The organism is Palleronia pontilimi (assembly GCF_016412875.1).
In the GTDB taxonomy this organism is placed as follows: domain Bacteria; phylum Pseudomonadota; class Alphaproteobacteria; order Rhodobacterales; family Rhodobacteraceae; genus Palleronia; species Palleronia pontilimi.
In genome coordinates, this window is record NZ_JAEKPD010000002.1 from 112,072 (window position 1) to 222,706 (window position 110,635).

108 protein-coding genes and 2 tRNA genes (2 of these 110 running past the window's edge) are annotated in these 110,635 nt (G+C 65.7%); 51 read left to right on the forward strand and 59 right to left on the reverse strand.

What is annotated here, in order from left to right; all coding sequences use genetic code 11:
• Both ygfZ and ILP92_RS03435 read right to left on the reverse strand, forming a co-directional pair.
• Positions 1 to 100, reverse strand: partial view of a CAF17-like 4Fe-4S cluster assembly/insertion protein YgfZ gene (ygfZ, locus tag ILP92_RS03430; RefSeq protein WP_198914972.1) — the 5' portion only. The gene continues 638 nt to the left of window position 1, outside the view; only the first 100 of its 738 coding nucleotides appear in the window; the start codon lies at positions 98 to 100; the stop codon falls past the left edge of the window.
• The gene (locus ILP92_RS03435) at positions 93 to 1,868 is read right to left on the reverse strand and encodes an ABC transporter ATP-binding protein (RefSeq protein WP_198914973.1); all 1,776 of its coding nucleotides are present in this window, start codon (positions 1,866 to 1,868) and stop codon (positions 93 to 95) included. The genes ygfZ and ILP92_RS03435 overlap by 8 nt, the downstream gene beginning before the upstream one ends.
• A gap of 105 nt (positions 1,869 to 1,973) precedes the next feature.
• On the opposite strand from ILP92_RS03435, the gene ILP92_RS03440 reads away from it, so the two are divergent.
• Positions 1,974 to 3,152: a pyridoxal-phosphate-dependent aminotransferase family protein gene (locus tag ILP92_RS03440; RefSeq protein WP_198914974.1), complete on the forward strand. Its 1,179-nt coding sequence runs from the start codon at positions 1,974 to 1,976 to the stop codon at positions 3,150 to 3,152.
• A gap of 56 nt (positions 3,153 to 3,208) precedes the next feature.
• Here the strand turns inward: ILP92_RS03440 and ILP92_RS03445 are convergent, their stop codons facing one another.
• The 3 genes from ILP92_RS03445 to ILP92_RS03455 are packed head-to-tail and all read right to left on the reverse strand — an operon-like array spanning position 3,209 to position 7,671.
• Entirely contained in the window at positions 3,209 to 3,376 is a 168-nt protein-coding gene (locus ILP92_RS03445; RefSeq protein ID WP_198914975.1) for a hypothetical protein, read from the reverse strand.
• Between the two features lie 36 nt (positions 3,377 to 3,412).
• Positions 3,413 to 4,525: a pyridoxal phosphate-dependent aminotransferase gene (locus tag ILP92_RS03450; protein ID WP_198914976.1), complete on the reverse strand. Its 1,113-nt coding sequence runs from the start codon at positions 4,523 to 4,525 to the stop codon at positions 3,413 to 3,415.
• The gene (locus ILP92_RS03455) at positions 4,522 to 7,671 is read right to left on the reverse strand and encodes a valine--tRNA ligase (protein WP_198914977.1); all 3,150 of its coding nucleotides are present in this window, start codon (positions 7,669 to 7,671) and stop codon (positions 4,522 to 4,524) included. Before ILP92_RS03455 ends, ILP92_RS03450 begins: the two co-directional genes overlap by 4 nt.
• A 145-nt stretch (positions 7,672 to 7,816) precedes the next feature.
• Between ILP92_RS03455 and ILP92_RS03460 the strand changes: the two genes are divergently transcribed.
• Together ILP92_RS03460 and ILP92_RS03465 are read left to right on the forward strand one after the other, a co-directional pair.
• Positions 7,817 to 10,120, forward strand: a complete 2,304-nt coding sequence (locus tag ILP92_RS03460; protein ID WP_198914978.1) for a xanthine dehydrogenase family protein molybdopterin-binding subunit — start codon at positions 7,817 to 7,819, stop codon at positions 10,118 to 10,120.
• Complete coding sequence (locus ILP92_RS03465) at positions 10,101 to 11,210, forward strand: T6SS phospholipase effector Tle1-like catalytic domain-containing protein (protein ID WP_235971066.1); 1,110 nt, start codon at positions 10,101 to 10,103, stop codon at positions 11,208 to 11,210. Before ILP92_RS03460 ends, ILP92_RS03465 begins: the two co-directional genes overlap by 20 nt.
• A 59-nt stretch (positions 11,211 to 11,269) precedes the next feature.
• Here the strand turns inward: ILP92_RS03465 and ILP92_RS03470 are convergent, their stop codons facing one another.
• Both ILP92_RS03470 and metF read right to left on the reverse strand, forming a co-directional pair.
• Positions 11,270 to 11,755, reverse strand: coding sequence for a PaaI family thioesterase (locus tag ILP92_RS03470; protein WP_198914979.1), 486 nt, complete (start codon positions 11,753 to 11,755; stop codon positions 11,270 to 11,272).
• An 83-nt stretch (positions 11,756 to 11,838) separates the two neighbouring features.
• Positions 11,839 to 12,702: a methylenetetrahydrofolate reductase [NAD(P)H] gene (gene metF, locus ILP92_RS03475; protein ID WP_198914980.1), complete on the reverse strand. Its 864-nt coding sequence runs from the start codon at positions 12,700 to 12,702 to the stop codon at positions 11,839 to 11,841.
• 93 nt (positions 12,703 to 12,795) lie between these two features.
• Here metF and ILP92_RS03480 point away from each other — a divergent pair, with 93 nt between their 5' ends.
• Complete coding sequence (locus tag ILP92_RS03480; RefSeq protein ID WP_198914981.1) at positions 12,796 to 13,725, forward strand: LysR family transcriptional regulator; 930 nt, start codon at positions 12,796 to 12,798, stop codon at positions 13,723 to 13,725.
• 74 nt (positions 13,726 to 13,799) lie between these two features.
• Positions 13,800 to 14,588: an inositol monophosphatase family protein gene (locus tag ILP92_RS03485; RefSeq protein WP_198914982.1), complete on the forward strand. Its 789-nt coding sequence runs from the start codon at positions 13,800 to 13,802 to the stop codon at positions 14,586 to 14,588.
• Between the two features lie 33 nt (positions 14,589 to 14,621).
• Here ILP92_RS03485 and ILP92_RS03490 read toward each other — a convergent pair whose 3' ends face one another.
• The 3 genes from ILP92_RS03490 to ILP92_RS03500 form a co-directional block, all read right to left on the reverse strand.
• Entirely contained in the window at positions 14,622 to 15,356 is a 735-nt protein-coding gene (locus ILP92_RS03490) for a rhomboid family intramembrane serine protease (protein WP_198914983.1), read from the reverse strand.
• Positions 15,357 to 15,366: 10 nt separating this feature from the next.
• The gene (locus ILP92_RS03495; RefSeq protein ID WP_198914984.1) at positions 15,367 to 16,653 is read right to left on the reverse strand and encodes a homoserine dehydrogenase; all 1,287 of its coding nucleotides are present in this window, start codon (positions 16,651 to 16,653) and stop codon (positions 15,367 to 15,369) included.
• Between the two features lie 69 nt (positions 16,654 to 16,722).
• On the reverse strand, positions 16,723 to 17,037 hold the full coding sequence (locus ILP92_RS03500) for a hypothetical protein (RefSeq protein ID WP_198914985.1): 315 nt from the start codon (positions 17,035 to 17,037) through the stop codon (positions 16,723 to 16,725).
• A gap of 126 nt (positions 17,038 to 17,163) precedes the next feature.
• On the opposite strand from ILP92_RS03500, the gene ILP92_RS03505 reads away from it, so the two are divergent.
• Positions 17,164 to 17,661 carry a hypothetical protein gene (locus ILP92_RS03505; RefSeq protein ID WP_198914986.1) on the forward strand — a complete coding sequence of 166 codons (498 nt, stop codon included), beginning with the start codon at positions 17,164 to 17,166 and terminating at the stop codon, positions 17,659 to 17,661.
• Between the two features lie 3 nt (positions 17,662 to 17,664).
• Here the strand turns inward: ILP92_RS03505 and ILP92_RS03510 are convergent, their stop codons facing one another.
• The 6 genes from ILP92_RS03510 to ILP92_RS03535 all read right to left on the reverse strand — a co-directional run bounded on the left by ILP92_RS03510 (position 17,665) and on the right by ILP92_RS03535 (position 23,494).
• Positions 17,665 to 18,222: a TadE/TadG family type IV pilus assembly protein gene (locus ILP92_RS03510; protein WP_198914987.1), complete on the reverse strand. Its 558-nt coding sequence runs from the start codon at positions 18,220 to 18,222 to the stop codon at positions 17,665 to 17,667.
• A gap of 4 nt (positions 18,223 to 18,226) precedes the next feature.
• Complete coding sequence (locus ILP92_RS03515) at positions 18,227 to 18,754, reverse strand: TadE/TadG family type IV pilus assembly protein (protein WP_198914988.1); 528 nt, start codon at positions 18,752 to 18,754, stop codon at positions 18,227 to 18,229.
• The gene (locus ILP92_RS03520) at positions 18,751 to 20,412 is read right to left on the reverse strand and encodes a pilus assembly protein TadG-related protein (protein ID WP_198914989.1); all 1,662 of its coding nucleotides are present in this window, start codon (positions 20,410 to 20,412) and stop codon (positions 18,751 to 18,753) included. The genes ILP92_RS03515 and ILP92_RS03520 overlap by 4 nt, the downstream gene beginning before the upstream one ends.
• Positions 20,413 to 20,720: 308 nt before the next feature.
• Entirely contained in the window at positions 20,721 to 21,290 is a 570-nt protein-coding gene (locus ILP92_RS03525) for a TadE/TadG family type IV pilus assembly protein (RefSeq protein WP_198914990.1), read from the reverse strand.
• 9 nt (positions 21,291 to 21,299) lie between these two features.
• Positions 21,300 to 21,845 (reverse strand): TadE/TadG family type IV pilus assembly protein, encoded by a 546-nt coding sequence (locus ILP92_RS03530; protein WP_198914991.1) that lies wholly within the window; start codon positions 21,843 to 21,845, stop codon positions 21,300 to 21,302.
• Positions 21,842 to 23,494 (reverse strand): TadE/TadG family type IV pilus assembly protein, encoded by a 1,653-nt coding sequence (locus ILP92_RS03535; protein ID WP_198914992.1) that lies wholly within the window; start codon positions 23,492 to 23,494, stop codon positions 21,842 to 21,844. Before ILP92_RS03535 ends, ILP92_RS03530 begins: the two co-directional genes overlap by 4 nt.
• Positions 23,495 to 23,949: 455 nt before the next feature.
• Here ILP92_RS03535 and ILP92_RS03540 point away from each other — a divergent pair, with 455 nt between their 5' ends.
• The 3 genes from ILP92_RS03540 (at position 23,950) to rpoD (ending at position 28,724) form a co-directional block, all read left to right on the forward strand.
• Positions 23,950 to 24,372 (forward strand): hypothetical protein, encoded by a 423-nt coding sequence (locus tag ILP92_RS03540; protein ID WP_198914993.1) that lies wholly within the window; start codon positions 23,950 to 23,952, stop codon positions 24,370 to 24,372.
• Positions 24,373 to 24,640: 268 nt separating this feature from the next.
• Positions 24,641 to 26,584, forward strand: coding sequence for a DNA primase (dnaG, locus tag ILP92_RS03545; RefSeq protein ID WP_198914994.1), 1,944 nt, complete (start codon positions 24,641 to 24,643; stop codon positions 26,582 to 26,584).
• A gap of 148 nt (positions 26,585 to 26,732) precedes the next feature.
• Complete coding sequence (gene rpoD, locus ILP92_RS03550) at positions 26,733 to 28,724, forward strand: RNA polymerase sigma factor RpoD (protein WP_198914995.1); 1,992 nt, start codon at positions 26,733 to 26,735, stop codon at positions 28,722 to 28,724.
• A gap of 1 nt (position 28,725) precedes the next feature.
• Here the strand turns inward: rpoD and ILP92_RS03555 are convergent, their stop codons facing one another.
• The 3 genes from ILP92_RS03555 to ILP92_RS03565 form a co-directional block, all read right to left on the reverse strand.
• Entirely contained in the window at positions 28,726 to 29,307 is a 582-nt protein-coding gene (locus tag ILP92_RS03555; RefSeq protein WP_198914996.1) for a DedA family protein, read from the reverse strand.
• Positions 29,308 to 29,359: 52 nt separating this feature from the next.
• On the reverse strand, positions 29,360 to 29,563 hold the full coding sequence (locus tag ILP92_RS03560; RefSeq protein ID WP_198914997.1) for a dodecin family protein: 204 nt from the start codon (positions 29,561 to 29,563) through the stop codon (positions 29,360 to 29,362).
• 83 nt (positions 29,564 to 29,646) lie between these two features.
• Positions 29,647 to 29,844, reverse strand: coding sequence for a hypothetical protein (locus ILP92_RS03565; RefSeq protein ID WP_198914998.1), 198 nt, complete (start codon positions 29,842 to 29,844; stop codon positions 29,647 to 29,649).
• An 81-nt stretch (positions 29,845 to 29,925) separates the two neighbouring features.
• On the opposite strand from ILP92_RS03565, the gene ILP92_RS03570 reads away from it, so the two are divergent.
• Entirely contained in the window at positions 29,926 to 30,339 is a 414-nt protein-coding gene (locus ILP92_RS03570; protein WP_198914999.1) for a secondary thiamine-phosphate synthase enzyme YjbQ, read from the forward strand.
• A gap of 92 nt (positions 30,340 to 30,431) precedes the next feature.
• Here ILP92_RS03570 and ILP92_RS03575 read toward each other — a convergent pair whose 3' ends face one another.
• The 7 genes from ILP92_RS03575 to ILP92_RS03605 all read right to left on the reverse strand — a co-directional run bounded on the left by ILP92_RS03575 (position 30,432) and on the right by ILP92_RS03605 (position 37,195).
• Positions 30,432 to 31,289 carry a fumarylacetoacetate hydrolase family protein gene (locus ILP92_RS03575; protein ID WP_198915000.1) on the reverse strand — a complete coding sequence of 286 codons (858 nt, stop codon included), beginning with the start codon at positions 31,287 to 31,289 and terminating at the stop codon, positions 30,432 to 30,434.
• 197 nt (positions 31,290 to 31,486) lie between these two features.
• Positions 31,487 to 32,998 (reverse strand): sugar ABC transporter ATP-binding protein, encoded by a 1,512-nt coding sequence (locus ILP92_RS03580; RefSeq protein ID WP_198915001.1) that lies wholly within the window; start codon positions 32,996 to 32,998, stop codon positions 31,487 to 31,489.
• The gene (locus tag ILP92_RS03585) at positions 32,995 to 33,996 is read right to left on the reverse strand and encodes an ABC transporter permease (protein WP_198915002.1); all 1,002 of its coding nucleotides are present in this window, start codon (positions 33,994 to 33,996) and stop codon (positions 32,995 to 32,997) included. The genes ILP92_RS03580 and ILP92_RS03585 overlap by 4 nt, the downstream gene beginning before the upstream one ends.
• Before the next feature lie 13 nt (positions 33,997 to 34,009).
• Positions 34,010 to 34,984, reverse strand: a complete 975-nt coding sequence (locus ILP92_RS03590; RefSeq protein ID WP_198915003.1) for an ABC transporter permease — start codon at positions 34,982 to 34,984, stop codon at positions 34,010 to 34,012.
• A 56-nt stretch (positions 34,985 to 35,040) separates the two neighbouring features.
• Positions 35,041 to 35,832: an SDR family NAD(P)-dependent oxidoreductase gene (locus tag ILP92_RS03595; protein ID WP_198915004.1), complete on the reverse strand. Its 792-nt coding sequence runs from the start codon at positions 35,830 to 35,832 to the stop codon at positions 35,041 to 35,043.
• An 88-nt stretch (positions 35,833 to 35,920) separates the two neighbouring features.
• A complete protein-coding gene (locus ILP92_RS03600) occupies positions 35,921 to 36,886 on the reverse strand; it encodes a sugar ABC transporter substrate-binding protein (RefSeq protein WP_198915005.1) in 966 nt (321 codons plus the stop codon).
• Between the two features lie 72 nt (positions 36,887 to 36,958).
• Positions 36,959 to 37,195, reverse strand: a complete 237-nt coding sequence (locus ILP92_RS03605) for a hypothetical protein (protein WP_198915006.1) — start codon at positions 37,193 to 37,195, stop codon at positions 36,959 to 36,961.
• 19 nt (positions 37,196 to 37,214) lie between these two features.
• Here ILP92_RS03605 and ILP92_RS03610 point away from each other — a divergent pair, with 19 nt between their 5' ends.
• From ILP92_RS03610 to ILP92_RS03635, 6 genes are all read left to right on the forward strand, one after another.
• Positions 37,215 to 38,942, forward strand: a complete 1,728-nt coding sequence (locus tag ILP92_RS03610) for an ABC transporter substrate-binding protein (RefSeq protein WP_368667834.1) — start codon at positions 37,215 to 37,217, stop codon at positions 38,940 to 38,942.
• Positions 38,943 to 38,959: 17 nt separating this feature from the next.
• Entirely contained in the window at positions 38,960 to 39,769 is an 810-nt protein-coding gene (locus tag ILP92_RS03615) for an SDR family NAD(P)-dependent oxidoreductase (protein ID WP_198915008.1), read from the forward strand.
• 66 nt (positions 39,770 to 39,835) lie between these two features.
• The gene (locus tag ILP92_RS03620; RefSeq protein WP_198915009.1) at positions 39,836 to 41,134 is read left to right on the forward strand and encodes a M24 family metallopeptidase; all 1,299 of its coding nucleotides are present in this window, start codon (positions 39,836 to 39,838) and stop codon (positions 41,132 to 41,134) included.
• Positions 41,135 to 41,137: 3 nt separating this feature from the next.
• Complete coding sequence (locus tag ILP92_RS03625) at positions 41,138 to 41,902, forward strand: SDR family oxidoreductase (protein WP_198915010.1); 765 nt, start codon at positions 41,138 to 41,140, stop codon at positions 41,900 to 41,902.
• Between the two features lie 13 nt (positions 41,903 to 41,915).
• Complete coding sequence (locus ILP92_RS03630; RefSeq protein ID WP_198915011.1) at positions 41,916 to 42,659, forward strand: SDR family oxidoreductase; 744 nt, start codon at positions 41,916 to 41,918, stop codon at positions 42,657 to 42,659.
• Entirely contained in the window at positions 42,647 to 43,807 is a 1,161-nt protein-coding gene (locus ILP92_RS03635) for an alpha-hydroxy acid oxidase (RefSeq protein ID WP_198915012.1), read from the forward strand. Before ILP92_RS03630 ends, ILP92_RS03635 begins: the two co-directional genes overlap by 13 nt.
• Positions 43,808 to 43,992: 185 nt before the next feature.
• Here the strand turns inward: ILP92_RS03635 and ILP92_RS03640 are convergent.
• Positions 43,993 to 44,066: transfer RNA gene (locus ILP92_RS03640), tRNA-Cys, on the reverse strand.
• Between the two features lie 194 nt (positions 44,067 to 44,260).
• Between ILP92_RS03640 and ILP92_RS03645 the strand changes: the two genes are divergently transcribed.
• From ILP92_RS03645 to ILP92_RS03665, 5 genes are all read left to right on the forward strand, one after another.
• Complete coding sequence (locus tag ILP92_RS03645) at positions 44,261 to 45,514, forward strand: MFS transporter (RefSeq protein WP_198915013.1); 1,254 nt, start codon at positions 44,261 to 44,263, stop codon at positions 45,512 to 45,514.
• Positions 45,515 to 45,595: 81 nt separating this feature from the next.
• The gene (locus ILP92_RS03650) at positions 45,596 to 46,171 is read left to right on the forward strand and encodes a DUF924 family protein (RefSeq protein WP_198915014.1); all 576 of its coding nucleotides are present in this window, start codon (positions 45,596 to 45,598) and stop codon (positions 46,169 to 46,171) included.
• 49 nt (positions 46,172 to 46,220) lie between these two features.
• Positions 46,221 to 47,369, forward strand: coding sequence for an MFS transporter (locus tag ILP92_RS03655; protein WP_198915015.1), 1,149 nt, complete (start codon positions 46,221 to 46,223; stop codon positions 47,367 to 47,369).
• An 80-nt stretch (positions 47,370 to 47,449) separates the two neighbouring features.
• Positions 47,450 to 50,308, forward strand: coding sequence for an excinuclease ABC subunit UvrA (uvrA, locus tag ILP92_RS03660; RefSeq protein WP_198915016.1), 2,859 nt, complete (start codon positions 47,450 to 47,452; stop codon positions 50,306 to 50,308).
• A gap of 60 nt (positions 50,309 to 50,368) precedes the next feature.
• Positions 50,369 to 50,752 carry a hypothetical protein gene (locus tag ILP92_RS03665; protein WP_198915017.1) on the forward strand — a complete coding sequence of 128 codons (384 nt, stop codon included), beginning with the start codon at positions 50,369 to 50,371 and terminating at the stop codon, positions 50,750 to 50,752.
• 37 nt (positions 50,753 to 50,789) lie between these two features.
• Here the strand turns inward: ILP92_RS03665 and ILP92_RS03670 are convergent, their stop codons facing one another.
• From ILP92_RS03670 to ILP92_RS03685, 4 genes are all read right to left on the reverse strand, one after another.
• On the reverse strand, positions 50,790 to 51,176 hold the full coding sequence (locus ILP92_RS03670; protein WP_198915018.1) for a hypothetical protein: 387 nt from the start codon (positions 51,174 to 51,176) through the stop codon (positions 50,790 to 50,792).
• Positions 51,177 to 51,273: 97 nt separating this feature from the next.
• Positions 51,274 to 51,615, reverse strand: coding sequence for a hypothetical protein (locus ILP92_RS03675; protein ID WP_198915019.1), 342 nt, complete (start codon positions 51,613 to 51,615; stop codon positions 51,274 to 51,276).
• A 35-nt stretch (positions 51,616 to 51,650) separates the two neighbouring features.
• Positions 51,651 to 52,430 carry an exodeoxyribonuclease III gene (gene xth, locus ILP92_RS03680; protein ID WP_198915020.1) on the reverse strand — a complete coding sequence of 260 codons (780 nt, stop codon included), beginning with the start codon at positions 52,428 to 52,430 and terminating at the stop codon, positions 51,651 to 51,653.
• 43 nt (positions 52,431 to 52,473) lie between these two features.
• Entirely contained in the window at positions 52,474 to 52,797 is a 324-nt protein-coding gene (locus tag ILP92_RS03685) for a HesB/IscA family protein (RefSeq protein WP_198915021.1), read from the reverse strand.
• A 75-nt stretch (positions 52,798 to 52,872) separates the two neighbouring features.
• Here ILP92_RS03685 and ILP92_RS03690 point away from each other — a divergent pair, with 75 nt between their 5' ends.
• On the forward strand, positions 52,873 to 54,024 hold the full coding sequence (locus ILP92_RS03690; protein ID WP_198915022.1) for a deoxyguanosinetriphosphate triphosphohydrolase: 1,152 nt from the start codon (positions 52,873 to 52,875) through the stop codon (positions 54,022 to 54,024).
• 30 nt (positions 54,025 to 54,054) lie between these two features.
• Here ILP92_RS03690 and ILP92_RS03695 read toward each other — a convergent pair whose 3' ends face one another.
• Positions 54,055 to 55,623: an alpha-amylase family glycosyl hydrolase gene (locus tag ILP92_RS03695; RefSeq protein ID WP_198915023.1), complete on the reverse strand. Its 1,569-nt coding sequence runs from the start codon at positions 55,621 to 55,623 to the stop codon at positions 54,055 to 54,057.
• 134 nt (positions 55,624 to 55,757) lie between these two features.
• Here ILP92_RS03695 and ILP92_RS03700 point away from each other — a divergent pair, with 134 nt between their 5' ends.
• From ILP92_RS03700 to ILP92_RS03730, 7 genes are all read left to right on the forward strand, one after another.
• Positions 55,758 to 57,611: a cation:proton antiporter gene (locus tag ILP92_RS03700; RefSeq protein ID WP_198915024.1), complete on the forward strand. Its 1,854-nt coding sequence runs from the start codon at positions 55,758 to 55,760 to the stop codon at positions 57,609 to 57,611.
• Positions 57,612 to 57,676: 65 nt separating this feature from the next.
• On the forward strand, positions 57,677 to 59,395 hold the full coding sequence (gene argS, locus ILP92_RS03705) for an arginine--tRNA ligase (protein WP_198915025.1): 1,719 nt from the start codon (positions 57,677 to 57,679) through the stop codon (positions 59,393 to 59,395).
• Between the two features lie 210 nt (positions 59,396 to 59,605).
• Positions 59,606 to 60,577, forward strand: a complete 972-nt coding sequence (locus ILP92_RS03710; protein WP_198915026.1) for an SPOR domain-containing protein — start codon at positions 59,606 to 59,608, stop codon at positions 60,575 to 60,577.
• Complete coding sequence (locus tag ILP92_RS03715; RefSeq protein ID WP_198915027.1) at positions 60,574 to 61,569, forward strand: glycoside hydrolase family 3 N-terminal domain-containing protein; 996 nt, start codon at positions 60,574 to 60,576, stop codon at positions 61,567 to 61,569. Before ILP92_RS03710 ends, ILP92_RS03715 begins: the two co-directional genes overlap by 4 nt.
• Positions 61,562 to 62,344 (forward strand): segregation and condensation protein A, encoded by a 783-nt coding sequence (locus ILP92_RS03720; RefSeq protein WP_198915028.1) that lies wholly within the window; start codon positions 61,562 to 61,564, stop codon positions 62,342 to 62,344. Before ILP92_RS03715 ends, ILP92_RS03720 begins: the two co-directional genes overlap by 8 nt.
• Positions 62,337 to 62,999, forward strand: a complete 663-nt coding sequence (gene scpB / locus ILP92_RS03725; protein WP_198915029.1) for an SMC-Scp complex subunit ScpB — start codon at positions 62,337 to 62,339, stop codon at positions 62,997 to 62,999. The genes ILP92_RS03720 and scpB overlap by 8 nt, the downstream gene beginning before the upstream one ends.
• Positions 62,996 to 63,199 carry a hypothetical protein gene (locus tag ILP92_RS03730; protein WP_198915030.1) on the forward strand — a complete coding sequence of 68 codons (204 nt, stop codon included), beginning with the start codon at positions 62,996 to 62,998 and terminating at the stop codon, positions 63,197 to 63,199. Before scpB ends, ILP92_RS03730 begins: the two co-directional genes overlap by 4 nt.
• A gap of 64 nt (positions 63,200 to 63,263) precedes the next feature.
• Here ILP92_RS03730 and ILP92_RS03735 read toward each other — a convergent pair whose 3' ends face one another.
• From ILP92_RS03735 to rpmF, 7 genes are all read right to left on the reverse strand, one after another.
• Positions 63,264 to 64,334 carry a 2'-deoxycytidine 5'-triphosphate deaminase gene (locus ILP92_RS03735; protein WP_198915031.1) on the reverse strand — a complete coding sequence of 357 codons (1,071 nt, stop codon included), beginning with the start codon at positions 64,332 to 64,334 and terminating at the stop codon, positions 63,264 to 63,266.
• A 46-nt stretch (positions 64,335 to 64,380) separates the two neighbouring features.
• Positions 64,381 to 64,457: transfer RNA gene (locus ILP92_RS03740), tRNA-Pro, on the reverse strand.
• Between the two features lie 66 nt (positions 64,458 to 64,523).
• Positions 64,524 to 65,282, reverse strand: a complete 759-nt coding sequence (locus ILP92_RS18390) for a MerR family transcriptional regulator (RefSeq protein WP_235971070.1) — start codon at positions 65,280 to 65,282, stop codon at positions 64,524 to 64,526.
• 4 nt (positions 65,283 to 65,286) lie between these two features.
• The gene (gene ihfA / locus ILP92_RS03750; RefSeq protein ID WP_198915032.1) at positions 65,287 to 65,589 is read right to left on the reverse strand and encodes an integration host factor subunit alpha; all 303 of its coding nucleotides are present in this window, start codon (positions 65,587 to 65,589) and stop codon (positions 65,287 to 65,289) included.
• A gap of 106 nt (positions 65,590 to 65,695) precedes the next feature.
• Positions 65,696 to 66,667, reverse strand: coding sequence for a beta-ketoacyl-ACP synthase III (locus ILP92_RS03755; protein WP_198915033.1), 972 nt, complete (start codon positions 66,665 to 66,667; stop codon positions 65,696 to 65,698).
• Entirely contained in the window at positions 66,664 to 67,755 is a 1,092-nt protein-coding gene (gene plsX, locus ILP92_RS03760; protein WP_268968481.1) for a phosphate acyltransferase PlsX, read from the reverse strand. The genes ILP92_RS03755 and plsX overlap by 4 nt, the downstream gene beginning before the upstream one ends.
• An 11-nt stretch (positions 67,756 to 67,766) precedes the next feature.
• Complete coding sequence (gene rpmF, locus ILP92_RS03765) at positions 67,767 to 67,973, reverse strand: 50S ribosomal protein L32 (RefSeq protein ID WP_198915035.1); 207 nt, start codon at positions 67,971 to 67,973, stop codon at positions 67,767 to 67,769.
• Positions 67,974 to 68,194: 221 nt separating this feature from the next.
• Here rpmF and ILP92_RS03770 point away from each other — a divergent pair, with 221 nt between their 5' ends.
• From ILP92_RS03770 to pgi, 5 genes are all read left to right on the forward strand, one after another.
• Entirely contained in the window at positions 68,195 to 68,845 is a 651-nt protein-coding gene (locus tag ILP92_RS03770; protein ID WP_198915036.1) for a fumarylacetoacetate hydrolase family protein, read from the forward strand.
• 146 nt (positions 68,846 to 68,991) lie between these two features.
• Complete coding sequence (locus ILP92_RS03775; RefSeq protein WP_198915273.1) at positions 68,992 to 69,576, forward strand: HNH endonuclease; 585 nt, start codon at positions 68,992 to 68,994, stop codon at positions 69,574 to 69,576.
• A 122-nt stretch (positions 69,577 to 69,698) separates the two neighbouring features.
• Positions 69,699 to 71,159, forward strand: coding sequence for a glucose-6-phosphate dehydrogenase (gene zwf, locus ILP92_RS03780; RefSeq protein WP_198915037.1), 1,461 nt, complete (start codon positions 69,699 to 69,701; stop codon positions 71,157 to 71,159).
• Between the two features lie 121 nt (positions 71,160 to 71,280).
• A complete protein-coding gene (gene pgl / locus ILP92_RS03785) occupies positions 71,281 to 71,946 on the forward strand; it encodes a 6-phosphogluconolactonase (protein WP_198915038.1) in 666 nt (221 codons plus the stop codon).
• 14 nt (positions 71,947 to 71,960) lie between these two features.
• Entirely contained in the window at positions 71,961 to 73,559 is a 1,599-nt protein-coding gene (pgi, locus tag ILP92_RS03790; protein WP_198915274.1) for a glucose-6-phosphate isomerase, read from the forward strand.
• 75 nt (positions 73,560 to 73,634) lie between these two features.
• Here pgi and ILP92_RS03795 read toward each other — a convergent pair whose 3' ends face one another.
• Positions 73,635 to 74,276, reverse strand: a complete 642-nt coding sequence (locus ILP92_RS03795) for a DUF3047 domain-containing protein (RefSeq protein WP_198915039.1) — start codon at positions 74,274 to 74,276, stop codon at positions 73,635 to 73,637.
• Between the two features lie 168 nt (positions 74,277 to 74,444).
• Positions 74,445 to 76,460: a transketolase gene (gene tkt, locus ILP92_RS03800; RefSeq protein ID WP_198915040.1), complete on the reverse strand. Its 2,016-nt coding sequence runs from the start codon at positions 76,458 to 76,460 to the stop codon at positions 74,445 to 74,447.
• A gap of 196 nt (positions 76,461 to 76,656) precedes the next feature.
• Here tkt and ILP92_RS03805 point away from each other — a divergent pair, with 196 nt between their 5' ends.
• Both ILP92_RS03805 and ILP92_RS03810 read left to right on the forward strand, forming a co-directional pair.
• The gene (locus ILP92_RS03805) at positions 76,657 to 77,184 is read left to right on the forward strand and encodes a hypothetical protein (RefSeq protein ID WP_198915041.1); all 528 of its coding nucleotides are present in this window, start codon (positions 76,657 to 76,659) and stop codon (positions 77,182 to 77,184) included.
• Positions 77,177 to 77,584, forward strand: a complete 408-nt coding sequence (locus ILP92_RS03810) for a cell division protein ZapA (RefSeq protein ID WP_198915042.1) — start codon at positions 77,177 to 77,179, stop codon at positions 77,582 to 77,584. The genes ILP92_RS03805 and ILP92_RS03810 overlap by 8 nt, the downstream gene beginning before the upstream one ends.
• Positions 77,585 to 77,746: 162 nt before the next feature.
• Here ILP92_RS03810 and grxD read toward each other — a convergent pair whose 3' ends face one another.
• The 5 genes from grxD to ILP92_RS03835 form a co-directional block, all read right to left on the reverse strand.
• Positions 77,747 to 78,106, reverse strand: coding sequence for a Grx4 family monothiol glutaredoxin (grxD, locus tag ILP92_RS03815; protein WP_198915043.1), 360 nt, complete (start codon positions 78,104 to 78,106; stop codon positions 77,747 to 77,749).
• A 1-nt stretch (position 78,107) separates the two neighbouring features.
• A complete protein-coding gene (locus tag ILP92_RS03820) occupies positions 78,108 to 78,368 on the reverse strand; it encodes a hypothetical protein (RefSeq protein ID WP_198915044.1) in 261 nt (86 codons plus the stop codon).
• A complete protein-coding gene (locus ILP92_RS03825; RefSeq protein WP_198915045.1) occupies positions 78,365 to 78,598 on the reverse strand; it encodes a BolA family protein in 234 nt (77 codons plus the stop codon). Before ILP92_RS03825 ends, ILP92_RS03820 begins: the two co-directional genes overlap by 4 nt.
• A gap of 62 nt (positions 78,599 to 78,660) precedes the next feature.
• A complete protein-coding gene (gene purL / locus ILP92_RS03830) occupies positions 78,661 to 80,823 on the reverse strand; it encodes a phosphoribosylformylglycinamidine synthase subunit PurL (RefSeq protein ID WP_198915046.1) in 2,163 nt (720 codons plus the stop codon).
• Positions 80,824 to 81,098: 275 nt separating this feature from the next.
• A complete protein-coding gene (locus ILP92_RS03835; RefSeq protein WP_198915275.1) occupies positions 81,099 to 82,001 on the reverse strand; it encodes a LysR family transcriptional regulator in 903 nt (300 codons plus the stop codon).
• A gap of 142 nt (positions 82,002 to 82,143) precedes the next feature.
• Here ILP92_RS03835 and ILP92_RS03840 point away from each other — a divergent pair, with 142 nt between their 5' ends.
• From ILP92_RS03840 to ILP92_RS03895, 12 genes are all read left to right on the forward strand, one after another.
• Complete coding sequence (locus tag ILP92_RS03840; protein WP_198915047.1) at positions 82,144 to 85,560, forward strand: indolepyruvate ferredoxin oxidoreductase family protein; 3,417 nt, start codon at positions 82,144 to 82,146, stop codon at positions 85,558 to 85,560.
• 50 nt (positions 85,561 to 85,610) lie between these two features.
• A complete protein-coding gene (locus ILP92_RS03845) occupies positions 85,611 to 86,528 on the forward strand; it encodes a lysophospholipid acyltransferase family protein (RefSeq protein WP_198915048.1) in 918 nt (305 codons plus the stop codon).
• Positions 86,506 to 87,315, forward strand: coding sequence for a glutamate racemase (locus tag ILP92_RS03850; protein WP_198915049.1), 810 nt, complete (start codon positions 86,506 to 86,508; stop codon positions 87,313 to 87,315). Before ILP92_RS03845 ends, ILP92_RS03850 begins: the two co-directional genes overlap by 23 nt.
• A 60-nt stretch (positions 87,316 to 87,375) precedes the next feature.
• The gene (gene argC / locus ILP92_RS03855; RefSeq protein WP_198915050.1) at positions 87,376 to 88,404 is read left to right on the forward strand and encodes an N-acetyl-gamma-glutamyl-phosphate reductase; all 1,029 of its coding nucleotides are present in this window, start codon (positions 87,376 to 87,378) and stop codon (positions 88,402 to 88,404) included.
• Between the two features lie 7 nt (positions 88,405 to 88,411).
• Positions 88,412 to 88,870, forward strand: coding sequence for a cytochrome c maturation protein CcmE (gene ccmE, locus ILP92_RS03860; RefSeq protein ID WP_198915051.1), 459 nt, complete (start codon positions 88,412 to 88,414; stop codon positions 88,868 to 88,870).
• 44 nt (positions 88,871 to 88,914) lie between these two features.
• Entirely contained in the window at positions 88,915 to 89,526 is a 612-nt protein-coding gene (locus ILP92_RS03865) for a holin-associated N-acetylmuramidase (protein ID WP_198915052.1), read from the forward strand.
• Positions 89,517 to 90,020, forward strand: a complete 504-nt coding sequence (locus tag ILP92_RS03870; RefSeq protein ID WP_198915053.1) for a holin family protein — start codon at positions 89,517 to 89,519, stop codon at positions 90,018 to 90,020. The genes ILP92_RS03865 and ILP92_RS03870 overlap by 10 nt, the downstream gene beginning before the upstream one ends.
• Positions 90,010 to 90,204, forward strand: coding sequence for a hypothetical protein (locus ILP92_RS03875; protein ID WP_198915054.1), 195 nt, complete (start codon positions 90,010 to 90,012; stop codon positions 90,202 to 90,204). Before ILP92_RS03870 ends, ILP92_RS03875 begins: the two co-directional genes overlap by 11 nt.
• 112 nt (positions 90,205 to 90,316) lie before the next feature.
• On the forward strand, positions 90,317 to 90,739 hold the full coding sequence (locus ILP92_RS03880; RefSeq protein WP_198915055.1) for a hypothetical protein: 423 nt from the start codon (positions 90,317 to 90,319) through the stop codon (positions 90,737 to 90,739).
• A 57-nt stretch (positions 90,740 to 90,796) separates the two neighbouring features.
• Positions 90,797 to 92,773 carry a heme lyase CcmF/NrfE family subunit gene (locus ILP92_RS03885; protein ID WP_198915056.1) on the forward strand — a complete coding sequence of 659 codons (1,977 nt, stop codon included), beginning with the start codon at positions 90,797 to 90,799 and terminating at the stop codon, positions 92,771 to 92,773.
• The gene (locus tag ILP92_RS03890) at positions 92,770 to 93,219 is read left to right on the forward strand and encodes a cytochrome c-type biogenesis protein (RefSeq protein ID WP_198915057.1); all 450 of its coding nucleotides are present in this window, start codon (positions 92,770 to 92,772) and stop codon (positions 93,217 to 93,219) included. Before ILP92_RS03885 ends, ILP92_RS03890 begins: the two co-directional genes overlap by 4 nt.
• A gap of 72 nt (positions 93,220 to 93,291) precedes the next feature.
• A complete protein-coding gene (locus tag ILP92_RS03895) occupies positions 93,292 to 94,068 on the forward strand; it encodes an enoyl-CoA hydratase-related protein (RefSeq protein WP_198915058.1) in 777 nt (258 codons plus the stop codon).
• Here ILP92_RS03895 and ILP92_RS03900 read toward each other — a convergent pair.
• Positions 94,065 to 94,841: a transglutaminase-like domain-containing protein gene (locus ILP92_RS03900; protein WP_198915059.1), complete on the reverse strand. Its 777-nt coding sequence runs from the start codon at positions 94,839 to 94,841 to the stop codon at positions 94,065 to 94,067. The two genes, ILP92_RS03895 and ILP92_RS03900, sit on opposite strands and share 4 nt — an antisense overlap.
• Before the next feature lie 137 nt (positions 94,842 to 94,978).
• Here ILP92_RS03900 and ILP92_RS03905 point away from each other — a divergent pair, with 137 nt between their 5' ends.
• A complete protein-coding gene (locus ILP92_RS03905; protein WP_368667835.1) occupies positions 94,979 to 96,079 on the forward strand; it encodes an alkene reductase in 1,101 nt (366 codons plus the stop codon).
• 71 nt (positions 96,080 to 96,150) lie between these two features.
• On the opposite strand, the gene ILP92_RS03910 is transcribed toward ILP92_RS03905, so the two are convergent.
• The 5 genes from ILP92_RS03910 to ILP92_RS03930 form a co-directional block, all read right to left on the reverse strand.
• Positions 96,151 to 96,858 carry a hypothetical protein gene (locus tag ILP92_RS03910; RefSeq protein WP_198915060.1) on the reverse strand — a complete coding sequence of 236 codons (708 nt, stop codon included), beginning with the start codon at positions 96,856 to 96,858 and terminating at the stop codon, positions 96,151 to 96,153.
• 292 nt (positions 96,859 to 97,150) lie between these two features.
• Positions 97,151 to 97,948, reverse strand: a complete 798-nt coding sequence (locus tag ILP92_RS03915) for a hypothetical protein (RefSeq protein ID WP_198915061.1) — start codon at positions 97,946 to 97,948, stop codon at positions 97,151 to 97,153.
• A 473-nt stretch (positions 97,949 to 98,421) separates the two neighbouring features.
• Positions 98,422 to 99,216, reverse strand: coding sequence for a hypothetical protein (locus ILP92_RS03920; protein ID WP_198915062.1), 795 nt, complete (start codon positions 99,214 to 99,216; stop codon positions 98,422 to 98,424).
• 180 nt (positions 99,217 to 99,396) lie between these two features.
• A complete protein-coding gene (locus tag ILP92_RS03925; protein ID WP_198915063.1) occupies positions 99,397 to 100,425 on the reverse strand; it encodes an SPM autocatalytic domain-containing protein in 1,029 nt (342 codons plus the stop codon).
• A complete protein-coding gene (locus ILP92_RS03930; RefSeq protein WP_198915064.1) occupies positions 100,389 to 101,171 on the reverse strand; it encodes a hypothetical protein in 783 nt (260 codons plus the stop codon). The genes ILP92_RS03925 and ILP92_RS03930 overlap by 37 nt, the downstream gene beginning before the upstream one ends.
• Here ILP92_RS03930 and ILP92_RS03935 point away from each other — a divergent pair.
• The gene (locus ILP92_RS03935) at positions 101,170 to 101,328 is read left to right on the forward strand and encodes a hypothetical protein (RefSeq protein ID WP_198915065.1); all 159 of its coding nucleotides are present in this window, start codon (positions 101,170 to 101,172) and stop codon (positions 101,326 to 101,328) included. The genes ILP92_RS03930 and ILP92_RS03935 overlap by 2 nt on opposite strands.
• Positions 101,329 to 101,431: 103 nt before the next feature.
• Here the strand turns inward: ILP92_RS03935 and gltA are convergent, their stop codons facing one another.
• Positions 101,432 to 102,727, reverse strand: a complete 1,296-nt coding sequence (gltA, locus tag ILP92_RS03940; protein WP_198915066.1) for a citrate synthase — start codon at positions 102,725 to 102,727, stop codon at positions 101,432 to 101,434.
• Between the two features lie 62 nt (positions 102,728 to 102,789).
• Positions 102,790 to 104,226: a glutamate--tRNA ligase gene (gene gltX, locus ILP92_RS03945; RefSeq protein ID WP_198915067.1), complete on the reverse strand. Its 1,437-nt coding sequence runs from the start codon at positions 104,224 to 104,226 to the stop codon at positions 102,790 to 102,792.
• A 62-nt stretch (positions 104,227 to 104,288) separates the two neighbouring features.
• Between gltX and ILP92_RS03950 the strand changes: the two genes are divergently transcribed.
• On the forward strand, positions 104,289 to 106,382 hold the full coding sequence (locus ILP92_RS03950; protein WP_368667836.1) for a ComEC/Rec2 family competence protein: 2,094 nt from the start codon (positions 104,289 to 104,291) through the stop codon (positions 106,380 to 106,382).
• Here ILP92_RS03950 and lexA read toward each other — a convergent pair.
• The 5 genes from lexA to tyrS all read right to left on the reverse strand — a co-directional run.
• Positions 106,376 to 107,080 (reverse strand): transcriptional repressor LexA, encoded by a 705-nt coding sequence (gene lexA, locus ILP92_RS03955; RefSeq protein ID WP_198915068.1) that lies wholly within the window; start codon positions 107,078 to 107,080, stop codon positions 106,376 to 106,378. The two genes, ILP92_RS03950 and lexA, sit on opposite strands and share 7 nt — an antisense overlap.
• 75 nt (positions 107,081 to 107,155) lie before the next feature.
• Positions 107,156 to 108,328 carry a molybdopterin molybdotransferase MoeA gene (locus ILP92_RS03960; RefSeq protein ID WP_198915069.1) on the reverse strand — a complete coding sequence of 391 codons (1,173 nt, stop codon included), beginning with the start codon at positions 108,326 to 108,328 and terminating at the stop codon, positions 107,156 to 107,158.
• Complete coding sequence (gene moaC, locus ILP92_RS03965) at positions 108,325 to 108,804, reverse strand: cyclic pyranopterin monophosphate synthase MoaC (RefSeq protein WP_198915278.1); 480 nt, start codon at positions 108,802 to 108,804, stop codon at positions 108,325 to 108,327. The genes ILP92_RS03960 and moaC overlap by 4 nt, the downstream gene beginning before the upstream one ends.
• A complete protein-coding gene (trpC, locus tag ILP92_RS03970) occupies positions 108,801 to 109,610 on the reverse strand; it encodes an indole-3-glycerol phosphate synthase TrpC (protein ID WP_198915070.1) in 810 nt (269 codons plus the stop codon). The genes moaC and trpC overlap by 4 nt, the downstream gene beginning before the upstream one ends.
• 96 nt (positions 109,611 to 109,706) lie before the next feature.
• On the reverse strand, positions 109,707 to 110,635 hold the 3' portion of the coding sequence (gene tyrS, locus ILP92_RS03975; RefSeq protein ID WP_198915071.1) for a tyrosine--tRNA ligase. Its footprint extends 409 nt past the window's final position; the window shows 929 of its 1,338 coding nt (coding positions 410-1,338); its start codon lies off the right edge, out of view — the gene reads right to left on this strand; its stop codon occupies positions 109,707 to 109,709.

Below are 110,635 nucleotides of genomic sequence, written 5' to 3' on the forward strand. Positions count from 1 at the left end.
CCAGCGCGCCGGGGCGGGTTACGTCATTGGTCACCAGATCCTGCAGGAACGCGACCCGGTCGGCCCCGCTCAGCGACAGGACTGTGCGCGGATCATCCATTGGCGTCGTCCTCGTTGGTGTCGAATTGCAGCTTGTGAAGTTGTGCGTAAAGCCCGCCGCGCGCGATCAGCTCCGCGTGGGTGCCTTCATCCACCACGTGGCCCTGGTCCATGACGACGATCTTGTCGGCCGACCGGATCGTGGCCAGCCTGTGCGCGATCACCAGCGTGGTGCGGCCCTTGGAGAGTCGCTCGAGCGCGGATTGGATCACCGCCTCAGACTGGGCGTCGAGCGCCGATGTCGCCTCGTCCAGCAGCAGGATCGGCGTGTCGCGCAGCAGCGCGCGCGCGATGGCCACACGCTGACGTTGCCCGCCCGACAGGTTCGAGCCGCGCGGGCCTGCCTTGGTTTCCAGCCCGGCGGGCAGATCGTCGGTGAAATCGGCCACATGCGCGGCCTCCACCACGTCGCGCAGGCGGGCCTCGGATACGTCGTCGCGACCCAGAAGGATGTTTTCGCGGATGGTCTCGTCGAAAAGCAGCGAATCCTGCGACACGACCGAGAAGAGCCCGCGCAACGCCGCCAGGTCGAATTCCGACACATCCCGCCCATCGATGGTCACGCGCCCTTCTTGCGGCTCGACCAGCCGGGTGAGCAGGTTGAAGACGGTGCTTTTGCCCGCCCCCGACGCGCCCACCAGCGCCGTCGTCTGCGCGGGTTCGGCGACGAGCGACGTGCCGCGCAGAACGGGCGTGTCGTCATAGGCGAAGTGCACGTCTTCCAGCGCGATGCGCGGCGGCGCGTCTGGCGCATCGCCTAGCGGACCCGACGTGATCGAGGGGCGCATGTCGAAAATGGCGTAGAGGTTTTCCAGCGACGCCGCCGCGACTTGGGTGACACCGGCGACGCCGCCCAAGCGGCGCAACGGCTGGAAGGCCAGCGCCATGGCGGTAAAGAAGGACATGAACTGCCCCACGGTCTTTTCGCCGCTGATGATGTCCTGTCCGCCCAGCATCAACACGCCGAAAAAGCCCACCCCGGTTACGATGTCGATCAGACCCGGCAACATCGCGCGGCCCGCGGCGGTCTTGATCTGCACGCGGACGATATCGCTGACCAGGTCATCGAAACGGCCGATCTGGTAGGGCTCCATCCGGTTCAGCTTGATCGCGTTCATGCCGTGAAAGATCTCGTCCAGGCGGGTTGCGCGTTTGAACGACACGCTGCGCATCGCGCGCGTCTTGCGGCGGACGTAGCGTTGCAGGATCACCGAGGGCAGGATCAGCAGCGGCACACCCACCAGGGCCGCCAGCGTCCAGCCGACGTCGATGGTGAGCGCGACGATGAACAGCGACACCAGCGCCACCGCGTCACGGCCCACGCCCGAAATCAGGACCTGCCAGACGTTCTGCACGGCCAGCGTGTCGCCCTGCACCCGCTCGATAAGCGCGCCGGGGGCGTTTTCGGAGAAGAACCGCTGGTCGAGCGTCATCATGTGGCCCAGCAGGTCCACCTGCATCCGGGTGCTGGTCAGCTGCGCCACCCGCGTCAGCATCGTGCGCTGCAGGACGCCCGTGATGGCGCGCATGACGAACAATCCCATGATCGCGCCGCCGACCCACCAGATCGCACCGCCGTCGCCGCTGATGAAGACCCGGTCGAACATGGGCTGCAGCAGGTAGCTGAGCGCGCCAAGGCTGCCGCCCTCGATCATCATCAGAAGGGACGCGGCCAGCAGCCACGGCCAGTGCTGACGCACGTAGTCGCGCCAAAGCCGCATCAGCAGGGTGCGGGTCCGGTTCGACAATGGATTGGGCTTCGCGCTCATCTTGCACGCGACCTAGCGCGGATGCCTGTCAGGGGAAAGCCGGGTGATTGACGCCGCCCACGCCGCTTTGTAGCGCTGGGCGGCCCACGTGAAGGAGCCCGCCCCATGTCGCTTGCCAACGGCCACCCCTATCTGGCCATTCCCGGCCCGTCGGTGATCCCCGACGCGGTGCAGCGCGCCATGCACCGCGCGTCGCCCAACATCTATACCGGTGAGCTGACCGAGATGGTGCCGGGGATCGTGACCGACCTGAAGCGCGTGGCGCGCACCGCGCATCATTGCGCGATCTACATCTCGAACGGGCATGGGTTGTGGGAAGCGGCGCTGAGCAACATCCTGTCGCCCGGCGACCGCGTTCTGATCCCGGCCACCGGGCGCTTCGCCCATGGCTGGGCCGACATGGCCCAGCCTCTCGGGATCGAGACCGAAATGCTGGATTTCGGCAAGCGGGACGCCATCGATCCGGCCCGGGTGGCCGAGGTGCTGGCCGCCGATACCGGGCACCGGATCAAGGCGCTGCCGGTGGTCTATGTCGACACCTCGACGGGGATCCGCAACGACATCGCGGCCCTGCGCCGCGTGCTCGACGAGCTCGGCCACCCGGCGCTGCTGCTGGCCGATTGCATCGCGTCGCTGGGCTGCGACGCCTTCGAGATGGACGCCTGGGGGGTCGATGTGGTGATCGCGGCCAGCCAGAAGGGGCTGATGACTCCGCCAGGCGTGGGCTTCGTGTTCTACAACGACCGCGCCGACGCGATGCGCGAGACGGCGCGCTGCGTCACCCATTACTGGGACTGGCGGCCGCGCACGGACCCCGACTACTTCTATCGCTATTTCGACGGGACCGCGCCGACCCATCACCTGTATGGCCTGCGCGCGGCGTTGGACATGATCCATGACGAGGGTCTGGACAACGTGCTGTCGCGGCACGCGACGCTGGCCCGCGCGCTTTGGGCGGCCTTCGATGCCTGGGGCGCGGACGGGCCGCTCGCGATCAATGCTGCGCGGGACATCCGCTCGCACGCGGTCACGGCGGCGCATCTGGGGGGCAGCCTGGGGGACGAGCTGCGCCACTGGTGCGAGTTCAAGGCGGGGGTGACGCTGGGCATCGGGTTGGGGATGGAGCCGTCTTCGGCCTATTTCCGCGTGGGGCATATGGGGCATGTGAACGCGCACATGGTGCTTGGCGTGCTGGGCGTGATCCAGTCGGGGATGCGGGCGCTGGACATTCCGTTCGGGCCCGGCGGGCTGGATGCCGCGGCCGAGGTTTGCGCCGGGGCCTGAGCATCGGCCACGCGTGTTTGAAAATCCGTGATGCCGGGGGTGCCCTGCGCGGGCGATCAGCGGCGCGACAGTCGGCTGATCGCCTTGTCGGACGCATAGGTCACGCCCATCGCGGCCAGCAGGCCCCAGACCATCCAGACGAAAACCAGCGCGATGAAGACCAGCGGCGCCAGCGAGACCAGGAAGGGGCGCGTGAAGTCGGGGGCGGGCTGTCGTTCGATCATGGGGGCGATGTTAGCCGGGCGGATGTGGCTGTCACGTTACTTTTTCGTGCGCGCCGTCTCGAGCGCGACGGGCAGCGCCTGGGCGAACACGTTCATCGCGTCGTCGGGACCGCAGGTGACGCGGATGCAGCGATCCAACGGGGCCGCGCCGGGCATGCGGATGAAGACCCCCCGTTCGCCCAGGGATTGCAGGACGGCGCGGGCGAAATCGCCGTCGCGGCCGCAATCGATGGTGACGAAATTGGTGGCGGTCGGAAGCGGTGCCAGGTCGTTCGCGCGCGCGATTTCGAAAATGCGATCAACGCTTTGCGCGATCTTCTTCAGAACGTCGTTCAAGTGGTCTGTATCCGCCAGCGCCGCGATCGCGCCCGCCGCGCTGATGCGCGAGACGCCGAAATGGTTGCGCACCTTGCCGAACGCGCCGATCAGGGATTGCGGCCCGATGGCGTAGCCGATCCGCGCACCGGCCATCCCGTAAGCCTTTGAAAAGGTGCGGAAGCGGATCACGTTCGGATGGTCGGGCTGCAGCGGCGGCGTCGTGTCGGCGTCGGAGCATTCGGCATAGGCCTCGTCCAGCACCAGCACGCAGGTGTCGGGGATCCGGTCGATAAACGCCGAGATGTCGGATGACGTATGCCAGGACCCCATGGGGTTGTCAGGGTTGGAAAGGTAGATGAGCTTCGCGCGCGTCTCGACCGCCTTGTCCAGAAGGGCGTCGAGGTCTTCGTGATTGCCCGCGTACGGCACCTTGTGGAGGGTTCCGCCATAGCCCGTGACATGGTAGTTGAAGGTGGGATAGGCGCCGTCGGACGTGACCACGGCATCGCCCGGGGCCACCAGAAGCCGCACGGTCGAGCCCAGCAGCCCGTCGATCCCCGCGCCGGTGACGATATGTACGGGATCACATGAAAGATGCGATGCAAGGGCCTGTTTCAGGTCGAAATATTCCGGATCCGGATACTTCCAGACATCGTGTGCCGCGCGCTTGATCGCGGCGATCGCCTTGGGGCTGGGGCCGAAGGTCAGCTCGTTCGCGCCCAGCCGCGCGCGGAACGCGCCACCCGCCCGACGCTCTTGGGTCTCGGGACCCACGAAGGGCACCGTGTCGGGCAACGCGGCCGCCAGAGGGGTCAGGCGCGGATCGCTCATAATTCGGCAAGCCGTGCCTGGGCGGTTTCAAGGCGTTGCTTTTCCTCGGATTTCTCGGCCACAAGCGCCTTGGTTTCGTCCACGACGTCGTCCGGGGCCGAGGCCAGGAACTTCGGATTCTTCAGCCGCCCGTTCAGACCGCCCAGATCCTTTTCCAGCTTACCCAGCGTCTTGGCCAGCCGGGCCTTTTCGGCTTCGACGTCGACGATTCCGGCCAGTGGCAGGGCGAATTGCCCGCCGCGCACGGAGATCGTCAGCGCACCTTTCGGCGGCGCGTCGGCCCGGGTCAGTCGCTCCACGCGCGCCAGCCGCTGGATCATCGCGGCGTTGCGATCCCAGGCGGTGCGGCCAGCGGCGTCCAGCTCGATTTCCAGGAGCTCGACCTTCAGGGCAGCGGGCACGTTGACTTCGCCCCGGACCGAGCGGATCGCCTCGATCAGCGAAATGACCCAGGCGATTTCCGCGCTGGCATCCGCGTCGGTCACATCCGCGGTGGCGTAATCGGGCCAGTCGGTGACGGCCAGAAGATCGGGGCCCGCCCACAGCTCTTCGGTGACGAAGGGCATCATCGGGTGCAGCAGGAGCAGGCATTGATCGAGCACCCAGGCCATGGTCGCCTGCGTCTCGGCGATCAGGTCCGCGTCTTCGGATCCGAACAGCGGTTTCGAGAATTCCAGGTACCAGTCGCAGACCACGTTCCAGACGAACTTGTAGATCGCGTCGGCGGCGTCGTTGAACTTGAAGGCTTCCAGCGCCGCGTCCACCTCGTCGCGGGTGCGGGCCGTTTCGCCCATGATCCAGGCGTTGACCGTCGCGCGCGGCTTGGGCGGCGCGGCGGCGCGGTGCTGCAGGGCGTCGTTCATCTCGGCGAAACGGAACGCGTTCCAGAGCTTCGTGGTGAAGTTGCGGTAGCCCTCGATCCGCTTTTCGTCCAGCCGGATGGTGCCGGTCATCGACGCCATGGCGGCGTTGTTGAAGCGGTAGGCGTCGGCGCCGTATTTATCCACCAGGTCCAGCGGATCGACCACGTTGCCGATGGATTTCGACATCTTCTGGCCCTTCGCGTCGCGGACGAGGCCGTGCAGATAGACGGTGTCGAAGGGGCGTTGGCCCACCACCGCGTATTGCATCATCATCATCCGGGCGACCCAGAAGAACAGGATGTCTGAGCCGGTGATCAGCACGGATGTGGGGAAATACCGGTCCATGAAGCTTTGGTCGTCGTCGCCCCAGCCCAGCGTGCCGATGGGCCAGAGACCCGACGAAAACCACGTGTCGAGCACGTCGGGATCGCGCCAGACCGGATAGACCAGGTGCGTGGGATCCTGGCTGGTGACATATTCGGCAAGGCTTTCCGACAGGCGGTGCAACGCTTCGTCGCGGGTCGCGACCTCGACCACCGATGCGTGGTTCAGCGGCGTGGGCAGATCGGCCAGCATGTCGCCGAACGTGTCCTTGACGGCCGTGAAATCGGGCGCGCAATGGGGGCGCAGATCGCCGTTGGCCAGGCTGTCGGAGGACAGGATGCGGCCGAGCTCGACCTCGTCGAGCGCGCCGTCGCCTTCGTCATCGGTGAAGCCGTTGGCGTGCAGATCGAAGCCGTACCAGACCGGGATCTGGTGACCCCACCACAGCTGGCGCGAGATGCACCAGGGCTCGATGTTTTCGAGCCAGTGGAAATAGGTCTTTTCGCCCGATTCCGGGATGATCTTGACCTCGCCCGAGCGCACGGCCTCGAGCGCGGGGCCGACGATCTGGGCGGTGTCGACGAACCACTGGTCGGTCAGCATCGGCTCGATCACGACTTTCGAGCGGTCGCCGAAGGGCTGCATGATCGGCTTGCTTTCCACCAGCGGGGTCAGCTGTTCCAGCCGTCCTTCGCCGCCCTCTTCGGGCGCCAGCGGCTTCGCGGGCTCGCCCAGGCGCGGATCGGTGGGCGGCACCATGACGGCAAGCCCTTCCTCGGTGATCTGTGCGACAACGCGGTTGCGGGCTTCGAACCGATCGAGGCCGCGCAGGTCGTCGGGCACCAGGTTCAGCGCGTCGGCCTCGGTTTCGCCCAGCGTACGGTCGCCCTTCGCCACCGCCATGGCGATCTCGGCGGCCTCGGCGTAATCCACGCCGTCGTCGCGCATGTGACCCTTCGTATCCATCAGCCGGTACATCGGGATGTCGCCGCGCTTGGCGACCTCGTAGTCGTTGAAATCATGCGCGCCGGTGATCTTCACCGCGCCGCTTCCGAAATCGGGATCGGGGTATTCGTCGGTGATGATCGGGATCAGGCGGCGATGTTCCTTCGGACCCACCGGGATTTCGCAGAGCTTGCCCACGATGGGCGCATAACGCGGGTCATCCGGATGGACCGCCACCGCACCGTCGCCGAGCATGGTTTCGGGGCGGGTGGTGGCGATCGAAATGTAGTCGCGGACCTCTTCGAACAGGACGTTCCCGTCCGCGTCCTTTTCGACGTAGGTGTAGGTGGCGCCGCCCGCGAGGGGGTACTTGAAGTGCCACATGTGACCGGGCACTTCGCGGTTCTCGACCTCGAGATCGCTGATCGCCGTTTCGAAATGCGGATCCCAGTTCACCAGCCGCTTGCCACGATAGATGTAGCCCTTGTCGAACATATCGACGAAGACGCGGATCACGGCGTCGTGGAAATTCGGGCCATCCTCGGGCGACGGATCGCCGGGCGCGCCCTGCATGGTGAACGCCTCGCGCGACCAGTCCATGGAGCAGCCCAGCCGCTTGTCCTGCTCGACGATCTGGCCGCCGGACGTGGCCTTCCAGTCCCACACCTTGGCGATGAAATCCTCGCGGCTCAGGTCGGTGCGCTTGATGCCCTGTTCGGCCAGCTGCCGCTCGACCACCAGCTGCGTGGCGATGCCCGCGTGGTCCAGCCCCGGCTGCCACAGCGTGTCGTCGCCGCGCATCCGGTGCCATCGCGTCAGGATATCCATGAGCGTGTGGTTGAAGCCGTGCCCCGCGTGCAGGAACCCCGTGACGTTGGGCGGCGGCAGCAGGATCGAGAAGGCGGACGCGCCGGGCTTGGCGTTGGCCCCCGCCGTGAAGCAGCCCGCGTCCTTCCACTTGGCGAAGATCTCGGGCTCGCGCGCGGCGGCGTCGAAGGATTTTTCCATGGGCATGAGGGCGGCGTCCTTTGGGTCAAACTTGCCCGTCGGGATAGCCAAATCGGCGGCCAAGGGGAAGGGCGGGGGATGGGGCGATATGGCACTGGAAAATCCCGGTGCGTTGGCTAGTGTCGGCGCGAATTCTGCGAAGGGGACGCACATGGACAATTTCGGCAAAAGCCAGTCGGTGACGCGCCGCGAGGACCAGCGCCTGGTCACGGGCCACGGCCGCTACGTGGACGATATCGCGCCCGCGGATGCGCTCTTTGCCGGGTTCGTCCGGTCCCAGGTGGGGCACGCGAAGCTGGGGTCGGTCGACGTGCAGGACGCCGCCGCCATGCCCGGCGTCGTGGCGGTGCTGACGGCCGCCGACATGCTGGCCATGGGCGCGTCGCTGGGGATGGACTACACCCGCGTGCCCACGCTGGATGGCGGAAAGGGCACGGCGCCCGAGCGTCCGTTCCTGGCCCATGATCGCGTGCGCTTCGTGGGCGAGCCCGTCGCCGTGGTGCTGGCCGAAACGCAAGCGCAGGCCATCGAGGCCGCCGAGGCGGTGATAGTCGACTACGACGAACTGCCCGCCCACATGGACCTGGCGACGGGTGGCGAGGCGCTGCATGACGAGGCCCCCGACAATCTGGCCTTCGATTACGGCAAGGGCGACGAGGCGGGCTGCGCGCGCGCCTTTCGCGACGCGGCCCACACCGTGAAGCTGAAGATCGAGGACAACCGCATCATGGTCTCGTCCATGGAAGGGCGCGGCTGCTGGGCGGAATGGGCCGAGGACCGGCTGCATGTCTGCTTTTCGGGCCAAGGGGTCTGGGGTCTGAAATCCGAGCTGGTGAATCGGTTCGGCCTTGATCCAAGCCAGGTCCGCGCCACCACGCCCGACGTGGGCGGCGGCTTCGGCATGAAAGGTTTCAACTACCCCGAATATTTCGCCGTGGCGGGGGCCGCGATGAAGCTGGGCCGCCCGGTGCGCTGGATGTCGGACCGGACCGAGGCGATGCTGTCGGACAACGGGGGCCGCGACCTTGTCCACGTGGCCGAGCTGGCCTTCGACGAGAACCTGAAGATCACCGCCTACCGCGTTGAGAATACGTGCAATATCGGCGCCTACAATTCGATGTTCGCGCAGATGATCCAGACCGAGCTCTTCAGCCGCGTCCTGATGGGCACCTACGATGTGCAGACCACGTGGCTGCGCACCCGCGGCATCTATACCAACACCGCGCCGGTCGATGCCTATCGCGGCGCGGGGCGGCCCGAAGCGATCTTCACGCTCGAACGCATCCTGTCGCGCTCCGCGCGAGAGCTGGGCGTCGACCCGCACGAGCTGCGCCGCCGCAATTTCATCAAGGCGGATCAGTTTCCCTACGTCTCGGCCACCGGGGAGACCTACGATGTGGGCGATTTCCACGCCACGCTGGCCAAGGGGGAAGCCTTGGCGGACATGGCCGGATTCGCCGCGCGCAAATCCGACAGCGCCGCGCGCGGAAAGCTGCGCGGCATCGGCACCTGCTACTACATCGAATCGATCCTGGGCGCGCCCGACGAGCACGTGAAGATCGCGTTCAACGACGACGGTACGGCGTCGATCTTCGTGGGCACCCAGTCGAACGGGCAGGGGCACGAGACGGTCTTTCCGCAGTTCCTGTCGGATCACACCGGTATTCCGGTGGACAAGATCGCCTTCGTGCAAGGCGATTCGGACCTGATCGCATCGGGCGGCGGCACCGGTGGCTCGCGCTCGGTCACGGTGCAGAACAACGTGACGCTGAAGGCCGCGCGCGCAATGATCGACGATTTCGCGGCGTTCCTGGCCGACGAACTTGGCGCCAAGCCCGACGATGTCAGCTTCGACGACGAGCGCTTCCGCGTCGAGGGCTCGAACGAGACGCCGACCATGCTCGACGTGGCCGCCATGGCGCGCGCGGCGGGACGCACTGACCTGTTGACCCGCACGGCCCACGAAAAGCTGCCGGGACGTTCATATCCCAATGGCGTCCATATAGCCGAGGTCGAGATCGACCCCGAGACCGGCGAAACAGAGGTCGTGAAATACACCGTCTGCGACGATTTCGGCAATCTCATCAATCCCATGCTGGCCGAAGGTCAGGTGCATGGCGGCGTCGTCCAGGGCATCGGCCAGGCTATCCAGGAACGCGTGGTCTATGACGAACACGGCCAGCTTCTGACCGCCAGCTACATGGATTACGGGGTGCCGCGCGCCGTGGACGTGCCGATGTTCCGCTTCGACACGAACCCCGTGCCGTCGACCGCCAATCCCATGGGCATGAAGGGCTGCGGCGAGGCGGGCACGGTGGGTGCGCTGGCCGCCGTGTCCAACGCCGTGGAAGACGCGCTGTGGGAACGGGGCGTGCGGCAGGTCGATCTGCCCTTCACCCCGGCGCGCGTCTGGGATCTTCTGACGGCCGAGAGCCATGCCCACGCCGCCGAATGAGGACCGCCGCCCGCGCATAAACACGGGCGGCCTGCTGCGGCGCGGCCTGGCGTGGCTGGGCCGCGGGCGGGTCGTCCAGCAGACCAACATGCCGATCCATCGTGGTCCGGTGACCCACGTCATCATCCTGGACGGCACCATGTCGTCGCTGGAGCCCGGGCGCGAGACGAACGCGGGTCTGACCTGGCGGCTTCTGTCGGAAATGGCGCCCGCCGCCCACATGTCCCTGAAATACGAGCCCGGTATCCAGTTCACGTCGTGGCGCCAGGTCCGCGACGTGGCCGAGGGGCGTGGCCTGAACCGCCAGATCCGCCGCGCCTATGGCTGGCTTGCCTCGCGTTACCGGCCCGGCGATCGGATTTTCCTGTTCGGCTATTCGCGCGGCGCCTATGCGGTGCGCTCGCTGGCGGGTGTCATCGACCGGGTGGGCCTGCTACGGGCCGACGCCGCCACCGAGCGCAACGTCCGCCTGGCCTATCGCTATTACCGCACGATCCCCGACAGCTTCGGCGCGCAGGAGTTCAAGCGGCTGTTCTGCCACGAAGCCGTCGAGGTGCAGATGGTCGGCGCCTGGGACACGGTGAAGGCGCTGGGTTTGCGCCTGCCGATCCTGTGGCGCTGGTCGCGCATCGCCCACAGTTTCCACACCCACGGGCTGGGCCCGACAACGCGCGCGGGCTTCCACGCCCTGGCGCTGGACGAAACGCGCGAGGCCTACGCCCCGGTGCTCTGGCGGCTCGACGGCGACTGGGACGGGATCTGCGAGCAGGTCTGGTTCCGCGGCACCCATGGCGATGTGGGCGGCCAGCTCGATGGCGTGCGCGCGGCGCGTCCCTTGGCCAATATCCCGCTGGTCTGGATGCTCGGCAAGGCCGAAGAGCAGGGCCTGCCCTTGCCGGAAGGCTGGCGCGCCCGCTTCGGCTGCGATCCGCACGCGCCGTCCATCGGGGTCAACCGCGGCTGGGGCCGGATCTTCGTGGCCCGCGGGCCGCGATCCATCGGGGCCGACCGGTCGGAGCGGTTGCATCCCACAGCGCTCGAACGGGGCGCCTTGCGCAACGAGGCCAAGGGACTGCCCTTCGCCGAGTAGCGCGCGCCTGCATCTTTGTTCTCGAAAATATCCCGGCGCGCGGGCAGCCACCGGGCGCATCAGGCGGGCGGAAGCGCCATGATTAGGCAGGTGGTCGTTCCGGTCGCGTAAAGCCGGTCATCCGCGGCGCCGCGGATCTCGCCCGTCGCGACCGCGGTCGAGCGTCCGGCATGGGCCACGAGGCCCACGCACCGCACCTTCGTGTCCGCGGGCAGGGCGCGGGTGATGTTCACCTTGAATTCCAGCGTGGTGTAGGTCGATCCGCAGGGCACCCGGGTCATCACCGCGCAGGCCATCGCCGAATCCAGGATCGTCGCGTACCAGCCGCCATGGATGCCGCCCATCGGGTTCATATGGGCGAAGCGCGGCGTGCCGGTGAACGCGATCCGGCCATCGTCCACTTCGTCCAGGTCGATTTCCATGCCCGCGGCAATCGGCGCTCCGGGCAGGTCGCCCGAGGCCAGCGCCCGCATGAACTCGAGCCCCGATTTGTGGCGCAACACGTCCATGTCGGCCAGGTCGGCGGGAGAAGTGGCGTGGGTCATCGGGCGGGGCACCTTGGATCGTGGCAAACCCCGCCATCATGCCCAGCATTGCTACGGCGCGTAACCCCCTGAAACGGGTCCGCTCAGGCGACCTTCTCGAGCACCCGCTCGGGCGCAAGACCCAGCGCGTGGATCACGTCGCGGGTCAGGGCGGGCTTGTTGAGCGTGTAGAAATGCAGATGCTCCGCGCCGCCGTCGATCAGATCCGAACACAGCTCGGTCGCCAGCGCGGTGGACAGCAGATCCTCGCGCCCGTCGCGGATCGCCGCGTCATAGGCCTGGTCCAGCCAATCGGGGATCGGCGTGCCGCAGGCGGTCGCGAATTTTCGCACGCCAGTCCAGCTTTCGATGGGAAGGATGCCGGGGATGATCGGCGCGTCGATCCCGGCCGCGACGCAGCGGTCGCGGAACCGAAAGAAGGTGTCGGCCTCGAAGAAGAACTGGGTGATCGCGGCGGACGCACCCGCGTCGATCTTGCGCTTGAGGTAATCCACATCCGCCGTGTCGCTGGCCGCTTCGGGGTGACGGTTGGGATAGGCCCCCACCCGCAGGGTGAACTTCCCGGTCTGCGCCAGCGCCTCGACCAGTTCGACCGAGCTCGCGAAGCCGTCCGCATGCGGCTGGAACGCCCCGCCGCCCGGCATGTCACCGCGCAACGCGACGATATCTGTCACGCCTGCGGATGCGTAGCTTTCGGCGATCTCAAGCGTTTCCGCGCGACTGGCGTTCACGCAGGTCAGGTGGGCCGCTACCCGCAGGCCGGTGGTCTTGCCGATGGTCGTGACCGCTTCGTGGGTCAGCGCCCGGGTCGTGCCGCCCGCGCCGTAGGTGACGCTGACGAAATCGGGCTCCAGCGGTGCCAGCGTGTGCATCGTGTCCCACAGCCGGAACGACGCTTCGAGCGATTTGGGCGGGAAGAATTCGAACGAAATGGCAGGCGCGGTCATGGTGTGATCCTTTGCGGTATCAGACCTTGTCTCACGCCGCGTGCCATGAGACAAATTCATAACTTTCAAGTTTAACATGAGGCCTGCTTCAGGATGCATATCGAGTTCCGCCACCTGCGGACCATCAAGGCGATCCATGACGAAGGCGGGCTTGCCCGCGCCGCCGATCGGCTGAACATCACCCAAAGCGCGCTGTCGCACCAGGTCAAGGGGCTCGAGGACCAGGCGGGCGTCGAGCTGTTCGTGCGCCGCTCGAAGCCCATGAAACTGTCCGCGGCGGGAATGCGCCTGCTACGCGCGGCCGAGAAGATCCTGCCGGAAGTGGCTGCTTTGGAAGCGGAATTCCAGGGGTTGCAGTCTGGCAAGGCGGGTCGTCTGCATATCGCCATCGAGTGTCACGCCTGTTTCGAATGGCTGCTGCCGGTGCTCGAGAAGTTCCGCCAGGCATGGCCCGACGTGGACGTGGATATCCGCCCCGGGCTTGCCTTCGGCGCGCTGCCCGCGCTGCACCGCGAAGAGGTCGACCTGGTGGTCAGCTCAGACCCCGAGGACATCGCGGGCATCGATTTCACGCCGCTTTTCGACTACGCGCCGGTCTTCGTGGCGTCCTCGCGCCACCCGCTCGCCGAGAAACCTTTCATCGAGGCCGAGGATTTCCGCGACCAGACGCTGATCACCTATCCCGTTGACCGGACCCGGCTGGACGTGTTCACCGAGCTGCTTACCCCCGCCAAGGTCGAGCCCGCTGCCATCCGGCAGGTGGAACTGACGGCGGTGATCCTGTTGCTGGTGGCCAGCCTGCGCGGTGTCGCGGTTCTGCCGGACTGGGTGGTGCGCGACGTGCAATTCCAAAGCGACTACGTCACCCGGCCGCTGACCGCCACGGGCCTGACGCGTCGTCTTTATGCCGCGACACGATCGGACGACACCACCATGCCGTATATGTCCCACCTGCTGCGCCTGGCCCGCACGGAGCCGGTGAAGCTGCAACGCAAGGCACCTGCATCGGCCTCCGCCGACTGAGCCGGAGCGGGCACCCTTGGCATCCCGCGTCCCCTCGCGTATGCGCCAAGCCGAACGACCGGACGGAGACGACCATGCAAGGCAGTGCCAATCTCAACATCATGATGAAAGCCGCCCGGACCGCCGCGCGCGGCCTGGTCAAGGATTTCCGCGAGGTCGAGAACCTGCAGGTCTCGTCGAAGGGTGCGGGGGATTTCGTCAGCCGCGCCGACATCGCGGCCGAGCGCACGATCCGCGACATGCTGATGGGCGAACGGCCCAATTACGGCTGGCTTGGCGAGGAATCCGAGCCGGTCGAGGGCAAGGACCCCACCCGCCGCTGGATCGTCGATCCGCTGGACGGCACGACCAACTACCTGCACGGGCTGCCGCACTGGGCGGTGTCCATCGCATTGGAACACAAGGGCGAAATCGTTGCGGGCGTGATCTATGACGCGGCCAAGGACGAGATGTTCGTCGCCGAAAAGGGCCAGGGTGCGTTCCTCAATGCCAGCCGCTTGCGGGTGTCCGATCGGCACCGGATGATCGAGGCGATCTTCGCCACCGGCCTGCCCTTCGGCGGGCGGCCCGAACTGCCCGCTGTCCTGAAGGACCTGGGCCGCCTGCTGCCCGCCACCGCGGGCGTGCGCCGCATGGGGGCCGCGGCGCTGGACCTGGCCTACGTGGCCGCGGGCCGCTACGAGGGCTACTGGGAGCGCGGCATCCACGCGTGGGACGTGGCCGCCGGACTTCTGATCGTGCGCGAAGCGGGCGGCATGGTCGGACCCATCGGCGCGGCGGGCTCGATCTTCGACAGCCGGACCGTGATCGCCGCGAACTCGGCCATCTTCGACGATTTCGCCAAGACCATTCGCGCCACCTGAGCGGGGCGCGATTTTTCGGCGAAAAATCGTCGCTCAGCGGCGGCGGCCCGCTTTCGGGATCGGCGTGCGCCGCGTGGTGTAGCGCGCTTCGGGGTGGGGCGGGTGGCCATGGGTCCGCTCCCAGAACGCGCGCCCGCCCAGCTTCCGCCAGAGCGGCCAGGTCAGCGCCAGGCCCGCGATGAAGCCGCCCGCATGGGCCCAGTAGGCCACGCCGCCCATCCCGGCGGGTGTCGCCGCACCCGACAGGATCTGGATCGCGAACCACAGGCCCAGGACCAGCCAGGCCGGGACCGGGAACACCCGGAAGAACACCAGCAGGATCACCAGGATGTCGATGCGCGCCTTCGGGAAGAGCAGCAGGTAGCCGCCCATGACGCCCGCGATGGCGCCCGAGGCGCCGACCATGGGAATGGTCGAGGCCGGATCGGACAGCGTCTGCGCCAGCGCCGCGCCGATCCCGCAGGCAAGATAGAAGCCCAGGAAGCGCAACGGCCCCATCTCGTCTTCCAGGTTGTCACCGTAGAGCCAGAGAAACCACATGTTGCCCGCCAGGTGCATGAAGCCGCCGTGCAGGAATTGCGAGGTCAGAAAGGTCAGCGGCGCCGAGATCGCGGGGATCAGCGCCCAATCCGCCAGAAATGGCAGGGCCGTCGTTTCGGATGCCAGGATCGGCAGCGTGCCCAGGAACACCGCGACGTTGATCGCGATCAGCGTGAGGGTGACCCAGGGTGTCGCGGTGGACGGGTTATGGTCGCGGATCGGAAACATGGCGCGAGCCTCAGACGTCCTCGATCCTGAGCGCGACCGGATCGCTTTCCAGCACGCCCGTCCCGGACATGGCCGCGATGGCGCTGTCGAGGGACTGGCGCATGGCCTTGTGGGTCACGATCAACACGGGCGCACTGCCTGCCGCGTGGTCGTATTGGCGCATCCGGTCGATGGAAATCCCGGCCTCGCCCAGGCAGGACGCGATCTTGGCCAGCGCGCCGGGCTTATCGGTGAGCACCATGCGCAAATAGAACGGCGCGGGCACGTTCGCGTCGGCGCGCTTGGGCTTGGCCAGGCTTGCGGCGGGCCGCCCGAACGTGGGCAGCCGGATGCCGCGCGCGATGTCCATCACGTCGCCCATCACCGCGCTGGCGGTCGGGCCTTCGCCCGCGCCCGCGCCGCGCAGCACGACCTGGCCCACGCTGTCGCCTTCCAGGACCACCATGTTGGTCGCGCCCTCCAACTGGCCCAAGGGCGACGAGGCGGGCACAAGGCAGGGGGACATGCGGGCCTCGAGCCCGCGGCCGGTCATCTGCGCCACGCCCAGCAGCTTCACCCGGAAGCCCATGTCGGCGGCATGGTTGATGTCGTCGATCGCGATCCGCTCGATCCCTTCCAGCGCGACCCCGTCGAAATCGACCTGGCAGCCGAAGGCCAGCGAGGCCAGCAGCGCCAGCTTGTGGCCCGCGTCGATGCCGCCCACGTCCAGGGTCGGGTCGGCTTCCAGGTATCCCAGGTCGGACGCTTCCTGGAACACCGTGTCGTAGGCCAGCCCGGCGCTTTCCATGCGGGTCAGGATGTAGTTGCAGGTCCCGTTCATGACGCCCATGACGCGGGTGATCTCGTTGCCCGAAAGCCCTTCGCCGAGCGCCTTGATGCACGGGATGCCGCCTGCCACCGCCGCCTCGAAACGGATTACGGCGCCGTTCGCCTCGGCCAGTTCGGCCAGCGCCTGGCCGTGATGGGCCAGCAGCGCCTTGTTGGCGGTGACCACGTCCTTGCCCGCCTTCAGCGCCGCCTCGACCGCGTCCTTCGCGGGGCCGGTGTCGCCGCCCACGAGTTCGACGAACACATCCACGTCATCGCGCCCGGCCAGCGTCACGGGATCGTCTTCCCACGCATAATCCCCCAGGCGCACGCCGCGATCCTTGTTGCGCGCGCGCGCCGAGACCGCGCTGATCGTGACAGGGCGGCCGCTGCGCGCGGTCAGCATGTCCGCGTGGCGCTGGACGATGCGGATCACGCCGACACCCACGGTGCCGATCCCGGCGATGCCGAGGCGAAGGGGGGAGGTCATGGGATGCGGGCTCCTGCAGGCGGTTGGTGCTGCCGGGCTTAGCGGGTTTGGCGACCGCGGGCCAGAGGGTCAGGTGCCATCGGTGCGGGCGCGAAGCCGCCCCAGCGCGCCGCGCAGGCGTTCGCGCTCGGCGGCCGTCAGGGCGCTTTGTCGCAGCAGACCGGCGCGGGCGCGCAGGTTCGCGGCGCGAGCTTCCAGACCGGCGGTGGTCTGCGGCGTGATCCGGGCGGGGATGGCGCCGGCGCGGGCGCTGATCTGCGACGTGGGCAACAGCTGCGGCGGATCCTGACGCGCAAGGGCCGCGGCATTGGGCACATCTAGCTGCGGGATGTCGCACGCGGTTGTCAGAAGTGCGGCAAGGAGGAAGGCGGGCAGGGCACGCATGGGGATCGGACCTATCGGGGTCGGTTGCCCGCGACGATAGCGCCCGGCGGCGGCGCAGGGCAACGCCGCTTTTCGCCGTCGCGCGAAGCGTCTAAGGAAGGGCCAGCCGCGAGGAGCCGTCCGCCCATGTCCCACCTGCAGATCCACGGTCCCCCCGGCCAGCCCCTGACCGAGCTGCGCGCGTCGCCCACGCGGCGCTTCATCGGTGTCTTCATGATCGGCGCGCTGGGCGTCCTGCTGTTGTGGATCGCGGTGTCGCAGCCGGCGTCGCCGTTGTGGCGGGTCGTTCTGGGGGCAGGCGGGATCGGGGTGCTGTGGTGCGGCTTCGAGCTGTGGCGGGCCACGGGCGGCGCGGTGGTCCTGAAGCCCGAGGGGCTGTTCACCGAGACCGACGCCCCGCTTGCCCCGCTGGACCAGATCGAGACCATCGAGCGCGGCGCGTTCGCGTTCAAGCCGTCCAACGGGTTCAGCGTGAAGTTGAAGACCCGCGTGCCGTTCGGCTGGGCGCCCGGGATGTGGTGGCGCCTGGGGCGCCGGGTGGGCGTGGGTGGCGTGACGTCGCCGGGCGAGGCCAAGGCCATCGCCGAGCTGTTGCAGGTCCTGATGGCCGAACGGACCGAGTGAGCCCTACTTGGCGGGATCGTATTTCAGCTGCGGCGTGAAGCGCGGCGACGTGACCACGCGGTTGTAGAAGCGGTTGGGTTTCAGGCCGATATTGAAGGCGGGCACGTAGTCCATCCAGGTCTCGACGATGATGGCCGAGTCGCCGTTGGCCATGGTCGGAATGGCGCCCGCGATCGAGTTCAGCGTTTCCTGGGTGACCTCGGTGGGGCCGTCATCGGTGCTGTCGGACCAGACCAGCTTGTGTTCTTCGTCGATGGCGTCCCAATAGGCGACGGTGACGCGCAGGTAGGTCTCGTCGTCGCTTTCGGTCAGGTGATCGTGCACGCGGCCCAGCCCGTCGATGAACTTGGGGCCGACCGGGTCCCACTGGCGCGACAGCATGTCCGACAGCGCGTAGGTGGTGCGCAGGTTCATGGTCTGCTGGCGGTAGCCGTCCACGTAGGTGAGCGACGACAGGCCAGCCCAGATCAGTGTCGGCAGGACCAGCGCGGCCTCGATCGAGTAGGCGCCGGAGGTGTCGCGCGCGAAGCGCTTCAGCGATGTTGTGATCGTCGAGAGCATGGTTCTAGTCCCTTGGCTCGTTCACGAAAAAGGTCGACGCGGTCAGGGCGAAGCCGCCGCCCGCTTCGCGAGGCAGGATCTTGCCAAGACCCACCGCGGGCAGGATCGGGTCGTGCAGGATGCAAAACCGCAGCAGCATCATCTCGTTGGTCGCACCGGGCGTGTAGTTGGTGACCGGGTTCACCTCTTTCTGGCGGTCGGCGCAGGCCTGGCGCGTGGTCGGGCCTTCGAAATCGGCGACCTGGACCGGGCCCATCTCGAGCATGATGTCACGCTCGCAATCGCCCATGATCAGCACTTCGGCACACAGCGCGGCCTTCAGCTTTTCGCCCGTGTCCAGATCGGGGTTGCCCAGCCGCAGGTCGCGGACCACCACGTCCATCGCGCGTTCGAGCATCACCTGGCGGATCTGGATCAGGCCCGTCTCCATGGCCAGCATGAAGGGCCAGAGCACGGCGGGAAACAGCAGCGCGACTTCGGCGGTTGCGTAGCCATCCTCGCGCCGGAGAAACTTCTTGAGAAAGCCGATCATTGGACGAGCCTCAGCTGGTTGATGGTGCTGGCGATCGCGGCGAAGGCGTAGTTGATCTCGGTGCCGGTCACGTTGAAGTAGTGATTTTCCGAGCTGGCGCATTCCTTCATCCGGACCGCGTTGGTCTCGGCGATATCGAGCGCGATCGAGAAGATCAGGATGCCCTCGGCCTTGGCCAGGCGGCACATGTCTTCCATGCGCGGATCCTTGGTCGAGGGGCCGATCGTCCAGTAGGGCGTCTGCTTCCAGCCGTAATAGGTGTTGGCGTTGTTGTACTGCTTGTAGCGGCCCCAGTAGGCGTGCCAGCCCAGCGACGACACGTTCCACAGCTCGGCGTAGGTCAGCCGCTTGGCGGCCGCACCGCCCCAGTTGCCGTTGTACCACTGGCCGCGATTGGGGATCCACCAGGTTTCTTCGAAGCGGCCGTCGCCGTCGCGGTCCTGGATCTCGCGGTCGGCGATGGACAAGCGGTAGCCGTTGTCGGACGCGTTGGTGGCGTTGGTGATGTCGGCGCCGTAGACGTCCGTCAGCGTGTCGCCCGCATATTCGTCCTTCAGCTTGTACTGGGTCGTGTTTTCCCCGTCGGTCATCACCACGAGGACCTTCATGGAGTTGTTGCGATCATGCGCGTAGGGGCGGTCGGCGAAGGCCAGGTCGGCCTTGCCCAGCACGCCGAGCGCGGCGATGGCGGGACGCGTCGACGGGTCGAGCAGTGCGGCGCCCCATTTCAGGCCCACGTCGATGGAGGTGTTGCCGCCGGGCGTCAGGGCGTCGATGCGGTTGTGCAGGTCGACTTCGTTCTGCGAGAAATACGTGATCTCGGACGCCGCATCGTCGCGGCACGGCAGGCTGAGCGGGTTCGGCGACCGGGTGTTCCAGTCGAATCCGTCCGACCAGGGGTCGAAATGGCCCGTCTGGTTGCGCACGGTGGTGAAATCCAGGGAGATCGCGTCGAAATCCGAGGCCACGAAATCGACGCAGCTGGAATAGGGGTGCGTTTCGGTCAGTGAAAAGAGGCTCAGCATCTCGTCGCCGATCGCGACCTCGGTCGCGTAGGGGACGAGCGAAATCGAAACCTCGTTCTCGCGGCCCTGGCTTTTGCCGCTGAGCACGGTCGAGACGAAATCCTTGGCCGCGATCTTCAGGTTCTGGATGCGGTTGGCGTTGTCCATCGACCCCGAGATGTCGAGCACCATGCTGACCTCGATGTCGCGGATATCCTCGCGCGCCATGCCGCCCGAATGGGCGCCGATGTAATCGTAGCCGATCGAGCGGATGAACATGGTGCCCACGTTCATGGACGCGGTCGCGGACACCATCCGCGAGTTGATGTCTTCGACCACGGTCACGTTGTCGAGCCGGTCCAGCACGCCCGCCTTGCGGAAATGGTCGCGGACCACTTCTTCGGGGTCCAGCTGCTGGTCCAGGTCGGCGGCGGCCAGGATGGCGCTGTCGACCACGCCCTGCATGCGCAGACGTTCGAAGTCGTGGCGGATGATGTCGACGCCAAGGCCGCCCACCAGCAGCATGACGATCAGAAGGTAGATGCCGAACAGGACGAAGGATCCGTCCTCGTCGCGCTGGAAGCGTGTGGCAGCTCCACGCTGGAAGCGCGCTTTGGCATCGCGCGAAGATTGTGATGTGATCATTTTCAGCATCGGTTCGGGTTCCCTCAGGTGCAAGCAGACGCAACGGTTTGCGTTGCGAGTCTTATGGAGGGGGAAGGCGGCGGCATTGAGACGGGGATTCGGTCAAAATCGCGAGGAACGGTCACAATTAGAGTGAATTGTGGCCGCATCCGCCTTTGCAGAAAGCCTGTTAACCAAGGGGACTCGCACGGGATGGCGCGGCGGGAATGTGGCACGATCGGCACCACTTCGCGTCAAGCGGCCCGCGGCGGGACGCAAAACGCCCCGCCGGGCGATCTGCGCGGCGGGGCGTTCGGATGGGTGTGCAGCTGCGCGTGTCAGCTTGTTTCGGTCATGTCCTTGTGGCCGAGCTCGGGCACGAAGCGCAGGCGCGTGACCAGGAAGTTCGTCAGCGTCTGGTCGCCCACGCCGAAGATGAAGGGCGCCTTGTGGTCGACGGCCGTCTCGACCACGATCAGCTGCGAGCCGCCGAAAGCCTGGGGCAGGCGGTCGGTGATCTCGTTCAAGCTGTCGGGGGTCAGCGCCTTGCCGCCGCCCCGCACTTCGGACCATTTCAGCTCGAACGCGTCGTCGCCGCTGTCATAGGCCACGACCGAGATCCGCATCCGCGGATCGCCATCGGCGCGGACCAGGAATTTCAGGACGTCGTGCATCCCGTCGATGTAGTCGTCGTCGACCAGCTCGGTCTCGCGCGACAGCAGGTCGCCCATCGTGTGCGCGGCCTTGATGTTCACGTTGTACTGCCGCAGCCCGTCGAAATACGAGAACATCGCCAGCAGCGCCCAGGCCAGGGTCGGCAGGGTCAGGACCGATTCGATCGACAATCCGCCGTGTTCGCGGCGACGGAAGCGCGCGAGCAGGGCTTTCAGTTTGAATGCAGTCATCATCGGTGTCCCCTATCTGGGTTCGTTGACAAAGGCCGAAGTCGCGACCGCGGCGTAGTCGCCGTTGCCGTCCTTGACCATGGCCGCGCCCAGCCCGGCGGTCGGGAAGATTGGACGGGCCTTGACGCAGGCCCGCACGAGCACGAGCTCGGATTGGGCGGCGGGATTGTAGTGCTTGGGCGGCTTCACCTCTTCCGAGCGATCCCGGCAGATGGCCGCTTCCTGCAACACGTCCCACTTGTCCTTGGCGACAGCGCGCATTTCCACCGACAGGGCGTTTTCGCAATCGGGGATCAGCAGCGCCTGGTCGCAGATCATCTTCTTGATCTGGGCGTGGTCGGGCGGCGTGTCGGGGCTGAGCCGCACCGCGCGGATGGCGACGTCGACGCCGCGTTCCAGCATGGCGTGGCGCAGGTTCAGCAGGCCCGCCTCGGCGCCCATGAGCATCATCATCACCATGGGGGTGAACAGGATCACGAACTCGATCGTGGCTGCCCCGTCATCGTTCCGGCGAAACCGGACGACGCGGGAGGCGGCTTTGCGCAGAAGGCGGCTCATTGGGTCAACCTCAGCTTGGTGATGGAGGTGGCGATTGAGACGAACTTGTCCTCCAGGTCATCGCCGACGACGTTCACGAAGGTGTTCGCATTGCTCGCGCAGCGGCCCATGATGTCCTTGGCGTGGTCGTTGATCTCGAACCCGATCGTGTAGACCGCGACGCCCGCGTCGCGCAGACCGTTGCAGGTCTGCAGCAGCCGGTCGTCCTTTTCGGGACCCGAGACATTGGCCCAGATCTCGTTGAGGAAGGCGTCGCCATCGGCGGTATTCTCGGTCGCGTCGGCGATGTAGGCATAGGCGTAGTGTCGCGGGTTCATCTCGGCCCAGAGCTCGGACCAGCTCAGGCGGACCGGGTCCAACGTGGTGTTGAAGATGGATGCCAGGAAGGGCGGCAACGGTGCGCTCGAAAACTGGTCGGGCCAGGTCACGCCCATGTAGGTGCCGCCCTTGATCCAGAACTGCTCGTTCTGGAAGCCGTCGCCGTCCTGGTCGCCGACTTCCTTGATCCGGGCGGCGTAGAAATCCAGCGACTGGTCCGCGAAGATGCGCCAGACCGGGGATTCGCCGGACATGTATTCGGGGCGGATGCGCTTCTGGTCGGTGTTGATGCCGTCGGTGAGCAGCACGATCACCTTCTGCGAGTTGCCGGTCCCGTAATCCAGGGGGCGGTTCGCCATGTTCGGCGCGACCTCGCCCGCGGCGGCCAGCGCGGCGGTGACCGGGCGGCTGGCGGGATCGAGGAAGCCGGCGGCCCATTTCAGACCGATCTCGGACGAGGTGTTGCCATGCGCGCTGAGCGCGTCGAGCTGGGTCTTGATGACATCGGGATTGCTTTGGTGCAGCTTGATCTGCTGGTTGGCGCCGGTGCGGCACACGTTCACCACCGGATCTTCGCTGCTGTACCACTGGTCGAAATGCGCGGCCTGGTCATACTGGCCCCCCGCCGACAGGCTGAGCGTGCCGTAATCGCCGCTCGAGAATTCCGCGCAGTGGCTGTAATCGTGGACCTGCGGCACGTTGAGCGCCGTCAGGATGGATTTGCCCGCGTTCACCTGCGTGTTGTAGGGCACCAGCGTGATCGTGATGCTGTCGTTTTCGCTCTGCGCGAAAACGATGTCGACGAACCGCTTGGCGGCGCCTTTCATGTCGTCCAGCTTCGTCGGGATGCCCGGGACGCTGGACGGGTTGTTCATCGAATTCGACACGTCGAGCACCAGCGCGATTTCCAGGTCGCCCTGGCCTTCGGCTGCCGTGGCCGACGCGCGGGGCGTCATCTGCGTGACGCCGGTCATGTTCATGAACATGGTGCGCATGGGGTTGGATGTCTGCACCGATACCGAGCGGGTCAGAAGGCCGTTCTGGACCTGGATGGCGTCGAGCTTGTCGGCCAGACCCGCCTTCTCGAAATAGCTGCGCACGACTCCTTCGGGATCGCCAGACTGTTCCATGTCCGCCGCGGCCAGGACGGCCCGGTCGGTCAGGCTTTGAAGCCGCGTGCGGTTGTTCTCGAACACCATGATGTCGACCGACAGACCGCCGATCATGATCATGCAAATGAAGAAGAACAATGCCATGATCGTGAGTGAGCCGTCCTGGTCCCTGCGGAAGCGGGACAGCGAAGGAAGTATCTTGGCAAGCGAGCGTTCCATGTGGATCCTCGATGTCTGTAGGCCCCTCGGATGGACGGACAAAGTCCTGAGGGATTTGGTTCAATTTGATTGCTTCTGCTTCAATTGGGGCAGGATTGGGGCACGACCCGGATCGGATTTTGTCATTGAAGCGGGCTTGGCGACATCGGGTGAAGCGGCTTGCGATTGGCCCGTCGAACGCAACAATAAGGGGCGAAAAATGACGCCCGAGCGCGGGTAAGCCATTTGAATTGTGGTAAATATTGGGGAATTGACGTTAACGACGGGATATGGTGCCCCACCCCGAATCGGGTGAACGCCCTCTTGGCGGCAGGGCGGCGCACACGTCTGGCTGGACCGGCTCGAAACCGGCGTGGGTCCGATGGACGAGGAAAACACGACCTGCATCAGGCCGCTTGCGGATCGCGGACGGTCGGCACAGTCTGCGCGGGAACAAGACGACGGAAGGAAGTCACATGAAGCCATTTCTGACGGGCGCGCTGGGCGCGCTGGCGCTGGCGGGATGCATGCAACAGCCGATGCCCGAGATCGATCCGCAGGAGGCGGCCAATGCGACGGCCAACCCGCCCGAGCTATCGGCGGTCCTGGCCCAGCTCGAGCCCGCCGAGGGCAAGCCGCTGGGCGAAGGCCTGACCCTGCGCGATGCGCGCGGCGAGGGGGGACGCCTGGTCTTGGACATGGCGCTGGACAGCGACGCGGCCATCGCGACGCCGCAGACGCGGGCGGAATTCATCGCCGGGTTCGAAGACAGCTTCGGCCAGCAGCTTTGCGCCGTGCCTGCCCTGCGCGCCTTCATCCAGACGCGGGGCGGTGTGACGGCGACGGTGGCCGCCCCCGACGGCACACCCGTCGCGTCGCGCAGCATCGACGCCTGCTAGCGGTCCGTTGGGGTGCCCGGCCCGCGCCGGGCCGGGCGTGGCCGCACGGACTGTGCCGACGCGGCCATCTGGCAGGACGGCAGGATGAGCTTCGGTCTCGGCTGAGGCCTGGCGCGGTGTAGTGGCAGCGGCACGGAGATCTTTCCGGACCAGTGATGACAGGAATGCGGCACCTTGGTCATCACTGGTCTGAAAATACCTGAAAGAGGGCCCTTACCGGCGCGCGCGCCCTCTCGACTCTGGGCGCGCGCGGACCGATATTGAAGCGATGAGCTTGCCCCCCGGATTTCTGGACGAATTGCGCGGCCGACTGAGCCTGTCCCAGGTGGTCGGTCGCAAGGTCATGTGGGATAGCCGTAAGTCCAACCAGGGCAAGGGCGACATGTGGGCGCCGTGTCCGTTCCACCAGGAAAAGACCGCCAGCTTCCACGTGGATGACCGCAAGGGGTTCTACTATTGCTTCGGCTGCCACGAGAAGGGCGATGCCATCGGTTTCGTGATGGCGACCGAGAACCTGTCCTTCATCGAGGCGGTGAAGCTCTTGGCGGACGAGGCCGGGATGCAGATGCCCGACCGCGATCCGCGCGCGGCCGAGCGGGCCGAAATGCGCGATACGCTGGTCGACGTGATGGAGGCGGCGCAGCGCTTCTACCAGATGCAGCTGGCGGGGGGCGGCGGTGCCGCGGCGCGGCGCTATCTCGAAGGCCGCGGCCTGGACCGCGCCGCGCAGGAGCGGTGGGGTCTTGGCTTCGCGCCCGAGGCCTGGGAGGCGCTGCGCGAGCACCTGGTCGGCAAGGGCATCGCGGTCGAAAAGCTGGTGGAAGCCGGGCTGGCGAAGACATCGCAGAAGGGCAAGGCGCCCTACGATACCTTCCGCAACCGCATCATGTATCCCATCCGGGACGCGCGCGGGCGCTGCATCGCCTTCGGGGGCCGCGCCATGGACCCCGACGACAACGCGAAATACCTGAACTCGCCCGAGACGCCGCTGTTCGACAAGGGCCGCACGCTTTACAACATCGGGCCCGCGCGCGCCGCGGCGGGCAAGGCGCAGCTGATCGTGGCCGAAGGCTACATGGACGTGATCGCGCTGGCCGAGGCGGGCTTCGCCGCCACCGTCGCCCCGCTCGGCACGGCCATCACCGAGGACCAGTTGCGCCTGATGTGGCGGATCAGCCCCGAGCCGATCATCGCGCTGGACGGCGATGCGGCGGGCCAGCGCGCGGCGCTCCGGGCGCTGGACCTGGCGCTGCCCTTGATCGAGGCGGGGCAGAGCCTTCGGTTCTGCCTGATGCCGAAGGGCAAGGATCCCGACGACGTGCTGAAGGATGGCGGCGCGCCCGCGATGCAGAAGCTGCTCGACGCCGCGCAGCCCATGGTGGACCTGCTGTGGAAATCCGAAACCGAGGGCCGCGACCTGGCGACGCCCGAAGCGCGCGCGGCCTTGGACAAGTCCCTGCGCCAGCGGCTGGGCCGCATCGCCGATCCGTCGCTGAAGCGGCATTACGGCGACGCCATCAAGGAACGGCGTTGGCAGCTTTTCAATCCCCGCAAGCCCAGAAGCACCTGGCAGCCGGGCAGGGGTCGTGTCGCGCCGCAGATCCCGGCCACGACGACGCGCGCGTCGGTCCTGGTCGCGGGCGGCGAGGCGGTCGAGCAGGGATTGCGCGAACAGGTCGTGTTGGCGATCCTGCTGCGGTTCGGCGGATTGGTCGCCCGGGTCGAGGATGCGCTGGGGTCGGTCGACTTTCGCGGCGACGGCCACGCGGGGCTGCTTCGTGCCATCCTGAGCGCCGACGGGCTGCCGGTCGACGAGCGCGATGTTGCGATTGCCCGGGACGCACCGTCCGGTGCCCTTGAAAAGCTGCAATCCGCGGGCCATCTGCGCGTAGTACCGGCGCTGAAGGTCAACGATCCCGACCTGGCGGCCGTGTGCCTGGGCGAAGAGCTGGCCAAGATGCTGGCAGCGCAAGGTGCCGCGCGCGAGATCGCCGAAGCGATGGAGGATTTCGCGCAGGAAACCAGCGAGTCGCTGACGTGGCGGCTGGGCCAGGTGGCCTTCGCCCGCGACCAGGCGCAGTCGGGTCAGGCCGAAGATACGGCCGAATACGAAGAGGCCCCGAACGGGGTGAAGATGAGTCGGGCCGAGCGCAATGCGCTGGACGGGCTTTTGGACAAGATCGGGCTATCTGGTCACTCGAAAAAGAAGTGATGGTGCAAAGCTGGGAAGTTGCTGGGTAATTTGGTAATCGAATCACGGTAAACATTTCGCGAATCACCCGATTCGGTTGATTCGCGGGTAGCCGGATGCGCCGGGGGACGCAGGGTGCATCTGGGCTCAGGGGTTAAGGGAGTGGCGCATGGCCGCGAAAGACAACGACGAGCGCAAGCAGGACGATCAGGACGGCGAGGTCATGCTGGACATGAGCCAGGCCGCCGTGAAGAAGATGATCGCCGAGGCGCGCGAGCGCGGCTACATCACCTATGACCAGCTGAACCAGGTCCTGCCGCCCGAGCAAGTCAGCTCGGAGCAGATCGAAGACGTCATGTCGATGCTCAGCGAAATGGGCATCAACGTGATCGAGGACGACGAGGCGGAAGAAGAGGACAAGAAATCCTCGACCGACGTGGCGACCACGTCCAATTCGCGCGAAGTCGCCGTTTCGACCTCGGAAAGCGAAAAGCTGGACCGCACCGACGACCCGGTGCGCATGTACTTGCGCGAGATGGGATCGGTCGAACTGCTCAGCCGCGAGGGCGAGATCGCCATCGCCAAGCGGATCGAGGCCGGTCGCAACACCATGATCGCGGGGCTTTGCGAAAGCCCGCTGACCTTCCAGGCCATCACGATCTGGCGCGACGAATTGCTGTCGGAAGACATCCTGCTGCGCGACGTCATCGACCTTGAGACCACGTTCGGCCGCTCGATGGGCGAGGACGAGGAAGAAACCACCGTAACCGCCGGGGCCGCGACCGCGGCGGGCGGCGACGCGAAGAAGACCGAGGACAAGCCCGAGCTGGACGCCGACGGCAACCCGATCGAAAAGGCCGACGACGAGGAAGACGAGGACGAGCAGGCCAACCTGAGCCTGGCGGCCATGGAAGCCGCGCTGAAGCCGCGCGTGCTGGAAATGCTCGACGTGATCGCGCATGACTATTCCGAGCTCAGCGAGATGCAGGACCTGCGCATGTCCGCGACGCTGAACGAGGACGGATCGTTCAGCGAGAACGCCGAGGAGAAATACCAAAAGCTGCGCGGCGAGATCGTCGAGCTGGTGAACGAGCTGCACCTGCACAACAACCGCATCGAAGCGCTGATTGACCAGCTTTACGGCATCAACCGCAAGATCATGTCCATCGACAGCGCCATGGTGAAGCTGGCCGACCAGGCCCGCATCAACCGCCGCGAATTCATCGATGCCTATCGCGGCTACGAGCTGGACCCCACGTGGCTTGACCGCATGTCCGACAAGGCCGGGCGCGGCTGGCAGGCGCTGGTCGAACGCTCGACCCCGAAGGTCGAAGAGCTGCGCGGCGAGATGGCGCAGGTGGGCCAATATGTGGGCGTCGATATCAGCGAATTCCGCCGCATCGTCCAGCAGGTCCAGAAGGGCGAAAAGGAAGCCCGTCAGGCCAAGAAGGAAATGGTCGAGGCAAACCTGCGCCTGGTGATCTCCATCGCCAAGAAATACACGAACCGCGGCCTGCAATTCCTTGATCTCATTCAGGAAGGCAATATCGGCCTGATGAAGGCCGTGGACAAGTTCGAGTATCGCCGTGGCTACAAGTTCAGCACTTATGCCACGTGGTGGATCCGCCAGGCGATCACGCGCAGCATTGCCGACCAGGCGCGCACGATCCGCATCCCGGTCCACATGATCGAGACGATCAACAAGCTGGTGCGCACCGGTCGCCAGATGCTGCACGAGATCGGCCGCGAGCCGACGCCGGAAGAGTTGGCCGAGAAGCTGCAGATGCCGCTCGAGAAGGTTCGCAAGGTGATGAAGATCGCCAAGGAGCCGATCAGCCTCGAGACGCCCATCGGCGACGAGGAAGATTCGCAACTGGGCGATTTCATCGAGGACAAGAACGCCGTCCTGCCGTTGGATTCGGCCATTCAGGAGAACCTGAAAGAGACGACGACGCGTGTCCTGGCGTCGCTGACCCCGCGCGAGGAACGCGTGCTTCGGATGCGCTTCGGGATCGGCATGAACACCGATCACACCCTGGAAGAAGTGGGCCAGCAGTTCAGCGTCACCCGCGAACGGATCCGCCAGATCGAAGCCAAGGCGTTGCGCAAGCTCAAGCACCCCAGCCGGTCGCGCAAGCTGCGCTCGTTCCTGGATCAGTAGGTTAACGGCGCGCCGTCCGGGCGCGCCTGACCCGCCGCACGATCCGCCGCATCGACCAGGTGACGACGAAGAGCGCTAGTCCGGCCGCGAACAGGATCTGCAGCCAGACTGGCATTTCCGCGCGCAACTTGCCCAGGAACAGCGAGATGTCCTTGCCCAGCGTGACGGCGATGAGCGCCCAGAGCTGGCAGGTGACGAAAGTGATCGCCGCGTAAATCGGGAAGGCGATGCGGGATCCGGCGCCAAGGGCCACCGGTGCCAACGTGCGCGTGCCTGGCACGAAGCGGAAGGCCACCGCCAGTGCCACCGGGCGTTTCAGGTATTTCGCGGCGAATTCGGTCGCACGCGGCCCGTCGAGCACGCGGCGGGTACGTGGATGGTGGCGCGAGGATCGCGCGACGGTGAAGAGCCCCATATCCGACGTCCAGCCGCCAAGCCCGGCGGCGACGATCGTGGCCGTGTAGGGCAGCACGCCCTGATGGGCCAGCACACCCGCGCTGACGGCGACCGCGTCGCCTTCGATCATGCAACCGAAGGCCACGAAAAGCAGGCCGTATTGGTCCAGAAGGCTCGCGATATCCATCGCGTCCACATTAACCAGCCTGCCCGCGTGGAAAAGCGGATATCGCCCGGCTTCAGTCTTCGAGCAGGAAGGTTACCATAAGGTTGACTTGGTAGTGCTGGATCTGGCCGTTCTCGACCCCGACGCGCTGCTCCTTGATCCAAGCGCTGACGACGTTGCGCAGCGTCTTGGACGCGCGGTTCACGCCTTTTTCGACGGCATCTTCGAAACTGACGGATGAGGTGGATGAGATTTCGGTCACGCGGGCCACGGACATGGGAGCCTCCTTTGCTGGTGTGTTCCGCCAGCATTGCAGGCCTGCCCGCCGCCCGGGTTGATCTTGCGCAATCGGTCGGTCGCTCAGGTGCGGTTCGCCTGGTTCGGATCCGACGTGGTGCCCGGACCGGTCGTGGGATCGTCGGGGCGGTCCGTCGTGGCGCCGTCGTTTGCTTCGGGCGGTGTGACATCCGGCGTCTCGGGCGTTTTTTCGGGAAGGCCGGTCTTGTTGGCCTGGTTCGGGTCATTGGTCGTGCCGGGGCCGGTCGTTGCTTTGGTCATGGAACGCTCCTGTGTCATGTGCCACGTCAACGGCTGCGGCGTGTCTTGCGTTCCGGGCGCGTCTTGCCGCAGGGTTCGGGCATGCAAAGTGACCTCTTCTTGCAGACACGCGGTCCCGGCCTGGTCGAGATCACCAGCCAGGTGGCCGCCGAACTGCCCCGGAAAAGCGGCTTGCTGACGCTTTTCGTGCGCCATACTTCCTGTTCGCTGCTGATCCAGGAAAACGCCGATCCCGCGGTTCGGCGCGACCTGCTGGCGTGGTTGGGGCACTTCGTGCCCCGCTCGGATACGGACGAGATGGCGTTTATCACCCATCGCGCCGAGGGGCCCGATGACATGCCCGCCCATATAAAGGCCGCGCATCTGCCTGTCAGCCTTCAGATCCCGGTGCAGGATGGCCGAATGCGGCTGGGCACCTGGCAGGGGATCTATCTTGTCGAGCATCGGGACGCGCCGCACCGCCGCGAGGTCGCGTTGCATTTCGCGCCGGATTAGGTCGCACCAGATGACGGTTGGGTATGGCCGGGGCCCGTTGCCCGGCCATACGTTCAGGGCGTGTGGGATGGTCGCAGGCGTCAGACCGAGGGTCAGGACGCTGCGAGCACGGACGCCGTTTGTTGGCCCAGGCCGTCGATGCCCAGGCTCACGACTTCGCCGCCCTTCAGGAACCGCGGGGGCTTCTGGCCCATGCCGACACCCGGCGGCGTGCCCGTGGAAATCACGTCCCCCGGCTGCAGGCTCATGAAACGGCTGCAATAGGCGACCAGGTGCGGCACCCGGAAGATCAGGGTCGAGGTGTTGCCCGATTGCTGGCGCGCGCCATCGACGTCGAGCCACATTTCAAGGTTGTCCATGTCCGCCACCTCGTCGCGCGTGACGAGCCACGGCCCGGTCGGCCCGAACGTATCGCAGCCCTTTCCCTTGTCCCAGCTGCCGCCCCGTTCCAGTTGGTATTCACGCTCGGACACGTCGTTGATGACGCAAAAGCCCGCCACGTGGTTCATTGCATCGGCCTCGTCGATATAGGCGCCCGGGTCTCCGATCACGACGCCCAGCTCGACCTCCCAGTCGGTCTTTGTCGAGCCGCGTGGGATCTGGATGGGATCGTCGGGGCCCTGCACGGACGAGGTCCACTTGTTGAAGATGATCGGCTCGTCCGGGATCGGCATCCCGGCCTCTGCGGCGTGATCGGCGTAGTTCAGGCCGATGCAGATGAACTTGCCGATGCCGCCCACGCAGGCGCCGAGCCGCAGATCCTTCTGCGGGGTGCCGTCGACCACGGGCAGGGTGCCTGGATCGAGGTCCCGGAGCGCCTGAAGGCCGTCCGAGCGGAGCGTGTCGCCGCCAATGTCGGCCACGACGTTGGAGAGGTCCCGGACCCGGCCATCCGCATCGAGCAGGCCCGGTTTCTCGGCACCGGGGGGGCCATAGCGAAGAAGTTTCATGGAATTACCCTCGTTTGTCGGAATGTTTCTTGTGTCGGTGGTCGTGCCACCTTGTGCCAGGTTCGACCCGCGGCCGCCCGGCGATCAGGTTCAGCAGGCCACCTTCCTGCCGCCGTCGGCCAGCGCGCTTCCTGCGCGGGCAGGGTTGAGCGCCATCGGATTACCCACCCGCCCCGATCCTGCAAGGCCGAGCCGCATCACGCCGCCTGGTCGGCCTTGATCCCGGAAATGGCCTGGATCAGGTTGTCTTCCGTCACCTCGTCGGACGTGAAGGTCCGCATGATCCGGCCCGAATACATGGCAACGATCCGGTCCGAGACGTGCAGCACCTCGGGCATTTCCGAGCTGATCACCATGACGGCATAGCCTTTCGCCGCGAGCGCCCTGAGCAGCTTGTGGATCTCGGACTTGCTGCCCACGTCGATGCCGCGGGTGGGCTCGTCCACGATCAGCAGGCTCGGGTGCATGGACAGCCACTTGCCGATGACGATCTTCTGCTGGTTGCCGCCCGACAGGTTGCCGACCTGCTGGCGCCAGCTGGGCGTGCGGATGTCGAGCTGGTCGCGATACTGGTCGAAGATCGCGATCTCGGCGCCCTCGGCCACGAAAGGACCGGCTTTCAGGTCGTCGACCTGGGGCAGGGTCATGTTGTCGCGACAGTTCATCCCCAGCACCAGTCCCTGGCCCTTGCGATCCTCGGGCACTAGGCTGATGCCGCGTGTGATCGCATCGGCGGGCGAGCTGATCCGGACCTCTTGGCCGTCCAGGAAGATCTGCCCCGCGCTGGGGTCGCGCAGACCGAACAGGGTCTCAGCGATTTCGGTCCGGCCCGCCCCGACGAGGCCGTAGAAGCCCACGACCTCGCCACGCCGCACCTCGAAACTGATATCCTTGTAGAGCTTGCCGCAGCTGAGATTGCGCACTTCCAGCGCCACATCGCCGATCTCGTGGTGCGATGCGTTGCGGGTCAGGTCCAGCTTGCGGCCGATCATCAACTGGGTGACGGATTCTTCGTTGGTTTCCCGGGTGTTGACCGTGCCTTGGTACTGGCCGTCGCGCAGGACGGTGATGCGGTCGGTGATCTTGAAGATCTCTTCCATCCGGTGCGAGATATAGATGATCCCCACGCCATCGGCCTGCAGGTCCGAGATCACGTCGAAGAGCACGCTTTTCTCGGCATCGGTCAGCGACGCCGTGGGCTCGTCGAAGATCACAGCCTTGGCGTCCACCGTCAGCGCGCGGGCGATTTCCACCATCTGCTGGTTGGCGATGGACAGATCCCCCACCAGCGTGTTGGCGTCGAAGCCCACGTTCAGCTTCTTCAGGATCGCGTTGGTCTTGTCGGTCAGGGTGGTCCAGTCGACACGGCCGAAGCTTTTGCGCGGCAACTCGCCCAAGTAGATGTTCTCGGCCACGCTGAGTTCTTCGGCAAGGCTGAGTTCCTGGTGGATGAACACGATGCCCTTGGCCTTGGCCTCCAAGGGTCCGGCCATGACGACCCGGTCGTCGCCCATGTAGATCGCGCCCTCGTCGGGCTGGTGGATGCCCCCCAGCACCTTCATCAGCGTGGACTTGCCCGCCCCGTTTTCACCCATCAGGGCGTGGACTTCGCCGGGCATGACGCTGAAGGACACGCCGTCGAGCGCGCGCACGCCGGGGAAGGTTTTCACGATACCGTCGAGGCGCAGGATTGGCTTTGCGTCGGTCATACTTTCAGCTCCTCTTTGCCCTTCACGTTCAGCTGGCGATCCAGGAACAGCACGGCGATCAGGATCAGGCCGATCACCAGATTCACGGTCGATGTGTCGGCGCCGATATGGCCCAGCCCCTTGCGCAGCAGCTGGATCGCGATGACGCCGCCGAAGGTGCCGATAACGGACCCCGCGCCGCCGGTGATCTTGGTGCCGCCAAGGACGACGGCGGTGATAACCCATAGCTCGTAGAGCTGGCCGTCATTGGGGTTCACCGATCCGGATTCTGAGTAGAAGACGACCGCCGACAGCGCCGCCAAGAAGCCGATGATCGCGAAGTTGATCATCATGTGCGGACCCACCCGGATGCCGGCGTTGACGGCCGCGTCGCGGTTGTCGCCGATGGCATAGGCGTTGCGGCCGTGCACGGTCCTGGTCATCAGGAACCAGACCACCCCCGTGACCGCCAGAAGGAACCATGACGCGGTGGCGAGGCCCAGGAATTCGGCCTCGGCCAGGTCGACCAGCGTCCAGTTCAGGTGGCTGGTCGGATTCTCGCCGTTGAACATGAAGACGATGCCGCGATAGCCCAGCATCGAGCCCAGCGTGACGATGAAGGCGTCGACGCCGGTCTTCCAGACGATCAGCCCGTTCAGCGCGCCAAGGGCGGTGCCCACGGTCAGCGCCAGCAGCCAGGCCACCGGGATCACCCAGTCGCCCAGGCCCGCGAAGATCGGCCAGGTCATGCTGTCCAGCAGCACGATGGCGGCGATGGCGTAGGTGGCGCCGACGCTCAGGTCGATATTGCCGTTTACCATCACGATGGTCATGCCCATCGCGATGATCCCGATCGGCGCCGACTGCTTGAGCAGCAGCAGCATGTTTTCCCAATCCATGAAGGCCGTGTCGCTGAGCGACATGTACGACCCCGCCACGGAGAAGAAGATCAGTTCCAGAACGATGAAGCCCCAGATCGCGCCGCTTTTCAGCGCCTTGGACAGTGCACCCGGTTGCATGGTTCCCCTCCGTTCAAGCGATTGGTGACATGAGCTTGCCGCGCTTGGCCGCGATATCGAGCCAGACAGCAAGGATGATGATGATCCACGTCACGACGAACTGGACGTAGAATTGCAGACCCAGAAGCAGCAGGCCGTTCTGGATGAAGCCCAGGATCAGCACGCCGATGACGGTCTTGAAGATCGTGCCCGAGCCGCCCATCAACGAGGCGCCGCCAAGGATGACGGCGGCCAGGACCTCGAGCTCCAGCCCCTGTCCCACGGTGTTTTGCGAGCCCAGCGATCGGCTGGCCTGGATCAACCCCGCGGTCGCCACGCAGGCGGACGAGATGATGTAGCAGAAGAAGACGGTGCGCGCCCGGCGGATGCCCGAGAAGGTGGCCGCCGTGCCGTTGCCGCCCACCGCGTAGACCTTGCGCCCGAACGGCGTCTTGGACAGCACCAGTCCCAGGAATGCGGCCAGCAGCAGGAAGATCAGGATCGGCACGGGAATGCCCAGCGCCGAGCCCTGTCCGAAGACGCTGAACCAGGTGCCTTCCTTGTCGGCGATGTCCATGTTCTTGCCGCCCGAATAGGTCAGCGTCAGGCCGTGGATGGCCGATAGCATACCTAGAGTCACGATCAGCGAATTGAGCTTGAGATAGCCGACGAGAAAGCCGATCAGCGCGCCCAGCGCCAGGGTCATGGCAAACATCGCCGGGATCGCGAGGAACGGTCCGATCTTGTCGTGCAAATCGAGCACGACGATGGTCGAGAACGACATCATCGAGCCCACCGACAGGTCAAGATTACCGCTGATGACCACGAAGGTGACGCCCAGCGCCATGACCCCCAGGATCGCCGAGGACCGAACCACGCTGAAGACGTTGTCCACGGTCAGGAACTTCGAGTTCGCGAACGTGAAGGCCACGATGAAGACCGCGAAGGCGATCAGGATCCCCTGCTTCGCCAGAACGCTGCCGATCTGTTGCTTCGAAACTGTCGCCATAATTCCTCCCTTGGGCTTTCGGGCCGGTCGCTGGCCCTTGACCCGATGAATGTCGTTCAAACCAGTGTCATGCCTCCGTCGATCATGACGATCTGGCCGGTCATGTAGTCGCTGTCCTTCGACGCAAGGAACGTCGTCGTCCCCGTGATGTCGGCGGGTTTCGCGACGCGGCCCTTCAGAATCTCGGCGCTGAATTCCTCCATCGCCTGGCCGGGACGCTCGGACGCCCCGATTTCCAGCAGGTCCTTGTCGACCTGGTCCCACATCTCGGTCGCCACCACGCCCGGCGCGAAGCCGGTCACGGTGATGTTGTGCTTGGCGAGGCCCCGGGCGCCCGATTGCGTCAGCGACACCACAGCCCATTTCGATGCGCAGTATGGGGCCACGTTGTCGAACCCCTGGCGGCTGGCGATGGACGCGGTGTTGACGATCTTGCCGCCGGTGCCCTGGTCGATCATCTGGCGCGCGGCTTCCTGCATGCCGATCATGCAGCCCAGACCGTTCACGCCCATGATGAAATTCCAGTTGTCTTCCGTCACGTCGAGAAAGTTCATGGGCTTGTTGACGCCCGCATTGTTGAACTTGACGTCGAGCTGTCCGAACGTCTCGACCGTGTGCGCGATCATGGCGCGGACGGCGTCGCGGTCGGTCACGTCGACCCGCGTCGAGGTGACGGCATCCTTGTGACCATTGCTGCGGGCCGCTTCGGCCACTTCGGCCACCTTGTCGCCGTTGATATCGGCGAAGCAGACCTTGGCGCCTTCGCTCAGCAAAGCCTCGCCGATGGCGCGGCCTATGCCCTGCGCGGCACCCGTCACGATGCAGACCCGTCCTGATACGCGTCCCATGGCGCACCTCCCTTGATTGCCGTTTGTCCTTCGGGGACGTGCGGGGCGCGTGGTCGGTCCACGCGCCCCGCATTTTGGGAGGGGCCGATCAGAAGACCGGCTTGGAGAACTCGCTCATGTTCTCTTGGGTGATCTTCGGCGTGTCGAAGTAGTTCAGCTTCGGCACTTCCTTGCCTTCGAGCACGTCGATCGCGGTTTGCAGGGCGGCCTCGGCGTCATCGACCGGCGACTGGTAGATCGAGCCCCAGTAATCGCCCGCTTCCATCGCTTCGTAGCCGACCGAGAAGTTCGTCGCGCCGACGAAGATGATGCCGTCGCGGCCCGCGGCCTTGGCGGCGTTCAGCGCGCCCACGCCCATGTTGTCGTCGCCGGCATAGACGCCGTCGATGTCGTCATACTTGACCAGGAAGGCTTCCATCACCTGCTGCGACTTCTCGCGGTTCCAGTCGCCAGGCTGGGTTTCGACCAGCGTCACGTCCGGGCAGACCTCGGGCAGGCGATCCTCGAAGCCCTTGGCGCGCTCGATCGCGGTGGTGTAGCCGGGCTGGCCGCTGATCTGCACGACACGGGCTTCGCTTTCGATGCCCATTTCCTTGAACTTGTCGCACATGATCTCGGCCGAACGCGATCCTTGGGTGATGTTGTCGGGGCCCGAGAACGAGGCAATGAAATCCTGTCCCTGCTCGGCGATGTTCGAATTGGTGACGATCACCGGGATGTCGGCCTGCGACGCTTTGCGGACAGCGGGGATCACGGCCTCGCCGTTGGTCGGCCAGATGATGATGGCGTCCACATCCTGCTGGATCAGGTCTTCCATCTGGGCAATCTGGCGAGCCACGTCGCCGCCCGCGTCCAGCACGACCGTCTCGACCATGTCGTTGGCCTCGGCCGCGGCAATGAAGGCCTGTTCGTAGGTGGTCTGGTAGCTGTCGACGCCGACATTGTTCTGCGTGATGCCGATCTTCATGGTCTCGCTGTGGCTGGCGGCCATGGCGGCGCCGGCGAACATGGCGGTTGCCGCGGTGGTGGCAACAAGGGCATTGCGAAGTTTCATCTGGTTTCCTCCCGGAACTTCTTGGTTTCTGGTCGTTCGTTGTCTCGGACGTCTCATCCGTGCGTCCGCACATCATTCCTTGAGACGAATGATCCCCGACATCTTGGCGCATCCAAACTGATCAATCTGCACGAGAAATATCCATATTGGACAAAATAATATCCAATCTGGATGAATCGGCGGTATCGTGGCGCTGTCAATTTGAACAATTCTTGGAGGTGCAATCGTGACTCGGCCGAAATCGTCCAGATCGGACAGGGCTGCGACAGCGCGGTCGGTCAGGAACCAGGAAAGAACAGCGACATCCATGAATGCAATGGCTGCACATATGGACAAGACACATCGCTCGCCAAGCAGCGCGACCGAGATGCTTGACCTGCTGTCGTTCCTGGAAGAGTTCAGCGACGAGCTTGAAGGCTCGTTCGACCTGGTGGGTCCCAACCCGCATCTGCGGATGATGCTGCATCTTCTGCGCGGCCATGTGGAGGCGCGCGTGATCACGCCCACATCGGCCATCGGTGCCAGCCGCGTGCCCTACGCGACAGCCAACCGGCGGCTGAAGGAAATGGTCGCCGCCGGGCTGGTCGAACAGCGCCCGCGCACCGCCAGCGGCAAGAGCTTCTCGATTCACCCCAGCGACGCGCTTTTGTCCCAGTGGACGCAGCTTTCGGGCCGCATCCGTCGGATGTGCCAGGCGCGTTTCGGCGGCGAGACGCAGATCGACGATACCAAGGATTACTACTTCGGCGGCAGCTACAGCGCGGCGCGGTCAATCCCGCCGCTGAGCGTCCTGACAGAACCGCTGCGGGTGGCCGGGGGCTTGCGCGTGCTGGCGCATGGCGATCCGACCTTCATGGTGATGGTCAACCTGAAGCGGCAATTCGAACAGGCCATCGGCGTGCGGATCAACCAGCGCGCCTTTTCCATCGACCGGCTGCGCCAGGAAGCGTTGCGCAACGCGGAAAAGGCCGCCAGCCGCTATGACATCATCGCTGTCGATCTGCCGTGGATCGGGGAATTCGCCGAGCGCGGCGTGCTGATGCCGCTGGATCAAGTGATGGATATCGCGCGGCTGGATCCGGCCGATTTCCACACCGCAGGCTGGACCGCCGCGCATTGGGGCGGCCGGGCCTACGGCGTGCCTGCCCAGACCACGCCCGAACTGCTGTTCTATCGGCGCGACCTTTTCGCCGATGCTGGGCTGGAGCCGCCGCGCACCACGGACGACCTGTTGGTGGCTGCGAAGACGTTGCACCAGCCGCATCGCGGCCGCTACGGGATCGCCTGGAACGCCGCGCGCGGCACGGCGCTTGGCCATACGGTCCTGATGGCGATGGCCGATTTCGGCCAGCCGGTCCTGGACCTGCCGCGGATCGCGGGCGGCTTCGACGCGGCGCACCTGGCGCGCGGCGGCTACCGTCCCACCATCGACACCGAGGCCGGTCTGCAAGCCGCCGAGTTCCTGCTGGAGCTGCTGAACTATTCGCCGCCCGACATCCTGTCGATGTCCTGGTACGAACGGGTCCGCCCCTATGCGGCGGGCAAGGCCGCTATGGCCTATGGCTACACGCTGCTGGCGCCGTATTTCGAAGGCGACGACCGCTCGCCCGCTTGCGGGCAGACCGGATACTTGCCGCATCCCGCGGGTCCGGGCGGGCGCACCATCGCGCCCGTCGGCGGCTACGTGCTGGGCATCCCCGCCAACCTGCCGCCCGAACGGGTGCCTGCCGCGGTCGATGCCTTGGCGGTCTTCACGTCGCCCGAAGCGCAAAAGCTGTTCGTGCAGAACGGCAGCCGAACCAACCCGCGCTATTCCGTGGCCGCCGATCCCGAAGTGCGCCGCGCCTCGACCATCTTCGAGGCTGTGGACGAGATGTCCTGGCGCGACGAGCTGCAATTCTGGCCGCGCCCGCCGGTGCCCGAAATCGGCGGTATCGTGCAGATCTGCGGCGAGGAATTCCACGACATGCTGCGCGGCTCCGTTTCGCCGCGACAGGCTTTGCGCAACGCCCAAGGACGGGCCGACGCGCTGATACGATCTGACCAGACAAAGTGACACGAGGAGGAAAGTCCATGGACCCTGATCGCCTGAAGGGAAAGAACATTCTGATCACCGGTGCCGCCCGCGGCATGGGGGCGGCGAACGCCGAAAGCTTCGCGGCTCAGGGGGCCAACGTGTGCCTGGGCGACCTCGACGAGGCCGAGGCGCAGAAGGTCGTCGACAGGATCAACGCCGAGGGCAACGGCAAGGCGATCGCGGCCAAGATGGACGTGACCAAGCGCGCGGACAATGCCGCCGCCGTCAAGGCCACCGTCGACGCGTTCGGTTCGATCAACGTGGGCCTGTTCAACGCGGGCCTCAACAAGCCCCGGTTCTTTATGGATATCGACGAAGACAACTGGGACATGATCATGAACGTCAACACCAAGGCCATGTGGCTGGGCATGCAGGAAACCGCCCGCCAGATGATCGCGCAGGGCCCGATGGAGGATCATCCCTACAAGCTGATCAACGTGGGCTCGATCGCGTCGCGCAAGCCGCTTGTCGATGTAACGGTCTATTGCACGTCGAAATACGGCTGCCTTGCGCTGACCCATTGCGGCGCCATCGGCCTCGCCGAGCACAACATCACCGTGAACGGCTACGCCCCCGGCGTCGTCGTCACCCCGCTCTGGGAACAGCTGGACAAGGACCTGGTCGAAATCGGCTTCAAGGAAAAGGAAGGCCAGGCTTATGACGACATCGTGCGCGACGCGCTGCAGATCAAGCGCGTGTCCTATCCCAAGGACATCGTCGGCACCGCGTCGTTCCTTGCGTCCGACGACAGCGACTACATGACCGGCCAGATGATCCATATCGATGGCGGCTGGTGTATCCAGTAAAGGTGCCGACTTTTTCAATTTCAATCGCAAACGGGTGCCGAACCGGTGCACCCGAAGGAGGACCCCATGTCTCGCGCACTCATGCCCAACCTGCTGACACCGCAGGATCTTGAACCGAACTGGCGCTGGGAGGGCCGCTTGCCCGCGTCCGGCCACATGTCGGTGGATTTCGAACGCCGCATCGACCACGACCGGCTGCGCCGCTACCGGCTGGCGCGGACCCGCCAGGCCCTGCAGGCGTCCAACGCAGGCACGCTGCTGCTGTTCGACGTGAACAACATCCGCTACGTCAGCGCCACCAAGATCGGCGAATGGGAGCGGGACAAGATGTGCCGCTTCTGCCTGCTGACGGGTGACGACAGCCCCTATGTTTGGGACTTCGGCTCGGCCGCGATGCACCACAAGAAGTTCTCGGACTGGCTCGAGCCCGAGCACTGCCTGGCCGGCGTGGTCGGCATGCGCGGCACCATTCCGCCCGAGTTCGGCCTGATGAAGAAATACGCCCACCAGATCGCGGGCCTGATCCGCGACGCGGGCATGGGCGATATGCCGGTGGGCGTGGATTACGCCGAAACGGCGATGTTCCACGCGCTCAAGGAAGAGGGCCTGAACATCGTCGACGGCCAGCAGATCATGCTGGCGGCGCGCGAGATCAAGAACTGGGACGAGATCCAGCTGCTGACCCAGGCGGCCAGCATGGTCGATGGCGTCTACCACATGATCTACGAAGAGCTGAAGCCGGGCGTGCGCGAGAACGACATCGTCGCGCTCAGCAACAAGATGCTTTACGAGATGGGCTCGGACGACGTGGAGGCGATCAACGCCATCTCGGGCGAGCGGTGCAACCCGCATCCGCACAACTTCACCGACCGCTATTTCCGCCCCGGCGACCAGGCGTTCTTCGACATCTTGCAAAGCTACCAGGGGTACCGGACCTGCTATTACCGGACCTTCAACATCGGCCGGGCGACCAGCGGGCAGAACGACGCCTACGTGAAGGCGCGCGAATGGATCGACGCGTCCATCGACCTGATCCGCCCGGGCGTTTCCACCGACACGGTGGCGCAGGCCTGGCCCAAGGCCGAAGAATTCGGCTTTCCCGACGAAGACAGTGCCTTCGGCCTGCAATTCGGCCACGGGCTGGGCCTGGCCTTGCACGAACGGCCCATCATCAGCCGCGCCGTGTCGCTGGATCACCCGATGGAGATCAAGACCGGAATGGTCTTCGCGCTGGAAACCTACTGCCCGGCCAGCGACGGCTATTCGGCCGCGCGGATCGAGGAAGAGGTGGTCGTCACCGAAACGGGATGCGAGGTCATCAGCCTGTTCCCGGCCGAAGAACTGCCCATCGCGAACCGGTACTGAGCGATGGCCAATCCGTTCGACCTGACGGGCCGCAAGGCGCTGGTCACCGGCGGGGCCACCGGCATCGGCGAGGGCATTGCCCTCGGCCTTGCCGCCGCCGGGGCCGACGTGGCGCTGACCTATCGCAGCCACCAGCCCGACGACACGCTGAAGGCCATCGAGGCGCATGGCGTGAAGGCCGCCGCCGTGCGGGCCGATTTCGACGGCATGGATGCCGCGCAGGCCGACGAGGTGGTAAGCTTCGCCTCGGACGCGCTGGGCGGGCTCGATATCCTGGTCAACAACGCGGGCATCATCCACCGGGGCGACTCGACCGAGACGGAGTTCGAGGACTGGCGCCGCGTGCTGGCCGTCAACCTGGATTCCGTCTGGCTGCTGTCGCAAGCCGCCGGTCGCCGGATGGTGGCCCAGGGCAGCGGCAAGATCATCACGGTGTCGTCGGTGCTGGGCTCGCAAGGGGGGCTGTACGTGCCCGCCTACGCGTCCAGCAAGCACGCCGCGATCGGGCTGACCCGTGCCTTGTGCAACGAATGGGCGTCGAAGGGCGTGAATGTGAACGCCATCGCGCCTGGCTATACCGCAACCGACAACACGCAGGCGTTGCGCGACGATCCCGACCGCTCGGCGGCCTTGCTGGACCGCATTCCGGCGGGTCGTTTCGCCGAGCCGTCCGAGATCGCCGGCGCCGCCGTTTTCCTGGCCTCCGACGCAGCCGCCTATTGCCATGGCAGCGTCGTGACCGTGGATGGCGGCTGGCTTGTACGTTGAGAGAGGACAGCAGATGGAACAGACATTGCAGGGAAAGACGGCGCTGGTGACCGCCGCGGGGGCGGGCATCGGCCGCGCCTCGGCCGAGGCACTGGCCGCGCGCGGGGCCAGCGTGATCGCCACCGACATCGACGGCGCGGCGATCGAGGATCTGGCATCCACCACCGAGAATATCACCGCCCGCAAGCTCGACGTGATGGATGCCGACGCCGTGTCGGCGCTGGTCGCCGAGGTGTCGCCGGTGCAGATCCTTGTGAACTGCGCGGGCTGGGTGCACAGCGGCAGCATCCTGGACTGCGACGAAGCCGCCTGGGACCGGTCGTTCGATCTGAATGCCAAGGCGATGTATCGCGTCACCAAGGCGGTGCTGCCCGGCATGTTGAAGACCGGCTCGGGCTCGATCGTCAATATCGCGTCGATCGTCTCGAGCCTGAAGGGCGCACCGAACCGTTTTGCCTATGGCGCGTCCAAGGCCGCGATCATCGGCATGACCAAAGCCATTGCCGCCGATTTCGTCAAGGACGGCGTCCGCTGCAACGCGATCTGCCCTGGCACCGTAGAAAGCCCGTCGCTGAAGGACCGGCTGGCGGCCACCGGCGACTACGAAAAGGCCCACGCCGAGTTCACCGCGCGCCAGCCCATGGGCCGCCTGGGCAAGCCCGAGGAGATCGCCGAGATGGTGTGCTACCTGGCGGGCGACCTGTCGGCCTTCACCACGGGCCAGGCGTTCGCCATCGACGGCGGGTGGTCGACCTGATGCGGCTGGACCGTGCGGCTTCCATCGGCGACCTCAGGGCCATGGCCCAGCGTCGGATCCCCCGCTTCGCCTTCGATCTGGTCGATGGCGGGGCGGAATCCGAGCGCAACATGCGCCGCAACGTCGAAGCCTTCGAAGAGGTCGAGCTGACGCCGCGCTACATGACGGATGTGGGCCAAATCGACATGCGCGCCGAGATCTTCGGCCAGACCTTCGACGTGCCCTTCGGCATGGCGCCCATCGGGATGTTGAACGCCTTTTGGCCCGGGGCCGACCTGATCCTTGCGCGGCTTTGCAAGCGCGAAAACATTCCTTACGTGGCCAGCTCCGCCGCCTCGACGACACTGGAACAGCTGGCCGAGGCCGCCGACGGCAATGGCTGGTTCCAGCTCTACGTGTCGGGCGATCCGGACGTGACCGCCGGGCTGGTCGACCGGGCCGAGGCGGCGGGATACCCGGTGATGATGGTCACCGCCGACGTGCCCGCCGCGGGCAAGCGCGACCGCGACATCCGCAACCAGCTGAGCGTGCCCTTCAAGATCACGCCCGAAATCCTGGTCCAACTGGCGCTGCATCCACGCTGGTCGATGGAAAGCCTGGCGCAGGGTAAGCCCAACATCGCCAACTATGCCGATCTGCTGAAGGCGGCGACGTCCTATGCCGACGTGCAGAAGACGCTGATTACGCCCAGCTTCACCTGGGACGACCTGGAACGCCTGCGCGAGCGCTGGAAGGGCAAGCTGGTGGTCAAGGGCATCCTGCACCCCGCGGACGCCGTGCGATGCGCCGAACTGGGATGCGATGGGATCATCGTGTCGAACCATGGCGGTCGGCAGGTCGCTTTCGGCCCGCCGACGGTCGAGGTCTTGCCGCGCGTCGCCGAGGCGCTGAAGGGCCGGATCAAGATCATGCTGGACAGCGGCGTGCGCCGTGGCGCCGATGTCCTGCGCGCCAAGGCGCTGGGCGCGGACTTCACCTTTGCGGGCCGCGCGCTGGCCTTCGGTGTCGGGGCCGGTGGCGCCGCGGGTGCGCAGCGCGCCATGGAAATCCTGAAGCTGGAGCTGGAGCGGGCGCTGGGCCAGCTCGGCGTGTCGTCCTACGGGGATGTCGGGGCGTCCGAATTGACCGTGCAACCCACGCGGGGGTGAAGAGCCGCGCCGAGGAGCGGTTTCCGAAAGCGCGCCCCGGATGCGCCCGCGGGATCAAGTCCGGTAGTCATAGTAAAGAATCCAGGCGACCGTGTGCCCTTCGCGCCGGGATCGGGCAAAGTACTCGGACCGTTTATGGGAAGTGATTTCCAGGTGAGCCGCGGAGGTGGCTCATCCGAAAGAGGTGGAGGCGAGTACCGGAATCGAACCGGTGTACACGGATTTGCAATCCGCTGCGTCACCACTCCGCCAACTCGCCGCCGGTGGTGGTGCATGCTCTTAGCGCGGGATTTGCAGGGCTGCAAGACAAGCTGCCGGATCCACGCCGACGACGCGCGCGAAAACCGTGTCGGCCGGGCGATCCAGGCCCATTTCGATCTGGGCAGACTTCGATCTTCCTGCTAGTGGCGCGAAGCGATCCAGCGTTCCACCCATGCGATCAGGAGACACCGTATGTTCAAGGTTCTGGCCGCCGCCTGGGCGCTTTTCCTGGGCATGGGCTTGCTCATGATCGGCAACGGGATGCAGGGCACGCTGCTGGGCGTGCGCGGCGAGATCGAGGGTTTTTCGACCTTCCAGCTGTCGCTGATCATGTCGGCCTATTTCGTGGGCTTCTTGGGCGGATCGCGCCTGGCGCCCGAGATGATCCGCCGCGTGGGCCATGTCCGCGTCTTCGCGGCGCTGGCGTCGTTCATCTCGGCGGTGCTGATCCTGTATCCGACGATTACCGATGCCTGGGCATGGACCTTGCTGCGGGTTGTCATCGGGTTCTGCTTTTCCGGCGTCTATGTCACCGCGGAATCCTGGCTGAACAACTCGGTCACCAACGAGCGGCGCGGCCAGGCGCTGTCGGTCTACATGATCATCCAGATGGCGGGCATCCTGACCGCGCAGGGCCTGCTGGTGCTGGGCGATCCGTCGGGTTTCGTGCTGTTCGTGATCCCGTCGGTCCTGGTGTCCATGTCCTTCGCGCCGATCCTGCTGTCGGTCAGCCCGACGCCGGCCTTTGAGTCCACCAAGCCCATGAGCCTGCGGCGGCTGTTCCAGTCGTCCCCGCTGGGCTGCGTGGGCATCTTCCTGACCGGCGGCGTGTTTTCGGCGCAGTTCGGCATGGCGTCCGTCTATGCCACGCAGATCGGTCTGCCGGTGGCGCAGGTGGCGCTGTTCGTGGGCACGTTCTACGCGGGCGGAATGGTGTTCCAATACCCGATCGGCTTCATGTCCGACCGTTTGGACCGACGCTTGATCATCGTGGTGTCGTCGGCCCTGGGCGGCGTGGTGTGTTTTCTTGGATTATGGCCCGATCCCAGCCTGACGACGCTCTGCGTCGCCGGGTTCCTTCTGGGCGGCCTGGCCAATCCGCTTTACGCGCTGCTGATCGCCTATACCAACGATTACCTGGACTATGAGGACATGTCGGCTGCCTCGGGCGGTTTGCTGTTCATCAACGGCCTTGGCGCCGTGGCGGGACCGCTGATCACCGGCGCGCTCATCGGTTCGTTGGGGCCCCAAGGGTTCTGGGTCTTCCTGATGGTTCTGATGTTCATCCTTGCGGCCTATGCGGGATATCGCATGACCCGCCGCCCGGCACCCGACCGAAGCGAATACGGCGCCTACATCGCCGTCACGCCGTCGAGCACATTGGTGACACTTGACGCCGCTCAGGACTGGCTACAGGAGCAGGCGGAAGAAGACGACGAGGCCTAGATCGGCCAAGGCGGTTGCGAAACGGAACCCTTTGCGTCACTCTTGAAACACGCGTGGGGGCGCTTGAGCGAGGAGAGAGCGATGTCCACACCCGAAGAAGTTCTGTCCTTCTGGCTCGACGAGGTCGGCCCGTCAGGATGGTACGCGACCGACGACGCGCTCGACAGCAAGATCGTCGAACAGTTCGGCGAAACGTGGGAACGCGCTTCGGAAGGCGGGTTGTCGCTGTGGCTGACCTATCCCACCGGCACGCTGGCTTACCTGATCGTCACCGACCAGTTCCCGCGCAACATGTTCCGGGGCGATCCGCGCGCCTTCGCCATGGACCGCTTCGCCCTGGCGGCCGCCAAGATCGCCATCGCGCGCGGCTGGGACCTGCGGATCGATCCGCCCGCTCGGCAATTCTTCTACCTGCCGCTGATGCATTCGGAAAACCTGTCCGACCAGGACCGCTGTGTGCGGCTGTTCCTGACCCGGATGCCCGAGGCCGAGAACAACCTGCTGCACGCCCGCGCCCATCGCGAAGTGATCCGCGATTTCGGCCGCTTCCCGCACCGCAACGCGGTGCTCGGTCGGGCGACGACCCCGTCCGAGCGCACCTTCATGGACGAAGGCGGCTATGGCGCCACGGTGCGGGCCCTGCAGAACGCCGCCTGAGCCCGGCCGGGCGCTTGTGCCCGCGCGGCTCGGGTGATCTGCACGCACCATGTCCGACAGATCCATCACTGACTGGCCGCTGATCGCCGCGCTGTTCACGGCCGGGCTTCTGGCGGCGGCGCAATTTGCCAAGGTTGCGTTGGTGCTTCCGCAGGTTGCCGACCATTTCGACCGGCCGGTGGCGGCGGTGGCGTACCTGGTGTCGATGCTCGGGATCATCGGTATCCTGGGTGGCGTGCTGGCCGGTGGCGTCGTGGCCGCGTTGGGGGCGCGTCGCGTGATCCTTGGATCGCTGGTTCTTGGGGCAGGGGTGTCGGCCTGCGAGGCGTTCCTGCCGCCGCTGCCCGTCTTCAGCCTGCTGCGCGTGGTCGAGGGGGCATCGCACCTGGGCATCGTGGTCGCCGCGCCGCCGCTGATGGCTGGGGCGGCATCCGATCGGGACCGGCCCGTCGTGATGGCCATCTGGGCCGCTTTCTTCGGCCTGTCCTTCACGCTGTCGGCGCTGATCGTGCCATCGGTTCTGGGCGCCGGTGGATTGCCGCTTCTGCTGGGTCTGCACGGGGCGGGACTGCTCGCCATCGCGGTGCCGCTTGCACGGCGATTGGAGCGGCAGACGCGAACGCCGATGACCCTGGACCCGGTGTCGCTGCATCGGCGGATCTACAGCACCCCGCGGCTGGCCGCGCCGGGGGCGGGTTTCATGTTCTACACGCTGGTCTTCGTGGCCTTTGTCACGCTGCTGCCCGTGGCGACCGGCAAGGCGTGGCTGGCCGTCGCGCTGCCGCTATGCGGCCTGGCGGGGACCTTCCTGTCCGGACCGCTTCTGACACGTGTCACTCCGGACCAGGTGGCCGCCGCGGCCTTCGGGGCGGTCCTGGCCGGGGCGCTGGCGTTGCTGGTCGCACCCGTCCTGCTCGTGCTGCCGGTCTTCGTGGTGATGGGCCTGATCCCCGGCGCCTCTTTCGCGATGATCCCGCATCTCAACGGCAGCACCGCCGATCGCGCGCGCGCCTCGGGCTGCATCGCGCAACTGGGCAACGTGGGCACGGTCCTGGGCACGCCGCTATTCGCGCTCTGCCTTGCGGCTGGCGGCACGCCCTTCCTGTTTGGTGCCTGCGCTGCGAGCGCGGCCTGCGGATTGGCGGTCGTGCTCGGGATGCGACGGATTGTCCGTGCATCGGACCGGATAATGTCTTAATGTTCCCCTAATGTTCGTATTTCGCGTTTGCGAAAGGCGGGACTGATCCTATGTCACAGGTTCAGGCGACGAGGGGTGTCATGGCCGAGCTTAAGAACATCGAGGTGCGCGGCGCGCGCGAGCACAATCTGAAAAACATCGACGTGGACATCCCCCGCGACCAGCTGGTCGTCATCACGGGACTGTCTGGGTCGGGGAAATCGTCGCTGGCCTTCGACACGATCTATGCCGAAGGACAGCGCCGCTATGTCGAATCGCTGTCGGCCTATGCGCGGCAGTTCCTGGACATGATGCAGAAGCCCGACGTGGACCATATCAGCGGCCTGTCGCCCGCGATTTCGATCGAGCAGAAGACCACGTCGAAGAACCCCCGCTCGACCGTGGGCACGGTGACGGAAATCTACGACTACATGCGGCTTCTCTTCGCCCGCGTCGGCACGCCCTATTCCCCCGCCACCGGTCTGCCCATCGAGGCGCAGCAGGTGCAGGACATGGTCGACCGGGTCATGGAGATGGACGAGGGCACGCGCGGCTACCTGCTGGCGCCCATCATCCGCGACCGCAAGGGCGAGTATCGCAAGGAATTTCTGGACCTGCGCAAGCAGGGCTTCCAGCGGGTGAAGGTGGACGGCGAATTCTACGAGCTGGACGAGCCGCCGACGCTGGACAAGAAGTTTCGCCACGACATCGACGTGGTCGTGGACCGCATCGTGGTGCGCGAAGGGCTCGAGACACGGCTGGCGGATTCGTTCCGCACGGCGCTGGACCTGGCCGACGGGATCGCCATCCTCGAGACCGCGCCCGGCGAAGGCGAGCCCGAGCGGCACACGTTTTCCGAGAAATTCGCCTGCCCCGTCAGTGGCTTCACCATCCCCGAGATCGAGCCGCGGCTGTTTTCCTTCAACGCCCCCTTCGGCGCCTGTCCGTCCTGCGACGGGCTGGGGGTCGAGCTGTTCTTCGACGAACGGCTGGTGGTCCCCGACCAGAACCTGAAGATCGCCGACGGTGCGCTGGCGCCCTGGCGCAAGGGCAAAAGCCCGTATTTCCTGCAGACGATCGAGGCCATCGCCAAGCACTATAAGTTCAAGCAATCGGCCAAGTGGGTGGACCTGTCCGACGAGGTGAAGGCCGTCTTCCTGTTCGGCTCGGGCGACACGCAGATCAAGTTCCGCTACGACGAAGGCGGCCGCGTCTACGAGGTCACGCGCCCCTTCGAAGGCGTCATTCCCAACATGGAGCGCCGCTACCGCGAGACGGATTCGAGCTGGATCCGCGAGGAATTTGAGCGTTACCAGAACAATCGCCCCTGCGGCACCTGCCACGGCTTCCGGCTGCGTCCCGAGGCGCTGGCCGTGAAGATCGACGGTCTGCACGTGGGCGAGGTGGTCCAGATGTCGATCCGCGAGGCTTACGAGTGGTGCGAGCGGGTGCCGGGCAGCCTGTCGAAGCAGAAGAACGAGATCGCGCGCGCCATTCTCAAGGAAATCCGCGAACGGCTGGGATTCCTGAATAACGTCGGTCTGGAATACCTGACCCTGTCGCGCAACGCGGGCACCCTGTCGGGTGGCGAGAGCCAGCGCATCCGGCTGGCGAGCCAGATCGGCTCGGGTCTGACCGGCGTGCTTTACGTGCTGGACGAGCCGTCGATCGGCCTGCACCAGCGCGACAACGACCGGTTGCTGACCACGCTGAAGAACCTGCGCGACCAGGGCAACACGGTGATCGTCGTCGAGCATGACGAGGAAGCGATCCGCGAGGCCGATTACGTCTTCGATATCGGCCCCGGTGCCGGCGTGCATGGCGGGCAGGTGGTCGCCCACGGCACCCCCGCCGAGATCATCGCGCAGCCGCAAAGCGTGACCGGCGACTACCTGGCCGGTCGGCGCGAGATCCCGGTGCCCGCCGAGCGGCGCAAGGGCAAGAAGAAGGCGGTGAAGGTCGTCAAGGCCAGCGGCAACAACCTGCGCGACGTGACGGTCGAATACCCGCTGGGCAAGTTCGTTTGCGTGACGGGCGTCAGCGGCGGCGGCAAGTCGACGCTGACCATCGAGACGCTTTTCAAGACCGCCTCCATGCGGCTGAACGGCGCCCGCCAGACGCCCGCGCCCTGCGAGACGATCAAGGGGCTCGAGCATCTGGACAAGGTCATCGACATCGACCAGCGGCCCATCGGGCGCACCCCGCGCTCGAACCCGGCCACCTATACCGGCGCTTTCACCCCGATCCGTGACTGGTTCGCGGGGCTGCCTGAGGCGAAGGCGCGCGGCTACAAGCCCGGGCGGTTCAGCTTCAACGTGAAGGGCGGGCGGTGCGAAGCGTGCCAGGGCGACGGTGTCATCAAGATCGAGATGCACTTTCTGCCCGACGTCTATGTGGAATGCGAGACCTGCAAGGGGGCGCGCTACAACCGCGAGACCTTGGAAATTCGCTTCAAGGGCAAGAGCATAGCCGACGTTCTTGATATGACGGTGGAAGACGCGCAGGACTTCTTCAAGGCGGTGCCGAGCATCCGCGAGAAGATGGACGCTCTGGTGCGCGTGGGCCTCGGCTATATCAAGGTGGGCCAGCAGGCCACGACCCTGTCAGGCGGCGAGGCGCAGCGCGTGAAGCTGTCGAAGGAACTTGCCAAGCGGTCCACGGGCCGCACGCTCTACATCCTGGACGAGCCGACCACGGGACTGCATTTCGAGGACGTGCGCAAGCTGCTGGAGGTGCTGCACGAGCTGGTGGACCAGGGCAATTCGGTCGTGGTGATCGAACATAACCTGGACGTCATCAAGACCGCCGACTGGCTGATCGATATCGGACCCGAAGGCGGCGATGGCGGCGGGATGGTCGTGGCGGTCGGCACGCCCGAAGACGTGGCCGAGAATGCGGAAAGCCATACCGGCCGCTATCTGAAGCCGATGCTCGGGCTTGGGAAGGTGGCGGCGGAGTAAGAGCCACGATCTGGTCGAAATCCATTGCTAGGCTGCGCTGGGATGCCAAGGAGAAACCCAGTGAGCCATGCAACGGGGTTGAAATTCACCCCGTTCCTTCTGCTTGCTGCGCTTGCCCCGGCGCAGGCAAGCCAGCCGATCCACGAAAGCCTTGTGGAACGTGGCGTTCTGGTCGATGCGATGATCGGCCAGCAGACGCCCATAGTGGGCTCGTCCGACTTTCTGGATATGTATGTGCATGCCGCAGAGCAGTTTCGCCTAGAGGCGACGCGGCGCAGCGACGCCGCCTATGTCGGCGAGATGTCGCGCCGGAAGCTGCACGTCTGGGAGGATCGGTGGGACGCAGGCGATTGGGACGATCCGGCAAACCGTGGTGAGCTTGTCGATTGGTGGACCTACTGCTTCAAGCTCTACGATCACGTGGGTCTGACCGGGCCACGATAGGCCCGGGCGATCTTCGTTGGATCGGTGTGCGGACGCGTCAGTTCAGGACCAGGTCCGCCAGGCGGAGGATATCCAGGATTTCGCGGCTGTCACGCTGCACGCGGTAGATCATGTCGTCGCGGCGATAGAAGCGCTCGCCATCGTTCAACCGGACGCCGTACCGCTCGTAGTCGCGCCAGCGATCGAAGTCGCGATCAAGGGTGTCACCGATCCGGTAGTCGCGTCTGACGCCCTTCTTGGCCAGGCCGGGCGGGACGCAGGCGGGCGATTTCTTGGCCAGGCCCGGCGGGCAGCCCTGCGCGGCCTGGAAGTTGCCGTGCTTGTTCCCGCCGTTGCCCTTGTGACCGTTGGACTTGTGGTTCCCGGCCAAAGCGGGGGCGGCAGCAAGCGCGAGGGCTAGGGTGGCAGTGACGATGCGGTTCATGGCGGGCCTCGATTGGGTTCGGGATTGGCTTGGACACTCTCAACGCAGATTGCGAGGCGAATGTCCCGTCACGGTGGCGCGATCGGCAGGGATTTGCCTAATCGCGGATGCGTTCGAGGATTTCGAGCGATGTGCGGTCCACCCGGTAAATGTCACGGTCGAGCTTCACGTAAACCCAGCCGTCGCGCACGGGTGGTAAGCCCAGATACGCCGTGCCCAGCAGGATGTTGAAGTCTTCGCGCGGCAGGACGCTGCCAATCTCGGGACCGCGTGGGGCAGTGCGCACGCTGACGGGCACGCTGCGCCAGGATCCCGCCTGACGGTCGATCGTCCGCTCGAAGGCAGACGTGCTGCGACACTCGACCTCGCCCACGCTTTTGAAGCACGCATGGGCCGGTGAGGAAAAGACGATTGCGATCAGGACGATGAGATGGCGCATGAGATCAAAACGCCGATTCCGCGGTGCGGTTCCGCTCAGGCGTCGAGCTCGACCCAGACGGGGACGTGATCGCTGGGCTTTTCCCGAGCGCGCACGTCCTTTTCGATCCAGCAGTCGCGCAGCAGGTCGGCGGCCTGCGGGGTCATCAGGTGGTGATCGATCCGGATGCCGTCGTTGCGGTCGAAGGCGTTGGCCTGGTAGTCCCAGAAGCTGTAATGGCCGCCGCCTTGGTGACAGGCCCGGAAGGCGTCGGTCAGGCCCAGGTGAAGGCATCGCCGGAACGCCTCGCGCGAGGGCTGCATCGCCAGCGCATCGTCACGCCAGGCGTCGGGGCGCGCGGCGTCTTCGTCCTGCGGGATCACGTTGAAGTCGCCGCAGAAGATCGCGGGCTCTTCGGTCGCCAGGACCTGCTCCATCCGGTCGTGCAGACGGTCCATCCAAGCCAGCTTGTAGTCGTATTTCGGCCCCGGGGCGGGGTTGCCGTTGGGCAGGTAGAGCCCGCAGACCCGCACGGCGCGGTCGCCCATCACCGTGGCTTCGATATAGCGGGCCTGTTCGTCGTTCTCGTCGCCGGGCAGGCCGCGCGTGATATCCTCGAGCGGCAGTTTCGACAGGATAGCGACGCCGTTGAAGCCCTTCTGGCCATGGGTCTCGACGGTGTAGCCCAGATCCTCGATCACCGCGCGCGGGAAGCCATCGTCGACCGACTTGATCTCTTGCAAGAGGGCCACGTCGGGCGCGCTGTCCGACAGCCAGTGGGTCAGGCCGTCGATCCGCGCCTTGATGCCGTTGATGTTGAAGGTGGCGATTTTCATGGCCCGGTTCTGGCCGAAAGACCGGGCCGGGGCAAGCCGGGTATCACATGGAAAACGACGTGCCGCAGCCGCAGGACGAGGTGGCGTTGGGATTTTCGATCACGAAGCGCGCGCCGATCAGCTCGTCGCTGAAATCGATCACAGCGCCCGCGAGGAAAGGCAGGGACACGCTGTCGACCAGCACCCGCTCGCCGTCCTTTTCGAGCACCAGGTCGTCATCGGCAGGGGCGTCGAGCTTGATTTCATACTGGAAACCCGAGCAGCCGCCCCCTTCGACCGCGACGCGCAGGGCCTGACCCTGCTCGGATGCGCCGATCTCGGACAGGCGGGCAAAAGCGCGATCGGTGACTTTCGGCGGAAGGTTCATGCTGTGTTCGCCCTGCATTGGTGGAGCATTGCAAATATAAGGGGCACCAAGAGCGACAACAAGATTGGCTTGGACATGCAGGCGATATTTGCGGCGGATCCCGAGCGATCTCGCGGGCGGCTTCACGCGGAAGAAGAAAGCGCGCACCGGTCGTGTTTTCAGCGCGACCGCGACCGGATCATCCACGCAAGCGCCTTTCGGCGGCTGAAACACAAGACTCAGGTCTTCATCGAGCACGAGGGCGATTATTTCCGGACGCGGCTGACCCATTCCATCGAGGTGGGGCAGGTGGCGCGGACGATCGCCGGCGTGCTCGGGCTGAACATCGCGCTGACAGAAGCCGTGGCACTGGCCCACGACCTGGGGCATCCGCCCTTTGGGCATACGGGCGAGGATGCGCTGGAACGGCTGATGGCACCCTATGGCGGGTTCGATCACAACGCGCAGGCTATCCGGATCGTGACGTCTCTGGAGCGTCATTACGCCGAATTCGACGGTCTGAACCTGACCTGGGAAACGCTGGAAGGGATCGCCAAGCACAATGGCCCTGTATCCGAACCGATCCCCTACGCGCTGGCCGATTACAACCTGCGCCACGATCTGGAACTGCACACCCATGCCAGCGCCGAGGCCCAGGTGGCCGCGCTGGCCGACGACATCGCCTATAACAACCACGATCTGCACGACGGGCTGAGGGCAGAGTTGTTTTCGACCGACGAGCTGGCCGAGCTTCCGCTGCTGCAGGGGTGTTTCGCGCGGGTGGACGCGCTTTATCCCGGTCTGAACTACTACCGCCGACGGCATGAAGCCCTGCGCCGCTTCTTCGGTCTGCTGGTCGAGGACGTGATCGCCGAAGCGCGGCAGCGCTTGGCCGCGCTCGATCCGCAAAGTGCCGCGGAGGTTCGGATGGCGGGCGCGCCGATCATCCGCTTTTCGCAGCCGGTCTGGCACGATCTGCAGGTGATCCGCGATTTCCTGTTTCACCGGATGTACCGGGCCCCCGGCGTGGTCGAGATGCGCGCCAAGGTCACGCAGGTGGTCGAGGGCCTGTTCCCGCTGTTCATGGAGCGCACCGACCTTCTGCCGAAGCAATGGCGCAAGGATGTCGAGGACGCGCGCGACGAGACCGCGCTGGCGCGGATCGTGCTGGATTACATCGCGGGCATGACAGACCGCTTCGCGATCCAGGAGCACGAACGGCTGGTGGGCGATCACCTGGAAATCTGACACCGTCGATTGGCTCTCGGGACGCCGCCGTCAGGCCGACAGGATCACCCCTTCGTTCGGCCGCAGGCTCTGAGCGCCATTTTCGCCCAGGCCATCGGGATGCGTCGACAGCAGCGGCGTGCCGGGGCAGGGCATGGGTTGATCGCGGTCGGTGAAGTTCAGAGCGACGTTCAGCGTCCGGCCTTGGTGGCTGCGGGCATAGGCCAGCGTGGCGTCGTCGGCGTGGAGCAGCGACCAGTCCCCGGCCGACAGGGCGGGTTCGCGCCGCCGCAGGTCGATCAGCGCGCGATGAAGCGTCAGCATTGAGCGCGGATCGTCGCCTTGCGCCGCGGCGGACGGGACCGAGGACAGCGGCAGCCACGGCGTGCCGGTGGTGAAGCCGCGGCCTGGACCGTCGTCCCACGGCATCGGAATGCGCACGGGATCGCGTCCCAGCCCGCTTCCGGGGTTGTTCAGCGCCCAGGGGTCCTGGATCAGGTGGTCCGGCACGGCTTCGTTGACCATCCCCAGCTCGTCGCCCTGCCAGATCGTCGGCGTGCCGCGCAAGGTCAGCAAGAGCATCGCAGCCGCGCGGGCCACATCGTGTCCCCACCGGGTGGCGACCCGGTCGCGGTCGTGGTTGCCCAGCACCCAATTGGGCCAGCCGCCGGGCGGCAGGGCGGCTTCGTAGGTCTGGATGAAGTCGGCGATCTTGCGCGGATCCCAAGCCGATTCGATGAGCTGGAAGTTGAACGGCAAGTGGAAGCCGTCCAGGTCGTCGCCGTAATAGCGCATGACCTCGTCCAGCGTGCCGTAGGCTTCGCCGACCAGCACGCGCTCGGGGAATGCGTCGGCCACGGCGCGCATTTCGGTCACGGCGTCGAAGCCCGCGGGCTGGTGCGACGACCACTTGCGCAGCAGCGACCGGGCGGGGCCCTGGCCGGGCTGCCAGTCGGGGTTCGGCGGGTTGTCGCGGCACTGGTCGTCCGGGGCCAGGTGTTCGACCGCATCGACCCGGAACCCGTCCACGCCGCGGTCGAACCAGGTCCGCATCGCGTCGTGGATCGCCGCGCGCACCTGCGGGTTGCGCCAGTTCAGCGCGGGCTGCTCGACCATGTAGATATGCAAGTAATACTGCCCGGTCGCCTCGTCCCATTCCCAGGCCGAGCCGCCGAATTCCGCGATCCAGTTGGAGGGCGGGCCGCCATCGGGGCCGGGATCGCGCCAGACATACCAGTCGCGCTTGGGCGCCGTGCGCGAGCTGCGCGCCTCGACGAACCAGGGGTGCTGGTCCGAGCTGTGCGACGGCACCAGGTCCAGCAGCAGTTTCAGACCGTGGTCCTTGGCGGCGCGGACCAAAGTTTCGAAATCCTCGAGCGTGCCGAACAGGGGCTCGACTTCGGTATAGTCGCTCACGTCGTAGCCCGCATCCTTCATGGGTGACGGGTAGATCGGCGAGATCCAGATCGCATCCACGCCGAGGGACTTCACGTGCGGCAGGCGCTGCACGATGCCCGGCAGATCCCCCACGCCGCTGCCCGACGAATCCTGGAACGACCGCGGGTAGATCTGGTAGATGATGCCGTCCTTCCACCACTCGCGGCGGGCTGGGTCTGTCATTTGGGGCTCCTTGACGTTCGGTTCGATCTAAAAGCGTGGACTTCGGGGTGCAAGCAGGCTCGCCCCCACCGTGGTTTGCGCTAAATAGGGGTCCGTATGTGCGTGTGTGCGCGGCAAAAAGGACGGACAAGCGGATGGCGACAGGAGTGGAAGGTGCGTTGAGCCCGGTGGCAGCGATCGCGCTGGTGGGCGTGCTTGGCGTCGGAAGCCAGTGGCTGGCCTGGGTGCTGCGGATGCCCGCCATCGTGCTGATGCTCGCGGCTGGCATTATCGCGGGCCCGCTTCTGGGCATCTTCGATCCCGCGCGTGACATCGGGCCGTTATACGGGCCTATGATCTCGATCGCGGTGGCGATTATCCTGTTCGAAGGCGGCCTGACCCTGAACTTCCACACGTTGCGCGATGCGGCGGAAGGGGTGAAACGGCTGGTCTTCATCGGCGCGCCGCTGGGCTGGCTGCTGAGCACGCTGGCCCTGCGTTACGGCGCGGGCACCACGTGGGAAACGGCGGCGGTCTTCGGCGGCATCATGATCGTGACCGGCCCGACGGTGATCGCGCCGCTCCTGCGCTCGGCCCGGCTGGCGCGCAGGCCCGCGGCCCTGCTGCAATGGGAAGCGATCCTGAACGATCCCATCGGAGCGCTGGCGGCCGTGCTGGCCTTCGAGGTGGTGTTGGTCCTGCGCACCGCCGAGCAGGCGGGCGAGGCCGTGTTTTCGCTGGTATCGGGCATCCTGATCGCCTGCGCGCTGGGCGTGGCGGGCGGCTATGGCATGGCGTGGGCCTATCGGCGGGCGAAGGTGCCGGAATACATGAAGGTGCCGGTCCTTTTCGCGAGTCTCTTGGCCGTCTTCGCGGTCTCGAACGAGATCCTGCACGAATCCGGCCTGCTGGCCGTGACGATTATGGGCGTCGTGATCGCGAATGCGAACCTGCCGTCCTACGAAGAGCTGCGCCGCTTCAAGGAGCACGCGACGATCCTGCTGGTGTCGGGCGTCTTCATCCTGCTGGCCGCATCGCTGGATTTCAACGCGCTGAGCCAACTGACATGGCGCGCGGGCGTGTTCGTGGTGGTGGTGCTGTCCATCGCGCGGCCGGTGACGGTGCTGGCGGCGCTGGCGACGACCAAGATCCCGTGGAAGGAACAGATCCTGGTGGCGACGACCGGCCCGCGCGGCGTGGTGCTGATCGCGGTCGCGGGCCTTTTCGGCGAGCGGCTGGTCGAGTTGGGCGTCGAAGACGGTGGCATCATCGGTCCGCTGGCCTTCATCCTGGTGGCCGCATCGGTGGTGGTGCACGGCTTCACGCTGAAGCCCTTCGCCAAGTTCCTTGGGCTCACGGCGGCCGAGACACCCGGCGTCCTTCTGGTGGGCGGATCCCGCTGGACGACGGCGCTGGCCGAGACGCTGAAAAAGGCCGAGATCCCGGTGCTCATCACCGACCCGAACCGCGGCCATCTGCGGCGCGCGCGCGAGGCGGGCATCGACACGTTCTTCGGCGATATCCTGTCGGAAGCCGCCGAGATGCGGATCGAGCTGAACGGCTACAAGATCGTCGTCGCCGCCACCGACAACGACGCCTACAACACGCTGGTCGCCACCGATCTGGGCCCGCATTTCGGGCGCGAGAACGTGTACCAGATCGCGCGCGACAAGGCAGGCTACGCGCGCCACGCGCTGCCCTCGACGCTTGGCGGACGCTCACTGGCGTCGGAGGCCACGTATAACGAGCTCAACCGCCTGATGTGGAACGACTGGGCGTTCAGCGTCACCAAGCTGACCGAGGAATATACCCGCGAGAAATGGCGCGCGGACCGCCCCGAGGCACGGCTTCTGGCGTGGATCGACACCGAAGGCGAGCCGCATTTCGTCACCGACGACGAAGAAGCGAAAGCGGGCCCGGGCGTCCGGCTGGTGTCGATGCTGCCGCCCGGCGAGACCGAGCAGGAAGGCGACGCGCCCGCCCCCGATGCCGAGGCCAGTGCCGCGTGAGCGATTGACCCGGTGGCGCGGGGTGGTATGACCGCCCGCGACAACGCGCCCTGAGGATTGATGTGATGAACCTGTTTGCGCAGATGCGCGACGATGTGCTGGACGCGCTGCGTGCCATGGTGGCGGACGGCGCCTTGCCCGAAGGCCTGGGCTTCGACAACGTGACCGTCGAGCCGCCCCGCGACGCCGCCCATGGCGACATGGCGACCAATGCCGCGATGGTCCTGGCCAAGCCTGCCGGGCTGAAGCCGCGCGACATAGCCGCCGACCTGGCCGTACGACTGGAAGGTCTTGAACGCGTCGCTTCGGCCGAGGTGGCGGGGCCCGGATTTCTGAACCTGCGGCTGGACGCATCGGTCTGGACGCAAGTGGTCGAAACCATCTTGCAGGACCAGGCCTACGGCCGCTCGGATACGGGGCAGGGCGCCCGCGTCAACGTGGAATATGTCAGCGCGAACCCGACCGGTCCCTTGCATGTGGGCCACACGCGCGGGGCCGTGTTCGGCGACGCGCTGGCCAATCTGCTGGATTTCACCGGCTGGGACGTGACGCGCGAATATTACATCAACGACGGCGGCGCGCAGGTCGATGTGCTCGCGCGCTCGGTCTATCTGCGGTATCTCGAAGCGCACGGACAGGACGTGGCCTTCGCCGACGGCACCTATCCCGGCGACTACCTGAAGAAGGTGGGCGCGGACCTGAAAGAACAGGTCGGCGACCGCTTCGTGGGCACGGGCGAAGAGGTCTGGCTGGAAAGCATCCGCGACTTCGCGACCGACGCGATGATGGATCTGATCCGCGAGGACTTGGCCAGCCTGGGCGTCGAGATGGACAATTTCTTCAGCGAGAAGTCTCTATACGGCACGGGCCGGATCGAAGCGGCGCTGCAGGCGCTGGACGACAAGGGCCTGATCTATCGTGGCACGCTCGAGCCGCCGAAGGGCAAGCTGCCCGAGGATTGGGAAGAGCGCGAGCAGACGCTGTTCCGCTCGACCGCGCATGGCGACGACGTGGACCGCCCGGTGAAGAAATCCGACGGCTCGTGGACGTATTTCGCGCCCGACATCGCCTATCACTACGACAAGATCGAGCGCGGCTTCGATGCATTGATCGACGTCTTCGGCGCCGACCATGGCGGCTACGTCAAGCGGATGAAGGCGGCCGTTTCGGCGCTGTCGGACGGCAAGGTGCCGCTCGACGTCAAGCTGTGCCAGCTGGTGAAGCTCTGGAAGAACGGCGAGCCGTTCACGATGTCCAAGCGCTCGGGCAATTTCGTCACCCTGCGCGACGTGGTGGACGAGGTGGGCGCGGATGTTACCCGCTTCACGATGCTGACCCGCAAGAACGATGCGCCCCTCGATTTCGATTTCGCCAAGGCGGTCGAGCAGTCGAAGGACAACCCGGTCTTCTACGTGCAATACGCCCATGCCCGCATCCGGTCGGTCCAGCGCAAGGCCGACGCGCTGGAAATCGCCACGGGGGTGCCGCAGCTCACCGACCCGGCAGAGGTCGACGTGGCGCGCAAGCTGGCCGAATGGCCGCGCCTGGTGGAAATCGCCGCGCGCAACCACGAGCCGCACCGCATCGCCTTCTACCTGTACGAGCTGGCCAGCAGCTTCCACGCCCTTTGGAACAGGGGCAATGACGACGCGTCGCTGCGCTTCGTGCAGGAGGATGACGTGATCGCCAGCGCGGGCAAGCTCGCGCTGCCCGCCGCCGTCGCGGCCGTGCTGACGTCTGGTCTTGGCATCCTGGGGGTCACCCCCCTGGAAGAGCTACGCTGAGCCCCTGCGCCCCGCGTGCCCTGCGCGTGACAGGCGGCGGAAAATGGCGAATGCGCGGGCTTTACAGTGGGATCGGCGCACCGGATTTGCTAGCCTCTGGCGATGGGTCGTCCGACCGAGCATCCCGCCCAACGAGGATGCCGAGACAGCCCAAGAGGCAGTTCAAGCAGACGGCACGCGGCAAGTCCCCGCGTCCGCGATGAGGCAGGCATGGCAGAAATCGACTATATGGAAGAATATGGCGGGCACAGCTCGACCGGATCGGGACTGGATGTGAGCCGCTGGGTGAACCTGTCGGGCGCACTTGTTTCGCTGGCGCTGATCGGCGGGCTGTCGGTCTGGGGCTACAAGCTGCTGGTCCGCGACGTGACGGGTGTGCCGGTGGTCCAGGCCATGGAAGGCGCGTTCCGCGTGGCCCCCGACGATCCTGGCGGCATGCGCGCGCCGCATCAGGGGCTCGCGGTCAACGAGATCGCCGCGCTTGGCGAGGCGTCGGGACCCGTGGACGAGGTGCGGCTGGCACCGCCCACGGTCGGGCTGACCGACGAAGATCGCGCGGCAGCCGTGCTGGAATTGCTGGCGGCCGAGGACAGCGAGGAAGTGCCGGTTCCGAGCATGCCGGCCATGGCCGAGCCGATCCAGCCCGAGCCGGTGGCGCTGAGCAGCGATATCGACGAGATCGAGCTCGAGAACCAGGTGCCCGATGGCGCCCTGGCCACGGATGCCGCGGTCGCCGAGGCGCTGAACATGCCCGAAGATTTCGGCGCGGAAGACGAATCCGAACGTGTGGCGCAGATCGGAGCGGTTTCGCCGCGTCCGCTCCCCAGGCCCGCCCGCGCGGCAGCGGTTGTGGCGACCCAGCCGACGGGGATTCCCGAAGCGATGCCCGTCGCCGCGGTCGCCGGTGAGGTCGACGTGGCATCGCTGGCGCAGGGCACGCGCCTGGTCCAGCTCGGCGCCTTTGCCAGCGGTGACGTGGCCCGGGCCGAGTGGGACAAGATCGCGGCGCGCTTCCCGGATTATTTCGACGGCAAGCGCCGGGTGGTGCAAAGGGCGGAGTCCGGCGGCAAGACCTTCTTCCGCCTGCGCGCCGAGGGCTTCACCGACCTGGCCGATACACGCCGCTTCTGCACCGCGCTGGTGGCCGGACAGGCCGATTGCATCCCGGTCGAGCTGCGGTGACCAGCGCCTGCATCCTGGGCTGCGCCGGAGCCACCCTGTCGCCCGACGAGGTGGCGTTTTTCCGCGACGCGCAGCCCTGGGGCTTTATCCTGTTCTCCAGGAATGTCGAAGATCCCGCGCAGGTGACCCGGCTGACCCAGGCGTTGCGGGACAGCGTCGGCCGCGAGGCGCCGATCCTCGTGGACCAGGAAGGCGGACGCGTGCAGCGGCTGGGCCCGCGCCATTGGCGCCAATTCGCGCCACCGCTCGACGATGTGACAGCGGCGCGCGATCCCGCCCGCGCGATGTGGATCCGGGGGCGCCTGATCGCGGACGAGCTGCGCGCGGTGGGCATCGACGTGGACTGTGCCCCCACCGCCGACATCGCGCGAGACGAAACCCATCCGTTCCTGCGCAATCGCTGTCTCGGGCTGGATGCGGATGCGGTCACGCGCAACGCCCGGGCCATGGCGGACGGCCTGATGGCGGGGGGCGTGCTGCCCGTGATGAAGCACCTGCCGGGCCACGGGCGAGCGGTGGCCGACAGTCACAAGCGCCTGCCGGTGGTCAAGGCATCGAAGGCCGCGCTCGAGGAAGACTTCGCCCCGTTCCGCGCGCTCAGCGACCTGCCCATGGCGATGACGGCGCATATCGTCTTCGCCGCGCTGTCGGACCGTCCGGCCACCCAGGATCCGCAGATGATCGCGCTGATCCGCGATCTGATCGGCTTCCAGGGCCTGCTGATGAGCGACGATATCTCGATGCAGGCGCTGTCCGGCGACATTTCCGAGCGCACCCGGGCGTCGATCCGGGCGGGCTGCGATCTGGTCCTGCACTGCAACGGCATCCGCGACGAGATGGTGGATTGCCTGGGCGCCTGCGGCACCCTGGACGGCACCGCGCTTCGCCGGGCCGACAAGGCGCTGGCCGCCCGGCGCGCGCCCGAGCCTGTTGACATTCCCGCCCTCGAAGCGGAGCTTTCAGCCCTTCTGGGTGGAAAGGTCCATGGCTGACATCGAACATCTGCACGGACCTGTGGGCGAGCGGCTGGCGGCCGAGGCGCTGATCGTCGACGTGGACGGGTTCGAGGGGCCGCTGGACCTTCTGCTGACCATGAGCCGGACGCAGAAGGTGGACCTGCGCCAGATCTCGGTGCTGGCACTGGCGCGGCAATACCTGGCTTTCGTCGAGAAAGCCGCCGCGCTGCGGATCGAGCTGGCGGCGGATTACCTGGTGATGGCCGCCTGGCTCGCCTTTCTGAAGTCGCGGCTGTTGTTGCCGCCAGACCCCGCCGACGATGGCCCTTCGGGCGAGGATCTGGCCGCGCACCTGGCGTTCCAGCTCGAACGCCTCGAGGCCATGCGCGAGGCCGCCGCGAAGCTGATGGCGCGCGACCAGCTGGGCCGCGATTTCTTCGCGCGCGGCATTCCCGAAAGCCTGGAGCGGGTTCGCAGGGTTAAGTATACGGCCACGCTGATGGACCTGATGCAGGGCTATGCCCGGATCCGCACCAAGGACGAATTCCGCCCCTTCGTGATGGACCGCGAACGGGTGATGACGATGGAAGAAGCGCTGGACCGGATGCGCGGCCTGATCGGCTTCGCGGGGACGTGGACCGACCTGGCGTCGTATATGCCCGAGGGCTGGTCCAGCGATCCGGTCCGCCGCCGTTCGGCCACCGCGTCGCATTTCGCGGCCTCGCTCGAGCTGGTCAAGGCGGGCAAGATCCAGATCCGGCAGGGCGACACGTTCGCCCCCATCGAGATCAGGCGTCGCGACGATGAGTGATGCGCCGCGCGAGGACCCGTCGCTTTTCGAAGCGCCCCCGCTGGCCGAGCAGGAGCGCATGGTCGAAGCGATCCTGTTCGCCAGCGCCGAGCCGGTGGGCGTGCCCGAACTGAACGCCCGGATGCCCCATGGCTGCGACGCGGTCGCGGCCCTTGAACTGCTGCGCAAACGCTACGACGGGCGCGGGGTGCAGTTGATGAAGGTGGGCGACGCGTGGGTCATGCGCACCGCCGCCGACTTGGGATACCTGATGCAGCGCGAAACGGTCGAAACCCGAAAACTCAGCCGCGCGGCGATCGAGACCTTGGCGATCGTGGCCTACCATCAGCCCTGCACCCGCGCCGAGATCGAAGAGATCCGGGGCGTCAGCGTCAGCCGTGGTACGATCGACCAGTTGCTGGAACTGGAATGGATTCGTTTCGGACGACGCCGGGCCACGCCCGGTCGCCCGGTCACGTTTGTCGTCACGCAAGGATTTCTTGACCATTTCGGGTTGGAATCGGCGCGGGATCTGCCAGGGCTGAAGGATCTGCGCGCTTCGGGGCTGCTTGAATCGCGCCCCGTGCCGGGCACGCCGTCCGAAAACGATGGCGAGGGTGAAGATCAGGTCGATATGTTCGATACGACCGACGAAGAATGCGAGGATTCGACATGAACGTGAACCGGATGATCGGGTTCTTCCTGCGCCGCGTGATGCATCACGGTATCAACGCGGGCATCGACAGTGCCTTCGGCGGCGCGAAGGATCCCAAGGACATGACGCCCGAAGAGCGTAAGAAGCATCAGGCGGCGAAGCAGAACGCGAAGCGCTCGAAACAGGCTTTGCGGATGATGCGGCGTTTCGGGCGGTTCTAGGAGCGTTCGGGCGCGACTGCTCAAAAGGGTTTGTCGACGCCCGCCCAAGACCTCACACGCAGCGCTAGACGAAATGCTTGGCCAGCTTCAGGCCCTGGCCCTGGTAGTTCGACTTGATCTCGCGCCCGTACAGGCGTTCGGGTGACTCTGCCATGCGTTCGTAGATCAGGCGTCCGACGATCTGGCCGTGTTCGAGCACGAAGGGCGCTTCGTGGCAGCGCACTTCAAGCACGCCGCGCGCGCCGTTGCCCCCCGCGGAGGCATGCCCGAAGCCCGGATCGAAGAAGCCCGCGTAATGGACGCGGAATTCGCCGACCATCGCCAGGTAGGGCGCCATTTCGGCGGCGTAATCCGGTGGGATGGTGACGGCTTCGCGGCTGACGAGGATATAGAACGCCCCGGGGTCCAGGATGATGCGGCCCTGGTCGGTATGCAGCTCCTCCCAGAATTCGCGGGCGGGATAGTGGGCGATCTTGGCCAGGTCGATGACGCCCGTATGCGGCTTGGCGCGATACCCGACCAGCGTGTCATCGCGCGGCCTGAGGTCGACCGAGAAGCCGAGGCCGTCGTCGATATGGGGCGTGCCATCGACCAACGTCTCTTCCGCGTGCAGGGCGGTTAGCTGCGCGTCGTCCAGCACCGCCTTGCCCTCGCGAAAGCGGATCTGGTTCAGCGCCATGCCGGGGCGCACGAGGACCGAGAAGGATCTGGGGCAGATCTCGGCGTAAAGGGGGCCGTGATAGCCGTCGGCCACACGATCGAATTCGGTCCCGCCATCGGTGATCGTGCGGGTCAGCAGGTCCAGCCGACCGGTCGAGCTTTTGGCGTTGGCCACGGCGCGCAGGCCCGGCGGCAGCGACAGGGACTCCATCAGCGGAACCAGGTACACGCAGCCCTTTTCCAGAACCGCTCCGCCGGTCAGGTCGATCTGGTGCATCGAGAATTCGGGCAGGCGTTCGGCCACCGTCTTGCCGTGCCCGGTCAGGAAGGAGGCGCGCACCCGATAGGCGGTGGTCCCCAGCCGCAGGTCAAGCGACGCGGGCTGGATCTGGGCGGGTGTCACGGGCGTGGCCGAGACGATGGTGCCGTCGGCAATCATCCGGGTCAGCGTCTGCGAAGGAATCACGCCGGGCATGTCGGCTCCGGTCGGTGGGTCTGCCGGGGGGGCGGCAGGATCTTGTTGGTCGGGCTAGCAGGACTCGAACCTGCGACCTTCCGTCCCCCAGACGGACGCGCTACCAGGCTGCGCCATAGCCCGACTGAGGTGCCTTCTACCGATTGGGTCGGCAGGGGCAAGAGGGAATGCGTGAAAAATCCGCGTGGCTCAACCATCCAGCCGGTCCATGGCGCGCTTCAGGGCCTGGCCGCGATCGAGCGCCTGATCGAACAGGTCGCGGTGGGCACGGACCTGCCGCGGCGTGATCCGGCTGAGCCCGGCGACCACCCGCGGACCCGCGAAGTAGATCGCGGTTTCGTCGAAAAGTGGCGGCCCGCTCAGCGGGGGGCGCTCGGATGCTTCGGCGGCGGGCGCTGCCGTGTCCGGCGCGGCTTCGGTCACCGCCTCGGCCGCGGTCTCCTGCTGGGCGTCGTCGGGAACCGGCATGTCGGCTTCGGTATGCGCCGCGTAATCGGCCGCAGCGGCTTCCGCGGCGGTCGTCTCATCCGTCTCGCTTTCCGCGGGCGTGGGTTCGGGCGCCGGGTCGTCGTCGACGAAGGGCCAGCGGCTCAGCGCGGCTTCGGGATCGGCGTCCTTCCTGGTCATCGAGACCACGTTGTCGCCCCCGGTCCCGCGCTGGTCGGGGCGTCCGTCCAAGGGCGGCGCGAGGGATGCCACATGCCGCACGCCTTCTTCGCGCAGCAGCTTCTGCACGCCGCGGATCGTCAGGCCGTCATCGTGCAGAAGCCGCTTGATCCCGCCCAGAAGCTCCATGTCGGTGGGCCGGTAATAGCGCCGTCCGCCCGCACGTTTCACGGGCTTCACCTGGCTGAAGCGCGACTCCCAGAAACGCAGGACGTGCGTCGGCACGTTCAGCCAATCTGCGACTTCGCTGATCGTTCGGAAGGCGTCGGGCGACTTCGCCATACTTTCAGGCCTTGTTGCCCGCCGCCACGCGGTCCTTCATCAGATGCGACGGACGGAATGTCAGGACGCGGCGCGGCAGGATCGGAACCTCTTCGCCGGTCTTTGGGTTGCGCCCGATGCGGGCGGCCTTGTCGCGCACCGAGAATGTGCCGAAGGACGAGATCTTGACCGTCTCGCCCGTGGCAAGCGCGTCGGACATATGGCCCAGCACGGCTTCGACCAGTTGAGCGGATTCGTTGCGCGACAGGCCCACTTCGTTGAACACGGCCTCGCTCAGATCCATCCGGGTCAGCGTCTTGTCGGCCATGTCTAAATCCCCCCTGTTCAATACGCGCGAACAATGGCCGCGAGGCAAAACAAAGTCAATAACAGCGGCTTGGAAGGTGGCATGGAGGTGCCGATTGAAGTCGGGGCTACCAGCGCAATAGCACCGATCCCCAGGCCAGGCCGCCGCCGATCGCCTCGGTCACCAGAAGATCGCCCGGCTTGATCTGGCCGCGTTGCTTGCCCACCGACAGGGCCAGCGGGATGGAGGCTGCCGAGGTGTTGCCGTGGTCCTGCACGGTCACGACGACCCGGTCCATGTCCAGCCCCATGCGCTGCGCGGTGGCCTTGATGATGCGCAGGTTGGCCTGGTGCGGCACGATCCAGTCGACATCGTCCGGCCCGAGGCCTGCCTTCTCCAGCGCGCTGTGGGCCGTGGCGGCGAGCTTTTCGACGGCGTGGCGGAAGACTTCCTTGCCCTGCATGCGCAGGTAGCCCGTGTTCTGGGTCGACACCCCGCCATCGACGTAAAGGATATCGCGATAGGTGCCGTCCGAGTGCAGATCGGAGGCCAGGATGCCGCGGTCGTCGGTGGTGCCGGTGCCTTCGGCGGCTTCCAGAACCAGCGCACCGGCCCCGTCGCCGAAGAGCACGCAGGTGGTGCGGTCATTCCAGTCCATGATCCGGCTGAAGGTCTCGGCGCCGATCACCAGCACGCGCTTGGCCTGTCCGGACAGGATCATGGCATTGGCCGTCGACAGCGCGAAGACGAACCCGGCGCAGACCGCCTGGATATCGAATGCGAAACCCTGCTGCATCCCGATCTTGGCCTGGACCATGGTCGCGGCGGACGGAAAGGTCAGGTCTGCGGTGGACGTGGCCACGATCAGCGCGTCAATGTCGGTGGCCTTGAGGCCCGCGTCGGTCAAAGCGGCCTCGGCGGCCTTCGCGGCCAGATCGGACGTATGCTCGGATTCGGCGGCGAAGTGGCGCCGTTCGATGCCCGAACGGGTGCGGATCCATTCGTCGGACGTGTCGACCCAGCCTTCGAGTTCGGTGTTTTCGACGATACGTTCGGGCAGGTAATGCCCGACGCCACGAACCTGAGCGCGAAGGGTCATGGCGCGTGCTCCTGCACCGGGTGACCTTCGGCCGAGGCGACGCGCGCCGCGAGACGTTCGTTGAAATTGCCTTCGGCCAGTGTCACCGCCAGCTTGATCGCCGCCGAGACCCCGGTGGCGTCGGCCGATCCGTGGCTTTTGACCACGGTGCCGTTCAGGCCCAGGAAGATGCCGCCATTGACGCGGCGCGGGTCGATGCGCTTTTGCAGGCGCTTCAACGACCCCAGGGCCAGCACGGCGGCCAGCTTCGACAGGATCGAGTGGTTGAACGCCTCGCGCAGCAGGTCGCGGATCAGCGCGGCGGTGCCTTCGCCGGTTTTCAGCGCCACGTTGCCGGTGAAGCCGTCGGTGACGATCACGTCGACCCGGTCCGACGGGATATCGCCGCCCTCGACGAAGCCCACGAAGTCGAACTCGGCGCTTCTTGCGTTCTTTTCGATCAAGTCATGGGCGACCTTCAGCTCGGCGCGGCCCTTGTGTTCCTCGGTGCCCACGTTCAGCAGACCGATCCGCGGGCGCGTCAGGCCCAGCCCGTTGCGCGCGTAGGACGCGCCCATCAGCGCGTATTGCAGCAGGTCGTCCTGGTCGGCCCGGATATCGGCACCCACGTCGAGCATCACGTTGAAGCCAGACGGGTTGCGCGACGGCCAGAGGCAGGCGATGGCGGGGCGGTTCACGCCTTCGAGCTTGCGCAGCCGGATCATGCTGATCGCCATCAGCGCGCCGGTATTGCCGCAGCTGACCGCCACCTGCGCGTCGTTCTGGCGCACGGATTCGATGGCGGACCACATGGACGTGTCCTTGCCGTTGCGCATGACGTGGCTGGGCTTGTCGTCCATGCTGACCACGTCTTGCGCGTCGGCTATGGTCACGCGATGGCCGAGCTTGCGTTTCGCGACCAGCGGTTCCAGTTCGGACGCGCGTCCGTGCAGGATGAAGGACACGTCGGGATTGATCGCGGCGGATTTGGCGATCCCGTCCACGACGACCGCGGGGCCATTGTCGCTGCCCATGCCATCCACGGACACGACAACGCGCCCCCGGTGCGAAGGCGCGTCTGCGGTTTTATCGGCGTGACCTGTCGGCAAGCCCGGGCAGCTTACGCTGCGTCGTCGTCGAGATCGATCTCGTCGGCTTGGGCGACGATTTCACGCTCGGCATAATGGCCGCAGGCACCGCAGACGTGGTGCGGGCGCTTCAGCTCGCCGCAATTTGGGCATTCGGCCGGATTGGCGGCCGTCAGGCCGTCATGGGCCCGGCGCATGTTGCGACGCGACTTGGTGATCTTGTTCTGGGGGACAGCCATGTCTCGTGACCTTCGTATCTGTGGGGCGATTGGACGCCCCTGAACAGGCCTGTCGCGGCCCTTGGATTTCATTTGAAGCCGCGCAATACGCCGATCGTCGGGAAGGATCAAGCCCCGTGGCGGTGCGATCCCGCAGAATCCGTGGCGTCCGGCACGGCAGGGTGTTTTCCCGATCCCATGCCGTCTAGAACGTCCGCGGACCCATGTGAAGGAGATGCGCCATGGCATATCTGTTCGACCCCGCTCCGCAGCCGGTGATCGAAGTCGAGGGGCAGGTTGATCTACCGATCCACCGGGTCTTTTGCGTCGGACGCAACTACGCCGCGCACGCAGCCGAGATGGGCAACGAGGTCGATCGCGCGGCCCCGTTCTATTTCACGAAATCTGCGCATTCCGTGACGTGTGCGGGGGCCGAGGTCGCATATCCGCCGCGCACCGCAGACCTGCATCACGAGGTCGAGTTGGTGGTCGCCCTGGGTGCAGGCGGGCAGGTCATCGCCCACGGGGTTGGCCTGGACATGACGCGGCGCGACTTGCAGGCGGTCGCCAAGGACAAGCGGCGTCCGTGGGACGTGGCCAAGGATTTCGAGCAATCCGCCGTGCTGGCGCCCATGCGCGCGGTGTCCGGGGATGCGCTTGGAAATGCCAAGATCGCGCTCGATGTGAATGGTGTCGCGCGGCAGCGGGGCCGGATCGCCGACATGGTCTGGAGCGTCGACGAACTGGTGGGCGATCTGTCCGGGCTCTACCAACTGCGGGCCGGCGATCTGATCATGACAGGAACGCCGTCGGGCGTGGGCCCGGTGTCGCGCGGGGACCGGATCGTGGCGCGCATCGACGGGCTGCCCGAGCTGACGGCGCGGATCGTCTGACCCGGACGTCACAAAATCATCATAACGAACTCAAAATGTGGGGCTTGCCAGCTTTCGGTCGCCATATATAGTCGCATCAGCACCGGGGCTCTTTCCCCGCCCCGCTGCCGATGTTTGACCCGCTGGGACGAAGGATGACACGGCTCATGGATGGCGATTTCAGGACGGCGTTCGTCCGCGAACCCAATTCGCTCAGGCATCATCCCGCTTTGGTGCTGAACGCGGATTATCGCCCGCTCAGCTATTATCCGTTGTCGCTTTGGCCCTGGCAGGACGCCATCAAGGCGGCTTACTTGGACCGGGTGTCCATCGTCGCCGAGTATGACGCAACGGTGCGCTCGCCCACGACCGAGATCAAGATCCCGTCCGTCGTCGTTCTGAAAGACTACGTCCAGCCCCAGAAACGGGTGGCCTTCACCCGGTTCAACCTGTTCCTGCGCGATGAATTCCTGTGCCAGTACTGCGGCAGCACCGGCGATCTGACCTTCGATCATGTCGTCCCGCGCGCGCGCGGCGGCAGGACAAGCTGGGAAAACGTGGTCGCCGCCTGCTCGAAGTGCAATCTGAGCAAGGGATCGCGCGCGCTGAGTGCCACGGGCCTGAGCCTGCGCAAGCCTCCACGTCAGCCCGGCGCGGAAGAGCTGAAGAACATGGGGCGAAAGTTCCCGCCCAACCACCTGCACGAGACCTGGCGCGATTTTCTGTATTGGGACGCCGAGCTGGAAGCCTGAGCGCCCCTGCCCACGTGCAACGGACGTGCGAGGAGTTATGTTAGCGCCCAAAGTTCGGCTTGACCCCGCGCGCCAGCGGTCCAATGTCTGATCCGACACCCGCGCTTGGAAAGGATATCTCCATGGTTTCTCGCGTCATTCCCGTCGATCCTTTCGACCTGGTCATCTTCGGCGGTACCGGCGACCTGGCGCGGCGCAAGATCCTTCCCGGCCTCTATCGCCGGTTCATCGCGGGGCAGATGCCGGAAGACGCGCGCGTGATCGGTGCCGCGCGTTCCGAGTTGGACGACGAGGGCTATCGCAAGGACGTGCGCGATGCGCTGAAGGAATTCGTTTCGAAGCGCGCGCTCAGCGAAGAGAATATCGCCGCCTTCCTGTCGCGGCTGCACTACGTGTCCATCGACGCCAAGGGCGAGGGCGGCTGGAAGAAGCTGGCGCAGACCATGCGCGACGATGACGACGTCGTCCGGGCGTTCTACTTCTCGGTCGCGCCGTCCCTGTTCGGGGACCTGGCCGAACGGCTGCATCTCCACAAGATCGCGGGGGCAAATTCGCGGATCGTGGTCGAAAAGCCCTTTGGCCGGGATCTGGAATCGGCCAAGGCGCTGAACGCGACGCTTGCCGAGCATTTCGACGAGACGCAGATCTACCGGATCGACCATTACCTGGGCAAGGAAACGGTGCAGAACCTGATGGCCGTGCGCTTCGGCAACGTCCTGTTCGAGCCGCTCTGGAACGCGCAATACGTCGATCACATCCAGATCACCGTGGCCGAGACGGTGGGTGTCGGCGGGCGCGGCGGCTATTACGACAAGTCGGGCGCCATGCGGGACATGGTGCAGAACCATCTGATGCAGCTGCTGTGCCTGATCGCCATGGAGCCGCCATCGCGGTTCGAGCCCGACGCCGTGCGCGACGAAAAGCTGAAGGTGATCCGGGCGCTCGAGCCCGTCGAGCCCGGCGACATCGTGCGCGGTCAGTACGAAGGCAAGGGCAAGACCCCGTCCTATCACGACGATGTCGAGGACGGCGAAAGCCGCACCGAGTCGTTCATCGCCATGAAGCTGCATGTCTCGAACTGGCGCTGGGCGGGCACCCCGTTCTACGTGCGCACCGGCAAGCGGCTGAAAGCGCGCCAGTCCGAGATCGCGGTGGTGTTCAAGGACGCGCCGCATTCGATCTTCGGCGAAGCGGCGGGGCGGCACCGCAACATCCTGACGATCCGGCTGCAACCCAACGAGGGCATGACCCTGGGCGTCACCATCAAGGAACCCGGTCCGGGTGGCATGCGGCTGGTGGATGTGCCGCTGGACATGAGCTTTGCCGACGCGCTGGGCCCCGAAGGCGACGAGATCCCGGAAGCCTATGAGCGGCTGGTCATGGACGTGGTCCGCGGCAACCAGACGCTGTTCATGCGCGGCGACGAGGTGGAAGCCGCCTGGGCCTGGACCGACCCGATCATCGAGGGCTGGACCAAGCGCGACGAGCGCCCATTTGCCTACGAGCCGGGCACGGCGGGCCCCGAGGAATCTGCCATGCTGCTGCACCGCGAAGACCGCCGCTGGCGCGAGATCAAGGAATAGGGCAGGGTTGTTGCGCTGACTGACGACGCGCGGGTCCGGGGGTCGCGGTGACTGCCGCGCGACGCATCTGCGATGGACACCGTATCGCAGGTTGCTAGCTTAGATGCGGAAAGGATGCGCCATGGACCTTATCGAATACTCGGACGCCGAGATGATGATGATGACGCTGGCCGACAAGCTGGCCAGCGAGATCTCGAACTGCCTGGCCGCCCACGATCACGCGTCGCTGGCGGTGCCGGGCGGGACGACGCCGGGCCCGATCTTCGACACCCTGTCGGGGGCGGATCTGCACTGGGACCGCGTCCACGTCCTGCTGACCGACGAACGGCGCGTGCCGCCCGATCACGAACGCTCGAACGAACGGCTCCTGCGCGAGCGGTTGCTGACCGACAAGGCCGCGGCGGCAACATTCCTGCGGCTGGTCCCGGACGAGCGCGCGGATATGGACGCGCTGGTCCAGCGGCTGACACCCGAGCTTCCGCTGTCGATCCTGCTTCTGGGCATGGGGGCCGACATGCATTGCGCGTCGCTGTTCCCCGGCTCGCCGCAATTGGAAGCGGCGCTGGCCAAGGACGCGCCGCCGCTGATGGAGGTCGACGCCCCCGAGGGGCTCGAGCCGCGCATCACCCTGACCGCGCCGGTCTTGCGTGCCGCGATGTCGACCCATGTGGTCATCACGGGCGACGAAAAACGCCGCGCGCTCGACGCCGCTGCGCGGTTGAGCGCCGTTGAGGCTCCGATCGCGACGGTCCTGCCGGAAGCGACAGTGCATTGGGCAAAGGACTGATTTCGATGAAGAAAATGTGGAGCGACCTGGCCCGTATGGGCAAAGAGGCCGAGGGCCGCAGCATCAAGGGCCTGATTTCGCCCGAGCGTGTGGCCACCTTCAGTGTCGATGCTTGCGACATGCGCTTCGACTATTCCAAGACGACGATGGATCCGGCCGCCCGCGATCACCTGCTGGCCATGTGCGACAAGGCCGGGCTGGAGGACAAGCGCCGCGCCATGTTCGGGGCCGAGCCGATCAACGAGACCGAGAACCGCGCGGTCTTGCACACCGCCTTGCGCAATCTCGACGGTGGCGCGGTGATGCTGGACGAGCGTGACGTGATGCCCAAGGTGCTGGGCACGCTGGCGCGGATGGAAGGCTTCGCGCGGGCGGTGCGCGAGGGCAATTTCCGCGGCGAGGGCGGCACCATCACGGATGTGGTCAATATCGGCATCGGCGGCTCGGACCTGGGCCCCGCCATGGCGACGCTGGCGCTGGCACCCTATCACGACGGCCCGAACTGCCACTTCGTCAGCAACGTGGACGGCGCGCATATCGCCGACGTGCTCGGACCGCTCGATCCCACGCGCACGCTGATCATCGTGGCGTCCAAGACCTTCACCACCATCGAGACGATGACCAACGCCGCCACCGCGAAAGCCTGGATGGCCGAGCGGGTGCGCGATCCGTCGGCGCAATTCGCGGCGCTGTCGACGGCCCAGGACAAGACCAGCGCGTTCGGGATCGCCGAGACGCGGGTCTTCGGCTTCGAGGACTGGGTCGGCGGGCGCTATTCGATGTGGGGCCCGATCGGGCTGTCGCTGCTGATCGCCATCGGACCCGAAGCGTTCCGCGCCTTCCTGCGCGGGGCCGAAGCCATGGACAACCACTTCCGCGCGGCCGAGCCCGCCCAGAACATGCCGGTGATGCTGGCGCTTGCGGGCATCTGGCACAACCAGGGCTGCGGCCACGCCACCCGCGCGGTGCTGCCCTACGAGCAGCGCCTGTCGCGGCTGCCCGCGTATCTTCAGCAGCTCGAGATGGAAAGTAACGGCAAGCGCGTATCGATGGACGGCAAGGATCTGGCGGTCGACAGTGGCCCCGTAGTCTGGGGCGAGCCGGGCACCAACGGGCAGCACGCGTTCTACCAGCTGATCCACCAGGGCACCCGCGTGGTCCCTTGCGAATTCATGGTTGGTGCCGAGGGGTTCGAGGAAGAGCTGCCGCACCAGCACCGCCTGTTGATCGCCAATTGCCTGGCCCAGGCCGAGGCATTGATGAAAGGCCGCACGCTGGACGAGGCGAAGGACCTGATCCGCGACCAGTTCAAGGGCGACGAGCTGGAACGCCAGGCGCGCCACCGGGTCTTCCCCGGCAACCGGCCGTCGACCATGTTGCTCTATCCCAAGTTGACGCCCGAAACCTTCGGCAAGATCGTGGCACTTTACGAACATCGCGTCTTCGTCGAAGGGGTGCTGCTGGGCATCAATTCGTTCGACCAATGGGGGGTCGAGCTGGGCAAGGAACTGGCCAAGGCGCTCGAGCCCGTGGTCTCGGGCGAGCAGGGGACCGACGGCAAGGACGCGTCGACCGCAACGCTTGTGGAGTGGTTGCAGAAGAACGGTGCCTGACCGGCACCGCGCCCCTCGCATCACTGTTCCGGAAATGCTCCGGGGTGCGGGGCCCGCACCCCGCGGTCCGATATTCTATTCCAGCGTGAGGTTCGAGATCTGCGCGTCGATGGACGTGTCGGTGTCGTCGCTGTCGGCACTGACGGCGATGCCCAGCAGTTCGGACGGACGCGCGCCGAAGGCCTTTTCGAGATCGGCCGCGAAATCCACCGTCTCGCTGTAGCTGCCGTCGCCCGCGCCGCGCAGCACGATGGTCTTGCCCTTGTCGCCCAGATACGGGCTGTCCAGGAAACTGCCCGGCTCGGCGTCGCCGCCCCAGACATAGATCAGGATCCGCACGTCGTCGGCCCCCATAAGGCCGCGCAATTCGGCCCCTTCAAGCGCCGCGGCCTGCTCGGGGTCGGCGAAGACGAAATACAGCGACAGGTTGCGGTCATCGCCGCCTTTTTGCGTCAGGTCGGTGGGGGGCACGCCCTGGCTCACCGACCAGTCCCAGCTGGCGCCGGTGGCATCGGTCGCGTCGTCGGTGCGCAGATAGACCAGCGACACCGTGCCGTCGGACGTCACGCCCAGCGTATCGCCATTCAGCGCGTAGTCGTTGTCCGGCTGGAACGGAAATTTCTGGAACTTCCAGCTGTCGTCGAAGACCAGCTGCATGGCGGATGCGGGCAGGGCAAGCGCGGTCAGCGCGATGGCGAGGGGGCGGAATAGCGTCATGGATAACCTCCGTTTGCGGGGAAGCTAGCACGCGTGCGGTCGGCAGAAAGGACATGTCACCGGCCTCGCAGAACAGTGACCGAACGCGGACGGCCCGACGCGGGGCCGGGCCGTGTCGATTTGCGTCGCGCAGCCCGGACTAGCTCCGGGGTGTCGCGGCCCAAGAGTTCAGAGCAGGGATTTCACCTTCTCGACGACGGCGTCGGCGGTGATGCCGAACTTCTCGAACAACTCTTCGGCCGGGGCCGACGCGCCGAAGCTGGACATGCCGACAAAGCCCGCCTTGGCCTCGCGTCCGCGCTCGCCCAGAAGCCAGCGATCCCAGCCCTGGCGCACGCCGGCCTCGATGCCCACGCGCACGGCGGACGCGGGCAGGACGCGGCGGCGATAGCTTTCGTCCTGCTGCTCGAAAAGCTCCCAGCAGGGCATGGAGACGACGCGGGTGCCGATGCCTTCGGCCTGAAGCTTTTCGCGCGCTTCCATGGCGATGGACACTTCCGAACCGGTGGCAAGCAGCACCGCCTGGCGCTTGCCGTCGGCATCGGCCAGAACGTAGGCGCCTTGGGCGGTCAGGTTGCGGGTCTTGTGCTCGCGGCGCACGGTGGGCAGCCCTTGGCGCGTCAGTGCCAGGACCGACGGCGAGTCCTTAACCGATAGCGCGATTTCCCAGGCCTCGGCCGTTTCCACCGTGTCCGCGGGACGGAAGACCAAGGTGTTCGGCGTGGCGCGGCACATGGCCAGGTGCTCGACCGGCTGGTGCGTGGGCCCGTCTTCGCCCAGGCCGATGGAATCGTGCGTCATCACGTAGACGACGGGGATACCCATCAGGGCCGACAGGCGCATGGCGGGGCGGGCGTAGTCGGTGAAGACGAAGAACGTCCCGCCATAGGGCCGGATGCCGCCGTGCAGCGCCAGGCCGTTCAGACAGGCAGCCATGCCATGCTCGCGGATGCCGTAATAGACGTAGCGGCCCTTGCGATCCTCGGCGGTGAAGGTGCCCAGATCGGCGGTCAGCGTGTTGTTCGAGCCGGTGAGGTCGGCCGAGCCGCCGATGGTTTCGGGCATCACCGGGTTCACGACCTCCAGCACCATTTCGCTGGATTTGCGGGTGGCGACCTTCGGGCCGCTTTCGCTGATCTGCTTTTTCAGCGCGCGGATGGTGCCGGACAGCTTTTTCGGGGCTTCGCCGCTTTGCATCCGGTCGAACAGCGCGCGCTTGTTGGCCGATAGCTCTTCGACGCGGTCGTTCCACGCCTCGCGCGCTTCGGCACCGCGCGATCCGACCTTTTCCCACCACGACTTGATGTCTGCGGGGATATCGAAGGGCGCATGGTTCCAGCCATAGACCTCGCGCGTGTCGGAGATCAGTTGCGGATCGGTCAGCGCGCCGTGGCCCTTAGACGTGTCCTGCGCCGATGAGCCCAGGGCGATGTTGGTCTTGCAGGCGATCATCGACGGCTTGCCCGCCTTTTTCGCGGCCTCGATGGCCGCGTCGATCGCGTCGGGATCGTGGCCGTCGATTTCCTGGGTGTGCCAGTTGGCGGCATCGAAACGCTTCACCTGGTCGGTGCTGTCGGACAGGCCGACCTTGCCGTCGATGGTGATGCCGTTGTTGTCCCAGAAGACGATCAGGTTTCCCAGCTTCAGGTGACCCGCCAGCGCGATGGCTTCCTGGCTGACGCCTTCCATCAGGCAGCCGTCCCCCGCGATGACGTAGGTCTTGTGATCGACGATCTTCTTGCCGAAACGCGCGCGCAGGGCTTCCTCGGCGATGGCGAAACCCACGGACGTGGCGATACCCTGGCCCAGCGGACCGGTCGTCGTTTCGATCCCCTTGGCGTGGCCGTATTCGGGGTGGCCCGCGGTCTTGGCGCCCCATTGGCGGAAATTCTTGATTTGCTCGAGGGTCATGTCCTCGTAGCCGGTCAGGTGCAGCAGGCCGTAAAGCAGCATCGAGCCGTGACCCGCGGACAGGATGAAGCGGTCGCGATCGGCCCAGTCGGGCGCGCTGGCGTCGAATTTAAGGTGCTTCGCGTAAAGCACGGTCGCCACGTCGGCCATGCCCATGGGCATCCCGGTGTGACCGGAATTGGCGGCCGCGACGGCATCCATTGCCAGCATCCGCAGGGCGGCGGCCCGCATCCAGTGATCGGAATGTTGTTCGCGCAGGGTGGCGATATCCATGGGTCTTCCTTCCTGTCTGGACGATGCTGGCCGGTTGAATACCAGCCCCGGGGTCAAGTTCAAGCTTGCTGGGCCCGTCACGGGCCGAAAGGGGGCTGAATTTGCCGCACGGATGCGATTTACTTGTCTCCAAGTGGACGAATCACGCGAATTCGCGCGGAACAAGCGCGATCCGGGCATAAAGGACGTCTGAGCAATGCAGGACATCACGGAGTTGCAGCGTAGGCTTGCGGCGGCATTGGAACGGATCGGTGCGGGGCTCGACGGCCTCACGGCCGTGCCGGACGCGGCCGAAGCGTCCGAGGACGAGGGCCCCCAGCTCGACGCGGGCCAGCTTGCCGCCGATCTCGAGGCCGAGCGCGCCTTGGTCGCCCAGCTCGAGGAACGCCTGGCGGCGAACCGCGACAAGTCGAAAGCCACGGCCGACAATCTGCAGGCGAAGCTGGATGCGCTGCAGGCCCAGTTGAGCGCGATGGAAGAGGATCGCGGGCGGCTGAAGGCGGTGAACGATGCGCTGCGCGACAGCAACCAGGCCTTGCGCGAGGCGAACGAGGCGGGCGTCGGCGACGGCGCACTGATCAACACGGCGATGCAGACCGAGCTAGACGCTTTGCGCCAGGTCCGCCAGAGCGACCGGGCCGAGCTGGATGCCGTTCTGGGCTTGCTGGCACCCGCGCTGGAAGACGTGCAAACCCAAGACGAGGAGGCCGAGCAGGATGCCTGAGGTCAAGGTGAAGATCGGCGGACGCGATTACGAGGTCGCGTGTCAGCCCGGCGAAGAACAGTTCCTGCGCAGCGCGGCGGCGATGCTCGACGTCGAAGCGGCGGCTCTTGCGGACATGGCGGGCCGCTTGCCCGAGTCGCGGATGCTGTTGATGGCGGGTCTCATGCTGGCCGACAAGACGGCGGGTCTGGACGAACAGATGCGCGCGCGCGAGGTCGAAGTGCAGGAGTTGCAGGGAAAGATCGCGGCGCTCGAGCGGGCCGAGCCGCCCGCGCCCGAACGGGTCGAGGTGCCGGTGATCCCGGCATCCGTGCTCGATACGATGGCCGAGCTTGCGGCGCATTCCGAAGCGCTTGCGGATGCGGTCGAGGAGAAGGCCGCGGGCGACAGCGCGGCCTGATAGACGGACAAGGGTGCTGGGAAAACCCGTTCGCTTCACAGACAGCGGGCGCGTCGGCGACTATCCTGAACGCTCGATCCGCCAGGATGCGCGGGTGCCGTCAGGCGCGGGACGGATTTTTGTGAAATCCGCCCCTACGGTCACGGAAGGCGCGCGGTCCGGTTAGGCGTTGGCTTCGCGGATCTTGTCGGCGGCTTCCTTGTCGAAGCTCACGCCTTCCTTGGCGAAAAGCTCATCCAGCTCGCCCGACAGGGTCATCTCGGTGATGATGTCACACCCGCCGACGAATTCACCCTTCACGTAAAGCTGCGGGATCGTCGGCCAGTCGGAATATTCCTTGATGCCCTGGCGCAGGTTCTCGTCGGCCAGCACGTTGATGTCGGCATAGTCGACGCCCATGAAGTTCAGCACACCCGCCACGCGGCTGGAAAAGCCGCATTGGGGCATGGATTTCGTACCCTTCATGAACAGCACCACGTCATTGTTGGTGACGGTTTCCTTGATCTGGGTCTCGGCGCTCATCTTACTTGTCCTTCTTGTCTGTGGTCTTGGGAACGAAAAGCAGCGCGTAGGCCTGCGGGTCTTTCGGAACGGTGTACTCGGAGGCCTGGCCGCCGCCGCCGCCGCCCGAGAAATACTCGGACCTCAGCTTGTGGTGGCCCTGGCCGGGCAGCGAGCCGGGACGCTGGTCGCGCTCGACGCGCAGAACATAGAAGGCGCGGACCAGCAGCACGGCCAGGATCACCGCGCCGATGGCAGCCGACAGGGTGAGCGGGCCGGTCACGGCGCCCGCGTGGTCAGTGCCAGGGCGTGCAGCTCGCCCGCGGGGCCGTCCATCTTGCCCTTCAGGGCCGCGTAGACGGCCCGTTGCTGTTGCACGCGGTTCTTGCCCGCGAAGGACGGATCCACCACTTCGGCCGCGAAATGCGCCCCATCGTCGCCCTGCACGGTGATTTGCGCGTCGGGGAACGACTCGCGCAGCATCTTTTCGATCTGGTGGGCGTCAATTGGCATGGGTGGGCTCCTGTTGGCCTTTTTTCTGATCTAGGGGCGCGCCGCGCGCGGCGCAAGCGGGCTCAGGCAAAGGTGTCCGCGAAGGTGTTGCGATAGATCGCGGACAGTTCGGACAGCGGCGCGCTGGCGCGGCCAAGGCTGACCTGGTCGCCGCCGAAGCGTCCGATGGGCGTCAGCCAGACCTGCGCCTTGCCCGCCGCGACCATCAGCGCGTCGGCCTGATCGAAGGTGCAGGCCAGAAGGTAGCGGCCTTGGTCTTCGCCGAACAGGCTGGCGGTCTTTCGCTTCTTGTCGACTGTGACACCGATGCCCGCGGCTTCTGCCATCTCGAAGGCCGCAAGGGCGATGCCGCCGTCCGAGACATCGGTGGCCGCCGTCACGCAGTCTCGGTTCTCCAGCAGGAAGCTGCCGTTCTTCCGCTCGGCTTCCAGGTCGACGGGCGGGGGCGGGCCTTCGTCGCGGCCCCAGGCGGCGGCCAGCAGGGCCGAGCGGCCCAGGTGGCCATGGGTCTGCCCGAGCACGAGCAGCAGGTTGCCGGGCTGCGGAAGGCCGCCGATTACCTGGTCCGCGCGGGCGATCAGCCCGACGGCGCCGATGGTGGGCGTGGGCAGGATGCCCTTGCCGTCGGTCTCGTTGTAAAGCGACACGTTGCCCGACACGATCGGCATGTCCAGCGCTTCAACCGCGGCGCCTATGCCTTTGATCGCGCCCACGAATTGGCCCATGATGCGGGGCTTTTCGGGGTTGCCGAAGTTCATGTTGTCGGTGGTCGCCAGCGGGGTCGCGCCCACGGCGACGAGGTTGCGATAGGCCTCGGCCACCGCCTGCTTGCCGCCTTCGACCGGGTCGGCAAAGACGTAGCGGGGCGTCACGTCGCTGGTGAAGGCCAGCAGCTTGTCGGTGCCGTGGACGCGCACGATGCCGGCACCCAGTCCGGGCGGGCGCACGGTGTCGGCCATCACTTGAGTGTCGTATTGCTCGTAGATCCACTGCTTGGCGGCGTGGTTGGGTTGCGAGATCAGCGCGCGCAGCCCTTCGATCGGGTCGATCTTGGGGGCGTCGACGAGGTCCGGCGCGGGCGGCGTTTCTTCCCAGGGGCGATCGTATTCCGGCGCGCTGCCCGACAGGGTGCGCAGGGGCAGGTCGGCCTTCACGTCGCCGCCATGCTCGATAATGAAGCGGTCCTCGGCGATGGTTTCGCCCACGATGGCGAAATCCAGGTCCCATTTGTCGAAGACGGCCTTCGCCTCGGCTTCCTTCTCGGGGCGCAGCACCATGAGCATCCGCTCCTGGCTTTCCGACAGCATCATCTCGTAGGCGGTCATGTTGTCTTCGCGGACGGGCACCGCGTCGAGGTTCAGCCGGATGCCAAGGCCGCCCTTGTCGCCCATCTCCACGGCCGAGCAGGTCAGGCCCGCGGCGCCCATGTCCTGAATCGAGATGACGGCGCCGGTCTGCATCAGTTCCAGGCATGCCTCCATCAGCGATTTCTCGGTGAAGGGGTCGCCCACCTGCACGGTCGGGCGCTTTTCCTCGATCGTGTCGTCGAACTCGGCGCTGGCCATGGTCGCGCCGCCGACGCCGTCGCGGCCCGTGCGCGCGCCCAGATAGACGACCGGCATCCCGATGCCAGAGGCGGCCGAGTAGAAGATCTTGTCGGCATCGGCCAGGCCCGCGGCAAAGGCGTTGACCAGGCAATTGCCATTATAGGAGGGATCGAACCGCACTTCGCCGCCGACGGTGGGCACGCCGAAGCAGTTGCCATAGCCGCCGATGCCCTCGACGACACCGTGGACCAGCTGCCGCGTCTTGGGATGCGTGGGGTCGCCGAAGGACAGCGCGTTCATGGCCGCGATGGGGCGCGCGCCCATGGTGAACACGTCGCGCAGGATGCCGCCGACGCCGGTGGCCGCACCCTGGTAGGGCTCGATATAGCTGGGGTGGTTGTGGCTTTCCATCTTGAAGACCACGGCCTGCCCGTCGCCGATATCGACCACACCCGCGTTTTCGCCCGGCCCGCAGATCACCTGTGGGCCGGTGGTCGGAAGGGTGCGCAGCCATTTCTTGGACGACTTGTAGGAACAATGCTCGTTCCACATGGCCGAGAAGATGCCGAGCTCGGTGAAGCTGGGCTCGCGGCCGATGATCTCGAGGATGCGCTGGTATTCGTCGTCGCTCAGACCATGGGCAGCGATCAGGTCGGGGGTGATGGCGGGATCAGACATGGCTCTCCGGCGGGATGGCGCGATTTGCGCCCTCATAGCCGCTTGAAGCGGGATTTGCCAACGGGGACACGAACGCAACGTGATGCGCATATCTCCTGAAGTGTCCGGGACAAAAAAATGGCCGGGCACAAGGCCCGGCCAGTCCAACAGGGAGGTGAAGCCGACGAGAGCGTATCGTCGCCGTCTTCACGAGAGCAGATAGAGCCCAAGGTTTGACCTATCAAGCGCTGAGCGGTGATAAACTGTGCAGTTCAGCTATGCGCTTGGCGCATGGCTTACGAAGCCGCCGCTTCCAGCACCTTGGCCGAGAGCGCGAGCTCTTCCAGCACGAAGTCCCGAAAGGCGACGATCCTTTTGGAATTCCGCAATTCTTCTGGATAGGCAAGATAGACGGGGATCTGGGCGGACTCGATTTCGGGCAGAACGCGGACGATCTCGGGGAAGTCCGCGATGACGTAATCGGGCAACACTCCGATCCCCAGGCCGTGCAGAACGCCCTGCAGCACGCCGAAATAGTTGTTCACCGTCAGGGTGGACGGGGTGCCCATCGCCGTGAGCGACTGGATAAGCATCTCGCCCGCCGACGCCTGCTGCGAGCGCACGTTCTGCGAGATCAACCTGTGATCCTGAAGATCATCGGGCTTTTGCGGAACACCGTGCTCTTCCAGGTAGTCCGGCATCGCGTAAAGCCGCATCCGCACCGTGTTCAGCCGTTTGCGCACCAGGTCGGCCTGGCTGGGCTCTTTCATGCGGATGGCCAGATCCGCCTCGCGCATGGGCAGGTCCAGCACGCGTTCTTCCAGCATCAGGTCGATCTTCAGATCGGGGTATTTCTCGTAAAGCTTGGGCAGTCGCGGCACCAGCCACAGGGTGCCGAAGCCGGTGGTGGTGGTCACGCGCAATTCGCCGAACACCTCTTCGCGGCTGTCGCGGATGCGGGCGGCGGCGGTTTCCAGGCGACGGTTCATGGACGACGTGGCGTCGTGCAGCAATTCGCCCTGTTCGGTCAGGATCAGGCCGCGGGCGTGGCGATGGAAGAGCGTCGTGTCGAGCGATTGCTCCAGCGCGCGGATCTGGCGCGACACGGCGGACTGGCTCAGGTGCAAGGTATCGCCGGCCGCGGTAAGGCTGCCTGCATCCGCCACTGCGTGAAAGATCCGCAGCTTGTCCCAATCCATGGCGCGATACATCCGAAGCTGTGTAATATTGCGATCTTGTATCGACATCGGTCCGTCCTTTGCAAACCCTCAAGCGCAGCTAGATGTGAATTGTTGTGCGGGTTTGCATCCCCTACGCTGATCTCATCAAGGGAGTGTGACCATGCGCCACGACGTGAGCCTTCAGGACAAGTACGACCTGTCGAAGCACCACGTCTTGCTGAACGGCACACAAGCGCTGGTGCGGCTGATGCTGATGCAGAAGGCGCGCGACCGGGCGGCGGGGCATGATACGGCCGGTTATGTCACCGGCTATCGCGGCTCGCCGCTGGGGGCGGTGGACCTGCAGATGGCCAAGGCGGGCAAGCTGCTGACCGCAAGCGACATCGTTTTCCAGCCCGGCCTGAACGAGGATCTCGCCGCCACCGCGCTGTGGGGCACCCAGCAGGCCGGGCTGCGCGGCGATGGCAAACATGACGGGGTCTTCGGCCTTTGGTACGGCAAGGGTCCCGGCGTCGATCGCTCGGGCGACGTGATGCGCCACGCCAACATGGCGGGCACCGCGCCCTTGGGCGGCGTGATCATGGCCATGGGCGACGATCACACCGGCGAATCCTCCACCACCTGCCACCAGTCCGACTGGGCCATGGTGGATGCCTACATGCCCGTGCTCAGCCCGGCGGGCGTGCAGGAAATCCTGGATTTCGGGCTTTACGGCTTCGCCCTGTCGCGGTTCGCGGGCGTCTGGGCCGGGCTGAAGCTGATGAAGGACACGGTCGAGGTCACGAGCGTCGTGGATGGCCGCCCCGACCGCATGTCGTTCGTGACGCCCGACTTCGCGTTGCCGCCCGACGGGCTGCACATCCGGCTGGCCGATCACTGGGTCGCGCAGGAAGCGCGGATGGTGAATTACAAGCGCCACGCGGCCGAGGCGTTTTCGCGCGCCAACCGCATGGACCGCCGGGTCTGGGGCAAGCCGGGCGCGAGTATCGGGCTGGTGGCGGCGGGCAAGAACTGGCTGGACCTGCAACACGCGCTGGGGCTTCTGGGCCTTGACGCGGGCGCGTGCGAGCGGCTGGGGATCACCACCTACAAGGTCGGCCAGACCTGGCCGCTGGACATGGACGGCTTCCACGACTGGGCCGAGGGGTTGGACCTGGTCATCGTGGTCGAGGAAAAGCGCAAGCTGATCGAGGTGCAGATCAAGGAGGCGCTGTTCGACGACCGCAAGGGCCGCCGCGTCTATGGCTGGCACAAGGGCGACACGTGGGAACATGGCCGCCGACTGGTGCTGTTTCCCGTCGCCATGGCGCTGGACCCGGTGCAGATCGCCGAAAAGCTGGGCGATATCTTCATCGAGGAAGGGCGCGACAGCGACCACATGCGCGGTGCGCTGGGTCGGGTGCGCGACGCGCGCCGCGCCGACAACGCCCCCGAGATCGCGTCCCGGCTGCCCTATTTCTGCGCGGGCTGCCCGCACAACACGTCGACCAAGGTGCCCGAAGGCTCGCGCGCCTATGCCGGGATCGGCTGTCACTTCATGGTGCAGTGGATGGACCGCGACACGCAGGGCTTCACTCACATGGGGGCAGAGGGCGCGAACTGGATCGGCGAGGCGCCGTTTTCCAAGACCCACCACGTCTTCCAGAACCTGGGCGACGGGACCTACAACCACTCGGGCCTGATGGCGATCCGCGCGGCGCTCGCGGCAAAGACCAACATCACCTACAAGATCCTCTACAACGACGCGGTGGCGATGACCGGCGGCCAGCCCAATGATGGCGACCTGCATCCCGACCGCATCGCGCGCGAAATCCAGGCGGCGGGCGTGAAGCATATCGCCGTCGTCTATGATCCCAAGGAAGAGCCGGTGCGCGACGGCTACCCAAAGGGGCTGACCTGGTATGAACGCGACGACATGCCCGCCGTGATGGAGCGGATGCGCGCGGTCGAGGGCGTCAGCGCCATCATCTACATCCAGACCTGCGCCGCCGAGAAGCGCCGCCGCCGCAAGCGCGGTACCTTCCCCGATCCCGACACCCGCGTCTTCATCAACACCGATGTCTGCGAAGGCTGCGGCGATTGCGGCGTGCAGTCGAACTGCGTCGCCATCGTGCCGGTCGAGACCGAGCTGGGCCGCAAGCGCGCCATCGACCAGTCCAGCTGCAACAAGGATTACAGCTGTCTGAAGGGCTTCTGCCCGTCCTTCGTCACCGTCGAGGGCGGCGAGATCCGCAAGGAAGCCACCGCCGAGATCGACGTAGGCCATCTGCCGGACCCCGAATTGCCGAAGATCGACGGCACGCACAACGTCGTCATCACCGGCGTGGGCGGCACCGGGGTCGTGACCATCGGCGCGGTGCTGGCGATGGCGGCGCATCTGGACGGCAAGGGCGCGGGCATGATGGAAATGGCGGGGCTGGCCCAGAAGGGCGGCGCGGTGCATATCCACTGCCGCCTGGCCGAGCGGCCCGAGGATATCAGCGCCATCCGCGTGGCCAGCGGCGAATGCGACGCGCTGGTAGGAGGCGACCTGGTGACCAGCGCGGGCGCCAAGACGCTGGGGCTGATGCGGACGGGGCGGACCGGGGGCGTGGTCAACAGCCACGAGATCATGACTGGCGATTTCACACGCGACACCGCGTTCCGAATCCCCGCGGACGAGCTGTCTATTGCCCTGGAGCGGCGCCTGGGAGACGATCTGCAGCTGTTCGATGCCTCCGAATTGGCGCGCGTGCTGATGGGCGACACGATCTTTTCCAACATGATCGTCTTCGGCGCGGTCTGGCAGCGCGGATTGATCCCGGTGGCCCATGACGCCATCCTGGCGGCGATCGAGATGAACGGCGCCGCGGTCGCGCGCAACCAGCGCGCGTTCGAGCTGGGACGCTGGGCGGCGGTGAACCCCGACGGCGTCGCGCGGGTCCTTCATCCAACCGTGGTCGCCAAGCCAAAGTCGCTGGACGAGCGCATCGCCTTTCGCGCCGAGCACCTGCGCGCATTTCAGGGCAAGCGGCTGGCGAAACGGTATCTGAAGCGGCTCGAAGGGATCACCGACCTCGAGGTGAAGGCCGCCGTGGCCGAGGGCTATCACAAGCTTCTGAGCTACAAGGATGAATACGAAGTGGCGCGACTTCTGCGCGCAACCCGCGCGCAAGTGGCCGAAACCTTCAACAGTGCTCCGAAACTGACCTATCACCTGGCGGCCCCGCTTGTGGCGAAGACCGGTGCCGACGGGCGCCCGGGTAAACGCGCCTTCGGGCCGTGGATCGAGCGTCTTTTTCCGCTGCTGGCGCGGATGAAGATGCTGCGCGGCACGCCGCTCGACCCCTTCGGCCGCACCGCCGAGCGCCGGTTGGAACGCGCGCTGATCGCCCAATACGAGGCTGACATCGACGCGGCCCTGCCCAAGGTGGGCTCTGCCCGCGACGCGGTGATCGCGCTGGCGCGGCTTCCGTTGGACATCCGCGGTTTCGGGCCGGTGAAACAGGCGAATGCGGATGCAGCCGCCCTGCGTCGCGAAGACCTGCTGGCGGCGATCGACGGGGGCGATGCAGGGATGCGACAGGCGGCGGAATAAGCCGCAGGTGGCGCTGCGGGCGGACGCCGTTCCGAGTTAGTCAGAAGGGCATGAAACGCTTCCGCCCTCCGACCGGCCGCCACGCGGCGCGCGATATCTCTTATGCCAGCGCGGCGCAGTCACGCAGCGGCCAGGCGCTGATCCGCGCGGTCGAGAACGCCACCGGTCGGCTGCGGCTGATCCGGCGCGCCAATGGCTATGGCGACGAGATCGCAGGGGGGCGGATGTTCTGGGACGTCATGGCGGAAAGGTACGGGCTGCGCCTGGACATCGTGGACGGCGCGTTGGATCTGATCCCGCGCGATGGGCCGCTGGTGGTGGTGTCGAACCATCCCTACGGGATCCTGGATGGGCTGATGATGGGCCTGATCCTGAGCCGGGCGCGGGGCGTTTTCCGGATCCTCGCCAATACCGTCTTTCGTCGCGCGGACGAATTGAACGGTGTCATCCTGCCCGTCAGCTTCGACGAGACGAAGGCGGCCCGGGCGCAGAACATCGGCTCGCGGAAGGCGGCGCTGGACTACCTGGCCGGTGGCGGCGCGATCGGCGTCTTTCCAGGCGGCACCGTGTCGACCGCGCCGCGCCCCTTCGGCGTCCCCCGTGATCCGATGTGGCGGGGCTTCACCGCGAAGATGATCGCCAGGTCCGGCGCGACGGTCGTGCCGATCCTGTTCCACGGCCACAATTCGCGCCTGTTCCAGCTTGCGTCGCACCTGCACCAGACGTTGCGGCTGGCGCTTTTGATCAAGGAATTCGGCGCGCGCGTCGATGCTCCGGTAAAGGTGAGCGTCGGCACTGCGATCCCGCCCACCGAACTGGCCGCCCGCGCGGGCGATGCGCGCGCAATGATGGACTTTCTGCGAGACACGACCTATGCGCTGTCACCGGAGCCGGTCCAATGCGGATACGGTTTCGAGTTCGAGCGGCGGTACAAGGCACTCACCCATGGCGATAGGCATATTCGATAGCGGATTGGGGGGCCTGACCGTGCTGGACGCGGTGCAGAGGCGTCTGCCGGACACTCCGTTCATCTACTTCGCCGACTCGGCCCACGCGCCCTACGGTGTGCGCGACGCCGACGACATCTTCGAGCTGACGACGGCTGCGGTGCAGGCGCTGTTCGACCGGGGCTGCGACCTGGTGATCCTGGCCTGCAACACGGCTTCGGCGGCGGCGCTTCGGCGGATGCAGGAAAGCTGGCTGCCCGAGGGCAAGCGCGTACTGGGCGTGTTCGTGCCGCTGATCGAGGCGCTGACCGAACGCCACTGGGGGGACAATTCGCCCCCGCGCGAGGTCGCGGTGCAGCACGTCGCGCTGTTCGCCACGCCCGCCACGGTGTCGAGCCGCGCGTTCCAGCGCGAACTGGCGTTCCGTGCCATCGGTGTCGATGTCGAGGCACAGGCCTGCGGCGGCGTGGTGGATGCCATCGAAGAGGGCGACATGATCCTGGCCGAGGCGCTGGTGCGCAGCCACGTGGACGCGCTGAAGCGCAAGATGCCGCATCCGCAGGCGGCCGTTCTGGGCTGCACCCATTACCCGCTGGTGCAGGAGATCTTCCAGGACGCGCTGGGCCCCGAGGTCAACGTCTTCAGCCAGGCGAACCTGGTGGCCGAAAGCCTGGCCGACTACCTCTCGCGGCATCCGAAGATGGTGGGCGCGGGCGAGGCGGGATACCTGACCACCGGCGATCCGAGGCGCGTATCGAACCGGGCCACCCAGTTTTTGAAGCGCAAGATCACCTTTGAGCAAGCTTGAGAGCATCCGAAAGGATGTCCCCGCGACTATCCTGGATAGTCGTGTTCCCGGAGAGAGAGCATGAGCCACAGTATCGCAATCCTTGGTGCTTCTGGATATACGGGCGCGGAACTGGTGCGTCTGATCGCCACCCATCCGAGCTTCAAAATCGTGGCGCTGAGCGCGGACCGCAAGGCGGGCCAGCCCATGGGGGCGGTGTTCCCGCATCTGCGGCACCTGGACCTTCCGGAGCTGGTGACCATCGACCAAATCGACTTCGGCGCCGTCGACCTGGTGTTCTGTGCCTTGCCCCACGCCACGTCACAGGCCGTGATCGCCACCCTGCCGCGCGATCTGAAGATCGTGGATCTCAGCGCCGATTTCCGGCTGCGCGACCCTGCGGCCTACGCGAAGTGGTACGGCAAGGCGCATGACGCGCCCGACCTGCAGGCCGAGGCGGTGTACGGGCTGACCGAGTTCTACCGCGACCAGATCCGGTCCGCGCGGCTGGTGGCGGGCACCGGTTGCAACGCGGCCACGGGGCAATACGCGCTGCGCCCCTTGATCGAGCGCGGGCTGATCGACCTCGACGACATCGTGATCGACCTGAAGGCCGGGGTCAGCGGGGCGGGGCGCGCGCTGAAGGAAAACCTGCTGCACGCCGAGCTGAGCGAGGGCACGCATGCCTACGGCGCGGGCGGCACCCACCGCCACCTGGGCGAGTTCGACCAGGAGTTCAGCGCCATCGCCGGGCGGCCGGTCGAGGTGCAGTTCACGCCGCACCTGTCGCCCGCCAACCGGGGCATCCTGGCCACGATCTACGTGAAGGGCGAGGCCGACGCGATCCACACGGCCTTCACCGATGCCTACACTGACGAGCCCTTCATCGTCGTGCTGCCCATGGGCGAGTTGCCGTCGACGCGCCATGTCCGGGGATCCAATTTCGTGCATCTCGGGGTCGTGGCGGATCGGCGCGCGGGGCGCACGATCGTCTTCGCGGCGCTGGACAACCTGACCAAGGGCTCGTCGGGGCAGGCATTGCAGAACGCCAACCTGATGTTATCTGAAGATGAGACCGCCGGGCTGATGATGGCCCCCGTCTTTCCGTGAGGCCGCGATGAAATCGCTCAAGAAACAGCGCCGGATCCAGGTCATCGCCGTCACGGCGGTGGCGCTGATCGTGTCGACCGCGCTGATCGGCTACGCGATGCGGGACGGCATCAACTTCTTCCGCTCGCCCAGCCAGGTGGCCGAGGCACCGCCGGGCCCGACCGAGGTGTTCCGCATCGGCGGTCTGGTCGAGGACGGAACGCTCAAGCGCGGGCAGGGCGAGACCGTGCTCTTCTCGGTCACCGATGGCGCCGCAAGCGTTCCGGTGGCCTATACCGGCGTGCTGCCGGACCTTTTCGGCGAAGGCGAAGGCATGGTCGGCACCGGCCGCTACGTCGACGGCACGTTCGTCGCCACCGAGATCCTGGCGAAACACGACGAATCCTACATGCCGGCCGAGGTGATCGACGCGCTGAAAGAGCAGGGCGTCTACCAGGATCCGAACGCAGAGTTGCCGACCAATTAACCGCGCCGCGCGACGGTGCTTTCCATCAGTTTCGAGGGAAAGCCATGCGCAGTATCGAAGACATCGCAGAAGAGATCGTGGCCCGCGAAGGCGGCTACGTGAACGACCCCGACGATCCGGGTGGCGCCACGAAATACGGCGTGACCATCGGCACGATGCGGCGGCTGGGCCTGGATCTTGACGGCGACGGTGACGTGGACGCGGGCGACGTGCGCCTGATGACCCGCGAGCGGGCGCGCGACATCTTCCTGCAGCATTACTTCCACCGGCCGCGCATCGCCGAGCTGCCCGAGAACCTGCAGGCAAGCGTGTTCGACATGTATGTGAACGCGGGCCGCAACGCCGTGCGAATCCTGCAAAAACTGCTGTGCGACATGGGGCAAACGGTCAGCATCGACGGGCTGATCGGCCCGCAGACGGCGGCGGCAGCCGCGCTGGCGCAGGCCCAGGCCCCGCACCATCTGCGCGATGCCTACGGGATCGCTCGGCGCAACTATTACTACCGCTTGGGTGACCGGCGCCCGTCCCTGCGCAAATTCGCGCGGCGGCGCGACGGGGGCAAGGGCGGCTGGATCACGCGGGCCGAAGAGTTCATGTCCCCCCGCTATCACCTGAGCCCCGGCGAACATGCGAAGCGGGTGATGGCATGGGCATGATAGACAAACTCATGGGTGCGGTTTTCGGCTCGGGCAACAAGGCGCTGGTCGAGACGATCGAGGTCTTTCGCGAAAACTCCGAGGCCGGGGCCGAGCGCGATGCCGAACGGGCGAAGGCCGCGCTCGAGCAATTCGCATCCGAGTTCGCGCGGACCCAGAAAGGCGGCTTCGACCGTTTCATGGACGGTCTGAACCGCGTCCCGCGTCCCGCCATGGCCTTGGGCACGCTGGGGCTGTTCGCGGCCGCCATGATCGACCCGGCATGGTTTTCCTCGCGGATGCAGGGCCTTGCGCTGGTGCCCGAGCCGCTTTGGTGGCTTCTCGGGGCGATCGTGTCCTTCTATTTCGGCGCCCGTCACCAGGTGAAGGGACAGGAATTCCAGCGCTCGCTGGCGCAGACCCTGGCAGTGGCGCAGGCCGCCGCGCCGCGCCCGGAGCCAGGCGATGACACCAATGCTGCGCTGCGGGATTGGAAGGGATCCGATGGCGTCTGACCTGGTCCTGAAGTTGGTGGCCGAGCATGGGCCGTGGGTGATGCTGGTCTTCTACCTGCTTTATCGCGACGGGCAGAAGGACGCGGCCACGCGCGAGATGCTGAACAAGAACACGGCCCTTCTGACGGAAATGACCACGCTGATCCGCGACCGTATGCCCGTGAGCTACGGGAGCTACCGATGATCTGGTGCAGGATCCGCCGATTCATCCTGGGGCGCGCCTTCCTGCGCGACTTGGCCCGCAACCGCGCTGCCGCCGACAGGCTGGACCGCGCATTGAGAGAGGTGATGGGGAAATGAAGATTGCCCTGACGCTGACCGCGATCAGCTTCGTCGCCCTGAGCGGGGTTGAAACCCTCTACGGGCAGGATGCGACGTACCAAGTGGCCTCGGGAGGGATCATCGCCATGTCGGCGATCATCGCGGGGACGTTCCTGTGGCTCTGGCGGGTGCGCGCCACGCCGCTGGCGCTGGGGATGTCCTTCAGCTGGTCGGGCAGCGCGCTGGTCCTGGCCTGGTGGTGGGCGCTGGCCGCGCGGGGCGTATCGACCAGCATGAGCGACCATCCCGCGCTGATGGGCTTCGTGGCGATCTATACCACCGGCGCCGTGCTTCACTTCACGGTGATCGAGGGCTCGCTTGGCTGGCCCCGCCACAGCGGCGCCGTGATCCCCCTGCTGGCCTTCGCGGCATCGGGGCTCGCGACCTGGCTGATCTGAAGTCACGGTCGCGGGTGTCGCATTGGCACCGCCGCGTGGGCCGGATAAGATGACCTCATGTTTATCGAACTCGGTCATTTCGCCCTTATCCTCGCCCTCGTGCTGGCCGTCGTTCAGACGGTGCTGCCCCTTCTTGGCGCGTCGCGCGGCTGGGACAGCGCGATGGCGGCGGGCGGTCCCGCCGCGACGGCCCAGTTCGGCTGCCTGGCGCTGGCTTTCGGCGCCTTGACCTACGGCTTCGTGACATCGGATTTCTCGCTGTCGCTGGTGGCGGCGAACTCGCATACCGATAAACCGATGCTCTACAAGGTCACGGGCGTCTGGGGGAATCACGAGGGCTCGATGCTGCTCTGGTGCGTGATCCTGGCGCTTTACGCCGCCATGGCCGCCACGTTTGGCACCAATCTCAGGCCCAGCCTGCGGGCGCGGGTGTTGGGTGTGCAAGGCGCGATCAGCGTCGCGTTCCTGAGCTTTCTGATCTTCACCTCCAACCCGTTCACCCGCCTGAGCGTGCCGCCCATGAACGGGTCCGACCTGAACCCGCTGCTGCAGGATCCCGGCTTGGCGTTCCACCCGCCGTTTCTCTACCTCGGCTACGTGGGTTTGAGCATGGCGTTCAGCTTCGCCGTCGCGGCGCTGATCGAAGGACGCGTGGACGCGGCCTGGGGACGCTGGGTGCGGCCCTGGACGCTGGCCGCGTGGTTGTTCCTGACCGTTGGCATCGCGCTGGGCTCGTGGTGGGCCTATTACGAGCTTGGCTGGGGCGGCTTCTGGTTCTGGGACCCGGTGGAAAACGCCAGCTTCATGCCGTGGCTGATCGCGGCGGCCTTGCTGCATTCGGCCATCGTGGTCGAAAAGCGCGAGGCGCTGAAGAGCTGGACCATCCTGCTGGCGATCCTGGCCTTCGGGTTTTCGCTGATCGGCGCGTTCATCGTGCGCTCGGGCGTGCTGACCTCGGTCCATGCCTTCGCCAACGATCCCGAGCGCGGCGTCTACCTGCTGGCGATCACCGGCGTCTTCATGGGCGGTGCGCTGATGCTCTACGCCGTGCGGGCCAGCGCGATGGAGGCCAAGGGTGTCTTCGGGCTGGCCTCCCGCGAAAGCGCGCTCGTCGCCAACAACGTGCTGCTCGCCGTGTCGGCCTTCGTGGTCTTCATCGGCACGGTCTGGCCGCTGCTGGCCGAAATGGTGTGGGACCGCAAGCTCAGCGTCGGCGCGCCCTTCTTCGATGCGGCCTTCACGCCCTTCATGGTCGCCCTGGCGGCGCTTCTGCCCCTGGGGTCGCTGATGCCCTGGAAACGGGCGAAGATGGACCGGGTGATGGCACCGCTCTGGGGGGCGCTGGCGCTTTCCATCACGATGGGCGCCCTGGTCTGGGTCATCCAGACCGGCGGCTCGATGCTGGCACCCTTCGGTGCTGTGCTGGCGTCCTGGGTGGTGATGGGTGTCCTTGTGGATCTCTGGACGCGCGCCGGTCGGGGGCGCGAATTTTCGGCGAAAATTCGGCGTCTCAGGCGACTGCCGCGCGCCGATTGGGGCAAGTCGGTCGCCCATACGGGCTTCGGCGTGACGCTGTTCGGCATCTGCGCGCTGACCGCCTGGCAGGTCGAGGACATCCGCGTGGCGCAGGAAGGCGAAAGCTTCGACGTGGCGGGCTACACGATCACGCTGGCCGACGTGCGCGGGGCGCGCGGTCCCAATTACGAGGCGACATTGGCGGTGATGGAGATCGCGCGTGGCGACCGGTCCGTCGCGACGCTGATCCCCGAAAAACGCTTCTACCCCGTCGCGCGCATGCCCACGACCGAGGCGGCGATCGATAACGGCATCCTGCGCGACATCTACGTCGTGATCGGCGATCCGCAGGACGGCGGGGGCTGGGCCGTTCGGACCTATATCAAGCCGTTCGCCAACTGGATCTGGGCGGGCTGCATCATCATGGCGCTGGGCGGTTGCCTGAGCCTGTCGGATCGGCGCCACAGGGTGGCCGCGGGGGCCGCGAAGGCCCCGCCCGCAGCGGTGCCCGCCGAATGATCCGCGTTGCGGTGCTTGTCTGGCTGCTCGCGATGCCCGCCTTCGCGGTGCAGCCGGACGAGATCCTGCAGAACCCCGCGCTGGAGGCGCGCGCGCGGGAGCTTTCGAAGAACCTGCGCTGCCTTGTCTGCCGCAACGAGAATATCGACGAATCCAACGCCGATCTGGCGCGCGATCTGCGGCTGGCCGTGCGCGAGCGGCTGGTGGCGGGCGATGACGATGCCGAAGTCATCGACTACCTCGTCACGCGCTACGGCGAATACGTTCTTCTCAGGCCCAACGCGCGCGGCGTGAACCTGGTTCTCTGGCTGGCAGGGCCGATCATGGCCTTGGGCGGGGGGCTGATCGCACTGACCTATCTGCGGCGGCGCAAGGGGGCGGATGTGCGGCCCGACCCGCTGAGCGATGCCGAACGGGCCCGGCTGGAAGAGCTGACCGGCGACTGACGGGGCGTCGGGCTTTGCGAAGCGTGCCCGCCGTGCCATCAAGGCGGCAACGCTTCGCGAAAGGATCCTGCGATGAACTACGAGACCATCCGCCTGTCGGTTCGCGACGGCGTCGCCGTTCTCACCTTCCGCCGTCCCGAAAAGATGAACGCGCTCACAGCGCAGATGCGGGCAGAGATCCTGCACGCGGTCAAGAATCCCGGGGAAGACGCGCGCGTGCTGGTGATGACGGGGCAGGGCGCGTCGTTTTGCTCAGGCCAGGATCTGGGTGACAGCGTCAGCCTGGACCAGGCCGACCTGGAACGCGTGCTGCGCGATGAATACGAGCCCATGCTGAAGGCCATCTACGACAGCCCGATCCCGACGATCAGCGCGGTCAACGGACCGGCGGCGGGCGCGGGTGCGAACCTGGCGCTGTCGGCGGACGTGGTGATCGCCACGCAAAGCGCGGTGTTCCTGCAGGCGTTCACGCGGATCGGGCTGATCCCGGATGCCGGTGGCACCTATTGGCTGCCGCGCCAGATGGGATTCGCAAAGGCCATGGGGGCGGCGCTGTTCGCCGAGCCGGTGACTGCACGCCAGGCGGCCGATTGGGGCATGATCTGGGAAGCGGTCGACGACGACGCCTTCCAGGATCACTGGTGGAGCCGTGCCCAACATCTGGCAAAGGGGCCGACCGTGGCCTATCGCAACGTGAAGCGGGCCTTGCGCGGCACCTACGAGAACGGCCTGCAGGCGCAGCTGGACCTAGAAGCGTCGCTTCAGGGGGAATGCGGGCAGACGCGGGACTTCAAGGAAGGCGTCGTTGCGTTCCTGGAAAAGCGCAAGCCCGACTACCAGGGCCGCTAGGCCTGCGAGACGGTGATCCGCTGATCTTTCAGCGTCACCCAGCCATAGCTTGTGAGAAAAGCGATGTCGGCGGCGTCGCGGCCCACGCCGATGATCGCGGTCTCTGAGGCGCTCGCCATCCCGGTCGGATCGACGATGCGCCAGTCCCCGTCCAGCCAGACCTGAACGACGGCGTGGAAATCCTGCGGCGTGACGCGCGGCGCGTAGCAACTGACCATGCGCGCTGGGATCGCCGCGGCGCGGGCGAGCGAGATCATCACGTGGGCGTAATCGCGGCAGATGCCGCGGCGTGACACGAAGGTGTCGATGGCGGTGGTCGTGGCTTGCGAGGCTCCGGGCGCGTAGGTGAACCGCGTTTCGATCCAGCGCGCGACCGCGTCCACGAAGGCCCCGCCCGACAGGTGGCCGAACTGCGAGTCGGTGAAGCTTTGGAACTCGTCGGACGGGCAGAAGCGGGACGCCATCAGGTAGCGAACGGCCTCGTGCGGCAATTGGTGGACGGGATCCTGGGACAGGGTGCTCAGGTCCGGGTCGGACCGGTCGATCCGGATCTCGGCGTTGTAGCTGCAGATCAGGCGTTGATCGCAATGCAGCCAGACCCGCGTGCCCACGCCGTCCTCGGCCGCGATCCGGTGCAGATGCGCCGTCTGGCCGGGATCGAACTTGGCGCCGATCACGGACTGGTCGGGCATGGCGGCGGCTTCGATCTGGACCAGCAGATCGGCGGGCGCTTCGATGCCGTAATCGAGGGTGGCCGAGACGTTGAGGCGCATCCGGGCGCTCCTTGATGTGAGGGATGTGGACCGGCGCACATCGCATGCGCGGCATTTGAGCGAGGGGGGCGGGAACGCAGCGTGTCCGACCTCGTTACCCATCCGAAGACGGAAACACCACGAAAGGATCCAGTCGAATGCCCGATATGAGCAATCTTTTTTCGCCGATCATGATGGGCGGCGTCGAGCTGCCCAACCGCGTCCTGATGGCGCCCCTGACGCGCAACCGGGCGCAGTCGGACGGCACGCCCAAGGACATGGCGCAGATCTACTATGCCCAGCGGGCCAGCGCGGGCATGATCCTGACCGAGGCCACCCAGGTCTGCGCCATGGGCAAGGGCTACCTCGACACGCCGGGCATCTATACCGACGATCACGTGACGGGCTGGAAGAAGATCACCGATGCGGTGCACGCGCAGGGCGGCCGGATCTACATGCAGCTGTGGCATGTGGGCCGGATCAGCCACGTGTCGCTCTTGCCCGAAGGCCGCAAGCCTTTGGCGCCCTCGGCGGTGCGGGCCGACCAGCAGACCTTCACCGCCAACGGGTTCGAGGATTGCTCGGAACCCGAAGTCATGAGCGTCGAGCAGATCCGCGAGACCATCGAGCATTTCCGCCACGGCGCCGAGATGGCGAAGAAGGCGGGGTTCGACGGGGTCGAGGTCCACGCCGCGAATGGCTATCTTCTGGACCAGTTCCTGAAGGACGGCGTCAACAAGCGCGATGACGATTACGGCGGCACGCCCGAAAAGCGGATGCGGATCGTGTCGGAAATCATCGACGCGGTGGCCACTGTCTGGCCGCGCGACCGGATCGGCGTGCGCGTATCGCCCTACGGCAATTTCAACGACATGTCCGACAGCGACCCGGAGGCGCATTTCACGCCGGTCTACAAGATGCTGAGCGACAAGAAGCTGGCCTATCTGCACGTGGTCGAGCAATTCCCGGGCAGCGAGACGGACGACGCGACGATGCAAAGCCTGAAGCGGTTGGGCGATCTTTACGACGGGTTCATCATCAGCAACGGCGGCTACACGCCGGAGAAAGCGTCGCAGGCGGTCGCGTTGGGGCATTGCCACGCGGTGACCTTCGGGCGCGACTTCATCGCCACGCCGGACCTGCCCGAACGCATCCGCACGGGCGTCGCGTTGAACGAGCCGGACCCCGACACGTTCTATGGCGGCGGCGAGGAAGGGTACATCGACTATCCCTTCATGGACGAAATCAAGGCCGCCTGAGCGGTATCCAATCCGGCAAAACCAAAGGCCGCCCCCCGGGGGCGGCCTTTTTCTCGAGCGACTTTCGGGGGTCAAGCCACTTCGAGCGGGTCCTGGAATGGGTCTTCCGGAGTGTCGAAATCCGCCTGTTGTTCCTCGGTGAGCGGGTCGAGCAGCAGCAGATCGTCGTCGCCGGTGACCGCGCCGTCGAGCCCGGTGCCAAGGTCGCCGTAATCCACCTGCGTTTCGTCCTCGAGGACTTCGGCTTGCGGGGGTGCGTCCTGGGTCGCATCTTCCGCCGGGGGCTGCTCTTGCGGCGGCTCGTCCATTTCGGTGGCCGCGGGCGCGCTCCCGCCGATCGTCACGCTGGCGTCGCTGGCCTCTGCGTCCTCCAGGACAACGGTGAAATCCATGGCCTCGATATCAAGCAGGCTGAGATCGAATTGGGGGTGGGACAGCGTGAAAGAGGTCTCGTCCGGCTCGTCCGAACCGCGCCCCGCGGGTCCGAGCTTCACGCTGACATCCTGTGCCTCGGGGTCGTTCGTCTTGCCGCCTTTGAAGCCGGGCCCCTTGCCGGGATTGTCGAACGCGTTTTCGTTTGGGGACGATTTCGAGATGTTCGCGCCCTTCGCGATCAGCCCGTCCAACAGGTCCGGGTCGGCAAAGTCGAAAGACACGTTCTTGATATCCCCGGCCGCGCCATCGTCATTCAGGACGCTCAGCGTCATGTCCAGGTCGCCCTTTGCGGTTTCACTGACGGTGATCTCGATATCCACGTCGCCGGAAATGACGAACGTCATGTTGGCAAACTCTTCCGCTCCAGTTTTTCGGCCCATGCCCTACTCCAATATGCTGTTGTTCAGGCACGAGATTGACTCAGTTTGGGGCGAATTTTTGACAAGGCATTTTACGGCCGGATCACGGTTCAGAATGGTTAACAAAGCGTAATCGGACGTTGCATTGTGCACCGATCTTTGCCGGGAGACGGCTTAATTCAAAAAAATCTGGCAGCGCGCATCACGCTTGCCGACATTTCGAATAAAAAAGGGCCACCGAATTGGGCGGCCCTTTAAATTCTCTTCTGCACTGGTCTCAGCCGATTGGCATCGGATCGGCGATCAGGTCTTCGGGCTCGTCGAAGGCTGCGATCTCTTCGTCCGTGAGCGGTTCGAGCCACGGCAGATCCGTGCCGTCCAACACCGGCTCTTCCGTCGGGCCGTCGACCGGATCGATCTGCTCCGGTGGCGTATCTGACAGCAATGCGTCCTCGGCGGTGGGCTGTGCGTCGATCGGCTCGTCCGGCGGCATCCCGTCGATGGGCAGGTCCGCGATGGGCTCATCCACCACGGGTTCGTCGATCGGGATGTCGTTGTCGACCGGCGTGCCGTCAGGATCATCTACACCATCAAGAACGGTCGCTTCGGGTGCCGTTCCGCCGATTTTCAGCGAACCGTCACGCGAACCGTCAATCTCGCCGACCGACGTCATGCGGACACCGAAATCCATGTTCTCGATATCGGCCAGGCTCAGGTCGTAATCGGGATGGCTGAGCGTGAACGAGGTCATTTGGATGTCGTCCTTGGCCATCCCGGACGTGCCAAACCGAACACCGATGTCGAAAAGATCGGTGTCGTTGACCAGCTCGCCCTTGATGTTCACGCCACCGCCAAGATTGTCCACGGCATCGTATTCGAATTGGCTGTTCGTGATATCGGCACCGTCCGCCGTCAGGCTTCCGACGAGATCCGGATCCCCGAAATCGAAGAAAAGACCGTTCAGATCGGCGGTCATTTCACCTTCCATGACCTCAACCGTGAATTCCAGACAGCCATCGGCGGTCTCGGTCACCGTCACCTTCACGTTGACGTCGCCAGCCAGGACGAATTCCATGCTCGCAGGTACTACTTCAGTTGCTAATTCTTCCATTGTCTCACTCCGCCTTAAGCCCCTTGCGGAGTGAATGACCGCACTTTGAGGCAAGTTTTAGGCAAGTGTGTTTGAGCAGCAGACTTGTTGTCCGATCGTGGATAAAGCTGTGACGATCGAGTGATTTCAGGCTATATTCAAAACAGAGATCCGCCGTAATTCGCATTAACCTGTATTTCGACGTTCGTTCTAAGTCCCCCTGGTCCGATTGCGCCCGCTTCGATTCGCGGATGCGGTCGAAGGCTTTCCGCCGGGGCCTTAATTCAGAGGAGCAACCAGCCCTCGATCAGAGATATAGCTAAATGAATTCGGCGAGTGATCCGGGGCGGACTTGGGTGTCGGCCTTGGTCGGAAATCATCCGAGCTCTGGGATGATCGCCCGGATCCGATTGGGCGGATGGCGGATCGCGCCTGGGACGCGATCCGCATCATTCGTGTCAGAGGATCGAGAAATCGTCGGTGATCACGCCGGGATCGAGCGGATTGTCCACCAGCAGGCCACCGTCGATGGTCGTGCTCGGATCGCTCAGGCCAAAGTCGAGCTCGCCACCCAGCAGCGGATCGTCGCCCAGAAGGGGATCGTCAAAGCCGTCCCCTGGACCGCCGAGATCCCCGAAATCGAACTCGTCATCGCCCGGGGGCGGGTTGTCGGGCAGATCGCCACCGCCGCCCGAAGGCAGGTCGTCGACAACATCATCGACCGGATCTTCGATGGCGGGCGCATCGGGGCTGGTTCCGCCCAGCTTCAGCGAACCGTCTCGGCTGCCGCCAATTTCGCCGACGGACGTCAGGCGCACCGCGAAATCCATGTTCGCTACGTTTTCTAGCGTCAGCGGCTCAGACCCGTGGGTGAGCGTGAAGGTGGTGAACTGGATGTCGTCCTTCGACATGCCCGATGTGCCCAGACGCGCGCCCGCGTCGAATAGATCGGTGTTGTTGATCAGGTCGCCCTTGATGTTGACGCCGCCGCCCAGGTTCGACACCCCGTCATATTCGAACTGGGTATTGGTGACCATTTCGCCGTCGATCATCAGACCATCCACCAGGCCGGGATTGGCGAAGTCGAAGAACAGCCCGTTCAGGTCGCCGATCATCCCATTCTTGGTCAGGACGTCGACCGTGAAGGTCAGACCGCCTTCGCCGTTTTCGGTCACGGTGACTTCGACGTTCACCTCGCCTTCGATGATGAAGCTCATGCTGCGAGCGGTGATCGGGTTCGTCATATCTGTCATGTCTTGCTCCACGCGGTATCCGGTTGGCGGAGCGGTCCCATTTCACTGGGGCAACATTCGGGCGTGGACATGATAGATTTGGTCCCTCGCATCAAACTGGAGACAATAAGGCCGCGCGATGGAAATACGCGCGGCCCCTGACACAATTAACCCTGACGGGGGATGAAACGGGTCGGCCCGTCAGGCGAATGCGACGCCGTCGATCTCGACGCTTTCGTCGAAGGCGAAGTCGTCTTCGCTTTCATCCACCGGGATCATCGGAAGCGGGAAGGACGGATCGAGCTCGGTTTGAGGCCGCGTGATATCGTCGATCGGCTCGGGATCCAGGGTCGGCTCACCGTCGATGACGACGCCCGGATCAATCGTCGGATCCGGCAAATCCGCGCCTTCGATGACGGCCAGCGATTTCATCAGGAACTCGCCGCGGTCGTTTTCATCAAGGCAGAAGCCGATGGCGATTTCCGAGACGCCGAACTCCTTCACCGAGATGAATTCGCCATCTTCCGCCACGGCGTCCCCGTCGTCGATCCAGAACTCCAGCCCGTCAAGCTCGTCGTCGATCAGAACGCCGTCGCCATTGGCGTCCAGCAGGACTGACATCTTGTGATAGCCGTTGACGTATTTGCCGCCCTCGTCGCCGAACAGCCGCGCGCCGTCCATGTCGTTCATGGCGTTGCCGTCACGATTGTCGATCAGGAAGCCGTCGCCGTCGCCTGTCAGCCATTCCATCGTGTCAGCCTTGCCGTCGGCGTCGATGTCGAAGCTGACAGTGTCGCCCAGCTGGTTGCCCGCCGGGTCCATCGCCGTGGTCGCGCCGGTGGTCGCGATCTTGCCGTCCATGTTCAGATCGAAGGTCACTGGCGAATGGGGGTCGTAATCCTTGACGCACAGGTCCAGCGTGCCGTCGGTCATGTTGCCTTCGCCGTCCTGGGTCGTCAGGCCGAACGAGACATCGCCGGGCAGCTCGTAGACTTCCTTGTCGGTGATCTCGATGCCTTCGCCGATGATCTTGATAGCGACCTTGTCGTGGCCGATGTCGAGCTTGTCGATGATGATCTCTGTCGCGCCCAGATCGGCCATGAGCGCTTCGACCGATGACGTGTCGATCTGGGTCACCAGGTCGTCGGCGCCTTCGCCGAACAGGCCCGCGGTCTCGAACTCGACCTCGAGCGTCAGCTTGTCGCCGCCGCGGCTGTAGTCCCATTCCATCTTGGTGAGCTCTTCGTCGTCCTTGCAGAGTGCATAGTCTCCTGCCCTGGGGCGACGCCGAACCAGACGTCTTCGGTCATCATCAGCTGGTCGGGGATGTCGCGGTCGGGGTCGTAATCGTGGAAGCTGTCGACGATTGCCGCGCATTCGGTGGGTCCGTAATCCCCGAGCACCTCTTCGATCTGGGCCTTGTTGGCCGCGCTGAGGTAGTCCGCGTAGCTTTCCATCATGGCGTCGAGATCGGTTTCGGCCAGCGCGTGGATCGGCGCGTCTTCCGCGCCCATGTGCAGCGCGATCTCGGCCGTGTCGCCGTCGGCGTCCTCGATGGTCAGGCCCATGGGCAGCACTTCGAGCTGTGCCGCCACCTGGGCTTCGGTGGCGGTGATGCCGTTCGCCACCAACTCGAACACGATCTCGTCGTCCTTGACCACGAACTTGGTGAAGCTCATGTCCGTCGCGCCCAGATCGGCCACCAGACCTTCGATCAGCGTGGTGTCGAAGCCCGCGAAGGAACTGCCCGTGTCCTTGCCGACCAGGTCTTCGAGCTTGATCGAGACCTTCAGCGTCAGCGTGCCGTCATCGGCCTTGTAGTCGTATTCGTTGCGTTCGACCTGGGTGTTGTCGGCGAAGAAGAACAGGATGTTGTCGAACCAGTGATGCGACAGGGACGATTGGAAGGTGAAAAGCTCTTCCACCGTGGGAAAGGCGCTGGGTGTATGGACGGTGCCGGAAGGGTTCATGTGCATGACGGGTTCGCAGTCCTCGAATTACAGTTCCGCCCCCGCAGAAGCCCGCATCCGCAACCCCGCGCTGGCCGGGATCGCGTCGCTGGCGCGACCGGGATCGTTCGTGGATGTGGCGAAATTCGGGCAGCGGCCGATCCAGCCGGTTTTCGGGCCGTGACCGGAAACGATGCAGCTCAATTGAGTAAAATTGTCGAGGAACGAAACGAAAAAGGCCGCCCCAGCCGGGCGGCCCATTCATGGCATGCCGAGGTGTCGGCGTGTCAGCGATTCTCGACGTTCACGTAATCGCGGTAGGTCTCGCCCAGGTAAAGCTGGCGCGGGCGCCCGATCTTCAGTTGCGGATCGCTGATCTGCTCTTTCCACTGGGAAATCCACCCGACCGTGCGCGCCAGCGCGAAGATCGGTGTGAACATGGCGGTGGGAAAGCCCATCGCATCGAGGATGATGCCCGAATAGAAATCCACGTTGGGATAGAGCTTCTTTTCGGCGAAATAGGGATCTTCCAGCGCGATCCGCTCGAGCTCTTTCGCCACCTGAAGGGTCGGGTTGTTCTCGATCCCCAGCAGGTCCAGCACCTCGTCGGCGGATTGCTTCATCACCTTCGCGCGCGGGTCGAAGTTCTTGTAGACCCGGTGGCCGAAGCCCATCAGGCGGAAGGGATCGTTCTTGTCCTTGGCGCGCTTGATATATTCGGGGATCTGGTCGGCAGTCCCGATCTCGCGCAGCATTTCCAGGCACGCCTGGTTCGCGCCGCCATGGGCCGGTCCCCAGAGGCAGGCGATGCCCGCGGCGATGCAGGCAAACGGGTTGGCGCCCGAGGACGAGGCAAGGCGCACGGTCGAGGTGGACGCGTTCTGCTCGTGGTCGGCGTGCAGCGTGAAGATCCGGTCCATGGCGCGGCTGAGGATCGGGTTCACGACGTAGTCTTCAGCAGGCACGCTGAAGCACATGCGCAGGAAATTGGACGCGTAGTCCAGGTCGTTGCGCGGATAGACGAAGGGCTGGCCGATGGAATACTTGTAGGCCCAAGCGGCGATGGTCGGCATCTTGGCGATCAGGCGGATCGACGCGACCTCGCGCTGCCAGGGATCGCTGATATCGGTGCTGTCGTGGTAGAAGGCCGACATGGCACCCACGACACCGACCATGACCGCCATCGGGTGCGCATCGCGGCGGAAGCCCCGGAAGAAGTTCATCATCTGCTCGTGCAGCATGGTGTGCTGTGTCACGCGATGCTCGAAATCCTCGAGCTGCGCGGCGTCCGGCAATTCGCCGTAAAGCAGCAGGTAGCAGACCTCGAGAAAGTGGGATTTCGCGGCCAGTTGGTCGATGGGATAGCCGCGGTGCAGCAATTCGCCCTTGTCGCCGTCGATGAAGGTGATCGTGCTGTCGCAGGCGGCGGTCGAGGTGAAGCCCGGATCGTAGGTGAACACACCGGCCTGCGCGTAGAGCTTGCGGATGTCGATGACATCGGGACCGGCGGTGGGCGTGTGGATCGGCAGCTCGACCTCGGTATCACCGAAGCTGAGTTTCGCGGTCTTCTGTGCGTCGGCCATGGCCTGATCTCCCTTGTTCCATTGAGCCACGGCGGCAAGGCGCGCGGGTCTCAATCCATACTTCAGGACGTCTGCGGCCCTGTTCTCACGGCGTCGCCGATGCGCGCCAGCGTCTCGTCGCGTCCTACCACGATCATCATGTCGAAGACACTCGGGCTTGCCGTTCGTCCGGCCAAAGCGGCGCGAAGCGGTCCGGCGATCTTGCCCAACCCTACGCCATGACTTTCGGCCAGCTTGCTGGCCGTAGCCTCAAGCGTATCACGGTCCCAGCTAGCAGTTTGCAGGTGCGGCGTCAATTCTGACAGGATCCCGATGGATGCCGGGCCAAGCTGCTTGGCAGCCTTGGGTTCCAAGGCGATAGGCCGAGTTGCGAGTGCGAAATGAGCCTTCTCGAGCAGTTCGGGAAAGGTCTTCGCCGACGATTTCACCAGCGGCAGGGCCGGGCGCAACGCGTCTTCCGTCGCCTGGTCCATCTCGGGCAGACGGGCGGCGCTTTGCCACGCCCGCAGGCCCGCGATGAGCGTATCGTCGTCGAGCATCCCCATGTGTTGCCCCGAGATGTGGTCCAGCTTCTTGAAATCCAGCCGCGCGGGTGACTTTCCGATGCCTTTCAGGTCGAACCAGTCCTTCGCCTGCTCGGTGGTGAAGACCTCGTCGTCACCGTGGCTCCAACCCAACCGCGTCAGGTAGTTGCGAACGGCCGCGGCCGGATATCCCATCGCCGCGTATTCCTCGATCCCGAGGGCCCCGTGGCGTTTCGACAGTTTCTTGCCGTCCTCGCCGTGGATCAGCGGGATATGCGCGTAAATGGGCACGTCCCAGCCCATGGCGGCATAGACGAGCATCTGGCGCGCGGTGTTGTTCAGGTGGTCGTCCCCGCGAATGACGTGGGTGATCCGCATGTCATGATCGTCGACCACCACGGCCAGCATGTAGGTGGGGCTGCCATCGGATCGCAGGCAAATCATGTCATCGAGCTGGTCGTTGGCGATGACGACATCGCCCTGCACCCTGTCCGCAATCACGGTCTTGCCGTCGAGCGGCGCTTTCACCCGGATCGCGTAGGGCGCGTCGGGATGGGTGGCCGGATCGGCATCGCGCCAGGGCGAGCGGAACAGCGTGCTGCGGCCTTCGGCGCGGGCCGTTTCGCGGAAGGCTTCGATGTCTTCTTGGGTCGAGAAGCACTTGTAGGCCGCTCCCGAGGCCAGCATCGCGTGCGCCACCTCGACGTGGCGCGCGGCGCGGCTGGCCTGGCTGACTGCGTCGCCGTCCCAGTCGAGCCCCAGCCAGCGCAGCCCCGCGAAGATCGCCTGGGTTGCGTCATCCGAAGAGCGCGCGCGGTCGGTATCCTCGATCCGAAGCAGGAACTTGCCGCCGCGCCCGCGGGCGTAGAGCCAGTTGAACAGCGCCGTCCGCGCTCCGCCGATATGCAGAAAGCCGGTCGGCGACGGGGCGAAACGGGTGACGACCGGGGCGTCGGTCTCAGGCGCGTTAACCATTCGTAAACCATTTTGGGAGAGCGTTCGCAGCGGTCTAGTCAATCCTTTCGGGGGAAACAAGGGTGCCCCTGGCGCTGCTTTCAACCACGCTGTCGGCCCTGCGCCTGGACGGCCAGCGCGGCGCGCTGGTGCCGTGGATCCCGGTATGCCTGGCCTGCGGGATCGGTGCCTATTTCGCTTTGCCGGTCGAGCCTTCCACACGCCACTGGTGGATCCTGGCGATCGTGTTGCTGCTGTCGGTCGGCGGATTGCTCGCGGGCTTGCGACACTGGCCGTTGGCGGTGGCGCTGATCCTGATCGTTTTTGGCTTTGGCTTGGCTGGCCTGCGCACGTACATGGTTGCGGGTCCGGTTCTGGACTGGCGATATTATGGACCGGTGACGGGCCGGGTGGTCACGGTCGATCGCTCGGGATCCGACAAGATCCGCCTGACACTGGACCGCGTGAAGCTTGACCGCGTCGCGCCGGAGGAAACGCCGCTGCGGGTCCGCGTTTCCCTGCACGGGCAACAGGACTGGCTGGATCCGAGCCCCGGCCAAAGGATCGGCGTCACGGCACATCTGTCGCAGCCGCAAGGTCCGGTCGAGCCAGGCGGTTTCGATTTCCGGCGCATGGCCTGGTTTCGCGGCCTGGGTGCCGTGGGCTACGCCAGATCGCCCGCGATCCTGGTCCGGGACGACGATGGCACCCGTCCGATCGGTCGCCTGCGCATGGCCATTTCGCGCCACGTCCGCACGGTCCTGCCGGGTGAGGCGGGGGCATTCGCCGCTGCCATCACCACGGGCGATCGCTCCGCCATGGGGGCCGAAACCTTGGCAGCCCTTCGGGCGTCGAACCTTGCGCATCTGCTGGCGATCTCGGGATTGCACATGGGTTTGTTGACCGGAGCGGCCTTCTGGGCCCTGCGGCTGGCGTTTTCGCTGGTTCCCGGATGGGCCTTGTCGCGGCCCGTCAAGAAATACGCGGCCCTGGGTGCCTTGGCGGTGGGCGCGGTCTATCTGGCGCTATCGGGCGGCAACGTCGCGACGCAGCGGGCGTTCATCATGGCCGCCGTCATGCTGGTCGCCGTGTGCCTGGACCGGCGGGCCGTCACGCTGCGCGCGGTTGCCGTGTCGGCCACGATCGTGCTGATCCTGCGCCCCGAAGCACTGACCGAGCCGGGCTTCCAGATGTCGTTTGCCGCGACGACCGCCCTGGTGGCCGCATTCCGGATGATGCGCGACCATGCGCCGGTCGGGACGGGAAAATGGCGCAGATGGCTCCTTGCCCTGGTGTTCTCGTCGCTCGTCGCCGGGGTCGCGACGGCACCCTACGGAGCGGCGCATTTCAATCAGCTCTCGCATTACGGCCTGCTGGCCAACGTGCTGGCCGTCCCGGTCATGGGGACGTTCGTGATGCCTGCGGCGCTTCTGGCGGCCTGCCTTGCGCCCCTCGGCCTGAGCTGGATCGGCTTTTGGCTGATGAAACCGGCGGTCGAGTGGATCATGGCGGTGGCCCACCAGGTCGCCGCACTGCCCAACGCCACATCCCATGTTCAATCCGCGCCCGCGGGCTTCCTGGGGCTGTTTTCACTGGGGATGCTTCTGCTCATCCTGTGGCGTGGGCCGATGCGGTTCTCGGGCGTGGCCGTCGCGGTGGCTGCGATTGCGCTGTGGGTCAACGCCGAGCGTCCGGCCGTGCTGATCGCCCCGTCAGGTGGGCTGATCGGCGTGATGCAGGAGGGCAAGCGCCACTTGTCCAAGCCGAAGGGTGACGGATTTGCCGCGCGGGTCTGGCTTGAGAATGATGGCGATCTGACCGAGCAGTCGGCGGCCGCGGTCTTCGAGCCGGGCCATCGCTTCTGGGCGTCGGGGCTGAGCATCGTTCAGATCAGCGGGCGCGGGGCTGCTGATCGGGCGCGCGAATCCTGTGCCGAAGGCGGCCTGGTGGTGGCCAGCGTCGAGGTTCCGGATGCCGCCGGATCGTGCCTGCTGCTCGACAGCGTGGATTTGACCCGGACGGGCGCGGTGTCGGTGCGGGTTCGGGACGGGCAGGCGCATCTGACGTCCGCGCGCGCCAAGACAGGTGCGCGCCCCTGGAACTCGGGACCCGCGCTTCCCGAGGCGTTGCCGACCCTTTCGATCACGCCCGACAAGGTCCTGATCGACGGTCAGTAATTGCGGATCAATCCCACCAGGCGGCCCTGGACCTTCACCTGGTCGTCGGAAAAGAAGCGCGTCTCGTAGGCTGGGTTCGCGGCTTCCAGCGCGATGGTGGACTTGTTGCGGCGGAACCGCTTCAGCGTCGCCTCGTGGCCTTCGACCAAAGCGACCACGATATCGCCGTTTTCCGCGGTCGACGTCTCGCGGATCACGACGACATCGCCATCGTTGATCCCGGCTTCGATCATCGAATCGCCCTTGACCTCGAGCGCGTAATGCGACCCCTTGCCGGACAGCATCTGGCTTGGAACGGCCACGTTGTGGGACACTTCCGAGATCGCTTCGATGGGCACACCCGCCGCGATCCGGCCCATGACCGGCAATTCGACAGCGGCCACTTCCACCGACAGCGCGGCGCGCGGGGGTGCGGCGTCGGGGCGGTCGCCGTCGATGACCTGCGGCTGAAATCCTTGGGACGCAGGGCTCTGACCCTCCAGCGCCTCGGGCAATTTCACGATCTCGATCGCGCGGGCGCGGTGGGCCAGGCGACGGATGAAGCCGCGTTCTTCCAATGCGGTGATCAGGCGATGGATGCCCGACTTCGAGCGCAGATCCAGCGCTTCCTTCATCTCGTCGAAGGACGGAGGAACGCCGTCGCGCTGCACGCGCTTGTTGATGAAAGTCAGCAATTCCAATTGTTTGCGGGTCAGCATGATAAAATCGATCCTTGACCGTTGCCAGGTTGTTCGCCTTAGGTTCTAGGCGCGTTCCTGATTTGTGTCAACGCCCTAGATAGCGATGTAGTCCAGCCTGTCACCTGCCGCGCGCGCCTTGTCGTTCGGGGGGCGGCGCACAAGGGCGTTCGCGTGGGCCAGCACGCTCAGAAGCGAACTGTCCTGACGCTCGGCGATGGTGAGCGCGCCGTCGCAGAGCGTGGCGCGCATGTAATGTTCGCGGGCCCCGTTGGGCCCGATCGGTCGCGCCAGCGGGGCCTGATGCGTGGTGCGCGCGCGTCCCGCGCGTCCAAGCAGCATGTCGATGGCGGGGCGGATGAAGATCTCACCACAGACCATGGACGAAACGGGGTTTCCCGGCACACCGATCATGGGAATGCCGTCGAGGCGTCCGGCCATCAGGGGTTTGCCCGGGCGCATGGCGATCTTGTAGAAGCTGCGCTCCAACCCGCGCGCGGCCGCGACATCTGCAACAAGGTCGTGGTCCCCGACTGACGCGCCGCCGATGGTGACGATCAGGTCCGACCCGCGCGCCAGGTCGAACGTGGCCCCGAGCGACGCCTTCGTATCCCGCGCGATGGGCAGAAGCCGCGCCTCGGCGCCCGCCCGTTCGACCAGGGCGGCAAGCCCGAGATGGTTGGAAGCCACGATCTGCGCGGGTCCCGGCACTTCGCCAGGCGCCACCAGCTCATCGCCCGTCGCGATGATCGCCACCTTGGGCTTTCGCGTCACCGCGACCGTGCCGTGACCCAACGCCGCCAGCAGCGCCAGATCCACGGGGCGCAACGGGTCTTTGAAGGTGATTTCCTGGCCGGCCGTGAAGTCCTGGCCCGCCGGGCGGATGTGGAGGCCGGTATCGAGCCCCTCTGACAGGCTGATCGTGTCGCCGCTTACGCGGACGTCTTCCTGGATCACCACGCGATGACCGCCGAGCGGGACCAGGGCGCCGGTGAAGATGCGAACGGCCTGCCTCTCCTGCAGGACGCCATCGAAGGCATGTCCGGCAGCACTTTCGCCGACCACGGTGAATTGATCGCCGGGCGAGGCTTGTTTCGTCGCGATGGCGTAGCCGTCCATCGCGGAGGCATCGAACGGGGGTTGGGTGCGCAGGGCCGCCACGGGGGAAAGAACGGTGCGCCCCAGGGCGTGACGAAGGGGGATGGTTTCGGTCTCGAGCGGCGTGAGCAGGGCGAAGATCCTCTCGAGCGCCTCGTCGACCGAGATCACGGCGCCGCCTCGAACCGCCCCGACTTGCCGCCATCCTTGTAGAGCAGGCGGATGCCGCCGATCTCCATGTCCTTCTGCACCGCCTTCACCATGTCGTAGATCGTCAGGCAGGCGGTCGAGACGGCGGTCAGCGCTTCCATCTCGACGCCGGTCTGCCCGCCGGTTTTCACGGTGGCGGTGACGCGGATGCCGGGCAGGTCGCGGTCGGGCTCGAGCTCCAGCGCGACCTTTGTGACCGGCAGCGGGTGACAGAGCGGGATCAGGTCGGCGGTCCGCTTGGCGCCCATGATGCCCGCCAGCCGTGCGACACCCAGGACGTCCCCCTTCTTGGCGCGGCCTTCGGTAATCATCTCAAGAGTTTCCGGCGCCATCTTCACCCATCCCGCGGCCCGCGCCTCGCGTGCGGTCGACGGCTTGTCGGAAACATCGACCATGTGGGCGTTGCCCTGGCTGTCGAAATGGGTGAGCGGCATCAGCGACCCCCGGGGGCGTAGGGATCGGACAGCAAGGTGCGGGTGGCCTGGGCGACGTCCTGCTCGCGCATCAGGCTTTCCCCGATCAGGAAGGCGCGGGCGCCGAACCGGGCCAGGTCGGCCAGGTCGGCGGGGGTCGACAGGCCGGATTCGGACACGATCAGCCGGTCGGCATCGACCCGGCGCGCCAGATCGCGGGTCGTCTCGAGCGATGTCTCGAACGTGTGCAGGTTGCGATTGTTGATGCCGATCAACGGCGATTTCAGGCGCTGCGCGCGGTCGAGCTCGTCCGCGTCGTGGACCTCGATCAACACGTCCATGGACCAGTCCTGCGCGGCGGCTTCCAGATCGGCGGCCTGACTGTCGTCGACGCTGGCCATGATGATCAGGATGCAATCGGCGCCCAGGCTGCGTGCCTCGGCCACCTGCCAGGGATCGTACATGAAATCCTTGCGCAGCACCGGCAGATCGCAGGCCTTGCGCGCGGCTATCAGGTAATCCTCGTGGCCCTGGAAGCTAGGCGCGTCGGTCAGCACCGACAGGCAGGTTGCGCCGCCCTTGGCGTAAGCCTGGGCCAGCGCGGCCGGGTCGAAATCGGGCCGGATCAGGCCCTTGGACGGGCTGGCCTTCTTGATCTCGGCGATCAGGCCATAGCCTTCGCGGGTGGCGTCGCTGAGCAGTTCCGCGAAGGGGCGGGGGGCCGGTGCGTTGCGCGCGGCTGTTTCGATGGCGGTCTGGTCCCGCTCGGCCTTGCGGGCGGCGATCTCGTCCAGCTTGTAGGCTTTGATCTTGTCAAGAACGGTGGGCATGTATGTGTTTCCGCTGATGTCGGAGGGGGGCAGTCTGCCCCCCGCGGCCCCTGGCCGCCCCCCCGAGTGCTGTTTCATGAAGATAGGGGAAGGGGCTCATGGAGCGAGGGTCACCAGCGCATGGCGCTTCTTGCCGGCAGTGAGCTTCAGAGGGAACTGTTCGGCCGATATCATTTCAGAGGGATTAGAGACATCCTCGTCGTTGATCTTAGCTCCTCCGGAAGTAATGAGCCTTTTAGCCTCCTTGCCGGAGCCTGCGAGACCTGTTTTCACGAAGAGAGATGAGGCTGGAATGTGAAATTCTCTCTCCGCTTTTGTCAGAGTTGATACAAACTCGTTTCTTTCAGCGAGGCTCATTTGGCCAAGATAAGCGGAATTCTCGCCAATCCAGATGAGATCTGACCGTCTCAATGCGAGGGTGGGCAGATCTTCGCCAACGCCGCCCCGCTCGAACACTTCGCGCGCAGTGGCCTCGGCGGCCTCGGCGGCGGCGCGGCCGTGGCAGAGGGCCGTCACCTCGTTGGCCAGGATCACCTTGGCCTCGTTGATCTCGGCGCCCTGAAGCGCGCCTAGGCGATCGCATTCGTCCACCGGAAGTTCGGTGTAGAGCTTGGCAAAGCGGCCCACGTCGGCGTCGGTCGTGTTGCGCCAGAACTGCCAGAATTCGTACGGTGACAGCATGTCGGCGTTCAGCCACACGGCACCGCCCTGGCTTTTGCCCATCTTGCGCCCATCCGACGTCGTCAGAAGCGGCGAGGTCAGGCCGAACACCGTGACGTCGCTGACGCGGCGGGTCAGGTCGATGCCGTTGACGATGTTGCCCCACTGGTCCGAGCCGCCCATCTGCAGCAAGCAGCCATAGCGGCGGTTGAGCTCGAGAAAATCGTAGGCCTGGAGGATCATGTAGTTGAATTCCAGGAAGCTCAGCGATTGTTCGCGGTCGAGGCGCGACTTCACCGACTCGAAGCTCAGCATGCGGTTCACGCTGAAATGGCGGCCGATATCGCGCAGGAATTCCAGGTAGT

What these genes read in the sequence shown, in the direction of transcription:
- ILP92_RS03435 (WP_198914973.1), bottom strand. Translation starts at nt 1,868, where the DNA reads ATGAGCGCGAAGCCCAATCCATTGTCGAACCGGACCCGCACCCTGCTG.
- ILP92_RS03440 (WP_198914974.1), top strand. Translation starts at nt 1,974, where the DNA reads ATGTCGCTTGCCAACGGCCACCCCTATCTGGCCATTCCCGGCCCGTCG.
- ILP92_RS03445 (WP_198914975.1), bottom strand. Translation starts at nt 3,376, where the DNA reads ATGATCGAACGACAGCCCGCCCCCGACTTCACGCGCCCCTTCCTGGTC.
- ILP92_RS03450 (WP_198914976.1), bottom strand. Translation starts at nt 4,525, where the DNA reads ATGAGCGATCCGCGCCTGACCCCTCTGGCGGCCGCGTTGCCCGACACG.
- ILP92_RS03455 (WP_198914977.1), bottom strand. Translation starts at nt 7,671, where the DNA reads ATGCCCATGGAAAAATCCTTCGACGCCGCCGCGCGCGAGCCCGAGATC.
- ILP92_RS03460 (WP_198914978.1), top strand. Translation starts at nt 7,817, where the DNA reads ATGGACAATTTCGGCAAAAGCCAGTCGGTGACGCGCCGCGAGGACCAG.
- ILP92_RS03465 (WP_235971066.1), top strand. Translation starts at nt 10,101, where the DNA reads ATGCCCACGCCGCCGAATGAGGACCGCCGCCCGCGCATAAACACGGGC.
- ILP92_RS03470 (WP_198914979.1), bottom strand. Translation starts at nt 11,755, where the DNA reads ATGACCCACGCCACTTCTCCCGCCGACCTGGCCGACATGGACGTGTTG.
- metF (WP_198914980.1), bottom strand. Translation starts at nt 12,702, where the DNA reads ATGACCGCGCCTGCCATTTCGTTCGAATTCTTCCCGCCCAAATCGCTC.
- ILP92_RS03480 (WP_198914981.1), top strand. Translation starts at nt 12,796, where the DNA reads ATGCATATCGAGTTCCGCCACCTGCGGACCATCAAGGCGATCCATGAC.
- ILP92_RS03485 (WP_198914982.1), top strand. Translation starts at nt 13,800, where the DNA reads ATGCAAGGCAGTGCCAATCTCAACATCATGATGAAAGCCGCCCGGACC.
- ILP92_RS03490 (WP_198914983.1), bottom strand. Translation starts at nt 15,356, where the DNA reads ATGTTTCCGATCCGCGACCATAACCCGTCCACCGCGACACCCTGGGTC.
- ILP92_RS03495 (WP_198914984.1), bottom strand. Translation starts at nt 16,653, where the DNA reads ATGACCTCCCCCCTTCGCCTCGGCATCGCCGGGATCGGCACCGTGGGT.
- ILP92_RS03500 (WP_198914985.1), bottom strand. Translation starts at nt 17,037, where the DNA reads ATGCGTGCCCTGCCCGCCTTCCTCCTTGCCGCACTTCTGACAACCGCG.
- ILP92_RS03505 (WP_198914986.1), top strand. Translation starts at nt 17,164, where the DNA reads ATGTCCCACCTGCAGATCCACGGTCCCCCCGGCCAGCCCCTGACCGAG.
- ILP92_RS03510 (WP_198914987.1), bottom strand. Translation starts at nt 18,222, where the DNA reads ATGCTCTCGACGATCACAACATCGCTGAAGCGCTTCGCGCGCGACACC.
- ILP92_RS03515 (WP_198914988.1), bottom strand. Translation starts at nt 18,754, where the DNA reads ATGATCGGCTTTCTCAAGAAGTTTCTCCGGCGCGAGGATGGCTACGCA.
- ILP92_RS03520 (WP_198914989.1), bottom strand. Translation starts at nt 20,412, where the DNA reads ATGCTGAAAATGATCACATCACAATCTTCGCGCGATGCCAAAGCGCGC.
- ILP92_RS03525 (WP_198914990.1), bottom strand. Translation starts at nt 21,290, where the DNA reads ATGATGACTGCATTCAAACTGAAAGCCCTGCTCGCGCGCTTCCGTCGC.
- ILP92_RS03530 (WP_198914991.1), bottom strand. Translation starts at nt 21,845, where the DNA reads ATGAGCCGCCTTCTGCGCAAAGCCGCCTCCCGCGTCGTCCGGTTTCGC.
- ILP92_RS03535 (WP_198914992.1), bottom strand. Translation starts at nt 23,494, where the DNA reads ATGGAACGCTCGCTTGCCAAGATACTTCCTTCGCTGTCCCGCTTCCGC.
- ILP92_RS03540 (WP_198914993.1), top strand. Translation starts at nt 23,950, where the DNA reads ATGAAGCCATTTCTGACGGGCGCGCTGGGCGCGCTGGCGCTGGCGGGA.
- dnaG (WP_198914994.1), top strand. Translation starts at nt 24,641, where the DNA reads ATGAGCTTGCCCCCCGGATTTCTGGACGAATTGCGCGGCCGACTGAGC.
- rpoD (WP_198914995.1), top strand. Translation starts at nt 26,733, where the DNA reads ATGGCCGCGAAAGACAACGACGAGCGCAAGCAGGACGATCAGGACGGC.
- ILP92_RS03555 (WP_198914996.1), bottom strand. Translation starts at nt 29,307, where the DNA reads ATGGATATCGCGAGCCTTCTGGACCAATACGGCCTGCTTTTCGTGGCC.
- ILP92_RS03560 (WP_198914997.1), bottom strand. Translation starts at nt 29,563, where the DNA reads ATGTCCGTGGCCCGCGTGACCGAAATCTCATCCACCTCATCCGTCAGT.
- ILP92_RS03565 (WP_198914998.1), bottom strand. Translation starts at nt 29,844, where the DNA reads ATGACCAAAGCAACGACCGGCCCCGGCACGACCAATGACCCGAACCAG.
- ILP92_RS03570 (WP_198914999.1), top strand. Translation starts at nt 29,926, where the DNA reads ATGCAAAGTGACCTCTTCTTGCAGACACGCGGTCCCGGCCTGGTCGAG.
- ILP92_RS03575 (WP_198915000.1), bottom strand. Translation starts at nt 31,289, where the DNA reads ATGAAACTTCTTCGCTATGGCCCCCCCGGTGCCGAGAAACCGGGCCTG.
- ILP92_RS03580 (WP_198915001.1), bottom strand. Translation starts at nt 32,998, where the DNA reads ATGACCGACGCAAAGCCAATCCTGCGCCTCGACGGTATCGTGAAAACC.
- ILP92_RS03585 (WP_198915002.1), bottom strand. Translation starts at nt 33,996, where the DNA reads ATGCAACCGGGTGCACTGTCCAAGGCGCTGAAAAGCGGCGCGATCTGG.
- ILP92_RS03590 (WP_198915003.1), bottom strand. Translation starts at nt 34,984, where the DNA reads ATGGCGACAGTTTCGAAGCAACAGATCGGCAGCGTTCTGGCGAAGCAG.
- ILP92_RS03595 (WP_198915004.1), bottom strand. Translation starts at nt 35,832, where the DNA reads ATGGGACGCGTATCAGGACGGGTCTGCATCGTGACGGGTGCCGCGCAG.
- ILP92_RS03600 (WP_198915005.1), bottom strand. Translation starts at nt 36,886, where the DNA reads ATGAAACTTCGCAATGCCCTTGTTGCCACCACCGCGGCAACCGCCATG.
- ILP92_RS03605 (WP_198915006.1), bottom strand. Translation starts at nt 37,195, where the DNA reads ATGGATGTCGCTGTTCTTTCCTGGTTCCTGACCGACCGCGCTGTCGCA.
- ILP92_RS03610 (WP_368667834.1), top strand. Translation starts at nt 37,215, where the DNA reads ATGGACAAGACACATCGCTCGCCAAGCAGCGCGACCGAGATGCTTGAC.
- ILP92_RS03615 (WP_198915008.1), top strand. Translation starts at nt 38,960, where the DNA reads ATGGACCCTGATCGCCTGAAGGGAAAGAACATTCTGATCACCGGTGCC.
- ILP92_RS03620 (WP_198915009.1), top strand. Translation starts at nt 39,836, where the DNA reads ATGTCTCGCGCACTCATGCCCAACCTGCTGACACCGCAGGATCTTGAA.
- ILP92_RS03625 (WP_198915010.1), top strand. Translation starts at nt 41,138, where the DNA reads ATGGCCAATCCGTTCGACCTGACGGGCCGCAAGGCGCTGGTCACCGGC.
- ILP92_RS03630 (WP_198915011.1), top strand. Translation starts at nt 41,916, where the DNA reads ATGGAACAGACATTGCAGGGAAAGACGGCGCTGGTGACCGCCGCGGGG.
- ILP92_RS03645 (WP_198915013.1), top strand. Translation starts at nt 44,261, where the DNA reads ATGTTCAAGGTTCTGGCCGCCGCCTGGGCGCTTTTCCTGGGCATGGGC.
- ILP92_RS03650 (WP_198915014.1), top strand. Translation starts at nt 45,596, where the DNA reads ATGTCCACACCCGAAGAAGTTCTGTCCTTCTGGCTCGACGAGGTCGGC.
- ILP92_RS03655 (WP_198915015.1), top strand. Translation starts at nt 46,221, where the DNA reads ATGTCCGACAGATCCATCACTGACTGGCCGCTGATCGCCGCGCTGTTC.
- uvrA (WP_198915016.1), top strand. Translation starts at nt 47,450, where the DNA reads ATGGCCGAGCTTAAGAACATCGAGGTGCGCGGCGCGCGCGAGCACAAT.
- ILP92_RS03670 (WP_198915018.1), bottom strand. Translation starts at nt 51,176, where the DNA reads ATGAACCGCATCGTCACTGCCACCCTAGCCCTCGCGCTTGCTGCCGCC.
- ILP92_RS03675 (WP_198915019.1), bottom strand. Translation starts at nt 51,615, where the DNA reads ATGCGCCATCTCATCGTCCTGATCGCAATCGTCTTTTCCTCACCGGCC.
- xth (WP_198915020.1), bottom strand. Translation starts at nt 52,430, where the DNA reads ATGAAAATCGCCACCTTCAACATCAACGGCATCAAGGCGCGGATCGAC.
- ILP92_RS03685 (WP_198915021.1), bottom strand. Translation starts at nt 52,797, where the DNA reads ATGAACCTTCCGCCGAAAGTCACCGATCGCGCTTTTGCCCGCCTGTCC.
- ILP92_RS03690 (WP_198915022.1), top strand. Translation starts at nt 52,873, where the DNA reads ATGCAGGCGATATTTGCGGCGGATCCCGAGCGATCTCGCGGGCGGCTT.
- ILP92_RS03695 (WP_198915023.1), bottom strand. Translation starts at nt 55,623, where the DNA reads ATGACAGACCCAGCCCGCCGCGAGTGGTGGAAGGACGGCATCATCTAC.
- ILP92_RS03700 (WP_198915024.1), top strand. Translation starts at nt 55,758, where the DNA reads ATGGCGACAGGAGTGGAAGGTGCGTTGAGCCCGGTGGCAGCGATCGCG.
- argS (WP_198915025.1), top strand. Translation starts at nt 57,677, where the DNA reads ATGAACCTGTTTGCGCAGATGCGCGACGATGTGCTGGACGCGCTGCGT.
- ILP92_RS03710 (WP_198915026.1), top strand. Translation starts at nt 59,606, where the DNA reads ATGGCAGAAATCGACTATATGGAAGAATATGGCGGGCACAGCTCGACC.
- ILP92_RS03720 (WP_198915028.1), top strand. Translation starts at nt 61,562, where the DNA reads ATGGCTGACATCGAACATCTGCACGGACCTGTGGGCGAGCGGCTGGCG.
- scpB (WP_198915029.1), top strand. Translation starts at nt 62,337, where the DNA reads ATGAGTGATGCGCCGCGCGAGGACCCGTCGCTTTTCGAAGCGCCCCCG.
- ILP92_RS03730 (WP_198915030.1), top strand. Translation starts at nt 62,996, where the DNA reads ATGAACGTGAACCGGATGATCGGGTTCTTCCTGCGCCGCGTGATGCAT.
- ILP92_RS03735 (WP_198915031.1), bottom strand. Translation starts at nt 64,334, where the DNA reads ATGCCCGGCGTGATTCCTTCGCAGACGCTGACCCGGATGATTGCCGAC.
- ILP92_RS18390 (WP_235971070.1), bottom strand. Translation starts at nt 65,282, where the DNA reads ATGGCGAAGTCGCCCGACGCCTTCCGAACGATCAGCGAAGTCGCAGAT.
- ihfA (WP_198915032.1), bottom strand. Translation starts at nt 65,589, where the DNA reads ATGGCCGACAAGACGCTGACCCGGATGGATCTGAGCGAGGCCGTGTTC.
- ILP92_RS03755 (WP_198915033.1), bottom strand. Translation starts at nt 66,667, where the DNA reads ATGACCCTTCGCGCTCAGGTTCGTGGCGTCGGGCATTACCTGCCCGAA.
- rpmF (WP_198915035.1), bottom strand. Translation starts at nt 67,973, where the DNA reads ATGGCTGTCCCCCAGAACAAGATCACCAAGTCGCGTCGCAACATGCGC.
- ILP92_RS03770 (WP_198915036.1), top strand. Translation starts at nt 68,195, where the DNA reads ATGGCATATCTGTTCGACCCCGCTCCGCAGCCGGTGATCGAAGTCGAG.
- ILP92_RS03775 (WP_198915273.1), top strand. Translation starts at nt 68,992, where the DNA reads ATGGATGGCGATTTCAGGACGGCGTTCGTCCGCGAACCCAATTCGCTC.
- zwf (WP_198915037.1), top strand. Translation starts at nt 69,699, where the DNA reads ATGGTTTCTCGCGTCATTCCCGTCGATCCTTTCGACCTGGTCATCTTC.
- pgl (WP_198915038.1), top strand. Translation starts at nt 71,281, where the DNA reads ATGGACCTTATCGAATACTCGGACGCCGAGATGATGATGATGACGCTG.
- pgi (WP_198915274.1), top strand. Translation starts at nt 71,961, where the DNA reads ATGTGGAGCGACCTGGCCCGTATGGGCAAAGAGGCCGAGGGCCGCAGC.
- ILP92_RS03795 (WP_198915039.1), bottom strand. Translation starts at nt 74,276, where the DNA reads ATGACGCTATTCCGCCCCCTCGCCATCGCGCTGACCGCGCTTGCCCTG.
- tkt (WP_198915040.1), bottom strand. Translation starts at nt 76,460, where the DNA reads ATGGATATCGCCACCCTGCGCGAACAACATTCCGATCACTGGATGCGG.
- ILP92_RS03805 (WP_198915041.1), top strand. Translation starts at nt 76,657, where the DNA reads ATGCAGGACATCACGGAGTTGCAGCGTAGGCTTGCGGCGGCATTGGAA.
- ILP92_RS03810 (WP_198915042.1), top strand. Translation starts at nt 77,177, where the DNA reads ATGCCTGAGGTCAAGGTGAAGATCGGCGGACGCGATTACGAGGTCGCG.
- grxD (WP_198915043.1), bottom strand. Translation starts at nt 78,106, where the DNA reads ATGAGCGCCGAGACCCAGATCAAGGAAACCGTCACCAACAATGACGTG.
- ILP92_RS03825 (WP_198915045.1), bottom strand. Translation starts at nt 78,598, where the DNA reads ATGCCAATTGACGCCCACCAGATCGAAAAGATGCTGCGCGAGTCGTTC.
- purL (WP_198915046.1), bottom strand. Translation starts at nt 80,823, where the DNA reads ATGTCTGATCCCGCCATCACCCCCGACCTGATCGCTGCCCATGGTCTG.
- ILP92_RS03835 (WP_198915275.1), bottom strand. Translation starts at nt 82,001, where the DNA reads ATGGATTGGGACAAGCTGCGGATCTTTCACGCAGTGGCGGATGCAGGC.
- ILP92_RS03840 (WP_198915047.1), top strand. Translation starts at nt 82,144, where the DNA reads ATGCGCCACGACGTGAGCCTTCAGGACAAGTACGACCTGTCGAAGCAC.
- ILP92_RS03845 (WP_198915048.1), top strand. Translation starts at nt 85,611, where the DNA reads ATGAAACGCTTCCGCCCTCCGACCGGCCGCCACGCGGCGCGCGATATC.
- ILP92_RS03850 (WP_198915049.1), top strand. Translation starts at nt 86,506, where the DNA reads ATGGCGATAGGCATATTCGATAGCGGATTGGGGGGCCTGACCGTGCTG.
- argC (WP_198915050.1), top strand. Translation starts at nt 87,376, where the DNA reads ATGAGCCACAGTATCGCAATCCTTGGTGCTTCTGGATATACGGGCGCG.
- ccmE (WP_198915051.1), top strand. Translation starts at nt 88,412, where the DNA reads ATGAAATCGCTCAAGAAACAGCGCCGGATCCAGGTCATCGCCGTCACG.
- ILP92_RS03865 (WP_198915052.1), top strand. Translation starts at nt 88,915, where the DNA reads ATGCGCAGTATCGAAGACATCGCAGAAGAGATCGTGGCCCGCGAAGGC.
- ILP92_RS03870 (WP_198915053.1), top strand. Translation starts at nt 89,517, where the DNA reads ATGGGCATGATAGACAAACTCATGGGTGCGGTTTTCGGCTCGGGCAAC.
- ILP92_RS03875 (WP_198915054.1), top strand. Translation starts at nt 90,010, where the DNA reads ATGGCGTCTGACCTGGTCCTGAAGTTGGTGGCCGAGCATGGGCCGTGG.
- ILP92_RS03880 (WP_198915055.1), top strand. Translation starts at nt 90,317, where the DNA reads ATGAAGATTGCCCTGACGCTGACCGCGATCAGCTTCGTCGCCCTGAGC.
- ILP92_RS03885 (WP_198915056.1), top strand. Translation starts at nt 90,797, where the DNA reads ATGTTTATCGAACTCGGTCATTTCGCCCTTATCCTCGCCCTCGTGCTG.
- ILP92_RS03890 (WP_198915057.1), top strand. Translation starts at nt 92,770, where the DNA reads ATGATCCGCGTTGCGGTGCTTGTCTGGCTGCTCGCGATGCCCGCCTTC.
- ILP92_RS03895 (WP_198915058.1), top strand. Translation starts at nt 93,292, where the DNA reads ATGAACTACGAGACCATCCGCCTGTCGGTTCGCGACGGCGTCGCCGTT.
- ILP92_RS03900 (WP_198915059.1), bottom strand. Translation starts at nt 94,841, where the DNA reads ATGCGCCTCAACGTCTCGGCCACCCTCGATTACGGCATCGAAGCGCCC.
- ILP92_RS03905 (WP_368667835.1), top strand. Translation starts at nt 94,979, where the DNA reads ATGCCCGATATGAGCAATCTTTTTTCGCCGATCATGATGGGCGGCGTC.
- ILP92_RS03910 (WP_198915060.1), bottom strand. Translation starts at nt 96,858, where the DNA reads ATGACGTTCGTCATTTCCGGCGACGTGGATATCGAGATCACCGTCAGT.
- ILP92_RS03915 (WP_198915061.1), bottom strand. Translation starts at nt 97,948, where the DNA reads ATGGAATTCGTCCTGGCTGGCGACGTCAACGTGAAGGTGACGGTGACC.
- ILP92_RS03920 (WP_198915062.1), bottom strand. Translation starts at nt 99,216, where the DNA reads ATGACAGATATGACGAACCCGATCACCGCTCGCAGCATGAGCTTCATC.
- ILP92_RS03925 (WP_198915063.1), bottom strand. Translation starts at nt 100,425, where the DNA reads ATGGAATGGGACTACAGCCGCGGCGGCGACAAGCTGACGCTCGAGGTC.
- ILP92_RS03935 (WP_198915065.1), top strand. Translation starts at nt 101,170, where the DNA reads ATGACGGGTTCGCAGTCCTCGAATTACAGTTCCGCCCCCGCAGAAGCC.
- ILP92_RS03930 (WP_198915064.1), bottom strand. Translation starts at nt 101,171, where the DNA reads ATGCACATGAACCCTTCCGGCACCGTCCATACACCCAGCGCCTTTCCC.
- gltA (WP_198915066.1), bottom strand. Translation starts at nt 102,727, where the DNA reads ATGGCCGACGCACAGAAGACCGCGAAACTCAGCTTCGGTGATACCGAG.
- gltX (WP_198915067.1), bottom strand. Translation starts at nt 104,226, where the DNA reads ATGGTTAACGCGCCTGAGACCGACGCCCCGGTCGTCACCCGTTTCGCC.
- lexA (WP_198915068.1), bottom strand. Translation starts at nt 107,080, where the DNA reads ATGCTGACCCGCAAACAATTGGAATTGCTGACTTTCATCAACAAGCGC.
- trpC (WP_198915070.1), bottom strand. Translation starts at nt 109,610, where the DNA reads ATGCCCACCGTTCTTGACAAGATCAAAGCCTACAAGCTGGACGAGATC.